Source organism: Streptomyces sp. Ru62 (assembly GCF_002920615.1).
Taxonomy (GTDB): domain Bacteria; phylum Actinomycetota; class Actinomycetes; order Streptomycetales; family Streptomycetaceae; genus Streptomyces.
On sequence record NZ_PQSU01000026.1, the window covers coordinates 1 to 115,343 of the forward strand.

The following is a 115,343-nucleotide window of genomic DNA, read 5'->3' on the forward strand; positions in this document are numbered from 1 at the left end:
CAGGGTGAGCGCGGTGACCGCCAGCGCGGCGGACGCGGACGCGGGGATGGACCTGGCTCTGGGCATGGTGGGGGCGCCCTTTCGTGGGGTGGGGTGGTCGCCCGGCGAAACTAGAGGTCCAGACCACTTCCGTCAAGATATGAAGTAAGAAGTGAGGGAAGGGAGTTGTCGTGGCGTCCGGCGGCGCGGACGCTGGCCGGAAGTCGTCACCGTCGCAGCGATGGGTCCTAAGCTCGGTCGCGCTTGACGATCTCGGTCATGCTCGGCGATCTCGGTGAAGGGGCCTGAACTGCAATGGAGGACAAGCGCGTTGTCGTCGTGACCGGCGCGGGCTCGGGCATCGGCCAGGCCACGGCCCGGCTGCTGGCCGAGACGGGTCACCAGGTGGTCGTCTCCGGCCGCCGGGCCGAACCCCTGGAGCGCCTCGCGCGGGAGACGGGGGCGCTGGCGCATCCGTCCGACGTCGGGGACCCCGACGCGGCCCAGGGACTGGTCCAGGCGGCCCTGGGCGCCTACGGACGGCTCGACGGGCTGGTGCTGAACGCGGGCATCGGGCGCGGGGGAGCCGTGGGCGACATGTCGCTGCGGGACTGGGACGAGGTGATGCGCACCAACGTGACCGGTCCGCTCCTCCTGCTGCGCGCCGCGATCCCGCACCTGCTGGAGTCCCGGGGAGCGGTGGTCGCCGTGGCTTCGGTGTCCGCGCTGCGCAACGGCACGAGCAACGCGCCGTACGCCACCTCCAAGGCCGCCCTGCTCCAGCTGTGCCGGTCCGTCGCCGTCGACTACGGGCGTCAGGGGGTGCGGGCCAACGTCGTGTGCCCCGGCTGGGTGCGCACCGAGATGGCCGACCGGCGCATGGCACGCTTCGCCGCGGAGGCGGAACTGCCGGGCGGCGGGGTGGAAGCGGCCTACGCGGAGGCCACCAGGCTGCTGCCGCAGGGGCGCCCGGGTGAGCCGCGCGAGGTCGCGGAGGCGATCGGCTGGCTGCTGTCCCCGGCGGCGTCGTACGTCAACGGCGCGGTGCTCACCGTGGACGGCGGCGCGACGGCCCTCGACCCGGGAACACTCGCGTTCGACTACCGGATCACGCCCCGCACCGACGAGAACGGCTCCGCCGCTTCCGGCTGACCAGGCTCCGGAACGGCCGGTTCAGCGCGGCTTACGAGGGTTCGGTGCTGCTGGGCCGGTCTTCAGCGCGGCTGACGCCTCTACTCGGCCAGGCCTCCGCACGACCGTCCCGGCTCCGCACGACCGTCCCGGCTTCGGTGACCGTCCTGCCTTCGGTGACCGTCCTGCCTTCGGTGACAGTCCTGCCTTCGGCGACCGTCCCGGCTCGGCGACCGGCCAGACTTCAGGGGCTGGCCAGACTTCAGCGTCGCTGGGTCGGTGAGGTCCGGTCGGGGCAGGGGAGCGCGTCGGTCATGGCGGGCCACATCCGGGCGATGCCGAGCAGTGTCTCGGGACTGCCGTGCGTCACCCCGGGCAGCGGGTGCGGGTCGGCCGGTGGCACGCCGGCGAGGACGGCACGCCGGGCCTGGTCCACGGCACCGGCGAGCGCGGCGGACACCAGACGGTCGTCACGTACCCCCGCCCGTCTGGCGTACCGGTACGCGCTCTCGTAGGCGTCCGGCCGCACGTACTGCTGGAGGGTCAGGAGGGCGTCGTACGTCTCGATGGTCTGCCGGTGCGCCTGCAAGGCCGGCGGAAGGCGCGGCCGCAGCACCTCCTGGAGCCGGGACCGCCGGGGCCCGGCGAGGGCCACATGGGGCACCGCCGTCACCAGGTCGCGCCACAGCGGCCACAGCCGCCAGACCGTCCGCAGCGCGCCGGCCGACCGTACGAGGGCGCTCGCGCTGGGGACCAGCAGGGACGCCGCCCGCAGGAAGCCGTGCAGACTCATGATCACCGTCAGCCAGGGCAGCAGGTGCGGGACACGGTCGTAGAGGTGCCAGAGGTAGCCGGACCAGAAGGCGAGGGCGAGCACGCTGCCCGCCGCGAACAGGCGCAGCGACCAGACGAGATCGCGCTCGGTCGTCCGCAGGCTGTACCGCCAGCAGACCACGACGGCGGCGGCGTCACCGGCGAGATGGGCGGCGATGAGGATCAGCCAGTAGGCGGACGCGGCGGACGCGGGCCCCTGGGCGGACGCCGTTCCCGTGCCGACGTGCAGCAGATCCAGGACGAGCAGCGAGACGAGGGCCGCCGTCATCCCCACCGCCGCGCAGCGGCGCAGCCGCGGCGGACCGCTGGAGTCGACCACGAAGAGCAGGACCAGCCCCGCGCTGAGCACGCCGATCAGATTGCGGGCCAGGGACACCGTGTGGACATCGAGGCCGGCCGACGTGAGCGGGCCGACGATCCCGGGCTGGAAGAGGGTGATCGCGACGGTCGCCGCCAGCACGGTGAGCCAGAGCCCCCGCTGCTGGGAGTGGCGCAGTGCCGGCCGGGCCCGCCAGACGAGGGCGGACCACAGGGCGACGACGCCGGCGAGTCCGACCCGGGCCGCCAGCTCATTCACCGGGGCCGGCCGTCACCCCGAGGAACGCGCCGAGCCGTCCCACGGGTCCGGCCACCCGGCCGGCGGTCCCGGCGCTCTGGATCAGGGTGGCGATCATCTCGGCTTCCTGCTCCTCGGTGTTCGTGTAGCTGGTCCTGGCCCTCAGCCGTGTGACGAGATGGGGCTGGAGGCCGACCAGGAGGTCACCGGCCGGCCGCTCGCCGTCGTCCGTGAGGCTCCGGTGGTGGTCGCACAGCACGTGGCCGATCTCGTGGAGGATGATGTGCTCCCGGTGCAGGGGGGCGGTCCGGGCCTCGTAGAAGACGTAGTCGGCCTTTTCGGTGGCCAGCCACAGGCCGCAGGCTCCGGTGGCCGCCGCCTCCTCGGGCAGCTCCCTCAGCACGAGCGGACGGCCTCTGAGTTCTTCCACCCGCTCCCGCACCGCGTCCAGGGACAGCGACCGGGGCACCCCGAGATCGCGCAGGATCGCGGTGCATCGGCGCCGTAGTGCGGTGTACTCGCCCGTTCTCCTCACCTGCCGTGTCACCCCGTTCGGGCGAGAAAGCACTTCCCGTCACCAGCGGACGAGCTGTGGGTCACACCTAATCAGGTCGCGCGCCCTCTTGCACACGCCTGCCGGGTCTTTCGGTCGCCCTTTGGCGAAAACTTTCTGCTGCGCCCGGTCCGTCCACGGCGCAGTCGGGGGCCGCCAGCGCCGGCCGGGCCGGGCCGGGTCAGGCGTCGAAGTCGACGTCGCGGCTGACCGGCTCCCAGGCGAGCAGCTCCTCACGGACGTCGTCGAGGTGGCTCTTGAGCGCGTCCACGGAATCATTGCCCAGCGGCAGGCGCAGCGGCGTCCTGTCGCTGTCGAGGGCGCCGAGGATGGCCGCGGCGGCCTTGGCGGGGTCGCCGGGCTGCTTGCCGTGCCCGCCCTCGATGCCGGCGCGGGTGGGACCGACGGTCGCCTCGTACGCGGGCAGGGCCACCGACTCGTTCATGGCGGCGCCGAAGAAGCTGGTGCGGAAGGCCCCGGGCTCGACTATCAGCACCTTGATGCCCAGCGGGGCCACTTCCTGGGCGAGCGCTTCGGACAGCCCCTCCAGGGCGCACTTGGTCGCCGAGTACGCGCCGAATCCCGCGACGGACAGCTGCCCGCCGAAGCTGCTCATCTGCACGATGGCGCCCGACCTCTGCCTCCGCATGTGCGGCAGCACGGCACGGACCAGCGCGGCGGGCCCGAAGAAGTGGACGTCCATCAGGTCCCGCAGCTCGCGGTCGGTGGTCTCCTCGACCGCGCCCACCTGACCGCGGCCCGCGTTGTTGACGAGGACATCGATCCGGCCGTACCAGAGGACGGCCTCGGCGACGACTTCTGCGACACGGGTGTGGTCGGTGACGTCCAGCCGCACCGCGACCGCGCGGTCCGGGTGGGCGGCGATCAGGTCGTCGAGCGTCTCCGTGCGGCGTGCGGCGGCGATGACGGTGTCCCCCGCGGCCAGCGCCGCCTTCGCGATGGCCTGCCCGAAGCCGGACGACGCACCGGTGATCAGCCATACGCGGCCCTCGGCGCTGCGGGTGGGCGAAGGGGTGTCGGTCGTGGTCACTGCGTCCTCCAAGTCGGTGTCTACAGCTCCCAGTTGTGTCAGACACCGGGGCGCCCCGTCCAAGACATAAGATCACTCGCCCGATAGAGACGCTTTATGATCCCAGGGTGGACCTACGCCAGCTGCGCTATCTCGTGGCCATCGCGGAGGAGGGGAACCTGAGGCGGGCGGCCGAATCGCTGTACGTGACCCAGCCCTCCCTCTCGTACGCCCTCAAATCCTTGGAGTCCGAGCTCGGCGTACGCCTCTTCGACCGGCACGCCGGCGGGGTGACGGCCACCGCGGCCGGGCGGGACATCGTGGCGGAGGCCCGCCGTACGCTGCGCCAGGCCGACCGCATCCGGGTGCTCGCGGAGCGCCACCGGGAGTCGGGCACCCAGGTGCTGCGCGTGGGGTTCGAGGCCAGCGGTGCCGGTGAGCTCACCACCCGCGCCCGCGGCGAGTTCGCGCGCCGCCGGCCCGGCGTCCGGGTCGAACCGAAACGCTTCGACTGGGGCGAGGAGGTGGCGGCACTGCGTGACGGCCGGGTGGACGTCGCCTTCGTGTGGCTGCCGGCCGACCTCACCGACCTGCACAGCGAGGTGATCCACTCCGAGCCCAGGGTCGTCGGCCTCCCCCGGGGACACCGGCTGGCCGCACGCGACGCGGTGACCCTCACCGACGTGGAGGACGAACCCCTCACCTGGACGGAGCGGGCACCGCGCCCCTGGGTGGACTGGTGGGCGGTGAACCCGCGGCCCGACGGCTCGGCACCGCGCTGGGGACCGACCAACGACAACGTCGAGGAAATGCTGGAGCAGGTGGCGTCCGGGGAGGCCATCTGCTTCGCCCCGGCCGGCATGGCCCGGTACTACGCCCGGCCCGACCTCGTCTGGGTCCCGCTGCTGGGTGCCGAGCCCATGCGGGTAGCGATGGCCTGGGTGCGGGGCACGGAGACCGATCTCGTCCGGGGGTTCGCCGAGACCGTGCGGGGACTCGTCGCGGCCGGCCCGCCGGAATGCCCAGGGGGCCGGGCCTGAGGCCACCGGCCGGCAGGGCAGCGATCGCCCCCCTCGGGACCGCCTACCCTTGACGCATGACCAGCAGCAGCGACCGGAGCCCGGCAGTGGACGTTCAAGGATCCAAGAGTTACGAAATCCGCACCTACGGGTGCCAGATGAACGTCCACGATTCCGAGCGATTGGCCGGGCTGCTCGAAGAGGCCGGGTACGTGCGGGCCCCCGAGGGCTCGGACGGCGACGCCGACGTCGTCGTCTTCAACACCTGCGCGGTCCGCGAGAACGCCGACAACCGGCTCTACGGCAACCTCGGCCGGCTCGCGCCGAAGAAGGCCTCGCGCCCCGGCATGCAGATCGCGGTCGGCGGCTGCCTCGCGCAGAAGGACCGGGACACCATCGTGAAGAAGGCGCCCTGGGTGGACGTCGTCTTCGGCACGCACAACATCGGCAAGCTGCCCGTCCTGCTGGAGCGCGCCCGCGTCCAGGAGGAGGCGCAGGTGGAGATCGCCGAGTCCCTGGAGGCCTTCCCCTCCACGCTGCCGACCCGCCGCGAGAGCGCCTACGCGGCCTGGGTGTCGATCTCCGTCGGCTGCAACAACACGTGCACCTTCTGCATCGTCCCGGCCCTGCGCGGCAAGGAGAAGGACCGCCGCCCCGGCGACATCCTCGCGGAGATCGAGGCCCTGGTCGGCGAGGGTGTCTCCGAGATCACCCTGCTCGGCCAGAACGTCAACGCCTACGGCTCCGACATCGGCGACCGCGAGGCCTTCAGCAAGCTGCTGCGTGCCTGCGGGACCATCGAGGGCCTGGAGCGGGTCCGCTTCACCTCCCCGCACCCGCGCGACTTCACCGACGACGTCATCGCCGCCATGGCCGAGACGCCGAACGTGATGCCGCAGCTGCACATGCCGCTCCAGTCCGGCTCGGACACGGTCCTGAAGGCGATGCGCCGCTCGTACCGCCAGGACCGGTACCTGGGGATCATCGAGAAGGTGCGGGCGGCCATCCCGCACGCCGCGATCACCACCGACATCATCGTGGGCTTCCCCGGCGAGACCGAGGAGGACTTCGAGCAGACGCTGCACGTCGTCCGCGAGGCCCGCTTCGCGCAGGCCTTCACCTTCCAGTACTCCAAGCGTCCCGGCACCCCCGCCGCGACCATGGAGAACCAGATTCCGAAGGAGGTCGTCCAGGAGCGCTACGAGCGGCTGGTCGCCCTCCAGGAGGAGATCTCCTGGGAGGAGAACAAGAAGCAGGTCGGCCGCACGCTGGAGCTGATGGTCGCGGAGGGCGAGGGCCGCAAGGACGGCGCCACCCACCGTCTCTCCGGACGCGCCCCCGACAACCGCCTGGTCCACTTCACCAAGCCGGACCAGGAGGTGCGCCCCGGCGACGTCGTCACCGTCGAGGTCACGTACGCCGCCCCGCACCACCTCCTCGCGGAGGGCCCCGTCCTCGGCGTCCGCCGCACGCGCGCGGGGGACGCCTGGGAGAAGCGCACCGCCGCCGCGGCCGCCAAGCCCGCGGGTGTCATGCTCGGCCTGCCGAAGATCGGCGTCCCGGCGCCGCTGCCGGCGACCACGGGGAGCGCCTGCGGCTGCGACTGAGGTCTGGGCGCACCGCGGGGCGGCGGGGTCCGGGGGCACCGCGCGGCGGCGGGGAGTCTGACGCGGTGCGGTCCGGCGTTGAGCTCATCGAGCGGCGTGGTCCGGCGCACCGCGGGGCGGCGGGGGGTCTGACGCGGTGCGGTCCGGCGTCGAGCTCATCGAGCGGGCCGCCCGTGTGCGTGACGGTCTGCCCGCCGACCGGCGGGACGTGCTGGAGCGCGGACCGACCGGCCACCCGGGTGACCGACCCCCGGCACAAGCTCTCCCGCCCCGTCGGTGGCGGCGAGAGGGCCCGGCAGATTCGCGTTCTCCCGCCATCTCCCCATCGAGCACCTGATCAACGACGGCAGGCTCGTGGTGCTCGGCTGGCGGTGACCGCCTGACGGACGTGCTGGTCGAGGAGTGACACGCGCCCCGTGCACGGGGTTACGCTGCCGATCATGCTTGTCGCCGCCGCTGTCTGCCCCTGCCCACCACTGCTCGTGCCCGAGGTCGCCGCGGGCGCCGCGCCAGAACTGGACGCCGCCCGCGCTGCCTGTACGGACGCGCTCGGCGTGCTCGCCGCCGCCCGCCCCGACCTGCTGGTGGTCGTCGGCACCGCCGAGGAGGGCGGGCACGGCCCGTTCCCCCAGGGCACTCCGGGCAGCTTCCGCGGATTCGGGGTCGACCTGGACGTACGCCTGGGGCCCGCCGCTCACCCAACCCCGGAGCGCCTGCTGCCGACCTCCCTGGCCGTCGGCGCCTGGCTGCTGGAGCGGACCGGCTGGTCCGATGCCCCGATCGAGGGACTGGGAGCAGCGGACACGCTGGAGCCGGAGCGGTGCGCCGAGACCGGACGGGAGCTGGCCGGCCGGGCCGGGCGGGTGGCCCTGCTGGTGATGGGGGACGGCAGCGCGTGCCGCACGGTCAAGGCGCCGGGCTACCTGGACGAGCGGGCGGCACCCTTTGACGCGGAGGCCGCCCGGGCACTCGGCGCGGCGGACCTGGCCGCGCTGCGGGCACTGGACCCGTCCCTGGCCCGCGAACTGAAGGCCGCGGGCCGCGCGCCCTGGCAGATCCTGGCCGGCGCGGCCGAGAACGCGAACCTCGGCGGGGCACTGCTGTACGAGGACGCGCCGTACGGCGTGGGGTACATGGTCGCGACCTGGTCCTGAGCCCGGGCTTCGAGGGGCCGGCGGCCGTACGACTGCCGCACGCGCGCGTGCGGGCGCGAATGCGCCGACGTTTCCGGTGCCGCGGGTATTACGGCGCTGCTTCCGGCGTGCGGATGTACGGCCCTGCTCGCGCGGTGTGCTGACGTAGGGCGCTGCCCCCGCGCGTTGCCGTCCGGCCCGGCACCCGCGTGTGCTGACGTGGAGACCTGCGCCCGCGCGTTGCCGTCCGGCCCTGCCCTCGCGCTGACGCATCGCGCCCTCACCGCACGTGCTGACGTACGCTCCCGCTCCCGCGCAAGCTGAGCCACGACGCAGGCGCGGGGGCGCACGGAGGAACCCCGGCTCTCGGCGGACAGCGCACGTCGCCCGGGGCGCCCCGCGGATCACGGGACGCCCCGGGCGACGTGGTCACCAGGAACGACCGTCGGCCCTCACGAAGCCGGTGGCGGACCCTCCGGGTGGGTCGGACGGGTCGGGGTCATCGGGTCGTGAGGCGCCGCCTCGGGACCGCCCTTGTGCGCGAGGCGGTCCATGGCCTCCTTGGCCTTGCCCGTGCCCGCCTGGATCTTGTCGCTGTACTTGCCCTTGGTCCGCTCGTCGACGGCCTTCGCGGCCTTGTCGATCCCGTGCTGGACCTTGTCCCCGTGCTGCCGCGCGAGGTCCGACACCTTGTCCTTGGCCGGGCCCAGCTTGGCCTTCATGTTGTCCATCAGACCCATGGTCCACCTTCCCTCGCGGGACAGTTATCTGCCGGCGCCCTCGCCGGCCTCGCTGTCGACGGCCTCGCCCGCGGACTGCTGCCGGGGGATCCCGGCCCCCTCGGACGCGTCGTCCGTACCGGAGTCCGAGCGCACGGCCCCGTCCTCGTGCCCGTCACCGGACGCATCCTTCGCCTCCGCCGGACCGGTTCCCCTCGCCTCCGCCGACTCCGCCTGCTCCGCCTCGGTCTCCTCCGGTTCCGCGCCGGCGTCCACAGCCGTGGCCGACGCCTCCGCAGTCGCCTTCGATCGGCCGAGAAGCCGTGCAAACACGCCCATATCCACTCCATACGGTACTCGTGCGGGCGAATTCCCGCGTCACCCGGTGCGTAAGGTTGCGCCGCTCGGGTCACCGCCCCCGGCAGCCCGGCGGGCAGCACCTCGCACGGGCAACGACCCGGGACGTACACCGTCACGTAACTCGTTCGAGACCTCGCCGGGAGGTTTGCGAGACTGGTGCGGTGAGCAGTGCACCCCCCGCCCCCGCGTCATCGCCGTCGTCGGACCCACCGCGGCCGGAAAGTCCGATCTCGGCGTCTTCCTGGCCCAGCAGCTCGGCGGCGAGATCGTCAACGCCGACTCCATGCAGCTGTACCGAGGGATGGACATCGGTACCGCCAAGCTGACGCCCGAGGAGCGCGGCGGCGTCCCGCACCACCTGCTGGACATCTGGGACGTGACGGTCACCGCGTCGGTCGCCGAGTACCAGAAGCTGGCCCGCGCGCGGATCGACGCCCTGCTCGCCGAGGGCCGCTGGCCCATCCTGGTCGGCGGCTCCGGTCTGTACGTCCGTGGCGCCGTCGACAATCTGGAGTTCCCCGGCACCGACCCGGAGGTCCGGGCCCGCCTGGAGGAGGAGCTGGCGCTGCGCGGCTCGGGCGCGCTCCACGCCCGGCTGGCCGCCGCCGACCCCGAGGCCGCCCGCGCGATCCTGCCGAGCAACGGCCGCCGTATCGTCCGCGCCCTGGAAGTGATCGAGATCACCGGCCAGCCCTTCACGGCCAACCTGCCCGGTCATGACTCCGTCTACGACACCGTCCAGATCGGTGTCGACGTGGCTCGTCCGGAACTGGACGACCGCATCGCGCGGCGCGTCGACCGGATGTGGGAGGCGGGCCTCGTGGAGGAGGTGCGCGCACTGGAGGCGCAAGGCCTGCGCGAGGGGCGCACGGCGTCGCGCGCGCTCGGCTACCAGCAGGTGCTGGCAGCACTCGCCGGGGAGTGCACCGAAGCGGAAGCGCGGGCCGAGACCGTCCGTGCCACCAAGCGCTTCGCGCGCCGCCAGGATTCATGGTTCAGGCGCGATCCCCGGGTGCACTGGTTGAGTGGGGCCGCGGTGGATCGCCGGGAACTTCCGCAGCAGGCCCTGACGTTGGTCGAACGACCGGTTACAGCCTGATCACGTCATGGCATCGGGATGCGCCGCCGGTCATCGCGGCCTTGGGCGCCGTGCCATCATCGAGCTTCGATCGACCAAGTGGAGCCTAGTTGGGAGGGCGCGTGGCGATGGAGGCCGGCCCTCGCGACACCGCACGAAGTGCCGAGCACGTCACCACAGAGGGTGACGATCCGGGCCGGGACGGCCCGCGCCCCGGCGGGGACCTTCCACGGGTGAACGGACGCGCCGACAGTCGTCCGCGCGACAACGCCCTGCTCGACGCGCCCGTCCCCGACGACGGCCTGTGCGAGGGCGGCCTCACGGAGACCGGTCTGTCCGACGACGCCTTCCCGGGGGGCCGCCGCACCGACGACCCCTCGACCGGAAACAGCCACTCCGACGACCGTCTGTCCGAGCCCGGCCTCTCCGGTGACAGCCTCGCCGACGACCCCCTGGCCGACGACGGTCCCGACGACGCCGTGGGCGGTGTGACCGCCGACGGACCGGCGCCCGAGGAGATGTACCCGAGCGGGCCGGAGGTCGAGGTCGAGCTGCGCCCGCAGCGCCGGCTCCGTATCTGGCAGCTCGCCCCCATCGTGGGCCTGGCCGCCGTCGGCTCCCTGATGTTCGCCTTCCCGCTCGCCTTCGACTTCGGCGACAGCGGCGCGGTCATCGCCATGCTCGGCCTGCTGATCTGCTCCTGCGCGGCGGGCTGGGGCATGATGGCCGCCCGCCGGGTGGGCTACACCTGGCCCGGCCTCCCCCCGCGCGGCTCCGGCCGCCGCCCCGACTGGCGGGTGGTGCTCGGGTACGTGCTCCTGGTGGTCGTGGTCGTCGTGCTCGCGGTGTGGCGCGTCGCCCGCCTGCGCTAGACCCGCCGGAACGGGCACTGTCGTACCCACCCCGTACGATCGAGGAATGAGCACACGGATCGCCTTCCTCAAGGGGCACGGCACCGAGAACGACTTCGTGATCGTCCCGGACCCCGAGAACGCCCTCGACCTGTCCCCGGCCGCCGTCGCCGCCCTGTGCGACCGCCGGGCGGGCATCGGAGGCGACGGTGTGCTGCACGTCGTACGGTCCGCGGCCCACCCGGAGGCCCGGGGGATGGCCGCCGAGGCCGAGTGGTTCATGGACTACCGCAATGGCGACGGCTCGGTCGCCGAGATGTGCGGCAACGGCGTCCGTGTGTTCGCGCGCTACCTCCAGCACGCCGGCCATGTGGCCGAAGGCGACCTCACGATCGCCACGCGCGCGGGCGTGAAGACCGTCCACATCGCGAAGGACGGCGACATCACCGTCGGTATGGGCCGCGCCCGCCTCCCCGAGGGAGACGTCACGGTCACCGTCGGTGAGCGGAGCTGGCCCGCGCGCAACGTGAACATGGGCAACCCGCACGCGGTGGCCTTCGTGGCCGACCTGGCGCACGCCGGCGACCTGTACACCGCGCCGCCGGTCAGCCCGGCGGCCGCCTACCCGGACGGTGTGAACGTCGAGTTCGTGGCCGACCGCGGCCCCCGCCACGTCGCCATGCGCGTGCACGAGCGCGGCTCCGGCGAGACCCGTTCGTGCGGCACCGGCGCGTGCGCCGTCGCCGTGGCCACCGCCCGGCGGGACGGCACCGACCCGGCCGTCACCGGCACCCCGGCGACGTACACCGTCGACGTGCCCGGGGGGCGCCTCGTCATCACCGAGCGACCTGACGGCGAGATCGAGATGACCGGCCCCGCCGTGATCGTCGCCGAGGGCGAGATCGACGCCGAGTGGCTGGCTCACGCGTTCGGCTGACCCGCGGCCCTAAACCTCGATTCCGTCGCTCGAATGGGTGATCCGTTTCACGCTCGGCGAGAGGCGGTCTGTCGCACGTGGTGGGCTCGGTAGCATCAAGCACCGGCACGGACGGGGGAACGTCGCCATCCCTGAGCCGCGTACGCCCTGGGGCCCCGTCCGCCGGTCCACGAGCCGGAGGTGCCCATGAGTGCGGAGGCCACGAATCCTGCGACCGCTGGCCCGGTAGCGCCCACAGCGCCACAAGCGCTCACAGCGTCCGTGGCGCCCGCGGCGGCGCGCAGAAAGTCCCGGCCCCGGATCGACCTGCGCCGACTGGGCCGGGCCGCGCTGCTCGGCCCCGCGGTCCGCGGCAAACTGCCCGACGCCATCAGCCATGTCGTGGAGGCGCACCGCGCCCACCATCCCGACGCCGACCTCGAACCCCTGCGCCGCGCCTACGTCCTGGCGGAGTCCTCGCACCGCGGCCAGATGCGCAAGAGCGGCGAGCCGTACATCACACACCCGCTCGCCGTGACCCTGATCCTCGCCGAACTCGGCGCCGAGACCACGACGTTGACGGCGTCTCTGCTGCACGACACCGTCGAGGACACCGAGGTGACCCTGGATCAGGTGCGGGAACAGTTCGGGGAGGAGGTTCGTTATCTGGTCGACGGCGTCACGAAACTGGAGAAGGTCGACTACGGAGCCGCCGCCGAGCCGGAGACCTTCCGCAAGATGCTCGTCGCCACCGGCAACGACGTGCGCGTGATGTCGATCAAACTCGCCGACCGCCTGCACAACATGCGCACCCTCGGCGTGATGCGCCCCGAGAAACAGGAGCGGATCGCCAAGGTCACCCGTGACGTCCTCATCCCGCTCGCCGAACGCCTCGGCGTGCAGGCCCTGAAGACCGAGCTGGAGGACCTGGTCTTCGCCATCCTCCACCCCGAGGAGTACGAGCACACCAGGGAACTCATCGCGGAGAACGCCGCCCGCCCCGGCGACCCCCTCGCCGAGGTCGCCGACGAGGTGCGCGGGGTGCTGCGCGAGTCCGGCATCCCGGCCGAAGTCCTCATCCGCCCCCGGCACTTCGTCTCCGTCCACCGAGTGGCCCGCAAACGCGGACAGCTGCGCGGCACCGACTTCGGACGCCTGCTGGTGCTGGTGAACGAGGACGCGGACTGTTACGGCGTCCTCGGCGAACTGCACACGTGCATGACGCCGGTGGTGTCGGAGTTCAAGGACTTCATCGCCGTACCGAAGTTCAACCTCTACCAGTCCCTGCACACCGCCGTCGCCCGCCCCGACGGCCAGGTGGTCGAAGTCCTCATCCGCACCCACCAGATGCACAAGGTGGCGGAGGCCGGTGTCGTGGCCCTCGGCAACCCGTACGCACCCGCCGCCGACACCCCCGCGTCCGACACCGCCACGGCCAACCCGCCGTCCTCCGGTGCCTCGGCCGACGGTGAGCGAGTCGATCCCACCCGCCCCGGCTGGCTCTCCCGCCTCCTTGACTGGCAGCAGGCCGCCCCCGACCCCGACACCTTCTGGTCCACCCTGCGTGAGGACCTCGCCCAGGACCGGGAGATCACCGTCTTCCGCCCCGACGGGGGCGCGCTCGGCCTGCCCGAGGGCGCCACCTGCGTGGACGCCGCCTACGCGCAGTACGGCGAGGACGCGCACGCCTGCATCGGCGCCCGCGTCAACGGCCGGCTGGCGACCCTCAGCACGGTCCTGCGCGACGGCGACACGGTCCAGCTCCTGATGGGGCAGGACCCGGCCTCCGAACCCTCCCGCGAATGGCTGGAGCACGCGCACACCCCGGCCGCCCGCATCGCCATCCAGCGCTGGCTGGCGACCCACCCCGCCGGCGGCACCGATCCGTCCGAGCCGGGCGACACCCGAGCCGAAGGCGTCCGGGCCACCGCCCGGCCCACCGAGGCCACCGCCGAGCCCGGCACGGCATCGGCACATGCGGGGCAGCCCCCTTCGGCCGGCCGCGCAGCCACCACCGACCGCCCCGACCCTGCCGCCGCCCGCTGGGCAGACCCCTCCGCGGCCCGGCCCGCAGACCCCTCCGCGGGCCGTTCCGCGGGCTCCGCCGCGGCTCGCCCCGCCGGGCCGTCCGGCCCCCGGCCCGCAGATGCCTCCGCCCCCCGGCTCCCAGGCGCTCCAGGGGCTGCGCCGGCGCGCCCCGCCGACGGTGCCCCCGCCCCCCGCTCCCGGCGCGCCGACGTCCTCGTGGACCGACCCGGTGCCGCCGTACGGCTCGCCGGGTGCTGCACGCCCGTACCACCGGACGAGATCACCGGATTCGCGGTGCGCGGGGGAGTGGTGACCGTGCACCGCACGGAGTGCGCGGCGGTGGCGCACATGAAGAGCAGGGGGCGCGCGGAGCTCGGCGTGCGCTGGGGGGACACCGCCGAGTGCCGGGTCACCCTGGTCGCTGAATCGTTCGGCCGCCCCCACCTCCTCGCCGACCTCACCGAGGCGATCGCCGTGCAGGGCGTCGAGATCGTCTCCGCCACCGTCGAACCGCCCAGCCAGCAGCGGGTGCGGCACACCTACACCCTCCAGTTGCCCGACGCGGCCCATCTCCCGGCCCTGATGCGCGCCATGCGGGACGTACCGGGGGTCTACGACGTGCAGAGGGCGCAGCACCAGCCCAGGACGTCCTGACGACGACGTCCACGGGAGCTCCGACGACGGTGGCGACGGGCGTCCTGACGACGTCGGCCACTGGCCTCCTGACGACGGCGTCCGGCCTACCCGTTCGGGTGGGCCGGTCGCGCGTCGCCGCCGAGGAGCGGGCAACCACTGGTAGCGGTGGTCCATGCTGCTCACCCCCCGCTCCCGGCCCCGGACCGCCGTCCCCCGGACCACGCCCAAGGTCTCCCGGCACCGGAAGGCGGCCCTGCTCGCCTCCGCCGTCTCCGTCTGCCTGCTGGCCGCCGCGGCGCCGCCCGAACCGCTCGGCGTCGGCGACCGGCTCTTCCCCCACCTGGGCAACCCGGGTTACGACGTGGCCTCGTACGACCTGTCCCTCACCTACCCCGGCACCAACGACAAGCCGCTCCAGGCCGTCACCACCATCGACGCCTGGACCACCGACGACCTGGAGCGTCTCAACCTCGACTTCGCGCACGGCACCGTGCGGTCGGTCGAGGTAGACGGGCGTCCCGCGGACTTCACCAGCGCCGGCGACGACCTGGTCGTCACCCCGGAGCATCCCCTCGCCGAGGGCAGCTGGACCCGGATCACCGTGCGCCACACCAGTGACCCCGTCTACGGCAAGGACCAGCAGGGCGGCTGGGTGCGCACCTCCGACGGCCTCGCCATGGCGAACCAGGCCGACGCCGCCCACCTCGTCTTCCCGTGCAACGACCACCCGTCCGACAAGGCGATGTTCACCTTCCGGATCACCGCCCCGAACGGCTACACCGCCGTCGCCAACGGCCTGCCCGCAGGCGCCGACCGAGTCGGCACCACCACCACCTGGACCTACCGCACCCAGCACCCCATGGCCACCGAACTCGCCCAGGTCTCGATCGGCCGCTCGGCCGTGCCGCACCGCGAGGGCCCCCACGGCCTGCCCGTGCGTGACGTCGTGCCCGCGAGCGACCGCAAGGCCCTCGAACCGTGGCTCGCGAAGACGCCCGACCAGATCGCCTGGATGGAGAGCAAGGTCGGCCGGTACCCGTTCGAGACCTACGGCCTGCTCATGGCCCAGGCCTCCACGGGCTTCGAACTGGAGACGCAGACCCTCTCGCTCTTCGAGAAGGGCCTGTTCACCGAGCCCGCCTACCCGAAGTGGTACGTCGAGTCGATCATGGTGCACGAGCTGTCCCACCAGTGGTTCGGGGACAGCGTCACCCCCCGCAGCTGGTCCGACGTCTGGCTGAATGAGGGCCACGCCACCTGGTACGAGGCGCTGTACGCCGAGGAGACGGCGCACCGGCCGATGGAGGACCGGATGAAGGCCGCCTACGGCGCCTCCGACCGCTGGCGCCAGGCCGGCGGCCCGCCCGCCCGGCCCAAGCCGCCCGTCCCGGGCCAGAAGATCAGCATCTTCCGGCCGAACATCTACGACGGCGCCGCCCTCGCGCTCTACGCCCTGCGGCAGGAGATCGGCCGGCCCGCCTTCGAGCGGCTGGAGCGGATCTGGGTCCGGGAGCACCAGGACGCCACCGCCACCACCGCCGACTTCGTCCAGCTGGCCTCGGCCATCGCCGGCCGCGACCTGAGCGGCTTCTTCAAGGCCTGGCTGTACGGCGAGAAGACCCCGCCGATGCCCGGCCACCCGGACTGGAAGCAGATGCCATCGGCCCAGCCCACCCCGCCCCGCACCCGGCGGTGACCCGGTGACGCCTGGCGATAAGCCCGTGACGAGACGTGCCGTACCGTGCGACCATCTAGGGGTGGGCGCGCACGGGACACGGGAATCTCCCGGGGTACTCGTGCGTTGGACACATCGAGCGGTGCGGGCGACCGCCCGCCGTGCGGAGGCCGTGACGCCGACGCCGTGACGGCACTCCCACCGACGTATCTCACCGACGTAAGGATCCAATGACCTCCTCTTCTTCCCCTTCCCAGGACACCAAGCGCCTCGCGCACGCCTATCCCGAGGGTCTTCGGGCCGATGCCCTGATGGAAGAGGACGTCGCCTGGAGCTACGAGATCGACGGCGATCGGGACGGCGACCAGTTCGACCGCTCCGAGCGCGCGGCCCTCCGCCGCGTGGTGGGCCTGTCCACCGAGCTGGAGGACGTCACCGAGGTCGAGTACCGCCAGCTCCGCCTGGAGCGGGTCGTGCTCGTCGGCGTGTGGACGACCGGCACGGCGCAGGACGCCGACAACTCCCTCGCGGAGCTGGCCGCCCTCGCGGAGACCGCGGGCGCGCTCGTGCTCGACGGCGTGATCCAGCGCCGTGACAAGCCGGACGCGGCCACCTACATCGGCTCCGGCAAGGCAGCCGAGTTGCGCGACATCGTCATCGAAACGGGCGTGGACACCGTCATCTGCGACGGTGAGCTGAGCCCCGGCCAGCTGATCCAGCTGGAGGACGTCGTCAAGGTCAAGGTCATCGACCGTACGGCCCTGATCCTGGACATCTTCGCCCAGCACGCCAAGTCCCGCGAGGGCAAGGCGCAGGTCGCACTCGCGCAGATGCAGTACATGCTGCCGCGGCTGCGCGGCTGGGGTCAGTCGCTGTCCCGGCAGATGGGTGGCGGTCGCGGCGGCCTCGCCACGCGTGGCCCCGGTGAGACCAAGATCGAGACGGACCGGCGCCGGATCCGCGAGAAGATGGCGAAGATGCGCCGGGAGATCGCGGAGATGAAGACCGGCCGCGAGATCAAGCGCCAGGAGCGCAGGCGGAACAAGGTGCCGTCCGTCGCCATCGCGGGCTACACCAACGCCGGCAAGTCCTCCCTGCTCAACCGCCTCACGGGTGCCGGCGTCCTGGTCGAGAACGCGCTGTTCGCGACCCTGGACCCGACCGTCCGCCGGGCCGAGACCCCGAGCGGCCGGCTCTACACCCTGGCGGACACCGTGGGCTTCGTCCGGCATCTGCCGCACCACCTGGTCGAGGCGTTCCGCTCCACCATGGAGGAGGTCGGCGACTCCGACCTGATCCTGCACGTGGTGGACGGCTCGCACCCGAACCCGGAGGAGCAGCTCGCCGCCGTACGCGAGGTGATCCGGGACGTCGGCGCCACGGACGTGCCCGAGATCGTCGTGGTCAACAAGGCGGACGCGGCCGACCCGCTGGTCCTCCAGCGGCTGCTGCGGGTCGAGAAGCGCTCGATCGCCGTATCGGCGCGCACCGGCCAGGGCATCGAGGAACTGCTCGGCCTGATCGACAACGAGCTGCCCCGCCCCTCGGTCGAGATCGAGGCGCTCGTGCCGTACACCCACGGCAAGCTGGTCGCCCGCGCCCACACCGAGGGCGAGGTGATCTCCGAGGAGCACACCGCGGAGGGCACCCTGCTCAAGGTCCGGGTGCACGAGGAGCTGGCGGCGGACCTCGCGCCGTACGTACCGGTCTCCGCGGGCTGACCGGCCCGGTCACAAGGGCCCGCCACCTCCTCGGGTGACGGGCCCTCGTCATGCCCACCGCCGGGTCACTGCCCGGCGAACTGCTTGCTCACCGACTCGTACACGCTCTTGGCCACCTCACCCAGCCGGGGACCGGCCAGCCAGCCGGAACGCACCGGGCCGATGGACGTGTTCGACACCAGCGCGGGCTTGCCGTCCGCACCCGTCTCCACCCAGCCGCCACCGGAGGAGCCACCGGTCATCGTGCACCCGATCCGGTACATGGTCGGGTCGGACTGCTCGATGGACAGCCGGCCCGGCTTGTCCTGGCACTGGTACAACAGCTGACCGTCGTACGGCGCCGCCGCCGGGTAGCCGGACGCCGTGATGCTCTCCACCTGGGGCACGGCCGGCGCGTCGAAGTTCACCGGCAGCGCCCCGCCAACGGTCTCCTCCAGCGACTTGCCGCCACTGCCCTGCTCGGGCGTCACATGGATGACGGCGAAGTCGTACGACGCGCCGTCACCGCCCGTCTCGCCCCCCTTGCTGATCCACTGCTGCGAGGTCTTCGCCGCGTCGGCCCACCACACGCCGTACGGCGCGATCTCGGACCGGCTGGCGTTCTCCAGCTCGGCCGCCGACTTGCCCTGGTCGTTGTACGACGGCACGAACGCGAGGTTGCGGTACCAGCCGCCCTTCTTGCCGGCGTGCACACAGTGACCCGCCGTCCAGACGAGGTTGGACTTGCCGGGGTGCGCCGGGTCCGTCACCACCGTCGCGGAGCAGACCATCGTGCCCTCGGGAGCGTCGAAGAGCAGCTTGCCCGAGGTGGCCGCACTGGTGTGGTACGGCGGGGTGACCGCACGTGCCTGCACCGGCTGCGGCGTCGGGTCCGTCACGCCCTGGTCACCGGAGATGTCGTTGTCGTCGACGCCCTGGTCCGGGTCGTCGGCGTCACGCATCCGGTCCGGGTCCCACAGGCCCTTGATGATCGGGTTGATGAAGTCGTTGGCCTCGCGCAGCCAGTCGTCCCGGTTCCAGTTCTTCCAGGCGCCGTGCTTCCACTTGTCGATGTCGATCCCGTGTTCCTTGAGCCTGTGCTTCAGGTCGTCCGGGATCGTGATCTTGCCGTCGCCGGTGCTCACCGCGGACGGCTTGCCGTCGGCGTTGTCGTCGCCGCCGCAGGCGGTGGCCGTCAGCGCCAGCACCGACACGAGGGCGACCGCCGTCAGCGAGGCGGAGGTCCGGCGACCTCCCCTCCCTCGCCGAGCGGTGAACGACGGCCGTATGGATCGCATGTTGTGACTCCCCCTGCTGTGAAGAGAATTCGGCGCTTCGGCCCCGACACCGGCCGCGAACTGATGGAAGGTTCATGCCGGTCTCACGACCTTCTGGGAACGGCATCACACACTATGCCGTCGCGGTGGGGGAGTTCTGACAGGAGGGCAACGGTTCCGTCACAGGCTGCCTGAACAGGGAACGAGCGCCGGCCGGTCCAGGAGCCACCTCGTCGACCGCGATGATCCGTGCCGGCTGATGACCTGTCACGCGAGGCCGCCCCGGGTCCGTCCACAGGTGGCTCTGCCCACTGGGGGCGGCACGGGCGGAGGCGCTGTCCGGCGGAGTACCGGAGGGGCTCGTCCGCGTGCCGCCCGGCCAAGGATCTCCACGCGAGCCCGTAACCGCCCGAACGGTCCGCTGTTGTAGCCGGTGGGGCCTGCCGCCAGTGTCCGGTCCCCGAGGATCAACTCGCCTTTGAGCAGCGGGGAGGACAGCACGCCGTGGCCGTTACGGAGTCGATGGCTGGAGGCACGTCCGGGGAAGCGCGGGCCGTGCACGAGGGAATCCTCAGACGCCAGTCGGCGCGTGAGTCCGCGGCACGCACCTATGCCCGGGCCTTGCCCATCGTGCCCGTCCGGGCGCGAGGACTCACCATCGAGGGCGCCGACGGCCGGCGTTACCTGGACTGCCTCTCCGGTGCCGGCACACTCGCCCTCGGCCACAATCACCCGGTCGTGCTGGAAGCCGTCCGCCGGGTCCTCGATTCCGGCGCCCCCCTCTCCGTCCTCGACCTGGCGACCCCCGTCAAGGACGCCTTCGTCACCGAGCTGTTCCGCACACTCCCACCCGGCCTGGCCGACCGCTCCCGCGTCCAGTTCTGCGGACCGGCCGGCACCGACGCCGTCGAGGCCGCCCTCAAACTGGTCAGGACCGCGACCGGCCGCACCGGCATCCTGGCCTTCACCGGCGCCTACCACGGCATGACCGCCGGCGCCCTGGCCGCCTCCGGCGGAGCCCCCGACGTCCAGGTCACTCGCCTGCCCTACCCGCAGGACTACCGCTGCCCCTTCGGCGTCGGCGGCCCGCACGGCGCCGAACTCGCCGCCCGCTGGACCGAGACCCTCCTCGACGACCCCAGATCCGGCGTCCCGCTCCCGGCCGGGATGATCCTCGAACCGGTCCAGGGCGAAGGCGGAGTGATTCCCGCGCCGGACGACTGGCTGCGCCGCATGCGCCGGCTCACGGCGGACCGGTCCATCCCGCTGATCGCCGACGAGATCCAGACCGGAGTCGGCCGCACGGGTGCCTTCTGGGCCGTCGACCACAGTGGCGTCACCCCCGACGTCATGGTCCTGTCTAAGGCCATCGGCGGCAGCCTTCCGCTGGCCGTGATCGTCTACCGCGACGATCTCGACGTCTGGCAACCCGGCGCCCACGCCGGCACCTTCCGCGGCAACCAGCTCGCGATGGCCGCGGGCACCGCCACCCTCGCCTACGTCCGCGAGAACGGCCTCGCCGAACGCGCCGCCGCCCTCGGCGCACGCATGCTGATCCAACTCGCGGAACTCACCCGTGCGTTCCCGTGCGTGGGAGACGTCCGAGGGCGCGGACTCATGATCGGGGTCGAGCTGGTGGACCCGGACGCCGACCACACGGCTTCTCGCCCGGCGTCCGTGGCCGATGAAGGCGGTGACATTCGTGAGCCAGGTGCTCCAGGCGACTTGGGTGACTCCCGTTACTTTGGTGACTGTGGTGACGCCCGTGCCGGTGGCACGGGTGGCCTCAGTGCCACGGCCGCCCGGCCGGAGCCCACCCGCACGCCGTGTCCGGCCGCCCCCGACCTCGCCGCCGCCGTGCAGCGGGAGTGCCTCCAGCGCGGACTAATCGTCGAACTCGGCGGCCGGCACGCGTCCGTGGTCCGGCTGCTCCCGCCCCTCACGATCAGCGACGAACAGGCGACGGCCGTACTCGACCGGCTGACCGACGCGGTGGCCGCGGCCGCCCGCCACCACCGATCCCACGGCCCGCACGAGCAACGCCAGCCCTGCCCGGCCCAGCGCGCGGGCTGAACACCACCCGAGCCCGACCCGGCCCCCGGCCCCGATCTTTGGGCGCACACCGCTCCGCATACCCGTTCCACCCCCTTCCCGGGTGTCCAGGCCGACGTCCACCGCCGACCACAACCTCATGGCCATCCCGCCCCATCGATCGCCGACCACGAAGGAACAGCGCCCTAGCGGACCACGGAACGGGCCCGCACGACCTCACTCCAGCCCCAGAGGAGCGTCATGAACGCCACCCCCGCCCCCGACGACCAGGGGCGCTCCGGCGCCCCGTCCTCTGCCGCACCGCTCATCGAGTCGGTCCCGCAGCAGAAGAAGCGGGAGACGGATCCCGTCCGGTGGACAGCTCCCGTCGCCGATCCGCTGGAGGACCCCGATCCCCGGACCGCCGCCCAGGCCGCCGCCGTCGAGAACCTCCTGCGGTGCTGGACCCGCGAGACCGGCCTCACCGCTCCCACGTCCGGCAGCCTCCGCATCCCCCTACCGGCCAGCGGCGCCACCCTGATCGCCCCGGTCCACCACTGGTCCCCGACGGGCTGGCACCGCTTCGGCCTCCCGCGCCTGGCCGACGCGCCCGACACGGCGCCACCCATCGACGCCGTCACTCTCGCGGCCCTCCTCGCGAGGGAATCCGTCCCCGAGCCGGCCGACACCGCGGCCCCCTCGCCTCACACCTCCCCGGGTTCCGGTGACGGCACCGGCTCCAACCGCACCGGCTCCGAAGGCACCGGCTCCAACGGCACCGGCTCCAACGGCACCGGCTCCCGTCCTGACACCGACGCCGGTCATCGAGCCGACGGCCCCGATCTCGTGGCCAGAGTCGCCGACTCCGTCCGCCGTACGGCCACCTTCATCGAGCACCGGCGGGAACACCCCACCGACACCCCCGACCGCTTCCTCAGCGCCGAACAAGCCCTCCTGCTCGGGCACCCGCTGCATCCGACCCCGAAGAGCCGGGAGGGCCTGACCGAAGCGGAAGCCGAGCGGTACTCACCGGAGTCGCGTGGCTCCTTCCCCCTGCACTGGCTGGCCGTCGCCCCCTCTCTCCTCGCGACCGACTCCGCCTGGACCGAGCGCGGCCGTCCCGTGCCCGCCGGCCACCTCGTCCGCCGCCTCGCCGGCACCGGACTGCCGCTGCCCGACGGCTACACCGCCCTGCCACTGCATCCGTGGCAGGCCCGCGAGGTCCGGCACCGCCCGCCCGTCGCCGCGCTGCTCGACTCAGGACTCCTCCGTGACCTCGGTCCTCTGGGTGCTGCCTGGTCTCCCACCTCCTCCGTACGCACCGTGCACCGGTCCGGCGCCCCCGCGATGCTCAAGCTCTCGCTGGCCCTGCGCATCACCAACTCCCGCCGGGAGAACCTCCGCAAGGAACTCCACCGCGGGGTCGAGGTGCACCGCCTCCTGCGCACCGGTCTCGCCCGCCGGTGGCACACCGCGCACCCCGGCTTCGACATCGTGCGCGACCCGGCCTGGCTCGCCGTCGACGGCCCGGACGGCCTGCCCGTGCCGGGCCTCGACGTGGTGATCCGGCACAATCCGTTCACCCCGGCCGACGACGTCGGCTGCGTGGCCGGGCTCCTCGCCCCGCGCGCGCTGCCCGAGCCGCCCGCCGGCACCGCGCCGCACCACCCCGCTCGGCCGATGCGGTCCCGGCTGGCCCACCTCGTCTCACGTCTCGCCGCCCACACCGGCCGCCCCGTCGGCGCCGTCGCCACGGAGTGGTTCCTGCGCTACCTGGAGCAGGTCGTCCGGCCCGTCCTCTGGCTGGACGGCGAGACCGGCATCGCCCTCGAAGCGCACCAGCAGAACACGCTGGTCCTGCTGGACCGCGAGGGCTGGCCCGCCGGCGGCCGCTACCGCGACAACCAGGGGTACTACTTCCGTGAGTCCCGGCGGGCCGAACTGACCGCCCGGCTGCCCGGCATCGGGGAGCACAGTGACACCTTCGTCCCCGACGAGGTCACCGACGAGCGCTTCGTCTACTACCTGGCCGTCAACAACGTTCTCGGTCTGATCGGTGCCCTCGGCTCACAGCGCCTCGCCGACGAGCGGCTGCTGCTCGCGGCCTTCCGCCGCTTCCTCACCGGCCTCGCCTCGGGACCCACCCCGCTGCGCACCTCCCTGCCCGGCCGCCTCCTCGACTCACCCGTCCTGCGCTGCAAGGCCAACCTGCTGACCCGGCTCCATGGTCTCGACGAACTCGTCGGTCCGGTCGACACCCAGTCCGTCTACGTCACCATCGCCAACCCCCTTCATCCATGAGCGAAGTACCTCCGCGCACCACCTGAGCGGACCGCCCTCAGCGAGCCGCACCGTCTCCCGTCCGAGGAACATGACCCACCACGTCTCCTGAGAGGAGCGCACCGTGCCTCCCACCGACGCGAGCGCCGACACCGGCCCCGTCCCCGCCCAACCGGACAGCGCCGCTCCCCGCGCGGCCACCGCGGGGCCCCGGAACTCTGCCTTCGGGCATTTCACCGTCGAGGACGACGACCCGGACAGCGAGGACACCCTGGAGCTGTGCCTGCCCGCCGAGTTCGTCGCCCTGCGCGCCGGGGCGACGACCGGCCTCCTCGGCCGACCCGCCACGTGGGGCCCGGTCGTGACCCCGGTCGGCTCCTTCCAGCTGATGCCCGTACGCCTTGATCAGGACCTCTCGCTCGTCCACCGCTGGATGAACGACCCCGCCGTCGCCGAGTTCTGGGAGCTGGCCGGGCCCCGGAACCGGACGGAGGAGCATCTGCGGGCGCAACTCCACGGCGACGGGCGCAGCGTGCCGTGCCTCGGCGTACTCGACGGCACCCCCATGAGCTACTGGGAGATCTACCGTGCGGACCTGGATCCGCTGGCCCGTCACTACCCGGTCCGCCCGCACGACACCGGGATCCACCTCCTCGTCGGTGACGCCGCGGACCGGGGGCGAGGGCTGGGATCCGTCCTGCTGCGAGCCGTGGCCGACCTGATCCTCGACCGGCGTCCCGCCTGCGCACGTGTCGTGGCGGAACCCGATCTTCGCAACACCCCCTCCATCGCCGCGTTCCTGAGCGCGGGTTTCCGGTTCGCGGCGGAGGCCGACCTGCCCGACAAGCGGGCCGCCCTCATGATCCGCGACCGTGTCCTGCGCGACGTTCTGTAGCACCCCGTGATCGGGGGCTCACTGATAGATACGAGTGGCGGATCCGCGGTGTTCCCGCGTCGAAGAAAAAGTTGCGGCGACCCGCGCCCCCGAGCCGGGGACGGTGCGCCCCGATGCTGACCACCAGCTCCCGTCCGCCCCAGCCCGACGCAGAATCCCCGAACCCGGCCGCATCCCACTTCCACCCCACCGCCACCCAGGAGCCCCGCTCGTGAGCCCTCCCCCTGCCCCCGTAACGACCCCCCGTTTGTCAGTGCAGGGTCGTAGGGTGGTCAGGCTATGACGAAGCCCTCCCTCCCCGAACTCCTGCATGCCGCCGTCGCCGCCGTCGGCGGCACGGAGCGCCCCGGCCAGGTGACCATGGCCGAAGCGGTCGCCGAGGCGATCGACGACGGATCCCACCTGCTGGTCCAGGCCGGCACCGGCACCGGCAAGTCGCTCGGCTACCTCGTGCCCGCGCTGGCGCACGGAGAACGGGTGGTCGTCGCTACGGCCACGCTCGCCCTGCAGCGCCAGCTCGTCGAGCGGGACCTGCCGCGCACGGTCGACGCCCTGCACCCGCTGCTGCGCCGCCGCCCGGAGTTCGCGATGCTCAAGGGCAGGTCGAACTACCTGTGCCTGCACCGCTTGCACGAGGGCATGCCGCAGGACGAGGAGGAGGGCCTCTTCGACCAGTTCGAGGCCGCGGCGCCCACCAGCAAGCTGGGCCAGGACCTGCTGAGGCTGCGGGACTGGGCCGACGAGACGGAGAGCGGCGACCGGGACGACCTCACCCCGGGCGTCTCGGACCGTGCCTGGGCTCAGGTCTCGGTGTCGTCGCGGGAGTGCCTGGGCGCGTCGAAGTGCGCGTACGGCGCGGAGTGCTTCGCGGAGATGGCCCGTGAGCGGGCCAAACTCGCCGAGGTCGTGGTCACGAATCACGCGCTGCTGGCCATCGACGCCATCGAGGGTGCCCCGGTGCTGCCCCAGCACGAGGTGCTGATCGTGGACGAGGCGCACGAGCTCGTCTCCCGTGTCACGGGGGTCGCCACCGGCGAACTCACACCCGGCCAGGTCAACCGCGCGGTGCGCCGTGCCGCCAAGCTGGTCAACGAGAAGGCCGCCGATCAGCTCCAGACCGCCGCCGAGGGCTTCGAGCGGCTCATGGAACTCGCGCTGCCGGGCCGCCTCGAAGAGATCCCGGAAGACCTCGGCTATGCCCTGATGGCGCTGCGGGACGCCGCCCGCACGGTGATCACCGCGATCGGCGCGACGCGCGACAAGTCCGTCCAGGACGAGGACGCGGTCCGCAAGCAGGCGCTGGCCTCGGTGGAGACGGTGCACGACGTGGCCGAGCGGGTCGTGAACGGCTCCGAGTGGGACGTCGTCTGGTACGAACGGCACGACCGCTTCGGCGCGTCCCTCCGTGTCGCCCCCATGTCGGTCTCCGGTCTGCTCAGGGAGAAGCTGTTCGCCGACCGGGCCGTGGTCCTCACCTCGGCGACGCTCAAGCTGGGCGGCGACTTCAACGGCGTCGGCGCTTCCCTGGGGCTCGGCCCGGAGGGCGCGGAGGGCGAGGACCTGCCGAAGTGGAAGGGCGTCGACGTCGGCTCACCCTTCGACTACCGCAAGCAGGGCATCCTGTACGTCGCCAAGCATCTGGCGCGGCCCGCGCGCGACGGCGAGCGCTCCGACATGCTGGACGAGTTGACCGAGCTGATCCAGGCGGCCGGCGGCCGCACCCTGGGCCTGTTCTCGTCCATGCGGGCCGCTCAGCTCGCCGCGGAGGAGCTGCGTTCCCGGATCCCCGAGTTCCCCATCCTGCTCCAGGGCGAGGAGACGCTCGGCGAACTGATCAAGAACTTCGCGGCCGATCCGAAGACGTGTCTCTTCGGCACGCTGTCGCTGTGGCAGGGCGTGGACGTCCCGGGCCCCAGCTGCCAGCTGGTCGTCATGGACAAGATCCCGTTCCCGCGCCCCGACGATCCGCTGATGAGCGCGCGCCAGAAGGCAGTGGAGGAGGCGGGGGGCAACGGCTTCATGGCGGTGGCCGCGACCCACGCGGCCCTGCTCATGGCGCAGGGCGCCGGCCGTCTCGTCCGGGCGTCCGGCGACCGGGGGGTGGTCGCCGTACTGGACCAGCGGCTGGCCACCGCGCGCTACGGCGGCTATCTGAAGGCGTCACTGCCGGACTTCTGGTACACCACGGACCGTAACCAGGTCCGCAAGTCGCTCGCCGCGATCGACGCGGTGGCGAAGCAGGCGGAGGCGCAGCCGGTGGCGGCCAAGTGATCGCGGGGTAGTCCGACCCCGACCGGCGCCGGTCGGGGTCGGACTACCCCGCGACCCGATACGGCCCCACGCCGCCCAGGACCCGCTGCACGACACACGCAGGGCCGGACAGGCGCATACACGCCGTCGGCGTACGCGGGGCCTCCGACGGACGCACGGCGTCGGACATACGCAGGGCCCCGGAACCGGCGCAGGGGTTCCGGGGCCCGGTCAGGGAGCGAGCCGGCCGGCCCGCCCGCCGCGGGTGTCACACGCGGCGCAGCACGGCGACGACCTTGCCCAGGATGGTGGCGTCGTCGCCGGGGATCGGCTCGTAGGCCGCGTTGTGCGGGAGGAGCCATACGTGGCCGTCCTCGCGCTTGAAGCGCTTGACGGTGGCTTCGCCGTCGAGCATGGCGGCGACGATGTCGCCGTTCTCGGCGACCGGCTGGCGGCGGACGGTGACCCAGTCACCGTCGCAGATCGCGGCCTCGATCATCGAGTCGCCGACGACCTTGAGGACGAACAGTTCGCCGTCACCGACGAGCTGGCGGGGAAGAGGGAAGACGTCCTCGACGGACTCCTCCGCGAGGATCGGACCACCGGCGGCGATGCGGCCGACCAGCGGGACGTACGACGCGGCGGGCTTGCCGGCGGTGTCCGTGGGCTGCACGGTGACGGCCTGGTCGGATCCGCGCACCTCGTACGCGCGCGGGCGGTGCGGGTCGCGGCGCAGGAAGCCCTTGCGCTCCAGCGCCATCAGCTGGTGGGCGACCGAGGACGTGCTGGAGAGGCCGACGGCCTGGCCGATCTCCCGCATCGACGGCGGGTAACCGCGCCGCTGTACGGAGTCCCTGATGACCTCGATCACCCGGCGCTGCCGGTCGGTGAGTCCGGAGCTGTCCGCCCGGATGCCTGGAGGTCGGCCCGGCAGGGAGCGCTTGTGTCCCTCGGGATTCGTGGCTTCGTTCATCGCGTGTACCGGCTCGACTCGGCCCAAGGAGCGGTCCTGGGCGGTGATGGTGGCACTGTCTGCGGTGGTGGTCACGTCGGCCCCTCTCGATGGTCTCCCTGCTGGACAACGGTAGTTGCTTTCGAAAGGTTGCGCCAAACACACGTTCGAGTGAAAAAGTGCGTTTCACCTGACGCGATCATGTGTCTGGGTGTATTGCTAACGCGACACTTGGCGGACAAAAGCGCCCATTGTTGTACTCTTCACCGCCGGGGCGTGTCGGCCTCGTGGGCCGCGCCCCAGTCTGCCATCCGGAATCCCGCAGTCCGGGATCCGGGGTCCTTTCTGCGCGGGAGTGCCACGCCTCCTCCCTGTGGCGCACACGGTATCCCCGCAAGCGTCGCGGCGACACTGCTCGGCCCCCGCGTGTCCCCGCCGACCGCCGACGGCGCCCGGGGCTGCCCTTCCGGTGCGACACGCGTATCTGCCTCGCTGTGTGAGCCAATCCCCACATCTAGTGGTTGGATGGCTACCGCAGCCCAGAAGTTGTGGTCCCCCGGGTCTGAGAAGCCTCGGCGATCCCCTATGCTTAGGGCTGCTTCGCGGGACCTGTGGGTCCTGTGAGGCTGACGAGTCTGCTGTGAGGAGGGTTGGAGAACATGCACTGCCCCTTCTGCAGGCACCCCGACAGCCGTGTGGTCGACAGTCGTACGACCGACGACGGCACGTCCATCCGCAGGCGCCGCCAGTGCCCTGACTGCTCCCGTCGTTTCACGACCGTGGAGACGTGCTCGCTCATGGTGGTCAAGCGGTCCGGCGTCACCGAGCCGTTCAGCCGCACCAAGATCATCAATGGTGTGCGCAAGGCCTGCCAGGGACGGCCTGTCACGGAGGACGCGCTCGCCCAGCTCGGCCAGCGGGTCGAGGAGGCGGTGCGTGCGACCGGAAGTGCCGAGCTGACCACCCACGACGTGGGTCTGGCCATACTCGGTCCGTTGCAGGAGCTCGACCTCGTCGCCTATCTGCGGTTCGCCTCCGTCTACCGGGCGTTCGACTCGCTCGACGACTTCGAGGCCGCCATCGCGGAGCTGAGGGAGGCGACGGGAGGCCCCGCCGCGAACGAGGAAGACGCGGGAACGGGGAGCCAGGAAGACGATCGCGGGCCCGGCGGGACCACTCAGGTCCCCGTGCCCGCCCGCGCCGCCGACTGACCGGAGGGCCGGAAACCGGCAGGAGACCCGGATTCCGGCCGGGAGGCGGCAACGAAGACCTGTTGCGGGCGGCAGCTGAGGGTGCCCGCAACGCACGACAGAAACACGTGCCCATGGGAACAAATGGGCACTTCAGGGCGTTTTTGCCCGTACAGGGAGGCGGCATGACAGAGACGGCGAGCGGTCCGGCACGAGGTTCCCGAGCCAAGGGCGCCAAGACCACCAAGGGACTGCGTGTCGAGCGCATCCACACCACCCCCGGAGTGCACCCGTACGACGAGGTGTCGTGGGAGCGCCGTGACGTCGTCATGACCAACTGGCGCGACGGCTCGGTCAACTTCGAGCAGCGTGGCGTCGAGTTCCCCGACTTCTGGTCGGTGAACGCGGTCAACATCGTCACCAGCAAGTACTTCCGGGGCGCCGTCGGCACCCCGCAGCGCGAGACCAGCCTCAAGCAGCTGATCGACCGCATCGTGAAGACGTACCGGAAGGCCGGTGAGGACTACAAGTACTTCGCCTCGCCCGCCGACGCCGAGATCTTCGAGCACGAGCTGGCCTACGCCCTCCTGCACCAGATCTTCAGCTTCAACAGCCCCGTCTGGTTCAACGTCGGCACCCCGCAGCCCCAGCAGGTCTCCGCCTGCTTCATCCTGTCCGTCGACGACTCCATGGAGTCGATCCTCGACTGGTACAAGGAAGAGGGCATGATCTTCAAGGGCGGCTCCGGCGCCGGCCTGAACCTCTCCCGCATCCGATCCTCCAAGGAGCTGCTGTCCTCCGGCGGCAACGCCTCCGGCCCGGTCTCCTTCATGCGCGGCGCCGACGCCTCCGCCGGCACCATCAAGTCCGGTGGTGCCACCCGCCGCGCCGCCAAGATGGTCGTGCTCGACGTCGACCACCCCGACATCGAGGACTTCATCGAGACCAAGGTCAAGGAAGAGGAGAAGATCCGCGTCCTGCGCGACGCGGGCTTCGACATGGACCTGGGCGGCGACGACATCACGTCCGTCCAGTACCAGAACGCCAACAACTCGGTCCGTGTGAACGACGAGTTCATGACGGCGGTCGAGAACGGCGGCAAGTTCGGCCTGCGCGCCCGCATGACCGGTGAGGTCATCGAAGAGGTCGAGGCCAAGGCTCTGTTCCGCAAGATCGCCGAGGCCGCCTGGGCCTGCGCCGACCCGGGCATCCAGTACGACGACACCATCAACAACTGGCACACCTGCCCCGAGTCCGGCCGGATCACCGCGTCGAACCCGTGCAGCGAGTACATGCACCTGGACAACACGTCCTGCAACCTGGCCTCGCTGAACCTGATGAAGTTCCTGAAGGACGACGGCAAGGGCAACCAGTCCTTCGAGACCGAGCGCTTCCAGAAGGTCGTCGAGCTGGTCATCACCGCGATGGACATCTCGATCTGCTTCGCGGACTTCCCGACCCAGAAGATCGGCGAGAACACGCGCGCGTTCCGCCAGCTCGGCATCGGCTACGCCAACCTCGGCGCCCTGCTGATGGCCACCGGCCACGCGTACGACTCCGACGGCGGCCGCGCCCTGGCCGGCGCCATCACCTCCCTGATGACGGGTACGGCCTACCGCCGCTCCGCCGAGCTGGCCGCTGTCGTCGGCACCTACGACGGCTACGCCCGCAACGCCGACGCCCACAACCGCGTCATGAAGCAGCATGCCGACGCCAACGGCACGGCCGTCCGCATGGACGACCTGGACACCCCGGTGTGGGCCGCCGCCACGGAGGCCTGGCAGGACGTCCTGCGTCTCGGCGAGAAGAACGGTTTCCGTAACTCCCAGGCCTCCGTCCTCGCGCCGACCGGCACCATCGGCCTCGCGATGTCCTGCGACACCACCGGTGTCGAGCCCGACCTGGCGCTGGTGAAGTTCAAGAAGCTGGTCGGCGGCGGCTCGATGCAGATCGTCAACGGCACCGTTCCGCAGGCCCTGCGCCGCCTGGGCTACCAGGAGGAGCAGATCGAGGCGATCGTCGCCCACATCGCCGAGCACGGCAACGTGATCGACGCCCCCGGTCTGAAGCACGAGCACTACGAGGTGTTCGACTGCGCCATGGGCGAGCGCGCCATCTCCCCGATGGGCCACGTCCGCATGATGGCCGCGATCCAGCCGTGGATCTCCGGCGCCATCTCCAAGACGGTCAACATGCCGGAGACGGCGACCGTCGAGGAGGTCGAGGAGATCTACTTCGAGGCCTGGAAGCTGGGCGTCAAGGCGCTCGCGATCTACCGCGACAACTGCAAGGTCGGCCAGCCGCTCTCCGCGAAGACCAAGGAGAAGGAGAAGGCCGAGGTCACCGAGAAGGCCGAGGAGACCATCCGGGCCGCGGTCGAGAAGGTCGTCGAGTACCGCCCGGTCCGCAAGCGCCTCCCGAAGGGACGTCCCGGCATTACCACGTCCTTCACCGTCGGCGGCGCCGAGGGTTACATGACCGCCAACTCCTACCCGGACGACGGTCTCGGCGAGGTCTTCCTGAAGATGTCCAAGCAGGGCTCCACCCTCGCGGGCATGATGGACGCCTTCTCCATCGCCGTCTCCGTCGGTCTGCAGTACGGCGTGCCGCTGGAGACGTACGTCTCCAAGTTCACCAACATGCGCTTCGAGCCGGCCGGTATGACGGACGACCCGGACGTCCGGATGGCGCAGTCGATCGTCGACTACATCTTCCGCCGTCTGGCGCTGGACTTCCTGCCCTTCGAGACCCGCTCCGCGCTCGGCATCCACTCCGCCGAGGAGCGTCAGCGGCACCTGGAGACCGGCTCCTACGAGCCGGCCGAGGACGAGGTCGATGTCGAGGGTCTGGCCCAGTCGGCCCCGCGCGCCCAGGAGCTGAAGGCGGTCGCCACGCCGAAGGCCGAGGCCGAGGCGGCCAAGCCCGCGCCGCGGCAGGCGCACACCAGCGCGGAGCTCGTGGAGATGCAGCTGGGCATCCAGGCGGACGCCCCGCTGTGCTTCTCCTGCGGTACGAAGATGCAGCGGGCCGGTTCCTGCTACATCTGCGAGGGCTGCGGCTCGACCAGCGGCTGCAGCTGATGACACGCCGTTCCTGAAGTAAGGGGCGCCGGCCCATGGCCGGCGCCCCTTACCGGTACGGGCCTCAGGACCCTCAGGACGGGTGTGCCCTGCCCATCACCCGGGTGAAGGTGGCCGGATCCTCGTCGAAGCCCCGCACACCGGGACGGAACGTCCATTCCTCCGAGTCCCGGACGAACTCGGCGATCGTGGCGGCCGTCGACCCGAGGACCGACGCGAAGCCGTCCTCGGCGAGCACGGTGTACCCCTCACGGATGCGTACGGCGGGATTCAGCACCTGGGCGAACGTCTTGTGCCCGGGCCGCTGTTGGATGACGACACCCACCACCACGCGCGCGTAGCGGTCGCTGAGGCGGTCCAGTTCGAGCGTCATGACCTCGTCCCAGCCGAAGCCCCTGCCGTCCGTGCTGTCGCGGTTGAGGAGGATCGTGCCGTCCGGCGAGCGGCTGTCGAAGTGCACCAGATAGGCCGGATCCCCGTACGGGTCGCCCGACAGGAACGTCCCGGCGACGATGTCGAGATCCGTCGGCGGCTGACCCGCCGGACTGGGGTCCCACTTGAGCGCGACCTCGACCTTGCGGATTCCCTTGCTGAAGCCGGTCACCAGGCCTTCCCTTCCCCCTGTGGCTCGCTCGACCCCAACTCCCCATCGGCCGGGGTTCCTTGCCGCCCATCGTCCCACGCGCGCGGGGGCGCGTGCGCGGGCGATCTCCGCCGGAGCGTGACCGACGCCACGCCCGGTGGCCTTACGATGGCGCGGTGCTGGTCAAGTGGATTCGCTGCACCGTGGTGGACCGCCGGGGGTTCGAGCGGGGACAGCGAAAATGGGCGGGGCTTCTGGGGGAGCCGGGTTTTCGGGGACAGGGCGGGGGCTGGAGCCGGCAGCGGGCGGGGGTGGCGCACATCTTCACCTTCTGGGAGAGCCGTGCCTTCTACGACTCCTTCATGGCCCGTTCCCACGACCGCCTGGCCGCCGCCCAGTCCGGCACGTTCAAGGACGCCCAGGTCAAGTTGTTCGAGTACCGCTTCGACGTGAAGACGGGCTTCGAGCCGCGGTTCACCGACGCCGATCTGATCCGCGTGGCCCTGTGCCGGGTCCATGAGGAGCGCGTGGAGCACTTCACACTCATGCAGGAGAAGGTCTGGAATCCCGCGATGGCGGGTTCGCCCGGCATGATCCGCGGCATGTTCGCGGAGGCTGTGGAGCAGGAGTTCCTGATCCTGTCGATGTGGCGGTCGGCGGCCGAGCACGGGAAGTACCGCACGGAGCGTGTCGAACGCCTCGCCCTGCGTGCCCAGACCGAGGCGGACATCGCGGCGCTCTCCGGCGACATCGTGGACCTGGAGCCCTCCTGGACGGTCTGACGTGCTGGTCCGACAAACCGACGCACTGCCCGAAACCGCGGGTACGACTGGTGCGGAAGCGGCCCCGGACGACGGCAGGCGTGTGACCTACGCCGTACAGGGGCCCCATGAGTGCTCGACTCTCCATGCTTCGAACTAGGGTTTTGGCATGGCACGACCACGGCGCATCGTCCTTGTCCGACACGGCGAGTCCACGGGCAACGCCGACGACTCCGTGTACGAGCGCGAGCCCGACCACGCCCTCGCGCTGACCGAGCGCGGCTGGCGGCAGGCCGAGGAGACCGGCAAGCGGCTCCGCGAGGTCTTCGGCCGGGAACGCGTGAGCGTGTACGTCTCCCCGTACCGCCGCACCCACGAGACGCTCCGCGCCTTCCACCTCGACCCCGATCTCATACGCGTCCGGGAGGAGCCCAGGCTGCGCGAGCAGGACTGGGGCAACTGGCAGGACCGCGACGACGTACGCCTGCAGAAGGCCTACCGCGACGCGTACGGCCACTTCTTCTTCCGGTTCCCGCAGGGTGAGTCCGGCGCCGACGTGTACGACCGGGTCGGCGGCTTCCTGGAGAGCCTGTTCCGCAGCTTCGAGGCCCCCGACCATCCGCCGAACGTCCTTCTGGTGACCCACGGGCTGGCGATGCGGCTGTTCTGCATGCGCTGGTTCCACTGGACGGTCGCGGAATTCGAGTCACTGTCCAACCCCGGGAACGCCGAGATGCGGATGCTCGTTCTGGGAGAGGACGGCAAGTACACACTCGACCGGCCCTTCGAGCGCTGGCGGGAACCGGTGCCGTACTGGGTGAACGGATAGAGTGGCAGGGCGATGACCGCTGACTCCTCTTCCCTGGTACGCCTGGAACGCGCCCTGGCGAGCCTGCGCGGACTGGCCGTGGGGGACGCGCTGGGCTCCCAGTTCTTCGTACCCGCGCACTACCCCCTGCTGAAGCGCCGCGAGCTGCCCGCAGGCCCCTGGCAGTGGACGGACGACACCGAGATGGCCTGCTCCGTGGTCGCCGTCCTCGCCACCCATCGCCGCATCGACCAGGACGCCCTCGCACGCTCCTTCGCCGAGCACCACGACTTCGACCGGGGCTACGGCCCCGCCGTCAACCGGCTGCTGCGCCTCGTCCGGGAAGGCGAGGACTGGCGCCGGCTGGCCGCCGGGCTCTTCAACGGCCAGGGGTCCTGGGGCAACGGCGCGGCGATGCGGATCGCGCCCCTGGGCGCCTGGTACGCGGACGACCCCGAGCAGGCGACCCATCAGGCGGAGATCTCGGCCTACACCACGCACCAGCACCGGGAGGCCGTGGTCGGGGCCATGGCCGTGGCCGCGGCGGCAGCCATGGTGGGCTCACCCGACGGGCCGCCCACCCCGGAGGCACTGCTCGACGGCGTCATCGCGCTCGTCCCGAAGAGCGCGGTCGGCCAGGGGCTGCGCCGCGCCCGCGACATGCTCGACTACGGCGACGCCGGCACCGTCGCCGCCGTCCTGGGCTGCGGGCGCCGTACTACGGCCCATGACACCGTTCCCTTCGCCCTCTGGTCCGCCGCGCGTTCTCTCGGTGACTACGCATCGGCGTTCTGGACCACCGCCCAGGTCGGCGGGGACCTCGACACGACCTGCGCGATCGTGGGAGGCGTGCTGGCCGCGGGCAAGGCCGGGGCGCCGCCCGCGGAGTGGGTGCGGCACACCGAGGCACTGCCGGACTGGGTGCCCACCGGGGGCTGACGGCTTCCCTCCGATGCCTTCCGCCTGACGGCTTTCGCCGGCTTGGCCCCAGCGATCAGGAACTCTCCGTGTCCGGTGGGAACTCAGCGTGACCGCCGTCCGTTCTTCCGATGTCCGCCGTCCACCTCGTTCGAGGTCGGGCGGGCAGGCGGAGCCGGTGACCGTGACGAGGAGGAACGGAGGGGCGGGAGATGACGTGCACCTTGCCGGGCGCGGGGTCGCTGCCGGTGCCGGAGCTGGTTCCGGCTCTGTTCTTCCTGATGCTCGGCTTGTCCAGAGCGCTGGTGGCCGTGGTGCGGCCGACCGGATCGCCGCGTGCGCCGTCGGTCCCCCGGCGACGATCCGGTCGGTCGCGGCATCGCGCGGCCCGGCCTGGATCAGCCGAGGTGCGGTCCCGCCGTGCCCGCCAGGGAGTCGAGGTCTCCCTTGCGGACCCTGAGCACCAGCCAAGCGGTGAGGAAGCCGAGCGCGGCCATCGCCGCGGCGGGTATGAAGGCCGTGGAGATGCCGTGGGCGAGTACCTCGTGGCCCCAGGGCGCGGGCAGCTGGTGCGTCTTGGCGAACTCCGCCTTCTGTTCCGGCGAGGCGTCGGCGAGGAACTTCGGCAGCTGCTTCTCCGCCTCGTGCGTGCTGGCCGATCCGAAGACGGTCGTCAGGATGGACAGCCCGAGCGAACCACCGACCTGCTGCATCGCGTTGAGGAGCCCGGAAGCCGCCCCCGCCTCGTGCGGGGCGACACCCGACACGGCGGTGACGGTGGCCGTCACGAAGTTCAGGCCCATGCCGAAGCCGAACACCAGCATGGGACCCAGCACCCCGCCCACGTAGGTGCTGTCGGGCCGGATGAAGGTCTGCCAGACCAGCCCGGTGACCACCAGCGCGGAACCGCCCATCATGAACGGCTTGGGGCCCAGTACCGGCAGGAGGCGCTGGGACAGGCCCGCCCCCACCGCGATGGCGGCGGTCACGGGAAGAAAGGCGAGACCGGCCCTGATGGCGCTGTAGCCGAGCACGTTCTGCACGAACAGCACGATGTAGAAGAACATGCCGAACATCGCCGCGGCCAGGCTCAGCATGATCACGTACGTGCCCCAGCGGTTGCGGTCGGCGAACATCCTGAGCGGGGTGATCGGCTCCTTCGCCCGCATCTCGGTGAAGACGAAGGCGAACAGGAGGACCACGGCCGCGCCGAAGGAGCCCAGGGTGAGGCCGTCCCGCCAGCCGTCCTCGGCGGCGCGTATGAACCCGTAGACCAGAGACGCCATGCCGACCGTGGAGGTCAGCGCACCGGTGAGGTCGAAGCGTCCGGGATGCCGCTCGGACTCGTTGATGTACAGCGGTGCGAGCGAGGCGATCAGGACCCCGATGGGCACGTTGACGAACAGCACCCACCGCCAGTCGAGCCAGTCGGTGAGCATGCCGCCCGCGAGCAGGCCGATGGCGCCACCGCCCGCGGAGACGGCGGCGAAGACTCCGAAGGCCCGGTTCCGTTCGGGACCTTCGGGGAACGTCGTGGTGATCAGCGCCAGCGACGTGGGCGATGCGATCGCGCCACCCACACCCTGCAGGGCCCGTGCGGCCAGCAGTTGCCAGGGTTCCTGGGCCAGACCGCCCAGCAACGACGCGAAGGTGAACAGCAGGATGCCGGCCATGAACACCCGGCGGCGGCCGAGGATGTCACCGGCCCGCGCACCGAGCAGCAGCAGACCACCGAAGGTGAGCGTGTACGCGCTGACCACCCAAGTCAGGTCGGTGGTGCTGAACTTGAGGGCCTCTTGAATGTGCGGGAGTGCGATATTCACAATCGTCGCGTCGAGTACCACCATGAGTTGGCAAGCCGCGATGACGGTGAGTGCGATGCCGGGATGCCCCTCCCGGCGGGCCATGCCCGGTTTCTGTTCGTCCTTGAGCAGCTGAGAGGTCGTCACTGTGGGTCCCCCATACAGGCTTTAGTGAACGCTCGCGTTCACTTCCGCGTCCACGGTAGTGAGTCCCCAACAGTGAACGCAAGCGTTCACTTAATCGTGCGCCCCGTTCCGCGTCCCCCTGTTGCTGCGGCGCGGCGCCACCCCCCGCATCCCCCCCGCTTCCGTCGCATGTTGGAGAAACACAGATGGTTACCTCGCGCTGGACGGCCGCCCCTGACCGGACGGCTTCCCCCCGTCGGCGCGGTGCTGTGCTGGAGCGTGCGATCCTGGACGCCGCTCTGGAGCAGCTCAGCACGGTCGGCTGGAAGGGCCTGACCATGGAGGGCGTCGCGGCCGGTGCCCAGACCGGCAAGGCCGCGGTCTACCGCCGCTGGCCCTCCAAGGAGGATCTGGTCGCCGACGCCCTGGTGTCCGGACTGCCCCGGGTGGAGAAGGCCCCGGACCTCGGAAGCGTGCGCGAGGACCTGCTCACCCTGTGCCGGCAGGTACGGCAGATCATGTACTCGCGGCCCGGGATCGCGCTGCGTTCAGTGATTCACGAGTGCGATCACGTGCAGGTGGAGCGCTTCGAAGGGGTGATCCTCGGGACCGTGGTGGAGCCGACCGTCAAGCTGCTGCGGGAGGTCATCACTCGTGGGATAGAGCGGGGAGAGGTCCGCTCGGACGCCGCCAACGGGTACGTCTTCGATGCCATCCCGGCCATGATGATGTACCGATCGAAGATGTGCGCGAGCGAATGGAGGGATCAGGATCTCGAAGAGATGATCGACCAGTTGATGCTCCCGCTGCTGCGGCCCTACGAGTTCTGATCCTCCGCGCCGGCACTTCCGGCCCCGGCCGGACGACCGGGGTGTCGCGAGGCGATCCCGGCGGCGTACGCTAAGGGCGCCATGCCGTACGAACCACCTACTCACACCGTCGAGCGCTCCCTGCGCGCCACGACCGGAGCGAAGGTCATTGCCGGTGTCGACGAGGTGGGGCGCGGTGCCTGGGCCGGTCCCGTCACCGTCTGCGCGGCGATCACCGGACTCCGCCGCCCACCCGAGGGGCTGACCGACTCCAAGCTGCTGACGATCAAGCGCCGTACGGAACTCGCTCTGATCCTGCAGTCATGGGTGACGGCCTACGCACTGGGGCATGCTTCCCCGGAGGAGATCGACGACCTGGGGATGACGGCCGCGCTGCGGCTCGCCGCGGTCCGCGCGCTGGACGCCCTGCCGATCCGCCCCGACGCCGTGATCCTCGACGGGAAGCACGACTACCTCGGCGACCCCTGGCAGGTGCGCACGGTGATCAAGGGTGATCGGTCGTGTGTGGCCGTCGCGGCGGCGTCGGTGATCGCCAAGGTCCAGCGCGACAAAATGATGGCCGAACTGGGTATCGACCATGCAGACTTCGGATTCGCGGACAACGCCGGGTATCCGTCGCCCGTGCACAAGGCCGCACTGGCGGAGTGGGGGCCCACCCCGCACCACCGACTGTCGTGGGCGTATCTTGATGCGTTGCCTCAGTGGCGGCACCTCAAGAAGGTCCGCAACTGGGCGGACGGAAGCGTTCCGGAAATCGAGGGTCAGCTCGTTCTCGATTTCTGACGGTTCCGCTCGCACTGATGTGCCACCCGGTCATCCGCGCCGCACCAACGTTTGATAAATATCAGCTCATGCCTCTCATTCCCGAGGAGCCTCAGATTCACGAGAGTGCCCAGGGTCCCCGCGCCACTCCGGCCAGCGGCCGTACCGCGCCGACCCCCCGCCCCGTACCCGGCCCCCGCCCCGCGGCTCCGTCCCGCCCCGGTCGTCCCGGCCCTCTGCGGCCCACGCCGCCGGTGCAGCGCACGCCGCGTGACGTGGCTCCGGCCAAGCCTGGCCCCTCCGGCCCGGCCGCTCCCGCCGCCACCGCGGCGACCCCGCAGATCCAGCTGATCCCGGCTTCGGCCGAGGGCGCGCTCGACGCCGCCGAGGAGGCCGTGGACCTGCTCCTGGACTCGGGCCGCGCCCCCGGCGACGTGCTCGTGATCACCACTGGTGCCCAGCACCCGTGGGCCGAGCACGAGTTGTCCTTCGGCGAGACGTCCTACTGGGCGCAGCATGACGCCGGCGACGACGTCTTCTACGCGGACGCCGCCGTCGCCTCCCGCGCAGCGTCCCGCCCGGTGGTCGTCGTGGCCGTCAACGGAGGACCCGCGTCCGCCGCTGCCACCGCCCTTCCCCTGGCCCACTCCCGGGCCGGTGCCCTGCTGATCGTCTGCGGCGACCCGCAGCAGATCAACTCGGTGCTGGGCGCCGGCGTCTGAGTCGCGTCCGGCGCCTCGGGTCACCGGGGTGCCGAGGGGCCGCTCCGGCGGAGTCCGCACGGTGCGGCTTTTGGCATGCCCGCACGCAGGCCGCGGCAGCGCGCTGACGGGGCGGCTCCCCGAGGGACCCGCTTGAGAGCGGGACCCGGAGGGCCCGGCACACCTGGTCCGTGTCGCCACAGCGGCGGACGCATGCCGGGCCGGACGGAGTGTTCCACCTGTGTGGCCGAGGCCGAGGCCGGGCGACCGCGCCGAGGCCGCTTCCCGAGTTGATCTGGCCGGAGTGGTCTCTCTCCGCTGGATCAACGCGTGAGCCGGTGTGTGTTCCCGGCGCCGCTCGCGACAGACGACGGCTCGGCTCGGGCACCGCACACCGGGCCGACTACTGGCCGGCCACCTGCTGTGTGCACCCCGGCCGGCCGTTGCGTGGGTGCGGCCCGGCTGGTTGTTGTGCTCGTCCGGCACGATCGGTCACGGCGATGGGGTGACCCGGCTGTCGTAGTTCGTACCGTTCACGGCGTTCACGGTGTTCGTACAGCGGGTCGGCCGCACGAACCGTCATACCGCCGGCGCAGCGCTACTCGGCGACCTCAGCGAGCCGCAGCCCGGCGCAGCACCTCTGAGACCGGGCCACCGGTGCGCGGTACGAGCGGCGGGGCATCCGCCGTGGCGAAGGGCTCGGGAGCCGAGTGCGCGCTGGGCCGGCGTCCGCCGCGCCCTTCGCCGAGCACCTGCCAGCCGTCATGCGTCAGCGTGATGTACGCCCCGCAGCGCAGCCCGTGCAGCGTGCAGGCATCGCGCAGTCCCCACATCCAGGCGCCGTCCTCCTCGGTCCAACGCGCGTCACCCTCTCGGCAGTAGAGCAGGACGGCCGTGCGCACGGGGGTGCGGCGGCGGAGGTCGTGCGGAATCACCCGGCGCAGCTGGGCCAACAGCGCGTTGCGGAACATCCAGCCGTCGGCGGCAGCCGGCCGGCGTGTGAACGAGGCGCTGGCCCGCAGCCGCTCGTCCGGGTCGAGAACCGCCACGATCGCCGTGAGCGGCTTCGGGCGATGCCGGGCGTGCAGCCCGCTGACGACCTCACGGGGGTTGCGCAGCAGAGGGATTCCGGCAGCGGCCCATTCGGCCGGCTCGAGCAGGCGACTGGCGGAGGCGGCGGACGTGGACGTCGACAACGAGGCCGCCGAGGACGAGGCGAATCCGAAGGTCACGTTCCTCCCTTCGGCTACGCGCCCACACTGCGGGCGAGGTCGGATTCGGGGGAGCGCGCACCGCAGCGGAGCCCAACCGGATCACGGACGAGCCGTGCGGGGAGCGGACCTCAATTCTTCCTGTCTAACTTGGCTGCGGCAACGAGCAATTGGCACCGCCGACTGTTATCTGGTGGTGCGGGGCTTATATCCCTACCCAAAGGTTCGGCTGATGACGCCTGGAGTGCTCGGTCGCCGCCCGCCGGGCCACCGTGAGTGACTGCGCGGTCGTTCCTGAGCTGTGGAGTCCGGCGGCGAACCGTCGCTCAGTGCGGGGGGCGAGAGCGTGCGGCGGCACGCCGGTCACTCCTGGAGATCGCCGCTGAGCTGGGCTCGGCGCTCGCGGTGGCGCCACCTCGCTCATCCGCGGACGACGGGAGGTGGGCGCGGCACGTCGGTCAACCCCGGACGGCGAGAAGTGGTCGCGACACGTCTGTCATCACTGAACGGCGAGAGGTGGTCCGTGGCTCGTCGGTTGCCTCTGAAGAGCGAGAGGTGGTCGGTGGTTCGTCGGTCTCCCCTGCACGGCGAGAGACTGTCCGCGACTCGCCGGTCTCCCCTGCACGGCGACTGGTCCGCGACAGGTCTGTCACCCCTGCACGGCGAGGACCAGCGGCAGCACTCCGCGCGCCCCGGACTTCCGAAGCAGGCGTGCCGCGACCGCGAGCGTCCAGCCCGTCTCCGTGAAGTCGTCGACCAGCAGCACCGGACCGTTCGCCTCGGCGAGGGCCGACGCCAGGTCGGGCGGCACCGTGAACGCGCCGTCGAGGGCCTTCAGCCGCTGCGCGCTGTTGCTGCGGGGCGAGCGGGGCGCGTCCCCGGCGTGCTCCACCGACCCGAGTAGGGGAAGCCTGCCGACTTCAGCGATCCGGGCGCCCAGCGACTGGATCAGCAGGGGCCGGCTGCGCGAGGCCAGGGTGACGACGCCCACCGGCCGGGGCGGGGCGTCGGACGCACCGGAGGCCCAGCCGCCGGGACCTCGGGCCCAGTCGGCCAGGACGTCCACCACAGCTCGCGCCACGTCGTCGGGCACCGTGGTGTCCGGTGTCTGGGGCGCGAGCAGCGGACGCAGGCGGTTTCCCCAGCCGATGTCCGACAGACGTCCCAGCGCCCGCCCGGGCGAGGCCTGTTCCCCCGCCGGGATGCGTCCCTTGAGGTCGATGCCGATGGCCGGCAGGCCGGTCGGCCACATGCGGCGGGGCTCCACTTCCACTCCGGCGCGGCCCAGGTCGCTGCGCGCGGCGTCGAGGGCCGCCGGGGTCAGACCCGAGGTGAAGCGCGGTCCGGCACAGTTGTCGCAGCGGCCACAGGGTTTGGCGCCCTCGTCGTCCAGTTGGCGCTGCAGGAACTCCATCCGGCACTCGGTGGTGGTCGCGTACTCGCGCATCGCCTGCTGTTCGGCCGCCCGCTGCCGGGCCACCCACGCATAGCGGTCGGCGTCGTAGGACCACGGCTGCCCGGTCGCGATCCAGCCGCCCTTGACGCGGCGCACCGCCCCGTCCACGTCGAGGACCTTGAGCATGGTCTCCAGGCGTGAGCGCCGCAGCTCGACCAGGGGTTCCAGGGCGGGCAGCGACAGGGGTCCGTCCGCCCGGGCCAGGACGTCCAGGGTGCGTCGGACCAGATCCTCGGAGGGGAAGGCCAGCGAGGCGAAGTACTGCCAGATCGCCTCGTCCTCCTTGCCCGGCAGCAGCAGTACCTCCGCGTGGTCGACACCACGGCCGGCCCTGCCGACCTGCTGGTAGTAGGCGATGGGGGAGGAGGGCGAGCCGAGATGGACCACGAAACCGAGATCCGGCTTGTCGAAGCCCATGCCGAGCGCGGAGGTGGCGACCAGGGCCTTGACGCGGTTGGCGAGCAGGTCGTCCTCGGCCTGTTGCCGTTCGGCGTTCTCCGTCTTGCCCGTGTACGAGGCCACGGCGTGCCCGCGCTGCCGCAGGAAGGCGGTGACCTCCTCGGCGGCGGCCACGGTGAGCGTGTAGACGATGCCGGAGCCCGGCAGGTCGTCCAGATGGTCGGCGAGCCACGCCATCCGGTGCGCGGCGTCCGGGAGCCGCAGCACGCCGAGGCTCAGACTCTCCCGGTCCAGCGGCCCGCGCAGGACCAAAGCGTCTGACGTGCCCCCCGTGCCGAGTTGCTCGGCGACGTCCGCGGTCACTCGCGCGTTGGCCGTGGCGGTGGTGGCCAGTACGGGGACCCCGGGCGGTAGGTCGGCGAGCATGGTGCGCAGCCGGCGGTAGTCGGGGCGGAAGTCGTGACCCCAGTCGGAGATGCAGTGGGCCTCGTCCACGACGAGCAGGCCGGTGGCCGCGGACAGCTTGGGCAGGACCTGATCACGGAAGTCCGGGTTGTTCAGTCGCTCCGGCGAGACCAGCAACACGTCCACGTCGCCCGCCGCGATCTCGGCCTGGACGGCCTCCCACTCCTCGGTGTTGGCGGAGTTGATGGTCCGGGCGTGGATACCGGCCCGGCCGGCGGCGTCCACCTGGTTCCGCATGAGCGCGAGCAGCGGCGAGACGATCACCGTGGGCCCGCTTCCTCTGGCCCGCAGTAGCGAGGTCGCCACGAAGTACACCGCGGACTTGCCCCATCCCGTGCGCTGTACGACCAGGGCCCGGCGCCGGTCCGCGACCAGTGCCTCGATCGCCCGCCACTGGTCCTCGCGCAGCCGGGCCGCGCCCGTGGCATCCCCGACGAGCCGGGCGAGGACGGCGTCCGCCTGCTCCCGGAGATCCGCGTTGCTCGTGTGCTCCATGCGTCCATACAACAGGACGGGACCGACAAACGGGCGGGCCCGAGCCGAGGCTGTGGACAACGCGGGACGGCTTGTCGTGTCCCTGATTCGACTTATCCACAGGCTCAACCGGAATCCCAAGATCCGCGAGATCGTCGGCGCATGACGAATCACAGCGAAACCACCGGACCCTTCGAAAGCGACGACATCTCGGGACACGAACCGGCGGCAGCACCCGCGGACCACGCCACGCAGGTCACGCTGCGCACCCCGGCCGAGCTGGCCGACGCCCTGCCCTACCTCCTCGGCTACCGCCCGGAGGACAGCATGGTGCTCGTCGCCCTTCACGACCACGCGGGCCGCCGGGGCAGGTTCGGCGGCCGGGCCCGGCTGGGCATCCCCGCGACCGAGGAGGACTGGGAGGCCGCCGCCCGGCAGCTGGCCCGCGGCCTGGTCACCGGCAGCGAGCGGCGCGGCGCCCGGCCCGAGCGGATGGTGGCCTACGTCTGTCAGGAACCGGGCCCGGGAGAGTCCGGCCGTGACGTCAAACGACGGCTGGAAAGGCTGGCCCACCTGATGCGGACCGAGTGCGGCAACCTCGACGTGCCGGTCATCGAAGCCCTGTGCATCTCCGACGGCCGCTTCTGGTCCTACTGCTGCCCGGTGCAGGGCTGCTGCCCCGAGGACGGCTCGCCGATGGGCCTTCCCGGCACGTCCGTGCTCGCCGCGGCGGCCACCTACGCCGGCATCCAGGTGCGCGGCACACTGCGGGAGCTGCGCGCCAGGTTGCAGCCGTGGGAGACCACCGCGGCGCTGCAACAGGAGATCGCCCTGGACGCGGCCGGCATGAGCCTGGTGCCCCGCCTCCTGGACGAGACGGCACGACAGGAGGTGGCGGCGGAGACCCTGGACCTGGCCGAGCGGATCATTCGCCGCTACGGCACCGCGGCTCCGGTCTCCGGCACGCATCCGGCGGACGTGCGCGACGACAATCTCCTCGCGGACGACGAGGCGGCCACGCTGATCCTCGGGCTCCAGGACCGTACGACCCGCGACAGGGCCGCCGCCTGGATGGAAGGAGACGAGGCCGGTCCGGCACTCCGGCTCTGGCGCGCCCTGGCCCGCCGCTGCGTCGGACCATACGGCGAGCACGCCGCCGCACCACTGACCCTCGCGGGCTGGGTCGCCTGGTCCATGGGGGATGAACTTGAGGCGAGGGAAGCACTGGCCATGGCCCTGGCCGCCGATCCCGACTACCTCTTCGCCCGCCTGTTGCACCAGGCCTGCAACGAAGGGCTCGACCCCGAGGCGGTCCGCCGCTGCCTGCGCACGGAGAGCGCACGGCGCACAACGCCGGGCTCCACGGAGCGAACGGACCCGGCACCGCGGACCGCACTCACCGAACCCGAGCAGACCCCGGCCCCGGCACCCGCACACGGCATCCAGGGAGACGACCCGAGCGCCGAGCCCGGCTCCCGGACGGGCAGGCAACGACGGCGCCGTTCGCGCAACGCCGACGGCGCCGACGGCCGTCAGACGGCTCGCGCGAAGGCAGGCCGACGCAGGCCCGCCGACACCCGCCCCGGGCGGTCCGCCACCGAGGCCTCCGGGCCCGTCACCCGCAGCCGTATCACCACGCGCACGCCTGCGGCGGGCCCAGACGACGCCACAACTGGTGGCGCCCGCCCGGACACAGGGCGTGCGCAGACCGAGGAGAACGGATGAGCGTCGGCCGGTGTGCGCCCGGGCAGGTGCCGGCCCGCGCGGGAACGGCAGCCCGTCCACCGGGCCCGAGCGGAGCCATCTCCGGGCACCCCGAGAGCACACTCCCGGCGAAGCGCCGAGGCCGATCGGCTCTGGGTGCCCTGGCGGGGCTCCGGGCTGGTCGTGTCCCCTCTGGGTGCCTTGGCCCCCCGGCAGACCGGTCGCGGTCGCACCGGGTGCCTTGGCGGCCCCCGCGGGCTGGTCGCGTCGCCACCGGGTGCCTTGGCGGCTCGCTGCGGGTCGGTCGTGTCACCACCGGGTGCCCTGGCGGCCCCTGCGGACCGGTCGCGTCACCGCCAGTTGCCCTGGCGCCCCAGCGGACCGGTCGCGTCACCACTAGTTGCCCTGACGGCCCCCTGCCGACCGGTCGGACCACCATTCGGTCGGCTTCGTCGGGCGAGCCGTGACCCGGACCAATCCCCTTCCGTTCACCTGAGTGGCGGAAAGCCCGGACCGGCCCAGCCGCCGCACCTCCCCTGTCCTCCGGGGCGACCCACCGGCCGCCCAGCACGTCCGAGGTACACCGAGCGCAGAAGAAGCCAGCCCATGCACCAGCAGCCGACTCCGCCCTCCACAGCCGGCGAACGTCCGCCCCGGAGCAGGCCTGTGCCGTTCCTGACGGACGGCACAGGCCCCCGCGCACCGAAGGCAGCCGACTTTCGACCGACCTCCTGCGCGGACGTCCGTCCCCTCGCCCCGTCCGTCCAGGGCAGCCCCTCGTCCGCCGCCACTTCCCGGCCCCACCGCCCCGCCGCGGCCGCGCCGCCCCGCACGCCTCCGGTCAGCCGCCCGGTGCCGGAAGTGCCACCCACACACACCGCGCTGATCTGTGTGGCCCTGCCCGGCCTCGCCATCTCCGGCGAGCCGGGGCAGTTGGCCGGCCGGGGACTGGACGGGTTCTACCGGGGCGGCAGGCGGCTGCTGTCCCGGTGCCAGCTCCGCGTGGCCGGCCGTGAACCGCTGCCGGTGCAGGCGCGGATGACCGGAGCCGACACCGCCCGCTTCGTGGGGACGCTGCGCACTTCAGCGGCCGCCGGCCCTGACCCCGACATCGTCGTCGAACGGACACGTCACGCCGACGGAACAGAAAGGATCACACTTCGCAGCGCGGCCCCACGTGCCCTGCGCCTCCCCGTCGAGGTCGCCCTCGCCACCGACCTGGCGGAGCTCGGCGCCATCGCCGCCGGGGCGGCAGGCCCCGAACTCCCGGCCAGCGTCCACGACTCGGGTCTGCGCTGGGCCAGGGCCGACGCCGCCGCCTGCGTCACCGCGGACCCGCCACCGTCCGACGCCCTGGCGTCCGCCGGGCTGCTGCGCTGGGAGCTGGAACTGCCACCGGGCGGGACGGCAGCCGTGGAACTGCGGGTACGGCCCGAGGGCGCCGGCCCCCTGAGGTCCGCGGGACACGCCGCCACCAGTCCTCTGGCCCCCGCCCGTGCGGCCGGCGACGACCCCCGGGTGGGCCCCCTGTTGCACTCGGCGGTCGCCGACCTCCAGGCACTGCTCCTGCGCGATCCCGCACACCCCTCCGACACCTACCTCGCGGCAGGCGCCCCCTGGCGCTGTGGAATGGCGCCGGCCGAGGCGCTCGCTGCCGCCCGCATGACGCTGCCCCTGGGCACACGTCTCGCCGCGGGCACCTTGCGCACCCTGGCCCGTACGCAGCTCCCGGGTCCGGGTCCCCGGGCCGGCATGATCCCCGGCCCCCGACGCGACGCCGGCCCGCATCTCCCGCCGAGTTGCACCGCGACAGAGGCCACACTGCTCTTCCCCGTCCTGCTCGCAGAGGCCCGCCGCTGGGGGCTGCCCGATCAGGAGACGCAGGAACTGCTCCCCGCGGCCGAGCGCTGCCTGACCTGGCTGCGGACCACCGTCCGCGACAGGACCTACCTCTCCGACCCACACCCCGCAGGACCGGCCCGCTGCGAGACCCAGGCCCACGCGCATCGCGCCGCCCTGCTCGGTGCCGAGCTTCTCGACGCCTACGGCAGACCGGGCGCCCCGGAACTGCGCCAGTGGGCCCTGGCCCTGCGGTCGGCCTTCCGGGCCGACTTCTGGGTGGAGGACCGCGCTGGTGGACGCCCGGCCATGGCCCTGACACAGGACGGCCGGCCCGTGCCCCACCTGGCCGCCACCACCGTCCACCTCCTCGACACCGGGCTGCTCGGCGCCGGCATGTTCGCCCCGGGCCTGCTCGACAAGGTGCACACCGCACACCTCGCCCGGCTGCTCGGCAGCCCCGCCATGGACGCGGGCTGGGGGCTGCGCGGCCTCGGTACCAACGAGGCGGGCCACAATCCGTTCGGCCACCGGACCGGAGCCGTGCGTGTCCAGGAGACGGCATTCGCGGTCGCCGGGCTGGCGGCGGCCGGGTACGAGAACGAAGCGGCCGGACTGCTGAACGGGCTGCTGGAAGCGGCGGAACACTTCGGTCACCGCCTGCCCGAGATGTTCGCCGGCGAACAGCGCTCCGCCGGCACCGCGCCCCTCCCGCACCCCGCCGCCTGCCGTCCGGCGGCCACCGCCGCGGCCTCCGTGGTCCTGCTGCTCACCGCCCTCGCAGGCATCCGTCCCGACGCCCCCGCCCGCACGGTCACCCTGCGCCCCGTCCGGAGCGCCCCGGTCGGCGAACTCGGACTCAGCGGCCTGCGCGTGGCGGGAGCCCCTTTCGCCGTACGGATCAACCGACTGGGACTGGCCATGGTGGAGGAGGCGGCGGACGGCCTGCAACTGGGAGCGTGACACCGCGGAACAGACGGTGACCTCGTGCGACAGCACTGGATCGACGAACGGGGAGCCGGTCCAGCGCCCCGTAACGGAGCGAAGCGGAATCACCACCGGTGCGACTGGCGAAGGGAGTGTTTATCGTCAGGGAGACGACTATGATCGCGACATGCCCTACGACCCGTCAGCCTTTCCGCCCTTCGCCGTCACCGTGGATCTGGTCGTGCTCACCGTGCGCCGCCATTCCCTCTGTGCGCTGGCGGTCCGCAGGGGCGAGCCGCCGTTCCAGGGGCGCTGGGCGCTGCCCGGGGGCTTCGTACGGGCCGACGAGGACCTGTCCCAGGCGGCAGCGCGCGAGCTGGCCGAGGAGACCGGGCTGTGCGCCCACGACCCCTCGGCCCCTGCCCAGGACAACGGAGCCCACCTGGAGCAGCTCGCCACCTACGGTGACCCCAAGCGGGACCCGCGCATGCGAGTGGTCAGCGTCGCGCATCTCGCGCTCGCGCCCGACCTGCCCGCGCCGCGCGCCGGCGGCGACGCCAGCAACGCGCGCTGGGCCCCGGTCGAGGAACTGCTCCAGCAGGGTGGCTATAGCCGCGACGGCGAACCCGTGGCACCACTCGCCTTCGACCACGCGCAGATCCTCGCCGACGGAGTGGAACGCGCCCGCTCCAAGATCGAGTACTCGTCGCTGGCCACCGCCTTCTGCCCGCCGGAGTTCACCGTCGGAGAGCTGCGCCGGGTGTACGAGGCGGTGTGGGGTGTGGCCCTCGACCCGCGCAACTTCCACCGCAAGGTCACCGGAACACCCGGCTTCCTCGTCCCCACAGGGGGTACGACCACGCGCCAGGGCGGCAGGCCGGCGCAACTCTTCCGGGCGGGCGGTGCCACCCTGCTCAACCCGCCGATGCTGCGCCCCGAGGTGTGAGACCGGGGCGGCAGGCCCGCCTGGACGACCGGCGCACCGGCTGCCCGTACTGAGCCCCGAGTCCATCGAACGGCGGACAAGATCGGGGCTAGACCACGCGGCATGTTTTCGCAAGTCGCCTTATGCCGGAAAAACCAGACATATAGCGCTATCTTGCTGCAGGTGATCCAGGCCTTCGGACTGACCAGCAACCCCCGCAAGGCGCATCCGCCCGCTGTCGACGACGTTTCCTTCGAAGCGCCCGCCGGGCATGTCACCGCGCTCCTCGGGGCCGCCGGTGCGGGCAAGACGACGGCGCTCAAACTCATGCTTGAACTCGAACCCGGGCGCGGCATCACCTACTTCAGAGGGCGGCCACTGCACCGGATCGCGCATCCGTCACGGGAAGTCGGCGTACTCCTCGGCGACGTACCGGGCCACCCGTCCCGCTCGGTCCGTGGCCATCTGCGCATGCTCTGCGCGGCGTCGGGAGTTCCCGCGCGGCGGGCCGACGAGGTCCTCGAAGTGGTCGGTCTCGTCAGCCTCCGCGAGGAGCGCCTCGGCACGCTGTCGCGCGGCATGGACCGCAGACTCGGCCTGGCCTGTGCCCTGCTGCCCGACCCGCACACGCTCGTCCTGGACGAACCCGCCGACGGCCTCTCCGCCCGTGAGGCCCAGTGGCTGCACAGCATGCTGAGGGCCCACGCCGTCCAGGGCGGCACGGTGCTCTTCACCACGGCCGACACCAAGGAGGCCGCGCGCACCGCCGACCGGGTCGTCACGCTCGACGCCGGCAGAGTCGTCGCGGACCAGGAAGCAAGGGTGTTCGCCCGCACCCGGCTACGCCCCCGTGTGGCCGTCCGCAGCCCCCACGCCGTACGCCTCGCGGCCCTGCTCACCAAAGACGCGCGCACCGCTCGCCGCTCCGTCGAGGTCGTACGCGAGGGCGGCAACCGCCTGTCGGTGTACGGCACCACGACCGCCGACGTCGGGGAGATCGCGTTCCGGCACGGCATCCTCGTCCATCAACTGGCCGACGAGGTCGGTGACATGGGGCCGGGAGCCGGTACCGAGAGGGACGCAGGGGTGAGCTCCACCGAGCCCCTCCCGGTTGTCCCGGACGCATCGCCGGCAGACCGGGAGACCCGGCAGCACCACAGCCCGGCGGAATCGGAAGCGTCGGCGTCCCACGGCCCGTACGAGGAGCCGCAGCAGGCATCGGCGGCCCCTTCCTGGGCGCGCCGCCGACGTACCGTGTCGGGCCGCTCGGCGCCGGAACCCGCCACGGGCTCCGCGCCGAACCCCGGCTCGACCGCGCTCCGCGACTCACCGGAGAACCCGAGCGAAACCGTGGACGAGTCGCCGACGGCGCCCGCAGACGCGAGGCCGGTGTCCGAGGAGACCGAGACGCTCGCCCTCCACGCGGCGGACGCGCGCGCCACGGAGCCACCGGTGGAGTCACGCGCCCCCGGGACCGGTGCCACAGCGGCCGAATCCCGCGCGACGCCCCCGGACCGATCCGCATCCGAGCCGGACACCACGGCGCCGTGGCGCTCGTCGGTCGGCATGACCATCACCGGGCAGCCTTCGGGGCAGCGGGAACACGCGCCGGACTCCTCGGCGCCGGAGCCTGAGCGGGCCGTGGGCGGCCCCTCCCCGGTCGGCGAAGACCGATTGGCTCCCGGGCTCGCGGCGCGGGAACGCGTATGGACCGCCGACGGCGAGCGGACCGCGCCCAGCCACGGTCTCGATCAAAGGAGCGTGGCAGAACGTCCACTCACCGTCTCCGGTGCCACGGCGCACGACGCGCCGTCGGCCGGTGCGGCCGAGGACGGTACCCATGGCCACGGGGGAGTCACCGCGTCCGGCGAGAAGAACACGGCCGGTGCGGACGCCGGTGATGCGCCCGCCAGGGCCACCGGCGGCCGGTCCACCGATCCGGCGACCACCCCGGACTCCGGCCTCGGCGGGGTCGCCACCGCTTCCGAACCGCAGGCCGGACGTGCCCGCACAGCCACAGCGATCGTCGCCGGCGCACGTACCCTCCTGCCCGGGGCGAGGAATCCGGCCGCCCGGCAGCAGCAGACCGGCCGCGCCGCCCGGCCCGACGGTGTCCGCACCTTCCCCGCCGCCTTCCCGCTCCCACCCCCCATCACCGTCCGCCCCGCCCGCAGTCCTCTCCGCCCCCTGCGCTACGAGATCCGGCGCGCCGGCGGAATCGGCACCGGTTTCCTCACCTGCGGCGCCGTACTGGTGGTGTCCGTGCTCACCGCCGTACTCCTGGCGCGACTCGGTCACACACCGCAGGCGCGGCTGTTCGCCGCATGGCCGCGGGAGCTGCCGCTGCCGCCCGCGGCGCTCGCGGCGGGACTGCTCGGTGCGCTGGCCTTCGGGGACGAGTTCCGCCACCCCGCCCTGGCGGCGGACCGCGGCACCGTCCCCCGCCGGCTGGGGCTGCTCACCGCGAAACTGCTCGTCTCCGGCGCCACCGCGGTGCTGCTCGCCTTCCTCACCGTGGGCTGCGACGCCGAAGTGCTCTACATCGTCTACGGACGGGAGCTGACGCAAGTTCCCGCGGACTGGCTCTCGCTGACCGCGAGTTGGTTCGGGCTGGTCGTCGGCTGCGCCTGGGCCGGCGTGCTGGCGGCCGGTGTGTTCCGGTCCACGACGGCCGGACTGGCCGCCGTCCTCGCCGTGCCCGTCCTCGTCGTGCCCCTCGTGGACAAGGCGCTGCGGGGTCCGGCCGTACGGATGGCGCCCGACTTCCCGGTGCGGATGCGGGAGGTCTTCCTGCTGCAGTGGCCCTTCGGAGGGGAGCGGTACCTGGTCGCGGCGGTGCGGGTCCTGGCTCAACCCGTCGGGGGCGCGTTGGCGTTGTCGCTGGCGGCACTGCTCTGCGCGTACCTGCTCACAGCACTGCGCACCCGGTTCCGATGACAACGCAGCGCACACTTCCGTACTCGCTGTGTGCACAACTCCCCGAAGAAAGCCCATTTCTTTTCGATAAGGCGTCAATTGCGACGCCGTGAGCGATCACCCTTTCGTGTGCTTTTCACCAAAGACCTCAAGGGAGTTGAAGACGGCGCCGACAAAGGATCCGTGAGTACCCTTGCGCACACCATGATGACCGCAGCCCGCTCCGCAGACTCAGGTCTGGCCGGCCCGGGCGAACTCGACCGCTACCCCTACGCCGAGACCCCGGTGACCGACCGCGTCGGCGCGCCCGCCTGGGACGGCGGGGAACCCGAGCTGGGCCGCGTCGGCAGGCGGGCCTCGGGCAGCCGTGGACGCGGACTGCACGGCCAACTCGTCCAGCAGCTGGGACAGATGATCGTCTCCGGTGACCTGGGCGCCGACCGCCCGCTGGTGCCGGAGGAGATCGGCCAGCGTTTCGAGGTCTCCCGCACCGTCGTCCGCGAGTCCCTCCGCGTCCTGGAGGCCAAGGGCCTGGTCAGCGCCCGCCCGAACGTCGGCACGCGCGTGCGTCCCGTCAGCGACTGGAACCTTCTCGACCCGGACATCATCGAGTGGCGGGCCTTCGGGCCGCAGCGCGACGACCAGCGCCGGGAGCTGAGCGAGCTGCGCTGGACGATCGAGCCGCTCGCCGCCCGTCTAGCCGCCGGGCACGGGCGCGAGGAGGTGCAGCAGCGCCTCTGCGACATGGTAGAGATCATGAGCCACGCGCTGGCCCAGGGTGACGCGCTCACCTACTCGCGCGCCGACACCGAGTTCCACGCGCTGCTGATCCAGATCGCGGGCAACCGCATGCTGGAGCACCTGTCCGGCATCGTCTCGGCGGCGCTGCAGGTGTCCGGCGGCCCGGTCACCGGCTGTGACCGGCCGAACGAGGCGTCCCTCGCGCAGCACGCGCGGATCGTCGACGCGCTCGGCACCGGCGACGGCGCCGCGGCGGAGACCGCCATGCGCCAGCTCCTCACCGTCCACCCCGAGGTGGAGCGCGTGGTCCCCGCCCCGCGCGAGCACTGACCTCGCGAGGAACGCGGTGCGGTCGCCGGTGTGCGGCGCTCTTGTGGTACTCGCGGCGGCACCAGGCCCGGGTACCGGCCGCCGCCGGACCCGGCCGGACCATCTGAGGTCCGGCCAGGTCCGGCGGTGACGGGAAACCCTGGTCGTGGGTGCGGCCGGTTCGAAGGTCCAGGGCGATCTCATTTGCACATGTCTGACCGCCTTTGATCGCTTACGGGGTGTGACTCGGGCCACGCAGATTGGGCGTAACGCTCGTGGAGACAGCGCGATGACCTAAGAGGTGACAGCCGCGGAGGGAATACGGACGCCGAACCAGGCGCTGTGCATCTTCCCGGCCCCCGCCCGCGCCGTCGGCCCATCCCCAGGCCGGTGGTCGGCTCCTGTCCGCAGTGGACGGTGCCGGAAGCCGTTTTCCAACGTTCCGAGAGGTTGTTCGTGTCGGCCAGCACATCCCGTACGCTCCCGCCGGAGATCGCCGAGTCCGTCTCTGTCATGGCTCTCATTGAGCGGGGAAAGGCTGAGGGGCAGATCGCCGGCGACGATGTGCGTCGGGCCTTCGAAGCTGACCAGATTCCGGCCACTCAGTGGAAGAACGTACTGCGCAGCCTCAACCAGATCCTTGAGGAAGAGGGTGTGACGCTGATGGTCAGTGCCGCAGAGCCCAAGCGCACCCGCAAGAGCGTCGCAGCGAAGAGCCCCGCCAAGCGCACCGCCACCAAGACGGTCGCGGCGAAGACGGTGACCACCCGCAAGGCGACCGCGACCACGGCCGCCCCCGCGGCGCCCGCCGCTCCGGCCGCAGCCGATTCCGCCGACGAAGCCGCACCCGCCAAGAAGGCCGTCGCCAAGAAGGTGACCGCCAAGAAGACCGTCGCGAAGAAGGCCGTCGCGAAGAAGACGGCCGCCAAGAAGACCACGGCCAAGAAGGACGACGTCGAGCTCCTCGAGGACGAGGTTCTTGAGGACACCAAGGTCGCCGACGAGCCCGAGGGTGCCGAGAGCGCCGGCTTCGTCCTGTCCGACGAGGACGAGGACGACGCGCCCGCGCAGCAGGTCGCCGCGGCCGGTGCCACCGCGGACCCGGTCAAGGACTACCTGAAGCAGATCGGCAAGGTCCCCCTGCTCAACGCCGAGCAGGAGGTCGAGCTGGCCAAGCGCATCGAGGCGGGTCTGTTCGCCGAGGACAAGCTGGCGAACTCCGACAAGCTCGCCCCGAAGCTCAAGCGCGAGCTCGAGATCATCGCCGAGGACGGCCGCCGCGCCAAGAACCACCTCCTGGAGGCCAACCTCCGTCTGGTGGTCTCCCTGGCCAAGCGCTACACCGGCCGCGGCATGCTCTTCCTGGACCTCATCCAGGAGGGCAACCTCGGTCTGATCCGCGCGGTCGAGAAGTTCGACTACACCAAGGGCTACAAGTTCTCCACGTACGCCACCTGGTGGATCCGTCAGGCGATCACCCGTGCCATGGCCGACCAGGCCCGCACCATCCGTATCCCGGTGCACATGGTCGAGGTCATCAACAAGCTCGCGCGCGTGCAGCGCCAGATGCTCCAGGACCTGGGCCGCGAGCCCACCCCGGAGGAGCTGGCCAAGGAGCTCGACATGACCCCGGAAAAGGTCATCGAGGTCCAGAAGTACGGCCGTGAGCCCATCTCGCTGCACACCCCGCTGGGCGAGGACGGCGACAGCGAGTTCGGTGACCTCATCGAGGACTCCGAGGCCGTCGTCCCGGCCGACGCGGTCAGCTTCACGCTGCTGCAGGAGCAGCTGCACTCCGTCCTCGACACCCTGTCCGAGCGCGAGGCGGGTGTCGTCTCCATGCGCTTCGGCCTCACCGACGGTCAGCCGAAGACCCTCGACGAGATCGGCAAGGTGTACGGCGTGACGCGCGAGCGCATCCGTCAGATCGAGTCCAAGACCATGTCGAAGCTGCGCCACCCGTCGCGTTCCCAGGTGCTGCGCGACTACCTCGACTAGATCGCGGTCGTACGACGGCGAAGGCCCGGTCCCCTCGCGGGAGCCGGGCCTTCGTGCTGCGCGCTTTCGTGGCGTGGATCACTCTGAGTGTCCCAGGAGGACCCAGAGTGAGGAGCATGCATGCGCCGTTCCGTTGTCCGGGCACTGATCCGGCCGCTGGCCCTGGCGGCCACCGTGACCGCGATACCCGTGGTGAGCGCGGCTCCCGCCGTCGCCGACAGCGTCGTCGTCGGAGGGTTCCCGATCGACGTCTCCCAGGCTCCGTGGACGGTGGCGCTGGCCAGCCGTGACCGGTTCGGAGGTATGCGGGCGGGCCAGTTCTGCGGCGCGGTGGCCGTCGGGCGGACCACCGTGGTCACCGCGGCCCACTGTCTGTCCGAGGAGGTACTCGGAGCACCGCCGAACCGTGTGCGCGACCTCAAGGTCATAGCTGGCCGCACCGACCTGCTGTCGGAGCAGGGCAATGAGATCGCCGTACGGGAGATCTGGCTCAATCCCGCGTACGACGTCACGACCCATTCAGGGGACTTCGCGGTCCTCGGGCTCGCCGGACCGCTGCCGCAGAGCGCGGTCGTCACCATGGCGGGCGCGGGCGATCCCGCGTACGCACCGGGCACGCAGGCCCTGGTGTCCGGGTGGGGGGACACGACCGGCGCAGGGTCCTACGCGCGGCGGCTCCATGCCGCACGCGTACGCGTACTGCCCGACGAGACGTGTGCCCGCGCCTTTCCGGGGGGCCCCGACGGCGCTTACCGGGCCGCCACCATGCTGTGCGCGGGTGAGGCCCGCGGAGGCCCCGACGCCTGCCAGGGGGACAGCGGCGGCCCTCTGGTGGCCGGGGGGCGGCTGATCGGCCTCGTGTCGTGGGGGAGCGGCTGCGGACGGCCGGGGCTCCCCGGGGTCTACACGCGCGTCTCCGAGATCGTACGAGCCCTGCGGCAGGCCGCCGCGGCCCAGCCTTCCGGGCACTCGTGAGCGCGCGGCTGCGGGCATGAGCACGGGCGGCCGCTCCTGGGAGGAGCGGCCGCCCGTTCACCGGCCTGTGCCGGGGCTGGCTCGTCGTGGTGCGAGATTCAGCGCTCTTCGTCGGAAGCGGTGTTCGGAACGGACGTCAGCCGCTCCGTCTCGTCCTGTATCTCAGCGGCGATCTTCTTGAGTTCCGGCTCGAACTTGCGACCGTGGTGGGCGCAGAAGAGCAGTTCTCCGCCGCTGAGCAGGACGACGCGCAGGTATGCCTGGGCGCCGCAGCGGTCGCAGCGATCGGCGGCCGTCAACGGGCTCGCGGGGGTCAGAACAGTAGTCACGTCGCCTCTTCTCTAGCTCGACGAGCTGTCGTACCAGGGTCAACATCCAACCAGCCCGAAAACGTTCCCGCTCGTGGCTTTTCCTCGAAAAAATCTTTCCGGGGCGGCTGTCTGCTGCCGGTTGGCGGCGAATGTGCCGTATTGCGTCTCTTGTATGCCTACGGGTTCGCGCTGTCTTGCTGTCTCGGTCCTCCCGGCCGGGTTGCCGGTTGTTCATGAGGACGTGCCCGGAGCCTAAATGGTTCATGCCTCGAAGGGAACGTGATGTGTGCTTCACTCCAACGAGGGATCGAACAGGCATGCGAGCCTGGACTAGTGTGAGTTGCCGACGAGGGTGGCGTTACACGGGCTCTACCAGGGCTCGGTACCCTCTGTGCGGCGACCGAAGCCGCCCCCTTACCCAGTAGGGGGCCACCTGAAATTCAGCGAGGAGCGAACCGCGTGACCGCCGACACGTCCGTGCCGTCCACAGCGCTGCTGGCAGGAGCAGACCGGGACGGTTCCAACTACACCGCGCGGCACCTGCTCGTCCTTGAGGGTCTTGAGGCCGTGCGCAAGCGCCCCGGTATGTACATCGGCTCGACCGACAGCCGCGGTCTGATGCACTGCCTGTGGGAGATCATCGACAACTCGGTGGACGAGGCCCTCGGCGGCTACTGCGACCACATCGAGGTGATCCTCCACGACGACGGCTCCGTGGAGGTGCGCGACAACGGCCGCGGCATCCCCGTGGACGTGGAACCGAAGACCGGCCTGTCCGGCGTCGAGGTCGTCATGACCAAGCTGCACGCCGGCGGCAAGTTCGGCGGCGGCTCCTACGCGGCCTCCGGCGGTCTGCACGGCGTCGGTGCCTCCGTGGTCAACGCCCTCTCCGCCCGCCTCGACGTCGAGGTGGACCGTGGCGGACACACCCACGCCATCAGCTTCCGGCGTGGCGTGCCCGGCGCCTTCGCCGCCGAGGGCGCGGACGCGAAGTTCGAGGCCAAGAGCGGTCTGCGCAAGGCCAAGAAGATCCCAAAGACGCGCACCGGCACGCGTGTGCGCTACTGGGCCGACCGGCAGATCTTCCTCAAGGACGCCAAGCTGTCCCTGGAGAACCTGCACCAGCGTGCCCGGCAGACCGCGTTCCTGGTGCCCGGCCTCACCATCGTCGTCCGTGACGAGTTCGGCCTCGGCGAGGGCGGCAGCAAGGGCGAGGAGTCGTTCCGCTTCGACGGCGGTATCAGCGAGTTCTGCGAGTACCTGGCGAACGACAAGGCGATCTGCGACGTCCTCCGCTTCTCGGGCAGGGGCACTTTCAAGGAGACCGTCCCGGTCCTGGACGAACACGGTCAGATGACCCCCACCGAGGTCACCCGCGAGCTGGGCGTCGACGTCGCGATGCGGTGGGGTACGGGCTACGACACGACCGTCAGGTCTTTCGTCAACATCATCGCCACCCCCAAGGGCGGCACCCACGTCACCGGCTTCGAGCAGGCCCTCACCCAGACGCTGAACGATGTGCTGCGGGCCAAGAAGCTGCTGCGCGTGGCCGAGGACAACATCGTCAAGGACGACGCCCTGGAGGGCCTCACCGCCGTCGTCACCGTCCGGCTGGCCGAGCCGCAGTTCGAGGGCCAGACCAAGGAGGTCCTCGGCACCTCGGCGGCCCGCCGGATCGTGAACAGCGTGATCAGCAAGGAGCTGAAGGCGTTCCTCACGGCGACCAAGCGCGACGCTGCCGCCCAGGCCCGGGTGGTCATGGAGAAGGTGGTCGCGGCCGCCCGCACCCGGGTCGCGGCCCGTCAGCACAAGGACGCCCAGCGCCGCAAGACGGCCCTGGAGTCCTCTTCCCTGCCGGCCAAGCTCGCCGACTGCCGCAGTGACGACGTCGACCGCAGCGAGCTGTTCATCGTGGAGGGCGACTCCGCGCTCGGCACGGCGAAGCTGGCACGGAACTCCGAGTTCCAGGCCCTGTTGCCGATCCGCGGCAAGATCCTCAACGTGCAGCGGTCGTCGGTCACCGACATGCTCAAGAACGCCGAGTGCGGCGCGATCATCCAGGTCATAGGAGCTGGCTCGGGCCGTACCTTCGACATCGACCAGGCCCGCTACGGCAAGATCATCATGATGACCGACGCCGATGTGGACGGCTCGCACATCCGCTGTCTGCTGCTCACGCTGTTCCAGCGCTACATGCGGCCCATGGTCGAGGCCGGCCGGGTCTTCGCCGCCGTGCCGCCGCTGCACCGTATCGAGCTGATCCAGCCGAAGAAGGGGCAGGAGAAGTACGTCTACACGTACTCCGACCGCGAGCTGCGCGACAAGCTCATGGAGTTCCAGAGCAAGGGCATCCGGTACAAGGACTCCATCCAGCGCTACAAGGGTCTGGGTGAGATGGACGCCGACCAGCTGGCCGAGACCACGATGGACCCGCGCCACCGCACCCTGCGCCGCATCAACCTCTCCGACCTGGAAGCCGCGGAACAGGTCTTCGACCTGCTGATGGGCAACGACGTGGCTCCCCGCAAGGAGTTCATCTCCAGCTCGGCGGCGACGCTGGACCGGTCACGCATCGACGCGTAGCCGCTGCGCTGGGCTTCGGCCGACGGGGCTTCTGCCGATGGGGGTGGTTGTCCGGGCTGAGGGCTGGCTCAGGGGCAGGCGCTCCGTGTGGGCGCCGGTTGTTGGGCGGGGTGGTGCGTACGGCGGGGCTCGCTTGGAAGCGGGTCCCGCCCGGCAGGCGGGCCGGGGCGGAGATCAGGGTGTGCCCGGAGGCAGCCGGGCGGACGCCTGCGCGGGCATGCGGGATGAGCCCGGGGCATCCGGGATGAGCCCGGGCCGAACGGTGTGTGTGGCTGGCGGGAGGCGGGTTGCCCGCTGTTACCAGCCGCCAGCCGCCAGCCGCCAGTCCGGCAGCTCGCAGCGCGTTCGCCAACGGCGGCTGGCCGTCCGTCGGCCGTCCCGCCGGCTCGCCAATCGTCCGCTGCCCGCTGCCCGCTGCCCGCTGCCCGCTGGCCGCTCCCCCCTGGCCGTCCGTCGCTCACCTCCTCCATCACCGTCACCACCCCCCTCCCACCCCTGACAGCGACCCCCTCCCACCCCCGGAGGTCTCTCCACCCCTGGGTGGAGGCGGGCCGGTTCAGGGTTCCACCCGTGATCCACCCCGACTCCGATCCCGTGGCCTGCGGACTTCCGTAACTTCGAAGGCGTCGGCAGCACTCGCTTCCGGCACCGCCCTCTCGCTCACGGAGGTCCAGATGCCCGGGCTCGTCAACGTGCTGGTGACCGTCGCCGTGGTCGCCATAGTGATAGCGCGACAGTTCCGCGCCCGGGCGATCGACACGGACCGGCGATGGTGGCTGCTGCCCGTGATCCTGGCCGTCGTCTCACTGCGCGAGCCCGGCATCCTCGACGCCCACCACCGCGCCGAATCCGCCGTGCTGCTCGTGGTGGAGCTGTTCATCGGCCTGGTCACCGGCGTCGGCTGGGGCTGGACCACCCGTATCTGGACCGCGCCGGACGGCGTCGTATGGACCAAGAGCAGCAAGGCGAGCGGCGCTGTATGGGGCGTGGGCATAGCCCTGCGGGTCGGCGTCTTCGCCCTCGGGTCCGCTCTCGGCGTGCATCAGGGCGGCTCCGCGCTGATGCTCGGCCTCGCCGGCACCTTGTTGGTCCGCGGTGGAATCCTGGCCTGGCGGGCCCAGTCCGTCGGCGCTCCGAGCCGCCCCGCCCAGAGCTGCCCCGCCCAGAGCTGCCCCGCCCCGAGCCGTCCCGCCCCGAGCCGTCCGGCCCCGAGCCGTCCGGCCCCGGCGTACGGTGACGACGAGCGGTCGGCGTGGAAGGAGCGCGTGTGACAGAGAACGCCTGGACGCGCTGGCCGTCGCGCGAAGCGCTCGGCCGCTCGGATACCACCCGTCCCCGGCGCATGCTCGTCTGGGCCGTCCGACTGCTCGTGCTGGCCATGCTCCTGTGGGGTGCCTTCAGCCAGAGGCACGTGGGTCTCTGGGAAGCACTCGCGGCAGCGGCGGCGATCCTCCTCGCCGCTCTCGTCTCCTGGGCCTTCTTCCGGACCACCTACGAGCACCGGCTGGTGCCCTCCCTCGCGCTCATGGGCGTGCTCCTGGGCATCGCGGTCGCCGCGGAGGCCACGGGATTCACAGGACCGGCCCTCGTGATCTGGTGCGGCTGTGGAGTCGGCGCGCTGGAGCGGCTGCCCCTAGGGGCCGCGGTCCCCGTCGCGTCGGTGGCGCTGGCCTCGTACTCCGCGTTCACCAACGACGTCTGGTTGACCACGGCCGCCACCGTGGCCGGTATGGCCCTCGCCGGGTACGTCCTGCGGCTGGACGCGGAAGCCCGGGGCAGTGCGCAGCGGCTGCTCGCCCAGGAGCGCGCCGCCCGCGCGGCCGAGGCGGAGTCCGCCGCACTGGCCGAGCGCGCCCGCATCGCGCGGGAGATCCACGACGTGCTGGCGCACAGCCTCTCGGCGCAGCTCGTGCACCTGGAGGCGGCCCGGCTGCTGATCGAGAACGGCGCGGATCGTCAGCGGATCCTGGAACGGGTGGTGGCCGCCCGGGGGATGGCCCGCGACGGACTCGCCGAGACCCGGCAGGCGCTGTCCGCGCTGCGGGGCGAGCTGACCCCCCTGGAGGACTTCCTCGCCGAACTCGTCAGCACGGCCGACGGCGCCGAGGTCACCGTCACAGGTGAACGCAGATCCCTGCCGGCCGAGGCGTCCCAGGCAGTGCGGCGCGTCGCCCAGGAGGCACTGACGAACGTCCGCAAGCACGCGCAGGGCGCCGAAGTGACCGTGCGGCTCGACTACGGCGAGCATGAAGTGACGCTGAACGTAAGGGATTCGGGCGGCGAAGCGGGCGAACTGAACGGATCCGGAGGCGGGTACGGTCTGCTGGGCATGCGTGAGCGCGCCGAACTGCTGGGCGGCTCGCTGGATGCGGGACCGGACGAGGAGGGGTTCGTGGTGACGCTGAAGGTGCCCGTATGACGGAGACGGAAGGGGAGAGGAAGCCCGCGCGGGTGGTGGTGGCCGACGATCAGACCGTGGTCCGTGAAGGCATCGTGATGTTGCTCGGGCTGTTGCCCGGCGTCGAGGTCGTCGGGGCCGCGGGAGATGGGGAGGAGGCGGTGCGGCTGGTCAGGGAACTCGCCCCGGACGTCGTGCTGATGGACCTCAGGATGCCCCGCTGCGACGGAGTCGAGGCCACCCAGCGGATCCGGGAGCGGTACCCACGCACACAGGTCGTGGTACTCACCACCTACGCGGACGACGATTCGCTGTTCCCCGCGCTCAGGGCCGGCGCCCGGGGTTACCTGACCAAGGACGCGGGCGGAGACGAGATCGTCCGTGCCGTGCACAGTGTGCTCTCGGGGGACGCGGGGCTGTCGCCGAGTGTCCAGCGGCGGTTGCTGGAGAGGCTGTCGCAGGCCGAGCCCGTGCCGGTGCCCGCGGCCGGTGAGGCACCCGACGGGCTGACCACGCGCGAGACCGAGGTCCTGGTGCTGATCGGCGAAGGCCTCACCAATCAGGAGATCGCCCGTCGGCTGCATGTGTCGACCGCGACCGTGAAGACTCACATCAACAATCTCTTCGCCAAGACGGGTCTGAAGGACCGGGCGCAGGCCGTGCGGTACGCCTACAGCAAGGGGCTGGTGCGGCCACCCACCGGGTGAATCACCTGATGGGGTGAAGAGCCCGAGGAAGAAGAGTCAGGGATCTTCCCGTTCTGTCCATCCTTGGGCATGCAGTCAAGCAACGGTCGTCCTCGTGGAGTCGGGGACGGTCCCGAGAGATCGGCCGGGAACCAGGAAGACGACGGCGCGTCCTCCCGTGACGCGACGTACGAGGACCCTTGGTACGACACGTTGGCCTCGGGCTGGGGCGAGCTGGACGGTGCGGGCATGCCGGCGCCGGCGGTGCCGCCCGCGCGCGCCGAGTCCGGCGCGGCGGCGGCACGCGCCCGCGATGTGTACGTCGAGGTGCAGCGGAGCGAGGCGTTCCAGGAGGTACGCGGAAGGTACCGGCGGTTCGTGGTGCCGGGGGTCACGGCCTTCCTGGTGTGGTACGTGGCCTATGTGGTCGCTGCGACGACCGCACCGGGACTGATGGCCCGGCCCGTGGTGGGGGCGGTGAACGTGGCCATGCTCGCGGGGCTCGGGCAGTTCCTCACCACGTTCCTCTTCACGTGGGCCTACGCCCGGCACGCGCGGCTGCGTCGGGACCGGGCCGCGCTGGAGCTGCGTTGGGACACCCAGGAGCTGGCTCGCGGAGCGCAGGGAGGGGCCCCGTGACCGGCGATCATCAGACACTGGCGCTGCTGCTGTTCAGCGGGTTCGTGGTGGTCACCCTCGCGATCACGACGTGGGTGAGCCGCAGGCGGCACGGTTCGGCGGAGGAGTTCTACGCGGGCGGGCGGCTGTTCTCCCCCATGGAGAATGGTTTTGCCATCGCGGGCGACTACATGTCGGCGGCCTCCTTCCTGGGGATCAGCGGGCTCATCGCGCTGTACGGGTACGACGGTCTGCTGTACGGGGTGGGGTTCCTCGTCGCGTGGCTGGTCGTGCTGTTCCTGGTGGCCGAACTGGTGCGCAACTGCGGGCGGTTCACGCTGGCCGACGTGGTGGCCGCCCGGATGAGCGAGCGGCCGGTGCGGATCGCCGCGGGAGCGTCCTCGGTCACGGTGTCCGTGCTGTACCTGGTGGCGCAGATGGTGGGCGCGGGGAGTCTGGTGGCGTTGCTGCTGGGGCGGACGAGCGGCGCGGCCCAGTCCTGGACGGTCATCGGTGTCGGTGCGCTCATGGTGATCTACGTGTCGTTGGGAGGGATGCGGGCCACCACGTGGATCCAGATCGTGAAGGCGGTCCTGCTGCTCAGCGGGACGGTCGTGCTGACCGTCCTGGTCCTGCTGCGCTTCCACGGCGATGTCGACCGGCTGCTGCTCACGGCGGCGGAGCGCAGCGGCCATGGCAGGGCGTTCCTCGCGCCGGGGCTGAAGTACGGCGGGGACTGGAACGCCCGGTTCGACTTCATCAGCCTGGGGCTCGCGCTGGTGCTGGGCACGGCCGGGCTGCCGCACATCCTGTCCCGTTTCTACACCGTGCCGACCGCGCGGGCCGCCCGCCGTTCCGTGGTGTGGTCCATCGGCCTGATCGGCGGCTTCTACCTGATGACGATCGTCCTCGGCTTCGGGGCGGCGGCGGTGGTGGGGCCGAGGACCGTACGCGGATCCAACGCGGCCGGGAACACGGCGGTGCCCCTCCTCGCCCTCGACCTCGGCGGCGGAGCGGGCTCGACCGGGGGGACCGTGCTGTTCGCGGTGGTCGCCGCCGTGGCCTTCGCCACGATCCTCGCGGTGGTCGCGGGCATCACGCTCGCCTCGTCGGCCTCGGTGGCCCACGACCTGTACGCGTCACTGCGCCGACGGCGCGGCAAGCCCCGCAGCGAGGTGGCCGTGGCCCGGTGCGCGGCGGTCGGCATCGGCGTCGTGGCGATCGGGCTCGGCCTGCTGGCCCGTGATCTCAATGTCGCCTTCCTCGTCGGTCTCGCCTTCGCGGTGGCCGCCTCGGCGAACCTGCCGGTCCTGCTCTACTCGCTGTTCTGGCGCGGCTTCACCACGCGGGGCGCGGTGTGGGCGGTGTACGGCGGGCTGCTCCCGGCGATCGGGCTCGTGCTGCTCTCCCCGGTGGTGTCCGGCAGCCCGGAATCCCTGTTCCCCGGCGTCGACTTCCAGTACTTCCCGCTGGAGAACCCGGGCATCGTCTCCATCCCGCTGGGCTTCCTCGCCGGCTGGCTGGGCACGGTGACCTCGGACGAGGTTCCGGACGAGGCCAAGTACGCCGAGACGGAGGTGCGCTCGCTGACCGGGGCCGGAGCCGTGTAGCCGGGCCGAGGCCCCGCTACGGCGCCACCCAGGCGTACCGGTGTTCCGGGCGGCCGGTGTCGCCGTACTTCAGGGAGAGTCGGAGACGGCCGGCCTGTTCGAGGTGGCGGAGATAGCGCTGGGCGGTGGAGCGGCTCAGGCCGGTGCGGGCGGCCACTTCGTGGGCCGAGAGCGGATGGTCGGCGCGGTGCAGGACGCCGCAGATGAGGTCGGTCGTGGGCTCGGAGTGGCCGGTCGGCAGGCCGGGCGCGGAAGGGGCGGGGGCGGTCCGCAGGGCGCCGAAGATCCGGTCGACCTGTTCCTGGCCCGTCAGGCCCCGGCCGCCCACCCGGTCGACCGTGCGGCGCAGGGCGGCGTAGGAGTCCAGGCGGGTGCGCAGCGCGGCGAAGGTGAACGGCTTGACCAGATAGTGCAGGGCGCCCAGGCGCATCGCCTGCTGGACGGTCGTCACATCGCTGGCCGCCGTGATCATGATGACGTCGGTTCCGTGACCCTGCTCGCGCATGCGGTGCACGAGTTCGAGGCCGGTGTGGTCCGGCAGGTAGTGGTCGAGCAGGACCAGGTCGATGGAGCCGCGTTCCACGGCGGCCAGGGCCTGGGCGGCGCTGTGCGCGCGGGCGGCCACCCGGAAGCCGGGAACCTTTCCCACGTACTTGGCGTTGATCTCAGCGACACGGAAGTCGTCGTCGACCACCAGGACGTCAATCATCAGGCCTCTCCTTACAAGGCCGGCGAGCGTTCAGCCCGTGTTTCGGCTCCGCAGTTGTAGCGCGAGCAAAACGAGCACAACAGGTTCTTGCGAGCAAAAGAACGGCTTGTGCTCACAAGACTCCTGCTGTGGCGGGGGCCACACCTACCGTCCCGGCCCATGAGCGCACACACCAGCCCCGCCATCGAGCTGCGGGGCGCGAGCAAGACCTTCAGAACCCCGTCCGGGGGACTGCACACGGCGGTGCGCGGCCTGGACCTCACCGTGGAGCGCGGCGAGTTCGTGGCCGTCGTAGGACCGACCGGATGCGGCAAGTCCACGACGCTGACCCTGGTCAGCGGCCTGGAGGAGCCCACCGAGGGCGAGGTGCTGGTGGCCGGGGAACCGGTCGACGGGGTCGGCGACAAGGTCGGCTTCGTCTTCCAGCAGGACGCCACGTTCCCCTGGCGGACCGTGCTGTCGAACGTCATGGCGGGTCCGCGTTTCCGGGGCGTGCCCAAGGCGGAGGCCAAGCAGAGGGCCCGCGACTGGCTGGCCCGGGTGGGGCTCGCCGCCTTCGAGGACCGCTATCCGCACCAGCTCTCCGGCGGCCAGCGCAAGCGGGTGGCCCTGGCGGCCACCTTCGTCAACGACCCCGAGATCCTGCTGATGGACGAGCCGTTCTCGGCGCTCGACGTGCAGACCCGCGCGCTGATGTCGGACGAGCTGCTGGAGCTGTGGGAGGGCACCGGCGCCTCCGTCGTCTTCGTGACCCACGACCTGGAGGAGTCCATCGCGCTGGCCGACAAGGTCGTCGTGATGACCGCCGGGCCCGCGACCGTGAAGCAGGTCTTCGACATCGACCTGCCCCGCCCCCGCAAGGTCGAGTCGGTGCGGCTGGAGCCGCGGTTCATCGAGATCTACCGCGAGATCTGGGAGTCCCTCGGCGAAGAGGTCCGCATCACCCGCGAGAGGGGTGCCGCCCATGTCGCCTGAGGTCCTCAGCACCCCGGTCGTGGACACCGTCAAGACACCCGATCGCGCGCAGACCCGCGCCCAGGCCGCACGCCGGCGCAAGCTCCTCGTCAACGTCGTGCGCATGGTGCTCCTGGTGGCCGTCCTCGGACTGTGGGAGATTCTGTCCCGCGCCAAGGTCATCGACCCGTTCAACTTCTCGATGCCCTCGAAGATCTGGGACCAGATCTGGACCTGGGTGACCCACGGGACAGCGCTCGGCTCCCTGGGCGAGCAGATCTGGTACACGCTGTACGAGGCCCTGCTCGGCTGGGTCATCGGCGTGGTCGCCGGTGTGCTGCTCGGCATTGCTCTCGGGCGGATCAGATTGCTCGCCGAGGTTCTTGGTCCATACATCAAGGTGCTCAACTCGATTCCCAGGATCGTGCTGGCGCCCATCTTCCTGATCTGGTTCGGTCTCGGACCGTCCTCCAAGGTGGCCTCCGCCGTGGTGCTCGTCTTCTTCCCGGTGTTCTTCAACGCCTTCCAGGGCGCCCGCGAAGTGGACCGCAACCTCGTGGCCAACGCCCGCATCCTGGGCGCGAGCGACCGCAGGGTGACCCTCCAGGTGGTCATCCCGTCGGCCACCTCCTGGATCTTCACCAGCCTCCACGTCAGCTTCGGCTTCGCGCTCATCGGCGCCATCGTCGGCGAGTACATCGGCGCGACCAAGGGCATCGGCCTGCTCGTCTCGCAGTCGCAGAACACCTTCAACGCCGCCGGCGTGTACGCCGCGATGGTCATCCTCGCCGTCGTCGCCCTCGTCGCCGAGGGGCTGCTGACCTTCGCCGAGCGACGCATCTTCCGCTGGAAGCCCACGGGTTCCGACAGCTGACCGGTCCCCTCGCCACCCCCCGCTCCTTCCCGTACAACCCTCTCACAAGGACGTGAACCCGCATGCGCAAGACCGCCAGATACGCCTCCCTGGCCGCCGCCGGACTGCTCGCCCTCTCCTCGCTCACCGCCTGTGCCAACGACGCGGCGAGCTCCACGGCCGACACCGGCAGCGGTGGGGGCGGCGGAAAGGGGGAGACCGTCAAGATCATGGTGGGTGGCCTGGACAAGGTCATCTACCTGCCCGCGATGCTCACCCAGCGCCTCGGCTACTTCCAGGCGGAGGGGCTGAACGTCGAGCTCCTCAGCGAGCCCGCCGGGGTCCAGGCCGAGACCGCGCTCGTCTCCGGCCAGGTGCAGGGAGCGGTCGGGTTCTACGACCACACGCTGGACCTCCAGGTGAAGGGCAAGTCGGTGGAGTCGGTCGTGCAGTTCTCGCACGCGCCCGGCGAGGTCGAGGTCGTCTCGAACAAGGCCGCGGGCGACCTCACCTCGCCCGAGGACTTCAAGGGCCGCAAGCTGGGCGTGACCGGCCTCGGTTCCTCGACCGACTTCCTCACCAAATACCTGGCGGTCAAGAACGGAGTGAAGATCAGCGACTTCACACCGGTCGCGGTGGGGGCCGGACCCACGTTCATCGCGGCGCTCCAGAAGGGCGCGATCGATGGCGGCATGACCACCGACCCGACCGTCGCGACGATCCTGGACAAGAAGGCCGGCAAGATCCTCATCGACATGCGCACCCCCGAGGGCTCGCAGGAGGCGCTGGGCGGACCGTATCCCTCGTCAAGTCTGTACATGCAGACGGAGTGGGTGAACGGACACAAGGAGACCGTCCAGAAGTTGGTCAACGCATTCGTCAAGACGCTCAAGTGGATGTCCACGCACAGCGCCGACGAGATCGCCGCCAAGATGCCCGCCGACTACTCCCAGGGCAACAAGGCGCTGTACGCGCAGGCCATCAAGAGCACCCTTCCGATGTTCACCGACGACGGCGTGATGCCCCAGGGCGGTCCCGAGACCGTCGAGAAGGTCCTCAAGGCGTTCAACCCCAACATCAAGAACGCGAAGGTCGACCTGAGCAAGACGTACACGACGGAGTTCGTCAAGGCGGTCAAGTGACCGCCGACGCCTCCATGTGAATCGCGCTCAGGCGCGGGTCGCCCACACGTAACGGTGTTCCGGGCGGCCCGCGTCGCCGTACTTCAGGGTCAGCCGGGCCCGGCCCGTGCGCTCCAGGAGCTTCAGATACCGCTGGGCGGTCTGCCGGCTCACCCCGGTCCGCTCCGCGATCTCCTGGGCGGACAGGGGGCGTTCGGCGTTCAGCAGCGCCTGGCGCACCAGCTCGGCCGTCGTGGGGGAGTGCCCCTTGGGCAGCCCGGGCTCCGAGGGGGCGGACAGGGCGCCGAAGATGCGGTCCACCTCCGCCTGCTCGGCCTCCCCGCCGCCGTCCAGGGTGCGCCGCAGCTCGGCGTACGCCTCCAGCTTCGCCCGCAGACCGGCGAAGGCGAACGGCTTCACCAGGTACTGCAACGCGCCCTGCCGCATGGCCGCCTGCACGGTCGACACGTCCCGCGCGGCCGTCACCATGATGACGTCGGTCTGATGACCGCGCCGGCGCATCTCCTGGACCACCGCGAGACCCGTGTCGTCGGGCAGGTAGTGGTCCATCAGAACGAGATCCAGCCGAGGCAGCACCTCGACCTGGCGCAGCGCCTCGGCCGCGTTGTGCGCCTCGCCGGCGACATGGAAGCCGGGCACCTTCTCCACGTAGGCGGCGTTGACCCGGGCGACGCGGGTGTCGTCGTCCACGACCAGAACCTCGATCATCGCGCTTCCTCCTCGGTGACGGCAGCGGTCTCGACGGATCCCCCGGGCACCGCCGGTTCCAGTTCCGGCTCGGTCAGCGCCTCGGGCAGGACCACGGTGAACTCCGCGCCACCGCCGGCCGCCGCGCCCACGGCCGCGCTCCCGCCCTGCCGTTCGGCGAGCCGGCGCACCAGGGAGAGCCCGATGCCCCGCTTGCCGTGCGCGGGCGGCTTCTTGGTGGACCATCCGTCCGTGAAGATCAGCTCCCGCTGGTCCTCGGGGATCCCGGGGCCCGTGTCACATACCCGCAGGACGACCGTACGGCCCTCCGCGCGCAACTCGACCTCCACGCGCGCGTGCGGAGTGCCCGCGACCGCATCGAGGGCGTTGTCCACGAGGTTGCCCACGACCGTGACCAGCCCCCGGGGATCGATCAGCCGGTCGGGGAGCCGGGTGCGCTCCGACACCCACAGGGCGACCCCACGCTCGGCCGCCACGGTCGCCTTGCCCACCAGCAGCGCGGCCAGCAGCGGGTCCTGGATCTTCTCCGTGACCTGCTCGGCGGTGGCCCGGTGGTCCCCGACCACCTCGCCGACGAACTCCACGGCGTCGTCGTACATCTCCAGCTCCAGCAGCCCCAGCAGTGTGTGCATGCGGTTGGCGTGTTCGTGGTCCTGGGCGCGCAGGGCGTCGATCAGCCCGCGCGTGGAGTCGAGTTCGCGTCCCAGCTGCTCCAGCTCGGTGCGGTCGCGCAGAGTCGCCACCGCGCCGCCGTCGCCGGTGGGCATGCGGTTGGCGACCAGGACGCGATGGCCGCGCACGGTGAGCAGATCGGTGCCGGCCACCCGGCCGGCCAGCACGTCCGTCGTACGGCCCGCGCCGAGCGCCTCGTCCGGGGTCCGTCCGACCGCCTCGTCGCCGATGCCCAGCAGTCGCCGTGCCTCGTCGTTGAGCAGGCGGACACGGCCGCCCCGGTCGAGGGCGACCACACCCTCCCGGATGCCGTGCAGCATCGCCTCGCGCTCCGCCAGCAGCGCCGAGATGTCGGAGAAGGCCAGGTCCCGGGTCTGCCGCTGGACGCGGCGCGAGATCAGCCAGGCGGCCAGCGCGCCCACCGCGAGCGCACCGCCGGCGTACGCGAACAGGCCCGGGATCGCGTTGATCAGCCGCGCCCGCACGCTGTCGTAGGCGATGCCGACGGAGACCGCGCCGACGATGCGGTGATCGGCGTCGTACAGCGGCACCTTGCCGCGCGCGGAGCGGCCCAGAGTGCCCCTGTCGATCTCCATGACCTCCTGGCCGGCCAGGGCGTCGGTGGGGTCGGTGGAGACGCGCCGGCCGATCTCCGAGGCCGTGGGGTGCGACCAGCGCACCCAGTTCCGGTCCAGCACCACGATGTACTCGGCGTGCGTGGCCCGCCGGATCCGCTCGGCCTCCTTCTGCACCGGACCGTTCCTGGTCGGCGGGGTGGTCAGGACGCCCTCGGCGATCTGTGGGTCCTGGGCCGTGGTCTCGGCGATGGCCAGCGCGCGGCGCATCGCCTCCTGGTCCAGCTGCTTGCTCAGCGGGGCGAGGAAGAGCCCGGTCGCGAGCACCGCGACCCCCGCGGCGATCGCCACCTGCATCAGCAGCACCTGGGAGAACATCCGCCGTGGCAGACCGAGGCGCAGCCGGCGGGCGGGGGGAGTGGGGCTCATACCCATGACGGTACGTGGGGCGGCTCGACGCACCCCAGCGGGTGTGGTGTGGATCTCTTGATCAATGCGTTGATCAGACGTTGACGGCCCCTCCACGGGACGGCACCGCCCCCAAGGCGGCGGCGCCCCGCCCGGCTAGCTCGCCAGCGCCGTCGGCCTCAGCTCGCGCACTTCGACCACGTCCATCCGCGCGGGCGTGCCGAGCACCGCCGCGCCGCAGCTCTCGGGGCGGGGCGGCAGTGACGTGCCCCGCGCCACGGTGACCCGCCACCGGCGGCCGTCGGCGTGCCGGACGGTGACCTGCCAGCCCGGGGCGGTGGTGTCGGTCCGTACGACGCTGAGCACACCCGCCCGGTACTCGCCCGCGGCCGACCGGACGGCCAGCTCGGCCGCCTGGCCGGGTCGTTCCCACGCGGAGCACCCCCGGCACCCCTCCACGACCACACGGCCCTCCTGGACGCCGTGCAGGGCCTCCTTGACGGTGTGCGCCTCGGCGCGGCCGTACGCGTAACCGTACGGTAGGACCAGCACCGTGGGCGCGAACCGATGTCCACCCAGATGGGTGACCTCCCAGACGCCGCGCACCCCCGAGGCGACCAGCTCCGTGGCGAGCGGGCGACCCAGGAGGGCACAGCAGCGGTCGCGCTTGCCGTTGGTGCACACGAGCGCCAGCGGGTCACCCCGGTGCGGCCGGCCGCCGAGCACCGCGCCGAAGGAACGGTGGTCGCCCGCTCCGAGGCCGGCGAAGTCGAGGTCGAGCAGCCGCCGCGGATCGCGCGTGGTGGCGCCGTGCAGCCACACGCGTCCGGGCACGGTGTGCGCGGCGTACACCTGCCGGACCGGGGGCGTGCCGGGGTCGGCGTGGCGCCCGGGACGCCGGATGAGGGCGATCCGCACACCGGTTCCGTCAGTGGCGGCCTCCAGCGCCCGCCCCAGCGCCGGGTCCAGGTGACTGGACGTGAGCGCCTTGGCGCCCCAGGGGCCGGGCTGCTCCAGCAGCAGCCACGTCGTCGCCGTCGCCGCCGTACCGGACACCGGCTCGTCGAGGCTCCGGGAGACGGTCGCACACCTACTCACAGAGGTGAGCCTAACCTGACTTTCACCGGGGCGACTTCCGGCCCGCCCCGTGTCCTACTCCGGGAGGGGCCGCGGCGGGCGCGGACCGACATAGTGACCGCTGGGGCGCATGCGCAGCGGGCGCTCGCCGTACTCCTCCAGGGCGTGGGCGATCCAGCCCGCGGTCCGCGCGACAGCGAAGATCGTCTCACCGGCCGTGGCCGGCATGCCGCTAGACGCGGTGAACACCGCCAGGGCCAGGTCGACATTGGCGTGCAGCGGGGTGTGCCGGGCGGTCGTCGCGACGATGTCACGGGCCGCGAGCAGCGCGGACTCCGCGCGCGGGACCTGCTCCAGGAGGCCGAACAGCACCCTCGCGCGGGGGTCCTCGCCGGCGTACAGCCGGTGGCCGAGACCGGGGACCCGGCGGCCCGCGCGCAGCTCGTCGGCGATCACCGGGACCGCCGTGCCCTGGTCGAGCACGTCCAGGAGCATCCGGTGGGCCAGGCCGCTGGCGGCGCCGTGCAGCGGGCCCTCCAGCACGCCGAGGCCGGCCGAGACGGCCGCGTACGCGTGCGCCCGGGCCGAGGCGGCGACCCGTACCGCGAGCGTGGACGCGGCCAGGTCGTGGTCGGCGAGCAGCGCGAGCGCGGTGTCCAGGACGTGCAGGGAGGCCTCGTCGGCCGGGTGGCCGGTCAGCCGTCCCCACAGCCGCTGCGCCAGCGGCCCGCCGTCCTTGTGGTCGGCACGGACCGGCGGGAGCGCGGTGACGAGGGTCGGGATGAGGGCGCGCGCCGTGTTCAGCACGGCGTCCTCGGACAGGTCGAAGCGCAGCGGGTCCTCGGCCGCCGCGGCGATCGCGGCGACCCGCAGCCGGTCGATTGGGGAGGCGTGTTCGGACAGGGCGTCCACCGCGCGGCGGGCGACAGCGACGGTGGACCCGGGCGCGGAGAACGTCACCCCGGGGGTCAGCCGGCCGGTCCACAGCCATTCCGCGACCTCCTCGTAGGACTGGCGGGTGGCCAGGTCGACGGCGTCCACGCCCCGGTAGAAGTACCGGTCCTGTTCGATGAGCGTGATCCGGGTGCGGACGGACAGGTCCCCGCCGGAGCCCGGAGTCCCGGCCGCGTCGCGCCGGTTGCGGCGGGCGAGGGCTTCGACCTCCTTCGCCTCGAAGGTGCTGGACCGGCCGCCGGGTTCGCGTCTGCTGCTGAGCAGGCCGCGGCTCACGTACGCGTAGACCGTCTCGGGCTTCACGCCGAGCAGTTCGGCGGTCTCCTTGGTGCTCAGCCGGCGCCCGGGACGGTGGGGAGCGGTGTCGTGATCGCGCATGGGGGTCACGGTAGCCGCCTCCGCACATGTTGATGGGCGTATATTGATTGGATCAATATTGACAAAAGATCAGTCAAGCATGGACAGTCGCATCAAGTACCGGGTGGAAACCAAGGAGGAGATCCATGGCCGTCAACACGCCCGCCACCCCGTTCATCGACGCCCCGCGCGGTCTCGCCGGCGTCGTGGTCGCCGAGACCGAGATCGGTGACGTCCGGGGCCGGGAGGGCTTCTACCACTACCGCCAGTACTCGGCCGTCGATCTCGCGCGCACCCGGAGCTTCGAGGACGTCTGGCACCTCCTGGTCCACGGCACCCTGCCGGACACCCGGCGCGGTGCCGCCTTCGCCGCCGAGACGGCCGCGCTGCGCAGCCTGCCCGAGGACGTCCGCGCGGCCCTGCCCGCCATCGCCGCGGCCGGGCGGCGCTCCGGACCGCTGGCCGGACTGCGCACGGCGCTGTCCCTGCTCGGTGCGGCCCAGGGCTTCCGGCCGGTGTACGACATCGACGCCGACCGGCGCCGCGCCGACACCCTGGCTGCCTGCGCGGCCGTACCCACCCTGCTCACCGCGCTGTACCGGCTGGGCAGCGGTCTCGATCCGGTCGAGCCGCGCGAGGACCTCTCGTACGCGGCCAACTACCTGTACATGTTGACGGGTTCGGAACCGGACCCGCGCCGGGCGCGTGCGATCGAGCAATACCTGATCTCTACCATTGATCACGGATTCAATGCGTCAACCTTCACCGCACGCGTCATCGCCTCCACGGGCGCGGACGTGGCGGCCTGCCTGACCGGTGCCGTCGGTGCCCTGTCCGGGCCGCTGCACGGGGGCGCGCCCAGCCGGGCCCTGGACACCCTGGACGCGATCGGCACGCCCGACCGGATCGACGCCTGGATCCGTGAGCGGGTGCTCGCCGGTGACCGGATCATGGGCTTCGGGCACGCCGTCTACCGCACGGAGGACCCGCGGTCCAGGATGCTGCGCGAGATCGCCCTCGGATTCGGCGGCCCGCGGGCGCACTTCGCGGTCGAGGTCGAGCGCCGCGTGGAGGAGATCCTCGCCGAGCTGAAGCCCGGCCGCGAACTCCACACGAACGTGGAGTTCTACGCCGGGGTGGTCATGGAACTGTGCGGCCTGCCCAGGGAGATGTTCACCCCCACCTTCGCGGCGGGACGGGTCGTGGGCTGGAGCGCCAACATCCTGGAGCAGGCCGCCGACTCGAAGATCATCCGCCCGGTGGCGCGGTACGTCGGCCCAGAGCCGAAGGCTGCGGTGCCCGCCGCCGAGTGAGCGAGGTGGGCCCACGTCCCGTGCCGCCTGCTGCGGCGCCGTGCCCCCGGCCGTGTCCCGCGCCCCCCGCCGTGCCCGGTTGCCGACCTCTGCGGCGCCATGCCGCCCGCCATGTCGTGAGCAGACCGCATGGCGCTCACGCCACCTGCCGTGTCCGCAAGCCGACCTCTGTGGCGTCTGTGTCCGTGAGCAGACCTCTTGGCGTCTCGCCGCCTGCCGTATCCGTGAGCCGGCCTCCGTGGCGTCATGCCGCCCTCCGTGCCCCGGCGTCGCCGTCCCGCTCGTATCCTTGACGCGCAGTCCATGCCCGTCCGCGCATCGGGACGCGAACCGGTGCGCCCTGGTACGTCAGAGAGGTCGCCCGTTGGGGAACAGCCTGGCACGCGGCGGCGGTCCGCAGCAGATCCCGGTCGTCGTGCTCGCCGGGTTCCTGGGCTCCGGGAAGACCACGCTCCTCAATCACCTGCTGCACCGCAGCGGAGGCAGCCGGATCGGGGCCATCGTCAACGACTTCGGGGCCATCGAGATCGACGCGATGGCCGTCGCCGGCGCCCTGGGCGACTCCACCGTGTCGCTCGGCAACGGCTGCCTGTGCTGTGCCGTCGACGCGAGCGAACTCGACCTCTACCTGGACCGGCTCGCCGCGCCCGGCGCCGGGATCGACGTGATCGTCATCGAGGCCAGCGGGCTGGCCGAGCCCCGGGAACTCGTGCGCATGGTGCTCGCCAGCGAGCACCCGGGCATCGTCTACGGCGGCCTCGTGGAGGTCGTCGACGCCGCCGAGTTCGACGACACGCGGGCGAGGCACCCCGAGATCGACCGGCATCTGGCGCTCGCCGACCTGGTCGTCGTCAACAAGCTCGACCGCACGGACGACGTCGAGCGGGTGCTGGGGGCCGTCCGTGCGCTCACCGACCGGGCCGCCGTCGTCCCCGCCACCTACGGCCGGATCGACCCCGAGTTCCTCTTCGACTGCCGGCCGAGCGAGGAGCGCCTCGGGCAGCTCTCCTTCGACGACCTGGACGACCACGACGCCGACGACCACGAGGCCGGCGCCCCCGACGCCGACGACCACGCCGGACATCTGCACACCGGCTACGACAGCCTGTCCTTCACCTCCGACGTGCCCCTGGAACCCCGTCGGCTCATGCGGTTCCTGGACAGTCGGCCCGAGGGGCTGTACCGGATCAAGGGGTACGTCGACTTCGGGCCGTACGACCCGCTCAACCGCTACGCCGTGCACGCCGTCGGCCGGTTCCTGCGCTTCTACCCGGAGCCCTGGCCGCCCGGCGAGGACCTCCTCACCCAGCTCGTGCTGATCGGCTCCGGCATCGACGCGGACACCCTCGGCAAGGAACTGGAGGCGTGCAGAAACGACGCCCCCCACGCCGACGAACACGGCATGTGGGGCGTCCTGCGCTACGTACAGGGCCCGGACGAAGCGGACGCCGACGTGGAGGATCCGCCCGCCTAGAGCCACCGGGCGAGCCTCAGGGGGCCCGCCCGCAGCCCCGTCTACAGCACCGGCCCCGCCACCACGGCCACCGTCTTCGCCAGCGACGTGCCCGAGCCGTCCCGGCGCGGGTCCGGCTCAGGCAGGTCTGCCGGGGTGCCGTTCTTCTGCGCCGCGAGCGCGGGCGTCGGGCCCGCCCAGGCCAGCGACAGGCAGTCCTCGCCCTTCAGGAACCGCTGGCAGCGCACGCCGCCCGTCGCCCGGCCCTTGCGCGGGTACTGGTCGAACGGGGTGAGCTTGGCCGTCGTCTGCACCGAGTCGTCCAGCGTGCCGCGCGAGCCCGCGACCGTGAACACCACCGCGTCGACGGCCGGGTCGACCGCCGTGAAGGAGATCACCTTCGCGCCCTCGGTCAGCTTGATGCCCGCCATGCCACCCGCCGGGCGGCCCTGCGGACGCACGATGGAAGCCTGGAAGCGCAGCAGCTGCGCGTCGTCCGTGATGAACACCAGGTCCTCCTCGCCGGTGCGCAGCTCCACCGCGCCGACGATCCGGTCGCCCTCCTTGAGCGTGATGACCTCCAACTCGTCCTTGTTGGACGGGTAGTCAGGCACCACGCGCTTGACGACGCCCTGCTCGGTGCCGAGCGCGAGACCGGGGGAGGACTCGTCCAGCGTGGTCAGGCAGACCACCGTCTCGTCGTCCTCCAGGGACACGAACTCCGCCAGCGGGGCCCCTCCGGAGAGGTTCGGCGCGGTCGCCGACTCGGGCAGCTGCGGCAGGTCGACCACGTTGATCCGCAGCAGCCGGCCCGCCGAGGTCACCGCCCCGATCACCCCGCGCGCGGTCGCCGGCACCGCCGAGACGATCACGTCGTGCTTGACGCGCTTGGCGCCCGCCGCCTCCGGGAACGGCTCGGCGGTCGCCGTACGAGCCAGCAGCCCCGTCGAGGACAGCAGCACCCGGCACGGGTCGTCGGCCACCTGGAGCGGGACGGCGGCCACCGGGGCGCCCGCGGACTCCAGCAGGACCGTGCGCCGGTCGGTGCCGAACTTCTTCGCCACGGCGGCCAGTTCGGCCGAGACCAGCTTGCGCAGCTCCGCGTCCGACTCCAGGATCCGGGTCAGCTCCTCGATCTCCGCGGTGAGCTTGTCCTTCTCCGCCTCCAGCTCGATCCGGTCGTACTTGGTGAGCCGGCGCAGCGGCGTGTCGAGGATGTACTGCGTCTGCACCTCGCTCAGCGAGAAGCGCTCGATCAGGCGCTCCTTGGCCTGCGCGGAGTTCTCGCTGGACCGGATGATCCGGATGACCTCGTCGATGTCGACAAGCGCGGTCAACAGGCCCTCGACCAGGTGCAGCCGGTCGCGCTTCTTGCCGCGGCGGAACTCGCTGCGGCGCCGGACCACGTCGAAGCGGTGGTCCAGATAGACCTCCAGCAGCTCCTTCAGGCCCAGGGTGAGCGGCTGGCCGTCGACCAGGGCGACGTTGTTGATGCCGAAGGACTCCTCCATCGGGGTCAGCTTGTAGAGCTGCTCCAGGATCGCCTCCGGCACGAAGCCGTTCTTGATCTCGATGACCAGGCGCAGGCCGTGCTCGCGGTCGGTGAGGTCCTTGACGTCGGCGATGCCCTGGACCTTCTTCGCGTTGACCAGGTCCTTGATCTTCGCGATGACCTTCTCGGGGCCGACCGTGAACGGCAGCTCGGTGACCACCAGGCCCTTGCGGCGGGCGGTGACCGTCTCGACCGAGACCGTCGCGCGCATCTTGAAGGTGCCGCGGCCGGTCGCGTACGCGTCCCGGATGCCGTCCAGGCCGACGATCCGGCCGCCGGTGGGCAGGTCCGGGCCCGGGACGTGCTTCATCAGCGCGTCCAGGTCCGCGTTCGGGTTCCGGATCAGGTGGCGGGCGGCGGCGATGACCTCGCGCAGGTTGTGCGGCGGCATGTTCGTCGCCATGCCGACCGCGATGCCCGAGGAGCCGTTGACCAGCAGGTTCGGGAAGGCGGCGGGCAGCGCCACCGGTTCCTGCTCCTGGCCGTCGTAGTTCGGCGCGAAGTCGACCGTGTCCTCGTCGATCGACTCGGTCATCAGGCTCGTGGCCTCGGCCATCCGGCACTCGGTGTACCGCATGGCGGCCGGCGGGTCGTCGTTGCCCAGCGAACCGAAGTTGCCGTGGCCGTCGACCAGCGGCACGCGCATGGAGAAGGGCTGCGCCATGCGCACCAGGGCGTCGTAGATCGACGCGTCACCGTGCGGGTGCAGCTTGCCCATGACCTCGCCGACGACGCGGGCGCACTTCACATAGCCCCGTTCGGGGCGCAGGCCCATCTCGTTCATCTGGTACACGATCCGGCGGTGGACCGGCTTCAGGCCGTCACGGGCGTCCGGCAGGGCGCGCGAGTAGATGACCGAGTACGCGTACTCCAGGTAGGAGCCACGCATCTCGTCCACGACGTCGATGTCGAGGATCCTCTCCTCGAACGAATCGTCGGGCGGCGGGGTCTTCGTGCTGCGGCGGGCCATCGCTGCCGGCTCCTTGCTGAAAGGATGGACGGAACTGACGCGGACCATTGTGGACCGACGCACTGACAACCTGTGCCGCGACCCGGTTCCGGAGGACCTGCCGGGACCGGGGGCCGCCTCCCGGCAGGGTGGCGATATCCGCTCTGGGCGTACGTCCCGCGGGAACTTCGCCGGGGCCCCGCACGCTTTGCATACAGTGGCAGGAACGGCAGGAAAACCGCGGTTTCCATCAACCGCCTCCGCTCGCGAAGGGACGTACATGCCCATGGGTCACACGACCACAGCCGAGGCAGGCTCCGGGGGCCTGACAGCGACCGAGCACCGCCTGGCCAACGGTCTGCGCGTGGTGCTCTCCGAGGACCACCTGACCCCGGTGGCGGCGGTCTGCCTCTGGTACGACGTCGGCTCCCGCCACGAAGTCAAGGGGCGTACCGGCCTGGCTCACCTTTTCGAGCACCTGATGTTCCAGGGCTCCGCGCAGGTCAAGGGCAACGGCCACTTCGAGCTGGTGCAGGGCGCCGGCGGCTCGCTGAACGGCACCACCAGCTTCGAGCGGACCAACTACTTCGAGACCATGCCCGCCCATCAGCTGGAGCTGGCGCTCTGGCTGGAGGCCGACCGCATGGGCTCGCTGCTGGCCGCCCTGGACGACGAGTCCATGGAGAACCAGCGGGACGTCGTCAAGAACGAGCGCCGCCAGCGCTACGACAACGTGCCGTACGGCACCGCCTTCGAGAAGCTGACCGCGCTCTCCTACCCGGAGGGCCACCCGTACCACCACACGCCGATCGGCTCGATGGCGGACCTGGACGCGGCCACCCTGGAGGACGCCCGCCAGTTCTTCCGCACCTACTACGCGCCGAACAACGCGGTGCTCTCCGTGGTCGGCGACATCGACCCCCGGCAGACCCTCGCCTGGATCGAGAAGTACTTCGGTTCCATCCCGTCCCACGACGGCAAGCCCGCCCCCCGCGACGGCTCCCTGCCGGACGTCATCGGCGAGCAGCTGCGCGAGGTCGTCGTGGAGGAGGTCCCGGCGCGCGCCCTGATGGCCGCCTACCGGCTCCCGCACGACGGCACGCGCGCGTGCGACGCGGCCGACGTCGCCCTGACCATCCTCGGCGGCGGCGAGTCCTCCCGCCTGTACAACCGGCTGGTGCGCCGGGACCGGACGGCCGTCGCGGCCGGCTTCGGCCTGCTGCGCCTGGCCGGCGCGCCGTCCATGGGCTGGCTGGACGTGAAGACCTCCGGTGACGTGGAGGTGCCGGTCATCGAGGCCGCCATCGACGAGGAGCTGGCCCGGTTCGCCGCGGAGGGCCCCACGCCCGAGGAGATGGAGCGCGCCCAGGCCCAGCTGGAGCGCGAGTGGCTGGACCGGCTCGGCACGGTCGCCGGCCGCGCCGACGAACTGTGCCGGTACGCGGTCCTCTTCGGCGACCCGCAGCTCGCCCTGACGGCCGTCAAGCGGGTCCTGGAGGTGACCCCACAGGAGGTCCAGGAGGTGGCCAAGGCACGCCTGCGGCCCGACAACCGCGCGGTCCTCGTCTACGAGCCGAAGTCCCCGGAGGTCGTCGCGGACGCCAAGGTCCCCGAGGACCCCGAGCAGGAAGCGACCGTGGACGCGGGCCGCGACGAGACCGAGAACGAGGAGACGGCCAAGTGACCGAGCTCGCCACCATGGACTTCCACCCCCAGCCGCAGCCCGGCGAGGCCAAGCCGTGGGCGTTCCCGGCGCCCGAGCGCGGCACCCTCGACAACGGCCTGACCGTGCTGCGCTGCCATCGCCCGGGGCAGCAGGTCGTCGCCGTCGAGGTGCTGCTGGACGCGCCGCTGGACGCCGAGCCGGCCGGTCTGGACGGCGTCGCCACGATCATGGCGCGGGCCTTCTCCGAGGGCACCGACAAGCACTCCGCCGAGGAGTACGCCGCCGAGCTGGAGCGCGCGGGCGCCACCCTCGACGCGCACGCGGACCATCCCGGCGTGCGGCTCAGCCTTGAGGTCCCGGCCTCCCGCCTGGCCAAGGGCCTCGGTCTGCTCGCCGACGCCCTGCGCGCGCCCGCCTTCGCCGCGAGCGAGGTCGAGCGGCTGGTCCGCAACCGCCTGGACGAGATCCCGCACGAGCTGGCCAACCCCTCCCGCCGGGCCGCCAAGGAGCTCTCCAAGGAGCTGTTCCCGGCGACCTCGCGCATGTCCCGTCCGCGGCAGGGCACCGAGGAGACGGTCGAGAAGATCGACGAGGCGGCCGTCCGCGCCTTCTACGAGCGCCATGTGCGGCCCGCCACGGCCACCGTGGTCGTCGTCGGCGACCTGACCGGTACCGACCTCGACGCGCTGCTGGGCGACACCCTGGGCGCCTGGACGGGCACCCCGGGCGAGCCCCGTCCGGTGCCGCCGGTGACCGCCGACGACACCGGGCGTGTGGTCATCGTGGACCGGCCCGGCGCGGTCCAGACGCAGCTGCTGATCGGCCGGATCGGTCCCGACCGGCACGACCGGGTGTGGCCCGCCCAGGTGCTCGGCACGTACTGCCTCGGCGGCACCCTCACCTCCCGCCTGGACCGCGTGCTGCGCGAGGAGAAGGGCTACACCTACGGCGTGCGGGCCTTCGGGCAGGTCCTCAGGTCCGCGCCGGACGGCACGGGGGCGGCGATGCTCGCCATCAGCGGCTCCGTGGACACCCCGAACACCGGCCCGGCGCTGGACGACCTGTGGAAGGTGCTGCGCACGGTCGCGGCGGACGGCCTGACCGACGCCGAGCGGGACGTCGCCGTGCAGAACCTGGTCGGTGTGGCGCCGCTGAAGTACGAGACCGCGGCGGCCGTCGCGAGCACGCTGGCGGACCAGGTCGAACAGCACCTGCCCGACGACTTCCAGGCGACGCTGTACCAGCAGTTGGCGGCCACGGGCACGGTGGAGGCCACCGCGGCCGTCGTGAACGCCTTCCCGGTGGACCGCCTGGTGACCGTCCTCGTCGGAGACGCGTCGCAGATCAAGGCGCCGGTGGAGGCGCTGGGCATCGGTGAAGTGACCGTGGTGGCGGCCGAGTAGACGCGACCGTGGTGGCGGCCGGATGACGGCACGCGCGCGTGGGGCCCCGGCGACCTACGGGTCGTCAGGGCCCCACGTTGTTCCACTCGTCGCTCAGATGCCCGTTTTGAGGCGGAGGTTGCCTGTCTGCCCTGTGGGATGCGCTACAAAAGCCGGGATGCGTTTGAGGATTGACAGCGCGCTTGCGTAGCTTCGTCCGGGCTGTTCGTCAGGCAGTGCGCCGCACCCGCGGCACCGGACAGTCATCGCCGAGTCCCCGTACGGCGCGAGCCAGGGGAGCCGGGGACCCACCGTCCCTGGGGTGAATCGGGCGCCCGCGCGATGCGCGAGGGGGCCCGTAGGAGACCTTCCTGCTCCGAACCCGTCAGCTAACCCGGTAGGCGAGAGGGAAGGAAAGGACCAGCCACTTCATGGCGTTCATGTGCGCCACCGGGAAGCACCGCAAGCCCGGCCGGGTCAAGCGGACCACCGTTCAGGCGGCCGGCGTCGCGGCCCTCACCACCACCGGTGTGATCGGCACCCTCGCCGCCTCCCCGGCGCTCGCCGCCGAGAACTCCGCGGAGCAGACCGGCCTCACCCCGGTCGTCGCCGTGTCCGAGGACGTCGCCGACGAGATCGGCGCGCAGGCCGCCGCACAGCAGGAGGCCGCCGAGCAGAAGGCGGCCGAGGAGGCCGCGGTGAAGGCGGCGGCCGAGCGGGCCCGGGAGATCCGCGCCGCCGAGGCCCGGGCCGCCCGCGAGGCGGAGCGCAAGCGGCTGAACGCCTTCGTCGCCCCGATCGTGCACTCGTACGTCTCCACCGCCTACCGGGCGAGCAGCTCCCTGTGGTCCTCCGGTTCGCACACCGGCATCGACTTCCACGCGGCCGGCGGCACGTCCGTCCACGCGGTGGGTTCCGGCACGGTCGTCTCCGCGGGCTGGGGCGGCGCGTACGGCAACCAGGTCGTGATCCGCATGGCCGACGGCATGTACACCCAGTACGGGCACCTGTCGTCCATCGGGGTCACGGTGGGCCAGAAGGTCGTCGCCGGCCAGCAGATCGGCCTGTCCGGCGCCACCGGCAACGTCACCGGCGCGCACCTCCACTTCGAGGCGCGCACGACCCCCGAGTACGGATCGGACGTCGACCCCGTCGCCTACCTCCGCAAGCACGGCGTGAACGTCTGACACCGACCGCACGTCTGTCCGAGGCCCCGGCTCACCGAGCCGGGGCTTTCGCCGTTTTCCGCGGTGTCCGCCGGCTCCGCTGTCCAAAAAATAGCCATGGATTAGGGCCCGCCGTCGGAAATTCCGGCTCATTGGAATAGAGTCACGGAACACACGTCCATCGTCGACGTTTCACGGGGATTAAGGCGGAGGTCGGTCATGCGTATTCCGGCGCACTCGGTGTGCACGGCCATCCGGGACGACATCGTCGCGGGTGTCTACGAGCGCGGCAGCCGCCTCACCGAGGAAGTCCTGGCCCGCCGCTACGGCGTCTCGCGCGTCCCCGTGCGCGAGGCCCTGCGCACCCTGGAGGCCGAGGGCTTCGTGGTGACGCGCCGGCACGCGGGCGCGTGCGTGGCCGAGCCGACCGAGCAGGAGGCCGCCGACCTGCTGGAGATGCGGACGCTGCTGGAGCCGCTGGGCGCCGCCAGGGCCGCCCAGCGGCGCACCGAGGCGCATCTGAAGGTGCTGCGCGGTCTGGTCCGGCTGGGCCAGGAGCGCGCCCGCAGGGGCAGCAACGAGGACCTGCGTTCGTTGGGCGGCTGGTTCCACGAGACGCTCGCCCAGGCCTCCGGCAGTACCTCGCTGACCTCGGTGCTCACCCAGTTGCGGCACAAGATCGCCTGGATGTACACGGTGGAGGCACCGATCGGACCGGTGGAGTCCTGGGCGGAGCACGGTGCCATCGTGGACGCGGTGGCGCGCGGCGACGCGGAGCGCGCGCGGGCGCTCACGGCCCTGCACGCCGAGCGTGCGACGGGCGCGCACCGGTTGCGGTTTTCTCCCGCCGCGGAGCGAGTGAGGACTTCGCAACATGCCGTAAACATGTCGGGCCCGCGGCATTAACAAGCGCACCGTATACAAAGAAGAGGTATTCCGGGCGGCGTATTTCCTGCTGCCCGGATTCACTCGTGCCGTAATTCCCCCGAGTTCGCCGGGAGCCGGTGCGCGGTAAATCGACGGCACACCGGCGGGCGGTAAATCGACGGCACACCGGGTCGTGCGCGTCCGCATACGGCGGAGCCGCGCCGCCCCGAAAGGCGAACGCGGCTCCGGCGCTCTGTGCGGTGGTCGCTCAGACGGTCTCGGGCAGCTCTTCCAGGCCCTCGGAGACCAGCTTGGCCAGACGGTCGAGGGCGGCGTCGGCGCCCTCGGCGTCGGAGGCGAGGACGATCTCCTCGCCTCCCTGGGCACCCAGGCCCAGGACGGCCAGCATGGAGGCCGCGTTGACGGGGTCGCCCCCGGCCTTGGCGATCGTCACCGGGACGCCTGCGGCCGTGGCGGCTCGGACGAAGATGGAGGCGGGGCGGGCGTGGAGGCCCTCGGCCCAGCCGACGTTGACGCGGCGCTCAGCCATGTGTTGCTGCCCTTCGGTGTTCAGGTTGTCTAGACCAGTTTCCCATATCGTGAAGCGTGTCCGGAGCGGACGTGCGTCCCCTCCGGTGTGGCACCGGACCGCGGCCTCGGTCCGGCTTCCCGTCCTCCACAGACTGCCTCGCGACGTTGTCCGACGCGAGCCGTACTCTGGGGCCCATGCAGACCTCGGCGGACCGGCAGGACCGGCACCAGTACCCCGCCCACTGGGAGGCGGACGTGGTGCTGCGCGACGGTGGCACCGCGCGCATCAGGCCCATCACCGTTGATGACGCCGACCGCCTGGTCAGTTTCTACGAGCAGGTCTCGGACGAGTCGAAGTACTACCGCTTCTTCGCGCCGTACCCACGGCTCTCCGCCAAGGACGTCCACCGCTTCACGCACCACGACTTTGTGGACCGGGTGGGACTCGCGGCCACCATCGGCGGCGAGTTCATCGCCACCGTACGCTATGACCGCATCGGCACCGACGGCATGCCCGCGACCGCGCCCGCCGACGAGGCAGAGGTCGCCTTCCTGGTGCAGGACGCCCACCAGGGCCGCGGGGTCGCCTCCGCCCTGCTGGAGCACATCGCGGCCGTCGCGCGCGAGCGGGGCATCCGCCGTTTCGCCGCCGAGGTGCTGCCCGCCAACACCAAGATGATCAAGGTGTTCACGGACGCGGGCTACACCCAGAAACGCAGCTTCGAGGACGGCGTCGTCCGCCTGGAGTTCGACCTCGAACCCACCGACCGCTCCCTCGCCGTGCAGCGCGCGCGGGAGCAGCGCGCCGAGGCCCGTTCCGTACGGAGGCTCCTCGCGCCCGGCTCCGTGGCGGTCGTCGGTGTCGGCCGCGCCCCCGGCGGCGTGGGCCGCGGCGTCCTGGGCAACCTCCGCGACGCCGGCTACCCCGGCCGCCTGTACGCCGTGAACAAGGCCTTCCCGGAAGACCTCAAGGAGATCGACGGGGTGCCCGCGCACCGCTCGGTGCGGGACATCGACGGGCATGTCGACCTGGCCGTCGTCGCCGTACCGGCCGCGCACGTGCCCGCTGTGGTCGCCGAGTGCGGGGAGCACGGCGTCCAGGGGCTGGTCGTGCTCTCCGCCGGCTACGCCGAGAGCGGGCCCGAGGGGCGCGATCGGCAGCGGGCCCTCGTCCGGGCCGCGCGCGCGTACGGCATGCGGATCATCGGCCCGAACGCCTTCGGGATCATCAACACCGCCCCGGACGTCCGGCTGAACGCCTCCCTCGCCCCGGAGATGCCCCGGCCCGGCCGCATCGGGATGTTCGCCCAGTCCGGCGCCATCGGCATCGCCCTGCTCTCCCGGCTGCACCGGCGCGGCGGTGGCGTCACCGGCGTCACCGGCGTCTCCACCTTCGTGTCCGCCGGCAACCGCGCCGACGTCTCCGGCAACGACGTCCTCCAGTACTGGTACGACGATCCCGAGACCGACGTCGTCCTCATGTACCTGGAGTCCATCGGCAACCCCCGCAAGTTCAACCGCCTGGCCCGGCGGACGGCGGCGGCGAAGCCGCTCGTCGTGGTGCAGGGGACCGGCACGGCACCGCAGGGGCACGCGGTACGGGCCACCCGGCTGCCGTACGAGACCGTCTCCGCGCTCCTCCGGCAGGCCGGTGTGATCCGGGTCGACACGATCACCGAGCTGGTCGACGCGGGCCTGCTCCTCGCGCGGCAGCCGCTGCCCGCCGGACCGCGCGTGGCCATCCTCGGCAACTCCGAGTCGCTGGGCGTGCTGACGTACGACCGGTGTCTCGCCGAGGGACTGCGGCCCGCGCGGCCGGTCGACCTGACGACCGGGGCGACGGCGGAGGACTTCCACCGGGCGCTCGCTGCCGCGCTGGCCGACGGCACGAACGACGCCGTCGTCGTCACGGCGATCCCCGCGATCGGGGAGAGCTCGCCGGGGGACGCCGAGCTGGCGGAGGCCCTGCGGTCGGCCGCGGCGGCGGTGCCGGGCAAGCCGGTGCTCGTGGTGCACGTGGAGCTCGGAGGACTGGCGGAAGCGTTGTCGGCGGCGGCGAGCACCGCACCGGGAGCCGTCGACAGGGCGCCCGGCACCGAGGGAGCCGTGGCCCCCGCCCCGCTGACCACCCCGCCCGAAGGCACCCACCTCATCCCCGCCTACCCCGCCGCCGAACGTGCCGTCCGCGCCCTCGCCGAAGCCGTGAAGTACGCGCAGTGGCGGCGGGAGGCGGCCGATCCGGGGAAGGTGCCGGAGTACGACGACATCGACGAGAAGGGGGCCGCCCGGCTCATCGGCGAGCTGCTCGCCCGCGGGCAAGGGCTCACCATCTCCGACGCGCAGACCTGCGAACTGCTCGCCAGGTACGGCATATCCGTGCGCCGCGCCCTGCCCGCCCTCACCCCGGACGCCGCCGTCGAGGCCGCCCGCGCGCTCGGTTACCCGGTCGCCCTCAAGGCCACGGCCCCGCACCTCAGGCACCGCGCCGACCTGGGCGGCGTCCGCCTCGACCTCGCGGACGAGGAGCAACTGCTGAGGGCGTACGCCGAACTGACCGAGCTGTTCGGGCAGCCGGAGGAACTGCGGCCGGTTGTGCAGGGCATGGCGCCGCGCGGGGTCGACACGGTCGTACGCGCGGTGATCGACCCGGCGGCCGGGGCCGTGCTGTCCTTCGGCCTGGCCGGAGCCGCCTCGCAGCTGCTCGGGGACATGGCCCACCGGCTGATCCCCGTCACCGACCGGGAGGCGACCTCGCTGGTGCGGTCCATCCGGACGGCACCGCTGCTGTTCGGCTGGCGCGGCTCCACCCCGGTGGACACCCCGGCCCTGGAGGAGCTGCTGCTGCGGGTCTCGCGGCTGGTCGACGACCACCCGGAGGTGGTCGCGGTCACCCTGGAACCGGTCGTCGTCGCCCCGCACGGAGCCAGCGTGCTCGGCGCCACCGTACGGCTCGCGCCGCCGCCCGCCCGTGACGACCTCGGCCCGCGCACCCTGCCGGCCTACTGAGCGGGACCGGGGGGCCGTATGGAGATCGCCGGACGGAAGCTGCCCGGGGGCGGCCGGTGGGACCGGGAGACCACCGCCCGCGACGCGGGGCGGCCGCGCCTGCCCGCCGGGTACTCCCTCACCCGTCACGAGGGCCCGGACGTGATCTTCCCCGGCCCGCTCCCCGTCCGCTGCCCGCCGAGCTCCTGTCCGGTCGCCGCCGAAGGGCCGGAGGTCCCGCCGGGGTTCGATACCGAGGCCCCGCGCGCGGGCGTACCGGCCGTCCCCGGTCCGCGCGACTGGCCCGGACCCCCCTTGCCCACGGATTAGGATGGACGCCATGGCCAAGACCAGTACGACGACCCAGGGGCTGCGCGCGGCGATCGAGCGCAGCGGCTACTACCCGGCCCTCGTGGCCGAGGCGGTGGAGGCCGCTGTGGGCGGCGAGCCCATCCGGTCGTACCTGGTCCACCAGGAGACCACGTTCGACCAGAACGAGGTGCGCCGGCACGTCACCGTGCTCGTCCTGACCGGCAACCGCTTCATCGTCAGCCACACCGACGAGCAGGCCGCCGACAGCACGTCCCCGACGCCGTACGCCACCACCTCCACCGAGTCCGTGAAACTCGACCGGATCTCCTCGGTCGTGGTGAGCCGGGTGGTCGCGAACCCCGAGCAGTACACGCCGGGCACACTGCCCCGCGAGGTCGTGCTGACCATCGGCTGGGGCGCGGTCAGCCGCATCGACCTGGAGCCTGCCGCCTGCGGCGACCCCAACTGCGACGCCGACCACGGCTACACGGGCAGCTCCACGGCGGACGACCTCAGCCTGCGCGTCAGCGAGGCTGGGGACGGCCCGGAGACGGTGCGCCAGGCGCTCGCCTTCGCGCAGGCCATCTCCGAGGCGACCGCGGACGTCACGCGCTGATGTCCCAGCTCTCCGCCTGGGACCACCCGGAACCCCTCGCCCTCGACACCGCGCCGCTGCCCGAGTACGGCAGCGGCTCCCTCGCCGACCTGCTGCCCACCCTGGCCGCAGGCATGGGCGTCCCCGGCCTGACCGCCACGATCGGGGAACTGACCCCCGCCGACCGGGTCTGCGTCTTCCTGATCGACGGCCTCGGCTGGGAGCAGCTGAAGGCCCACCCGGACGAGGCCCCGTTCCTGACCTCCCTGCTCGGCAGCTCCCGCGGCGGCACAGGCCGCCCGCTCACCGCCGGCTACCCGGCGACCACCGCCACCTCCCTCGCCTCCGTCGGCACCGGCCTGCCGCCCGGCGCCCACGGCCTGCCCGGCTACACCGTGCGCAACCCGGACACCGGCGCGCTGATGAACCAGCTCCGCTGGCAGCCGTACACCGAACCGCGGCCCTGGCAGCCGTACCCCACCGTCTTCCAGCTCGCCCACCAGGCCGGGGTGCACGCCGCCCAGGTGTCCTCGCCCGCCTTCGAGCACACGCCGCTCACCAAGGTGGCGCTCAGCGGCGGCAGTTTCCACGGACGGCTCACCGGCGAGGAGCGCATGGACCTCGCGGCCGAACAACTGGCCGCCGCGGACCGCGCCCTGGTGTACACGTACTACGCCGAACTGGACGGCTCCGGACACCGCTACGGCATCGCCTCCGACACCTGGCGCGGCCAGCTGATGTACGTCGACCGGCTCGTCCAGCGCCTCGCGGAGCAACTGCCGCCGCGCAGCGCCCTCTACGTCACCGCCGACCACGGCATGGTCGACATCCCGTTCGACGAGCGGCACCGCATCGACTTCGACGAGGACTGGGAACTGCGCGCCGGGGTCGCCCTGCTGGGCGGCGAGGGCCGGGCCCGGCACGTGTACGCGGTGCCGGGCGCCGAGAACGACGTGCTGACGGTGTGGCGCGAAGTGCTCGGGGAGCAGTTCTGGGTGGCCTCGCGGGACGAGGCGATCGCGGCCGGCTGGTTCGGGCGGCCCGGCGAATGCGACGAGCGCGTGTACCCGCGGATCGGGGACGTGGTCGCCGCCGCGCACGACGACGTCCTGATCATCGCCTCCGAGCGGGAGCCCAAGGAGTCGGCGCTGGTCGGCAACCACGGCTCGATGACCCCAGCCGAGCAGCTCGTCCCGCTGCTCGAAGTACGCTCCTGAACCGTCCGCCCTCCTCAGCGACTCGCCGAAAGGTGCTCAACTCCTCATGCCCGAGCTGGTGTTCTTCTCCGGAACGATGGACTGCGGGAAGTCGACGCTGGCTCTGCAGATCGAGCACAACCGCTCCGCGCGCGGCCTGGCCGGCATGATCTTCACCCGGGACGACCGGGCCGGCGAGGGCAAGCTGTCCTCCCGGCTGGGCCTGGTCACCGACGCGGTGGAGGTCGAGGACGGCCAGGACCTGTACGCCTATCTCGTGGACCACCTCTCGCGGGGCGGCCGGGCCGACTATGTGATCGCGGACGAGGCGCAGTTCCTCGCCCCCGAGCAGATCGACCAGCTCGCGCGCGTGGTGGACGATCTCGGCCTGGACGTGTTCGCCTTCGGCATCACCACCGACTTCCGCTCCAAGCTGTTCCCCGGCTCCCAGCGGCTGGTGGAACTGGCCGACCGGATCGAGGTGCTCCAGGTGGAGGCGCTGTGCTGGTGCGGCGCCCGCGCCACGCACAACGCCCGCACGATAGACGGCGAGATGGTGGTCGAGGGCGCCCAGGTGGTCGTCGGCGACGTCAACCAGGCCGGTGGCCAGGTCGGCTACGAGGTGCTGTGCCGGCGCCACCACCGGCGCCGGATGACCGCGGCGACGGCCCGCGCGGCAGCGCTGTCCCCGGACGTGCTGCCCGTGACCCCCTGAGCGCTCAGCGCGGATCCTGAACCACGGAGAACTCGGCGCCCTCCGGGTCCGCCACCGTCGCCAGCCGCCCGTGCGCGCTGTCGTGGGCCGGCTTGAGGATCCGGCCGCCCAGGCCGGTGACCTGCCGCAGCGCTTCGGCGAGGTCGGCGACCTCGAAGTACGTCCGCCAGTAGGGCCCCCGGTCCCGGGGCAGTCCGTGGCCGATGCCGTGCAGCCCGGCCACCGGACGGCCGTCGAGACGCAGGGTCAGATAGTCGAGGTCGGCGGAGACCACCGGCTCCTCCTCGTAACCGAACACGCTCTTGTAGAACTTGGCGACGCTCTCCGTCTCGTAGGTGACCAGTTCGTTCCAGACGGGCGTGCCGGGCACGCCGGTGATCGACGTGCCGAGGTACGCGGAGCCCTGCCAGATCCCGAACACCGCTCCGGAGGGGTCGGAGGCGATCGCCATGCGCCCGGCCTCGGCCGCGTCCAGCGGCCCGACGGCCGGCGTGCCGCCGCACAGCCGTACGGTGTCCACGGTCCGGTCCACGTCGTCCGAGGCGAAGTACGGCGTCCAGGCGACCGGCAGCCGGCGGTCCGGCGGCAGCTGGCCCATGCCGGCGACCTGCCGCCCGTCCAGCAGCGCCCGCACATAGGGCCCGAGCTGCTGCGGGCCCGGCAGGAACTCCCAGCCGAACAGCTCACCGTAGAACTCCTCGGTGGCGTCCAGCGCGTGCACCATCAGGCTCACCCAGCAGGGCGTGCCGGGCACGCGCCGCGCGTGCGGGCCTGCCGACTCCCGTTCCTCGGTCATCGATCACTCTCTCCCCGGCCCCTCGTGGTGGCCGTGTCGCTTCCGCTCCCAGGAAGGGTGTACCTCCGGGAGGATGCCCGATCTGCCGTCTTTCGCCGCTTCCTGGCGATGGCCGGCGGGTGTCCGTCGGCTGTACAGCGCGTGCTCGGTCACGTACGTCGGGTGATCGAGCGTGTCCGGCCGAGCAGAGTAGCGGGACCTGGACGCCGCGGCCACCCCTGGCGTATGGATGGACGCCATGACAGCCATCATCACCGCATCCGAACTCGCACACGAGCTGACCGGCGGCAACCCGCCGGTGCTGCTGGACGTTCGCTGGCAGCTGAGCACGGCGAAGGCGGCGGGCGCGCCCGCCTTCGACGGGCGGGCCGAGTACACGGCCGGCCACATCCCCGGCGCGGTCTTCGTCGACCTGGACCGGGAACTGGCCGCCGCGCCCGGCGCGCACGGCCGGCATCCGCTGCCCGACCTGGCGGAGTTCGGTGCCGCGATGCGCCGCGCGGGCGTGTCGGCGGGCCGGCCGGTCGTCGTGTACGACGGCGGGCAGGGCTGGGCCGCCGCGCGCGCGTGGTGGCTGCTGCGCTGGACGGGTCACCCGGACGTGCGGGTGCTCGACGGTGGGTTGCCGTCCTGGGAGGGCGAGCTGTCCACCGGGACACCGGCCCCGGCCGAGGGCGACTTCGTGCCGGCGCCGGGCGCGGCGGGGCTGCTGGACGCGGACGGGGCCGCGGCCCTCGCCCGCACGGGTGTGCTGCTGGACGCGCGCGCGGGGGAGCGGTACCGCGGGGAGGTGGAGCCGATCGACCGGGTCGGTGGGCACATCCCGGGCGCGGTGTCGGCGCCGACGGCGGAGAACGTGGGCCCGGACGGCCGTTTCCTGCCCGCGGCGGAGCTCAGGGACCGCTTCAAGGCGCTCGGGGTGTCGGAGGACGCCGAGGTGGGCGTGTACTGCGGTTCGGGCGTCTCCGCCGCCCACGAGGTGCTCGCGCTGGCGGTGGCGGGCATTCCGGCGGCCCTCTACGTCGGTTCCTGGTCCGAGTGGTCCGCGGACCCGTCCCGGCCGGTGGCGGTGGGAGCGGATCCGCAGTGACCGGGCAGCCGGAAGAGGGGGCACGCGCGCGTGCCCCCTCTTCGGCGGTAGGACCGTGCTACTCCTGCTTCTTGCGGCGCGTGCCGAACACGATCTCGTCCCAGCTCGGTACGGCGGCGCGGCGGCCGGGGCGGACGCCGTCGGCCTCGGCCTGGCGGTCGGTCGCGCCGATGAGCCGGTCGCGGTGGCTGCCCACGGAGCGCGGCATGAGGACGTCCGCGTAGGCGGAGCCGGCGGACGCGGCGGGTGCGGGCGGCTCCTCCGCGGCGGGCTCCTCCTCGGTGTCCTCGGAGGGTTCCGACGGGCGTTCCGGGACCACCAGGTCGCCCCGGAAGCTCGGCACGGCCTCCAGCAGGCTGGTCAGCGAGTCGCGTTCGCCCGTGCTCTCCTCGGCCGGCTCCGACGACTGCGCGGGCAGGCTGGGGCGCTCCCGGTCGCCCCGGTCGAGAGCGCGGTCCATGGAGCGCTCGCGCGGCAGCCGGGCGATCCTCGGGACGAACGGGAAACTCGGCTCCGGTACGGCGAGGTCGTCGGACTCGCCGATCAGCGAGCGCGCCTCGTCGTCGACGGCCTGGACGAGCCGCCGCGGCGGGTCGTACGTCCAGCTCGCCGAGTGCGGTTCGCCCGCGACCCGGTAGACGAGGAGCACCTCCCAGGTGCCGTCGTCGCGGCGCCAGGAGTCCCACTGCACGGTGTCCTTCTCGGCGCCGCGCAGCAGCAGCCGTTCCTGCACGGCCTCACCGAGCAGCGGGCCGGAGTTCTCGCCGGGGCGGCGGACCGGGGTCTTGCGGGCGCGCTCGGCCATGAAGGCGCGCTCGGCCAGTACCGGGCCCTCGAAGCGCCGTACCCGGTCGACGGGGATGCCGGCGAGCTGCGCGACCTCTTCCGCCGTGGCACCGGCTCGTATCCGCGCCTGGATGTCGCGCGGGCGCAGATGGCTCTCGACTTCGATCTCGATCTGGCCGAGGCGGGGCCGGTCGCCGCGGACGGCGGCGCGGAGCCGCTCGTCGATCGGAAGCGTGTACTCCGTAGAGTCGGCAGCCTTCAGCACCAGTCGTGTGCCGTCATTCGAGACGGCCACGACACGCAGTTCGGGCATGGGGACCTCCCGGGTGGTGCCTGCCGACGTCACGTGCGTCGCTGCTTCCGCTAGTCGAGTGTGGCCTGCCCGGGTGCAGCCTGCCACAACCTTGCCGAGTTGCCCGGCGTGTCGGGCACGGGCCCGGGACCGCCGTTATGGCACGGTTACCTGTTCGCAACGCTAAGTGACCAACTCCGTCACCCTGTGCAACTAGCCCCCTCCCGGCGATCCTGCAAGGCCGCGGGCACCCTGGTGGGAGACCGGACCCAGGGCTCGCAACAGTACTCCATTTGGACCACGTGCGTGGATTGGCGCGCCGCCCAACTTCTGGCAAGGGGTGCGACTTGGCCGTCCGCAACCGGTTTTGTGGATCATGAACGTGGCGAACTTCACGCAATCGCCAGAAACGGAACTAATGGTTTCGTCCGTACGTCCCTTTCTCGTGCAGTCGGCCGACCAATGTCGTCAACTGCGGCAAGTGCTCCATGAGGTGCGGGAAAGGCAGGCAAGTTCCGGGTATGCGTGAGACGCCCGATACGGGTCGGAAGCGGATCGACCTGAGCGTCCCCCAGGTCGCGGGCAGCGCCCTCGCGGCGGTGGTGGCGGCCAAACTGGCTTCGTACTTCGGGGTGTACGGCACGATCGTCGGCGCCGGCGTCGTCAGTGTCGTCGCCACCTGCGGCGGCTCGGTCTTCCAGCACTTCTTCAAGCGGACCGGGGAGCAGCTCCGGGAGAAGACCGCGGTGGCGGCCCGGCCGCCGCAGGAGCGGGGAGCGCGGCCACGGGGGCGGCAAGCGTTCCTGCCGCCGGGCGAGTTCACCGAGGGCACCGTCTACCGGGCGCGGGCCGGGAGCCGGCGCCGCCCGCTGGTCGCCGCCGCCCTGGTCTTCGGGGTGACGCTGGCCGGCATCACGGCGTACGAGCTGGTCTCCGGGAACAGCTTCAGCGGCGGTACGGGTACGACGGTCAGCGACGCCGTCACCGGCCGGGGCTCCTCCGGTGCCACGTCCGACCGGACACCCGCCCCTTCGGGCACCACGTCCCCGGAGCGCACGCCCTCCACCGGCGACGGCACGAGCCACAGTGCGCCCCCGGCGCCCGGCGGTTCACCGAGCGGCCGGCCGACCGGGCAGCCGGACTCCGGGCGGAGCGGGGAACCGAGCGGCGAGCCGGCCACCCCGGCCCCCACGCCCAGTGCCCCCAGCGCGTCCGCCACGACGCCTACGCCCCCAGAACCCTCCGCAGATAGTCGTTCTGGAACAGCCGGTCCGGGTCCAGACGGTCCCGCAGCGCCGTGAACTCGCCGAAGCGCGGGTACACCCGGGAGAAGTACTCCGCGTCCCGCGTGTGCACCTTGCCCCAGTGCGGACGCCCCTCGTGCGCGGTGAAGATCCGCTCTGCGGCCGTGAAGTACGCCTGGTACGGCGTGCCCCGGAACAGGTGCACGGCGATGTAGGCGCTGTCCCGGCCGGAGGCGGTGGACAGGGTGATGTCGTCGGCCGGGGCGGTGCGCACCTCGACCGGGAAGCCGACGCGCAGCCCGGAGCGGTCCACCATGGCCTTCAGCTCGCGCAGCGTCTCCCCCAGGGCCGCGCGCGGGACGGCGTACTCCATCTCCACGAAGCGCACCCGGCGCGGTGAGGTGAAGACCTTGTAAGGGATGTCCGTGTACGTCCGCGCGGACAGGGCCCTGCTGGAGACCTGCGCGATCGCCGGAACGGTCGCCGGGACAGCGCGGCCGACCCACTGGGCAACCTGAAAGACGCCGTTGGAGAGGAACTCGTCCTCGAACCAGCCCGCGAGCCGCCCCACCGGCTGCTCGGGGCCGGCGCTGCGGTTGTTCCGCTTGGTGTTGGTGTTGCCGGTGTGCGGGAACCAGTAGAACTCGAAGTGTTCGTTCTCGGCCCACAGCTGATCGAACTCGGCGAGGACCCGCTCGAAGGACATGGGTTCCTCGCGCGCGGTGAGCAGGAAGAGCGGCTCCACGGCGAAGGTGATCGCGGTGACGACGCCCAGGGCGCCGAGGCCGATGCGGGCCGCCGCGAAGACCTCCGGGTTCTCCTTCTCGGAACAGGTGAGCACCGAGCCGTCGGCCGTGACCAGCTCCAGCGCCTTGATCTGGGCGGCGATGGAGCCCGACGCGCGGCCGGTGCCGTGCGTGCCGGTGCTGGTGGCCCCGGACACGGTCTGCTCCATGATGTCGCCCATGTTGGTGAGCGAGAGGCCCTCGCGCGCGAGAGCGGCGTTGAGTCTCTTGAGCGGGGTCCCCGCCTCCACCGTGACCGTCATGGACGCCCGGTCGATGGTGCGTATACCGGTCAACAGTTGAGGGCGTATCAACACACCGTCGGTGGCGGCGATCGAGGTGAAGGAGTGCCCGGTGCCGACCGCCTTCACCTTCAGGCCGTCCTCCCGGGCCCGGCGCACCGCGCCGGCCAGCTCCTCCACGGAGGCCGGCGCGACCTGCCGGGCGGGCCGGGCGGAGACATTGCCGCCCCAGTTACGCCACGTGCCGTTCTTCCCGCTCGCTGTGCTGCCCAACGGTGCCTCCCCGACCCGCGGCCGGCCTGCGCAGCCGGCGGTACCCGAGGAAACCGACCGCGACCGCGACGGCCCCGGACACGGCCGGAACCCCGTACCCGGCCCGTGCCCCGGCCGCGTCGATCACCCAGCCGGCCACGGAGGAGCCGGCCGCGATGCCGACGGCGAGGCCGGTGCTCACCCAGGTCATGCCCTCGGTGAGCTGCGCGCGCGGTACGTGCTCTTCGATGAGGGACATCGTCGTGATCATCGTCGGCGCGATGGACAGCCCCGCAACGAACAGCGCCACGGCCAGAAGCGGCAAGTTTCCGACCAGTAGGAGGGGGATCATACTCACGGCCATCGCCGCCACGCCCAGCAACCAGCGACGTTCCGGCGCACCGCTGAGGCGCAGCAGTCCGAAGACCACGCCCGCGACGCACGAACCGGCCGCGTACAACGCGAGGACCAGGCTCGCGGCGCCCTTGTGGCCGCGCTCGTCGGCGAAGGCGACCGTGACCACGTCCACCGCCCCGAAGATCGCGCCGGTCGCCACGAAGGTCGCCACCAGCACCTGGAGCCCCGGCGCGCGCAGGGCGCTGCCGCCGCCCCGCCGCTCGCGCGGATGCGGTTCCGGCTCGGTGGCGCGCTGGGAGGTGAGCCACAGGACGCCGGCCAGCAGGAAGCAGGCGGCGAGCAGCGGGCCCGCCTCCGGGAACCAGGCCGTGGACAGGCCGATGGAGATGATCGGCCCGAAGATGAAGCACACCTCGTCCACGACCGACTCGAACGAGTAGGCGGTGTGCAGCTTCGGGGTGCCCCGGTACAGCGCGGCCCAGCGGGCCCGGATCATCGCGCCCAGACTCGGCACCGAGCCGATCCCGGCCGCACAGACGAACAGCACCCAGTCCGGCCACCGGAAGTGCGCGGCGAGCAGCAGCCCGGCCGCCGCGAGCAGGGCCACCAGGGTCGCGGGGCGCAGCACCCGGCGCTGCCCGTGCCGGTCCACCAGCCGGGAGATCTGCGGGCCGATCGCCGCGGCGGACAGCGCGATCGCGGCCGACAGGGCGCCCGCGAGGCCATAGCGCCCGGTGAGCTGGGAGACCATCGTGACGACGCCGATGCCCATCATCGACAGCGGCATCCGCCCGAGGAATCCCGCGGCGGAGAAGGCCTTGGTGCCGGGCTCGGCGAACAGGGCTCTGTAGGGGCTGGGCACGTGGTCTCCGAAGCGGCTCGGTAAGGCGCGAATGCGGCTGATACAGCTTACGAGTTAGGACACCCTAATCACACCCGGTATGACGCTGGGACAAACCACACTGAACCGACTGGAAGCCGACTCTTCACCCCGCTGTTTCCCCGCTGTCGGTGCCGGGTGGCAGGATCGACTCATGCCAGACGCGCTCGATCCCACCCCGTACGACGCCCTGCTCCTGCTCTCCTTCGGCGGCCCCGAAGGCCCGGACGACGTGGTCCCGTTCCTGGAGAACGTCACGCGCGGGCGAGGCATCCCCAAGGAACGCCTCAAGGAGGTCGGGCAGCACTACTTCCTGTTCGGCGGGGTCAGCCCCATCAACGCCCAGAACCGCGCCCTGCTGGACGCCCTGCGCAAGGACTTCGCCGACCACGGCCTGGAGCTGCCGGTCTACTGGGGCAACCGCAACTGGGCGCCGTACCTGACGGACACCCTGCGCGAGATGGTCGCCGACGGCCGCCGCCGCATCCTGGTCCTCGCCACCAGCGCCTACGCCTCCTACTCGGGCTGCCGCCAGTACCGGGAGAACCTCGCCGACGCGCTGGCGGCCCTGGAGGCCGAGGGCCTGGAGCTGCCGAGGATCGACAAGCTGCGGCACTACTTCAACCACCCCGGCTTCGTCGAACCCATGACCGACGGCGTGCTGCGCGCCCTCGCCGACCTCCCCGAGGACGTCCGCGCGGGCGCCCACATCGCCTTCACCACCCACTCCATCCCCACCTCCGCCGCCGACACATCCGGCCCCGTCGAGGCCCACGGCGAGGGCGGCGCCTACGTCGAGCAGCACCTGGACGTGGCCCAGCTGATCGCCGACGCCGTCCGCGAGCGCACCGGCGTCGACCACCCCTGGCGGCTCGTCTACCAGTCCCGCTCCGGCGCCCCGCACATCCCCTGGCTGGAGCCGGACATCTGCGACCACCTGGAGGAGCGGCACGCCGCCGGTGTCCCGGCCGTCGTCATGGCCCCCATCGGCTTCGTCTCCGACCACATGGAGGTCCTCTACGACCTCGACACCGAGGCGACGGCCAAGGCCGGGGAACTGGGCCTGCCGGTGCGCCGCTCGGCCACCGTGGGCGCCGACCCGCGGTTCGCCGCGGCCGTCCGCGAGCTGATCCTGGAGCGGGCCGCCGTGGAGCGCGGCCAGGGGGTCACCCCCTGCGCCCTGGGCGCGCTCGGCCCCAGCCACCACGTCTGCCCGGTCGGCTGCTGCCCGCCCCGCGCCCCGCGCCCCGCCGCCGCGGGCGCCGACAGCCCCTACGCGTGAGGAGACCCGTGACCGACGCCCTGCACCGGGACCTGCTCGAACTGGCCCAGGAGGCCGCCCGCCGCGCCGGCGAGCTGCTGCGCGACGGCCGCCCCGCCGACCTTGCCGTGGCGAAGACCAAGTCCAGCCCCATCGACGTCGTCACCGAGATGGACATCGCGGCGGAGAAGCTGATCACCGACCTGATCTCCGGGCAGCGCCCCGACGACGGCTTCCTCGGCGAGGAGGGAGCCTCCGTCGAGGGCACGAGCGGCATCCGCTGGGTGATCGACCCGCTGGACGGCACCGTCAACTACCTGTACGGCCTGCCGACCTGGGCGGTGTCCATCGCCGCCGAGCAGGACGGCGAGACAGTGGTCGGGGTCGTCGCGGCTCCGATGCGCGGTGAGACGTACCACGCGGTGCGCGGCGGCGGCGCGTGGGCCACGGGCGCGTGGCAGGGCGAGCGGGCGCTCGCCTGCCGGCCCGCGCCCCCGCTGGACCAGGCCCTGGTCTCCACCGGTTTCAACTACGTCACCGAGGTCCGCGCCCACCAGGCCGGGATCGCCGCCCGGCTGATCCCCGTCCTGCGGGACATCCGGCGCGGCGGTTCGGCGGCGATCGACCTGTGCGACGTGGCCTGCGGCCGGCTCGACGGGTACTACGAGCGGGGGCTCAACGCGTGGGACTTCGCGGCGGGGGACCTGATCGCCCGGGAGGCCGGTGCGCTGACCGGTGGACGGCCCGGGGAGCGGCCGTCACGGGATCTGACCGTGGCCGGGTCGCCGGGCGTCTTCGAGCCCCTCCAGCGGCTGCTGGAGGACTTCGGCGCCTGGCACGACTGACCCAGGGAGAGCGGGCACGCAAAGGGACCCCGGCGCTGGATTCGCCGGGGTCCCCTCTTGCGCTTCGGGCCGATCAGACGCGTGACGCGCCGACTTCCACACCGTGTTCGGCGGCGAGGCGTCGCAGGTCGTCGAGCTCTGCCTGCTCCACCTCGACGAGGAAGTCGTCGCCCTCGTCACGAGCCCGCGACAGGTCGGACTCGGTCGCCCTTATGCGCTGCAGAAGTCCTGCGGTGAAAGCGTCCATGCTGCGCCCCCTCGTCCAGGGTCGTGGGTCGGTGGCACGGGGGTGTGCCGTAGGGAAGGGGCGATCACGTCTCTCGCAGGTGCCCAGCGCTGCCCGGCCGGGCGGCGACGGTGCCGGACACCCACGCCCGCTCTGCCAAGCGGCGGCCGAAGTACCGCATGGTGCTGCGGCACATGCAGAGCGTGATCGCGGGGTGTAAAGCCGTCCTCCCCCAGCTCCCCTCCGCGGAAACCTCAACCGGAGCAGAAATTCTCGTATTCCCGCCCGCGGACCCCGGTCCCTGCGGTCCGGACACCGCCTTACAGCCGACTTATGGCCGAAAAGGGCAGGATGGGGGTCACATCCACGGACACCCCTGCCCGCACGCGCCCACGGCGCGTCCTCGCGGGTGGACACAGGAAGGACAAGCGACGTGCGCGTACTCGTCGTCGAGGACGAGCAGCTGCTCGCCGATGCGGTGGCCACCGGACTGCGCCGGGAGGCCATGGCCGTCGACGTCGTGTACGACGGTGCGGCCGCCCTGGAGCGCATCGGCGTCAACGACTACGACGTGGTCGTCCTCGACCGCGACCTCCCGCTCGTCCACGGCGACGACGTCTGCCGCAAGATCGTCGAGCTGGGCATGCCCACGCGCGTGCTCATGCTCACCGCCTCGGGTGACGTCAGCGACCGCGTCGAGGGCCTGGAGATCGGCGCCGACGACTATCTGCCCAAGCCGTTCGCGTTCAGCGAGCTGATCGCGCGCGTGCGCGCCCTCGGCCGCCGGACCAGCGTGCCGCTGCCGCCGGTCCTGGAGCGCGCCGGCATCAAGCTCGACCCCAACCGCCGCGAGGTCTTCCGTGACGGCAAGGAGGTCCAGCTCGCGCCCAAGGAGTTCGCGGTGCTGGAGGTCCTGATGCGCAGCGAGGGCGCGGTCGTCTCGGCGGAGCAGCTGCTGGAGAAGGCCTGGGACGAGAACACCGACCCGTTCACCAACGTGGTGCGCGTGACGGTGATGACCCTGCGCCGCAAGCTGGGCGAGCCGCCCGTCATCGTCACCGTCCCCGGCTCCGGCTACCGGATCTGATCCCCGTGGCCACGACACCCGCGCCGCCCCAGGCGCCCCCCAAGCCGACCTGGGACCCCAGGAGGCCGCAGCCGCCCTTCCCGTGGCTGCGCCCGACCATCCGCATACGGCTGACCCTGCTCTACGGCGGCATGTTCCTGATCGCCGGCATCCTGCTGCTGTCGATCATCTACCTGCTGGCCGCGCAGGCGATCAGCACCGGCAACCAGCCGCTGTTCAAGATCGTCAGCGGTTCGGCGATCAAGGTCACCAGCGACAACTGCCCCGCGGTCACCGCGATCAACTCCGGCCCGGTGCCGCTGTCGGACTTCAACGAGGCCATCGCCCACTGCGTGGACCAGCAGCGCCAGGCGGCCCTGGACAACCTGCTCAGCCGCTCCCTGCTGGCACTGCTGGGCCTCGCCGTGATCGCCTTCGCGTTCGGCTACGCGATGGCCGGCCGTGTGCTCTCCCCGCTCGGCCGCATCACCCGTACCGCCCGCCAGGTCGCCGGCTCGGACCTCTCCCGCCGGATCGAGCTGGACGGCCCGGACGACGAGCTGAAGGAGCTGGCCGACACCTTCGACGACATGCTGGAGCGGCTGGAGCGGGCCTTCACCGCCCAGCAGCGCTTCGTGGGCAACGCCTCGCACGAGCTGCGCACCCCGCTGGCGATCAACCGCACGCTCCTCGAAGTGCACCTGTCGGACCCGAACGCGCCGATGGAACTCCAGCAGCTCGGCAAGACCCTGCTCGCCACCAACGAGCGCAGCGAACAGCTGGTCGAAGGGCTGCTGCTGCTCGCCCGCAGTGACAACCAGATCGTCGAGCGCAAGCCGGTCGACCTGGCCGAGGTTGCCACGCAGGCCGTCGACCAGGTGCACGCCGAGGCCGACGCCAAGGGCGTGAAGATCCGCGGCGAGCGCAAGCCCGCCGTGGTGCAGGGCAACGGCGTGCTGCTGGAGCGGATCGCGCTGAACCTCGTCCAGAACGCCGTGCGGTACAACGTGCCGGAGGACGGCTGGGTCGAGGTGGACACCGAGATCCAGCACGGGCAGGCGGTGCTGACCGTCACGAACACCGGGCCTGTCGTGCCGGCGTACGAGATCGACAACCTCTTCGAGCCCTTCCGGCGGTTGCGCACCGAGCGGACGGGCAGTGACAAGGGGGTGGGCCTCGGTCTGTCCATCGTCCGGTCCGTGGCCCGCGCGCACGGCGGTCACATTCTGGCCCAGCCCCGGGAGGGTGGCGGACTGGTGATGCGCGTCACCCTGCCGTTGTGACCAGAGACCGACACACGCGGAGGATGTTCGCTTTGCGCGGAATTTTTGGGCCGCCGTACATGGTTCTTCCTGTGTGATCGATCACATGGGCGGATTTCCGGCCATGTACGCACGGTGATCATGACAGAAGGTGGAAAGCCGGGAAAGTCCGGGTTTTCAGGGCTCTTGATCACGGGAAGTACACGGTGAGGCGCCTTTGAGGTGCGGCATTCGAACCGTGTACGGTCCTCACCGCCATCCAAGCCGATCACTCTTGAGGGGTCGGGTTGGGTGTCGATTGAGTAACAGACCTTGATGTGAGGCAAAATCTCCGCCTCAGGTCGGGCACAAGTCCGGCCTCTCACGCGTTACGTGCGCTGGAGACACCGCAGACACCCAGAGGGGGAGAGCGATATGGCAACCGATTACGACACTCCACGCAAGACCGACGACGACGTCGACTCGGACAGCCTTGAAGAGCTGAAGGCCCGGCGGAACGACAAGTCCACCTCGTCGGTGGACGTCGACGAGTTCGAGGCCGCCGAGGGCCTCGAACTGCCCGGAGCCGACCTCTCGAACGAGGAGCTGGCCGTCCGGGTGCTGCCGAAGCAGCAGGACGAGTTCACCTGCATGAGCTGCTTCCTGGTGCACCACCGCAGCCAGCTGGCCAGGGAGAAGAACGGCCAGCCGATCTGCCGCGACTGCGACTGAGGACGGGTCGGCCGTGTCTGGCTCGACCCCTCCCCGGAAGCGCCGCTTCCCCCTGCGGAAAGCGGACCAAGGGCCGCTCGGCGGCCCGCACGGCGCGCGTGACGGCGAGCGGGGCTCACCGGTGACGGGAGCCCCGCTCGAACCGGCGGCCGGCCGGGAGAACCTGCCCGCGTCGGCGCAGAACCCCGCACCCGTCGCCCGGCGCCGGGCGGCGGTGATCCGTGAGAAGGCCCGGGATCTGGCCCGGGAAGGCGCCCGTAAGGGCGGCAGCCGGGCTCGCGCGGGGCTGGCGTACCTCGCGGACCGGATCATCGAGATCGCCCCGCGCATCCCCGTACGCGACCTCGCGACCCTGCGGGGCCAGTTCCCCGGCCTCGGACCGGAGGAGCTGGCCGACAAGCTGGTGGCGGGTGCGGCGGCCGGCACCTCGACGGTCGGAGCCGGGATCGGAGCGGCGGCCATGCTGCCGGTGCCGCCGGCCATGCCGACCGAACTGGCCGCGGAGATCACCGGGGTCGCCGCGATCGAGCTGAAGCTCATCGCCGAACTGCACGAGGTCTACGGCGTACGCCCGCCCGGGAACCTCAAGACCCGCTCCGCCGCGTATCTGTCCTCCTGGTCGGGGGAGCGCGGGATCGACGTGATGAAGCCGTCGACGTACGACACGGCCATGGGCGGCCACATGAAGCGCCACCTCCGTCAGCAGATCATGAAGCGGATGGTGCGCGACCTGCCCAACCTGATGCCGTTCATGGTCGGGGCCACGGTCGGGGCGGTCATGAACCGCCGGGACACCAAGAGACTCGCGGCCCGCATCCGGGCCGATCTGCGCAAGATCCAGGTGCCCTGGGACGAGCTGCCGGAGCTGCCGCCGCTGGAGAAGCCGGCGCAGCCGCTGAGACTGGGCGAGCTGCCCGACGAACTCTAGCTAGGCGTGCGCCTTGCGTGCCGCCTCGATCGCCGCGGCCAGCTTCTCCGGCTCCCGCGTCGACAGGTACAGGTACGGCGTCGGGTCCTGCGGGTCCGTGACCTCCACGCGCAGTGCCGTCGGGATGTAGGCGCGCAGCAGCAGGAACGCCCGGGTGTCGGCCTTGTACGTCCGCCAGGCGCGGGCCTCCTCCGCGTCCAGGATCTGCGCCTCGCCCAGCGCCGCCACGGGGATCTTCGCCTCGCCCGCGATCAGGGAGTCGCCCACGACCCGGATCCGCGGGGAGCCGTAGGCGCTGGCCACCACCGCCGCCGCGGCCGTACCGCCGACCAGGCCGCCGAGCAGCGGCAGGGTGCCGAAGGGCAGCAGTATCAGGGCGAACGAGACCCCCACCAGGAAGCTGATCAACCACCACGAGCGGGGGGCGGTGAGGCGTTCTTCGTACGGGGTGGCGGAGAGCTGCATGAAGCCAAGCTTGGCACGGGATCCGCACACCACCGGAGCCGGGGCGCTCGGCGCGAAGCGCTGTCGAGTGGGGCGGTGGTGGGTGGCGGGCGGGACGGGCTGTCGGCGCGTAGCGCTGTCGAGTGGGGCGGTGGTGGGCGACGGGCGGGCGGGTAAGGTCTGCGGCTGTGAGTGGTAGTTCCGCAGCTCTTCAGCCTTCCGCCGACGCGGGGAAACCGGTACGGCACCCCGACGCGCCCGCACCCGGGGAACTCCTCGGCGCCCACTACGAACACTGTTTCGGGTGCGGCCCCGGGCAGCCGCACGGACTGCACCTGGAGGCCCGCGCCGGCGAGGGCGTCTCGCTGACCGCCGAGTTCACCGTGCAGCCCGCCCACCAGGGCGCCCCGGGCCTCGCGCACGGCGGAGTGCTCGCCACGGCCCTGGACGAGACCCTCGGCTCGCTGAACTGGCTGCTGCGCACCATCGCCGTCACCGGACGGCTGGAGACCGACTTCGTGCGGCCCGTGCCCGTCGGCACCACGCTGTACCTGGAGGCCGAGGTCACCGCCGTCGCCGGGCGGAAGATCTACTCCACCGCCATCGGGCGCATCGGCAGCCCCGACGGGCCGGTGGCCGTCCGCGCCGACGCCCTCTTCATCGAGGTCACGGTGGACCACTTCATCGACCACGGCCGCCCGGCGGAGATCCGGGCCGCCATGGACGACCCGGACCAGATCCGGCGCACCCGCGCCTTCGAGGTGAACCCGTGAGCCGAGACCCGCTGAACGTCCTGATCCGGCGCGTCGACGCGGACGTACCGCTTCCGGCGTACGAGCATCCCGGGGACGCCGGAGCCGATCTGCGCACCACCGAGGCGTGCGAGCTGGCGCCCGGAGAACGGGCCGTCCTCCCCACGGGTGTGTCGATCGCCCTGCCCGAGGGGTACGCGGCCTTCGTGCATCCGCGTTCCGGCCTCGCCGCCCGCTGCGGTGTCGCCCTCGTGAATGCCCCGGGGACGGTTGATGCCGGGTACCGTGGGGAGATCAAGGTGATCGTGGTGAATCTCGACCCGCGCGAGAGCGTGCGGTTCGAGCGCTTCGACCGGATTGCCCAACTGGTCGTCCAGCAGGTCGAGAAGGTCCGCTTCCAGGAGGTCGCGGAACTTCCCGGCTCGGCGCGGGCCGAAGGGGGCTTCGGGTCCACCGGTGGCCACGCCGCGGTGGGCGGCGAGAGCGGCACAAGCGGTCAGGCCGCCGAGGGCGGTCCGACGGGTGGGAATCGATACGCTTCGGTCGTATCCGACCGGGAAGGACAGTGACGTGTTCGGACGTCGCAAGAAGAAGGGTGCCGCCGAGGACGCGGCCGGCGAGGCCGAGCAGGTCGTCGACAGCGTCGACACCGAGGCGGACGAGGAGGAGGCCGAGCGCGAGCGCGTCCGGCTGGAGCCCGGACCCCGGCCCGACGGGCCGTGGGACAGCAGCGAGGTGCGCGATCCGGCCGAGGGCCGTGTGGACCTCGGCGGTCTGTTCGTACCGGGCGTCGACGGCATGGAACTGCGGGTCGAGGTCGCCGGTGACGCCATCGTCGCCGCGACCGTCGTGCTGCGCGACAGTGCCATCCAGCTCCAGGCGTTCGCCGCGCCCAAGCGCGAGGGCATCTGGGGCGAGGTCCGTGAGGAGATCGCGTCCGGCATCACCCAGCAGGGTGGCATCGTCGACGAGGTCGAGGGCCCGCTGGGGTGGGAGTTGCGCGCGCAGGTGCCGGTGCAGCTGCCGGACGGCACCGGCGGCTTCCAGGTCGTCCGGTTCGTCGGCGTGGACGGCCCGCGGTGGTTCCTGCGCGGGGTGATCTCCGGCCAGGGCGCGGTGCAGCCGCAGGCCGCCGGGCTGCTGGAGCAGATCTTCCGGGACACCGTCGTGGTCCGCGGCGAGGGCCCGATGGCCCCGCGCGACCCGATCGTCCTCAAGCTTCCGAACGACGCGCAGATGGTCCCCGAGGGGGTCCAGCAGGAGGAGGGCTCGCGGTTCTCCGGTGGGATGGGGCAGTTGCAGCGGGGCCCGGAGATCACCGAGGTCCGCTAGGCGCTCCGCTGGGTTCAGCCGTTGTGTTCGGCGGGCCGTGCCTTCAGGGCGCGGCCCGCCTTTGTGCGAGGGCGCGCGGATGAGGATCCGCCGTTGCCGGGCGCGGGTCCGTCGTGGTCGCTCGCGCAGTTCCCCGCGCCCCTTACGGGGCGCTGTCCGACCGGTGATACTGGGGCTCCGTCCGACGGGGGAGGGACATGAGCCAGGTGGTCACCGAGACCATGGTGCGGGTCGAGGGCGTGCACAAGTCGTACGGCGTGGGGGCCGCCGCCGTGCACGCGTTGCGCGGGGTGTCCTTCGAGGTGCCCCGGGGGGAACTCGTGGCCCTGAAAGGGCGGTCGGGGTCCGGCAAGACCACCCTGCTGAACATCGTCGGCGGGCTGGACACCCCCGACCAGGGGCGGGTGGAGGTCGAGGGGCGGGATCTCGCCCGGCTCGGCGAGAGTGAGCTCCTCCGGCTGCGGCGGGACCGGGTCGGGTTTGTGTTCCAGTCCTTCGGGCTCATCCCGATCCTCAGCGCCGCCGAGAACGTCGGCGTACCGCTGCGGCTGCGCCGGGCCGACCCGCGCGAGCGCGAGAAGCGGGTCGAGCTGCTGCTCTCCCTCGTGGGGCTCGCCGGGCACGCGGCCCAGCGGCCCGGTGAGCTGTCCGGCGGCCAGCAGCAGCGGGTCGCCATCGCGCGGGCCCTCGCCAACCGGCCCGCCCTGCTCATCGCCGACGAGCCCACCGGCCAGCTCGACGCCGAGACCGGGCACGCCGTCATGGAGCTGCTGCGGGCCGTCGTCCACAGCGAACAGGTCACGGCGCTGGTCGCCACGCACGACGCGACCCTGCTGGACCTGGCCGACCGGGTGCTGGAGCTGCGCGACGGCGAGATCAGCGAGCACTGAGCCGGGCGGCCCGAGGTGGGCTCATCAGGGTTCCGTCAAAGTTGCCCCCTGCCCGCACTCCCCGTCCCGTTCGCCGTGATCGTGGGCCGTAAGGTCGACGCTGCGTAGGCGACAGGCACGGGAAGACAATGGGGCCATGGCACGCGGCAAGCTACGGATCTACCTCGGTGCGGCACCGGGCGTGGGCAAGACCTACGCCATGCTCTCCGAGGCGCACCGCCGGGTCGAGCGGGGCACCGACTGCGTGGTCGCGTTCGTGGAGTGCCATGGCCGGCCGCGCACCGAGGTGATGCTGCACGGTCTGGAGCAGGTGCCGCGCAAGGAGCTGGAGTACCGGTCCGCCGTCTTCGGCGAGATGGACGTCGAGGCCGTCCTGCGCCGGGCGCCCGCCGTCGCCCTCGTCGACGAGCTGGCCCACACCAACGTCCCCGGCTCCCGCAACGCCAAGCGCTGGCAGGACGTGGAGGAGCTGCTGGCCGCCGGCATCGACGTGGTCTCCACCGTCAACATCCAGCACCTGGAGTCACTCGGCGACGTGGTCGAGTCGATCACCGGGGTGCGGCAGCGGGAGACCGTCCCGGACGAGGTCGTGCGCCGGGCCGACGACATCGAGCTGGTCGACATGTCCCCGCAGGCCCTGCGCCGTCGCATGGCGCACGGCAACGTCTACCAACCGGACAAGGTCGACGCGGCCCTGTCGAACTACTTCCGTCCCGGCAACCTGACTGCCCTGCGCGAGCTGGCGCTGCTGTGGGTGGCCGACCGGGTCGACGCGTACCTGAACGCGTACCGCAGCGAGCACCGGGTCTCGACGATATGGGGTTCCCGGGAGCGGATCGTGGTGGGCCTGACCGGGGGCCCCGAGGGGCGCACCCTGATCCGCCGGGCCGCCCGGCTCGCCGAGAAGGGCGCCGGCGGTGAGGTCATGGCCGTCTACATCGCCCGCAGCGACGGGCTGTCCTCGGCCTCCCCGAAGGAGCTGGCTGTCCAGCGCACCCTGGTCGAGGACCTCGGCGGAACGTTCCACCATGTGGTCGGCGACGACGTCCCGGCCGCCCTGCTCGACTTCGCCCGCGGGGTGAACGCCACCCAGATCGTGCTCGGCTCCTCCCGCCGCAAGGCCTGGCAGTACGTCTTCGGTCCCGGCGTCGGCGCCACGGTCGCCCGGGACTCCGGCCCCGACCTGGACGTGCACATCGTCACCCACGAAGAGGTCGCCAAGGGCCGGGGACTGCCCGTGGCCCGGGGCGGCCGGCTCGGGCGGGCCCGGATCATCTGGGGCTGGGCGGTCGGTCTGGCCGGTCCCGCGATCCTCGCGGTGCTGCTGAACGCCGTCGACCTCGGCCTCGCCAACGACATGCTGCTGTTCCTGGCCGTCACCGTCGCGGCGGCCCTGCTCGGCGGCCTGCTGCCCGCCCTGGCCTCGGCGGCCTTCGGCTCCCTGCTGCTGAACTACTTCTACACCCCGCCGCTGCACCGGCTGACCGTCGCCGACCCCAAGAACATCGTCGCCATCGCGATCTTCTTCGGGGTGGGGATGGCGGTCGCCTCGGTGGTCGACCTCGCCGCCCGGCGCACCCACCAGGCCGCCCGGCTGCGCGCGGAGTCCGAGATCCTCTCCTTCCTCGCCGGGAACGTGCTGCGGGGCGAGACGAGCCTGGAGGAGCTGCTGGAGCGGGTCCGCGAGACCTTCGCGATGGAGTCGGCCGCCCTGCTGGAACGCGCGAGCGACGTGGCGCCCTGGACGTGCGCGGGCCGCGCCGGCTTCGGGCCGCCGCTGGAGCGCCCCGAGGACGCCGACGTCGACATGCCCGTCGGCGACCACATGGCGCTCGCGCTCACCGGCCGGGTGCTGCCCGCGGCGGATCGCCGGGTACTCGCCGCGTTCGCCGCCCAGGCCGCCGTCGTGCTCGACCGAAGGCGCCTGAAGGAGGAGGCCGACCGGGCCCGCACGCTCGCCGAGGGCAACCGCATCCGCACCGCCCTGCTGGCCGCCGTCAGCCACGACCTGCGCACCCCGCTGGCCGGCATCAAGGCCGCCGTGTCGTCCCTGCGCTCCGACGACGTCGCCTGGTCGGAGGAGGACCAGGCGGAGCTGCTGGAGGGCATCGAGGAGGGCGCCGACCGGCTCGACCACCTCGTGGGCAACCTCCTGGACATGTCCCGCCTCCAGACCGGCACGGTCACCCCGATGATCCGTGAGATCGACGTCGACGAGGTGGTACCGATGGCGCTGGGCGGCGTGCCCGAGGACAGCGTGGAACTCGACGTGCCCGAGACGCTGCCCATGGTCGCCGTCGACCCCGGGCTGCTGGAGCGGTCGGTGGCCAACCTGGTGGAGAACGCAGTCAAGTACAGCCCGCCCGGACGGCGCGTCCTGGTGGCCGCGAGCGCCATCGCCGACCGCGTGGAGGTGCGCGTGGTGGACCGCGGCCCGGGGGTCCCGGACGAGGCCAAGGACCGCATCTTCGAACCCTTCCAGCGGTACGGTGACGCTCCGCGCGGTGCCGGCGTGGGGCTCGGCCTCGCGGTCGCCCGGGGCTTCGCCGAGGCCATGGGCGGCACCCTCACCGCCGAGGACACGCCGGGCGGCGGGCTCACCATGGTGCTGAGCCTGCGCGCGGCAGGACCGCGTCCCGAGCCGCTCCCTGCCGGGGAGTCCCGTACCGAACCGGAAAGGCAGGCCACATGGTGAGCCCGGCTGGGGGGTCCCCCCAGACCCCCACGAGGGTGCTCGTGGTCGACGACGAGCCGCAGATCGTGCGCGCCCTCGTGATCAACCTCAAGGCGCGCAAGTACGAGGTCGACGCGGCCCCCGACGGCCGGACCGCGCTGGAACTCGCCGCCTCCCGCCACCCCGACGTGGTCGTCCTCGACCTGGGCCTGCCCGACATGGACGGCGTCGAGGTGATCAGGGGCCTGCGCGGCTGGACCCGGGTGCCGATCCTGGTGCTGTCCGCCCGCCACTCCTCCGACGAGAAGGTCGAGGCGCTGGACGCGGGCGCCGACGACTACGTGACCAAGCCGTTCGGCATGGACGAGCTGCTGGCCCGGCTGCGGGCCGCCGTGCGCCGGGCCGAGCCGGCCGGGCCGGGCGAGGACGACGTGACGACCGTGGAGACCGAGGGCTTCACCGTCGACCTCGCCGCCAAGAAGGTCAACCGGGGCGGCAAGGACGTCCGGCTCACCCCGACCGAGTGGCATCTGCTGGAGGTGCTGGTCCGCAACACCGGCCGGCTGGTCAGCCAGAAGCAGCTCCTCCAGGAGGTCTGGGGGCCGTCGTACGGCACCGAGAGCAACTACCTGCGGGTGTACATGGCCCAGCTGCGGCGGAAGCTGGAGTCGGACCCCTCGCACCCGAAGCACTTCATCACCGAGCCGGGGATGGGCTACCGGTTCGAGACATGAGCCGAGCCACGGGCATGGGCCGCGCCACGGGACGGGCCGGCACGGGAACGAGTCGCCACGGGGACGAGCCGCGCCGCGGAGAGGGGCGGGAGGCGGAAGTGAGCTGCGCTACGGCCCTGTCGGCGCACCCCGGTACGCTTCAGGTATGACTGCTGTTCCTCGTTCCGAAAAGCCGGCCGGCCGGTTCCGGCGCATGCTCGACCGGCTCTCCTCGTCGCAGGAGGACCTGGAGTCCGAGGAGCTGCGCGAGGACGCGGAGACGGCCGGGTGCACGAAGATCGGTGACTGTCACGACCGACAGATCGTCACCGTAACTGGTACCTTGCGCACGGTCACCCTGCGCCCGCGCGCCGGAGTCCCGGCCCTGGAGGCCGAGCTGTTCGACGGCTCCGCCGCGCTGGACGTGGTGTGGCTCGGCAGGCGCTCCATCGTGGGGATAGAACCGGGGCGCAAGCTGATCGCATCGGGCCGGATCTCGATGAGCCGGGGCCGCCGGGTGCTGTTCAACCCCAAATACGAACTGCGACCCCTCGGACGGGAGTAGCCGGTGACGTCCCTCGACAAGCCGACCCAAGACACCGACCAGACCCAGCCCGACGACGCCCGCGCGGTGACCGAGGCGGCGCTGTTCGAGGCCTTCGGCGGGGTCCGCGGCATGGTCGAGACGGTCCTGCCGGGCCTGCTCTTCGTCGCGATCTTCACGGTCAACAAGAACCTGCACATGGCGGCGATCGCCGCGCTGGCCCTGTCGCTGATCCTGGTCGTCGTCCGGCTGGCGATGAAGGACACCGTCAAGCACGCCTTCAGCGGTGTCTTCGGCGTGGCCTTCGGTGTCGTGTTCGCGATGTTCACGGGCAACGCCAAGGACTTCTACCTCCCCGGCATGCTCTACACGCTGGGCATGGCGCTGGCGTACATCATCACGACCCTGGCCGGTGTGCCCCTGATCGGTCTCATCCTCGGCCCGATCTTCAAGGAGAACCTCTCCTGGCGCACCCGTAACCCCGGCCGCAAGAAGGCGTACGCCAAGGCCAGTTGGGCCTGGGGCCTGATCCTGCTCGCCAAGTGCGCGATCCTGTTCCCGCTGTACTGGTGGGCCGACACCGCGCAGCTCGGCTGGGTCCTGGTCATCCTGAAGATCCCGCCGTTCCTGCTGGCGGTGTGGCTGACCTGGGTCTTCCTCGCCAAGGCGCCCGCGCCCATCGACGTGTTCGCGGAGATGGAGGCGGAGGAGAAGGCGGCCGAGGAGAGGAAGGCCGCCGCCGAGGCGGCCGGCGGCCGACACCGCCGGGAGGGCTGAGCCGCACCGCCGGGAGGACTGAACCCGCACCGCCGGGGGAGCCGCTCAGGCTCCGCCGGGGGATGCGGGAGGACTTACGACGACGAAGGGCGCCCTTGTCGCCAAGGGCGCCCTTCGTCGTGGCGCGGTCAGTCCTCCCGCCGCACCGACAGCAGGTCCTCCAGCTGCTCCTCCCGGGCCTGCGCGGCCACGAAGAGGAGTTCGTCGCCCGGCTCCAGGGAGTCCTCCTTGGAGGGCGTCAGCACGCGGGTGCCGCGGATGATCGTGACCAGGGAGGTGTCCTCCGGCCACTGCACGTCCCCCACCTGGGTGCCGGCCAGCGCCGACTCCTCCGGCAGGGTGAGCTCCACGAGGTTGGCGTCGCCGTGGCTGAAGCGGAGCAGCCGGACCAGGTCACCGACGCTCACCGCCTCCTCGACCAGGGCGGACATCAGGCGCGGGGTGGAGACGGCGACGTCGACGCCCCAGGCCTCGTTGAACAGCCACTCGTTCTTCGGGTTGTTCACCCGGGCCACGACGCGCGGGACGCCGTACTCCGTCTTGGCGAGCAGCGAGACGACCAGGTTCACCTTGTCGTCGCCGGTCGCGGCGATCACGACGTTGCAGCGCTGCAACGCCGCCTCGTCCAGGGAGGTGATCTCGCAGGCGTCGGCGAGCAGCCACTCCGCCTGCGGGACGCGCTCGACCGAGATGGCGGTCGGCGCCTTGTCGATCAGCAGGACCTCGTGGCCGTTCTCCAGCAGCTCGCCCGCGATCGAGCGGCCGACGGCGCCGGCCCCGGCAATGGCGACCCTCATCAGTGACCGCCCTCCTCTTCCGGGCCACCGGCGAACGCCGCCTCGACCTTGTCCACGTCGTCCGTCCGCATCATCACGTGCACGAGGTCGCCCTCCTGCAGCACCGTCTGCGAGGTGGGCAGGATCGCCTCGCCCAGGCGGGTCAGGAACGCCACCCGGACGCCCGTCTCCTCCTGGAGCTTGCTGATCTTGTGGCCGACCCACTTCGGGGAGGCGTGCACCTCGGCCAGCTGTACCCCGCCGGTGGGGTCGCGCCACAGCGGCTCGGCCCCGGAGGGCAGCAGCCGGCGCAGCATCTGGTCGGCGGTCCAGCGGACCGTGGCCACGGTGGGGATGCCCAGGCGCTGGTAGACCTCGGCACGGCGGGGGTCGTAGATTCGGGCCGCCACGTTCTCCACGCCGAACATCTCGCGTGCCACGCGCGCGGAGATGATGTTGGAGTTGTCGCCGCTGGAGACGGCGGCGAAGGCACCGGCCTCCTCGATGCCCGCCTCGCGCAGGGTGTCCTGGTCGAAGCCGACACCGGTGACCCGGCGGCCGCCGAATCCCGGGCCCAGCCGACGGAAGGCGGTGGGGTCCTGGTCGATCACGGCGACCGTGTGTCCCTGTTGCTCCAGGGTCTGGGCAAGAGCGGAACCCACTCTTCCGCAGCCCATGATGACGATGTGCACGACCGTCCTTCCGGTGTCCAAAAGCTACTGCTCAGCATCAGGGTCTCAGACCGACGCCCAAAGCTACACACGGGCGCCGCGCGGTGGGCACCCCTGTGCCACGGGCGGTGGCGGGAGCCGTCGGCGAGTGATGCTGCGCACGCTGCACAGAGTCAGGATTCCGAGGCCGCCGAGGGCCAGCAGCGCCCCGATCAGCTCCGCGGTCGCGGGCATGGAACCTCCGAAGTGCGATGACAGGCGGGGTTTGCCATCTAGGCACGGCGGGCACACGAAGCACGGATTCCGTAGTTCCGTGCGCCCCCGATTTCACTCGTGAGGCAGATCCAGCACGCCGGGTGGGCGGGTGCCAGTTCGAAGGCTTACGATCCTCTCTCGTGTCCAAACTGACCGACGTGCCCAAACGGATCCTGATCGGGCGCGCACTGCGCAGTGACCGGCTGGGTGAAACGCTCCTGCCGAAGCGCATCGCACTCCCCGTCTTCGCTTCCGACCCGCTGTCCTCCGTCGCCTACGCGCCGGGGGAGGTCCTGCTGGTCCTGTCCATCGCGGGCGTGTCGGCGTACCACTTCAGCCCCTGGATCGCGGTCGCGGTCGTCGTGCTGATGTTCACGGTGGTCGCCTCCTACCGGCAGAACGTGCACGCCTACCCGAGCGGCGGCGGCGACTACGAGGTCGCGACCACCAACCTCGGCCCCAAGGCCGGCCTCACCGTGGCCAGCGCGCTGCTCGTCGACTACGTCCTCACCGTCGCCGTCTCCATCTCCTCCGGCATCGAGAACCTCGGCTCCGCGATCCCCTTCGTGGTCGAGCACAAGGTGTTCTGCGCGGCCGCCGTGATCGTGCTGCTGACGCTCATGAACCTGCGGGGCGTGAAGGAGTCGGGCAAGCTCTTCGCCATCCCGACGTACGTGTTCGTCGGCGGCGTCTTCATCATGATCGCGTGGGGCGCCTTCCGCGGTCTGGTCCTCGGGGACACCATGCGGGCGCCGACGGCGGCCTACCACATCAAGGCCGAGCACCAGGGTCTCGCGGGCTTCGCGCTCGTCTTCCTGCTGCTGCGCGCCTTCTCCTCCGGCTGCGCCGCTCTCACCGGCGTCGAGGCCATCTCCAACGGCGTCCCGGCCTTCCGCAAGCCCAAGTCGAAGAACGCGGCCACCACGCTCGCCATGATGGGCCTGCTGGCCGTCACGATGTTCTGCGGCATCATCGCGCTCGCCATGACCACCAAGGTCCGCATGGCCGAGAAGCCGGCCACCGACCTGCTGCACAACGGCGTCCCGCTCGGCTCCGGCTACGTCCAGAACCCGGTGATCTCCCAGGTCGCCGAGGCGGTCTTCGGCAAGGGCAGCTTCCTGTTCGTGCTCCTCGCCGCCGCCACCGCGCTCGTCCTGTTCCTGGCCGCCAACACGGCGTACAACGGCTTCCCGCTGCTCGGCTCGATCCTCGCCCAGGACCGCTACCTGCCGCGCCAGCTCCACACCCGTGGCGACCGGCTCGCCTTCTCCAACGGCATCGTACTGCTCGCGGGCGCCGCGATGCTGCTGGTGTTCATCTACGGCGCCGACTCCACCCGCCTGATCCAGCTGTACATCGTCGGCGTCTTCGTGTCCTTCACGCTCAGCCAGACCGGCATGGTCCGGCACTGGAACCGCCACCTCCGGGTCGAGAAGGACCCCGCCAAGCGCAGCCACATGATCCGCTCCCGGGCGATCAACGCGTTCGGCGCCTTCTTCACCGGCCTGGTGCTCGTCGTCGTCCTGGTCACCAAGTTCACGCACGGCGCCTGGGTGGCCCTGCTGGGCATGTGCATCTTCTACGCGACGATGACCGCGATCCGGAAGCACTACGACCGGGTCGCCGAGGAGATCGCCGCGCCCGAGGGCCCGGCCGACGACATGGTCCGTCCGTCGCGGGTGCACTCGGTGGTGCTGATCTCCAAGATCCACCGTCCGACGCTGCGCGCCCTCGCCTACGCCAAGCTGATGCGCTCGGACACCCTGGAGGCGCTGACCGTAAACGTCGACCCGGCCGAGACCAAGGCGCTGCGCGAGGAGTGGGAGCGGCGCGGGATCGACGTACCGCTCAAGGTCCTGGACTCGCCATACCGCGAGATCACGCGGCCGATCATCGAGTACGTCAAGGGCCTGCGCAAGGAGTCCCCGCGCGACGCGGTCTCCGTGATCATCCCCGAGTACGTGGTCGGCCACTGGTACGAGCACCTGCTGCACAACCAGAGCGCGCTGCGCCTCAAGGGCCGTCTGCTGTTCACGCCGGGTGTCATGGTCACCTCGGTGCCGTACCAGCTGCAGTCCTCGGAGGCGGCCAAGCTGCGGGCCCGTAGGCGGCAGGAGTGGAACGCGCCGGGCGCGGTCCGGCGGGGCCCGGCCGTGGAGCGGCCGAAGGAGCCGTCGGCCAAGGACTGAGCCGCGGTGGAGAGGCCGTAGACTGGTGGGCTGTTGTCGGGCCCGCCGGTGCGGGCCGTCCCCTTTCCCCGATTTCCCGGTCTGGAGTCACCCCACCATGCAGGCAGAACCGACCAAGTCTCTGGTGGGCGAGGAGTACGAGGTCGAGATCGGCCCCGTCGCCCACGGCGGCCACTGCATCGCCCGTACCCCCGAGGGACAGGTGCTGTTCGTCCGGCACGCGCTGCCCGGCGAGCGGGTGGTGGCCAGGGTGACCGAAGGGGAGGAAGGCGCCCGCTTCCTGCGCGCGGACGCCGTACGGGTCCTGGAGGCCTCCAAGGACCGCATCGAGGCTCCCTGCCCCTTCGCCGGGCCCGGCCGCTGCGGGGGCTGCGACTGGCAGCACGCCAAGCCGGGCGCCCAGCGCCGGCTGAAGGCGGAGGTGATCGCCGAACAGCTCCAGCGGCTCGCCGGCCTCACCCCCGAGGAAGCGGGCTGGGACGGCACCGTGGTCCCGGCCGAGGGCGACAAGCTGCCCGCCGGCCAGGTCCCGCAGTGGCGCACCCGCGTCCAGTACGCCGTCGACGCCGAGGGCCACGCCGGTCTGCGCCGGCACCGCTCGCACGAGGTCGAGCGCATCGACCACTGCATGATCGCGGCGGCGGGCGTCAGCGAGCTGGGCATCGAGAAGCGGGACTGGACCGGCATGGAATCGGTCGAGGCCATCGCGGCGACGGGGTCCCAGGACCGCCAGGTGATCCTCACCCCGCGCCCGGGCGCCCGTCTCCCGCTGGTCGAGCTGGACCGGCCGGTGTCGGTCCTGCGGGTGGACGAGAAGTCCGGCGGGGTGCACCGCGTCCACGGCCGCCCCTTCGTCCGCGAACGCGCGGACGGCCGTACGCACCGGGTGGGCAACGGCGGCTTCTGGCAGGTCCACCCGAAGGCGGCGGACACGCTCGTCACCGCCGTCATGCAGGGCCTGCTGCCCCGCAAGGGCGAGACGGCCCTCGACCTCTACTGCGGCGTCGGCCTCTTCGCCGGCGCGCTCGCCGACCGCCTGGGCGAGAAGGGCGCGGTCCTCGGCATCGAGTCCGGCAAGCGGGCGGTGGAGGACGCGCGGCACAACCTGGCCGACTTCCCGCGGGTCCGCGTCGAGCAGGGCAAGGTCGAGTCGGTCCTGCCGCGCACCGGCATCACCGAGGTCGACCTGATCGTCCTCGACCCGCCCCGCGCCGGCGCCGGCCGCGACACGGTCGCCCACCTCGCCTCCCTCGGGGCCCGCCGCATCGCCTACGTCGCCTGCGATCCCGCTGCGCTGGCCCGGGATCTGGGGTACTTCCGGGAGGGCGGCTACCGGGTGCGGACGCTTCGGGCGTTCGATCTGTTTCCGATGACGCATCATGTGGAGTGCGTGGCGATTCTGGAGCCTGCTACAAAGGGCCTCTGACCTGCGACTTTCATAGCTGCTTCAGGTGCGACCGGGCGGACTCGACCTGTTTTCCCAAACGCATGACGTGCGGCAGGGAGCATGCCCGACCTACACCCCTGACCTGCGGTCTCGCTCGGTGACGAGGAGACGGACGTGTCATTCCGCCGGTCTTCGCGGTGTCCGTGTGGGGCAGTTCTGACGCTCATAT

At 71.8% G+C, this 115,343-nt stretch carries 93 protein-coding genes and 1 riboswitch; of the genes, 66 read left to right on the forward strand and 27 right to left on the reverse strand.

Annotation, left to right across the window (positions count from 1 at the left end; genetic code table 11):
* Window positions 1-294 precede the first annotated feature (294 nt).
* Complete coding sequence (locus tag C3492_RS30670; protein ID WP_103815903.1) at window positions 295-1,131, forward strand: SDR family NAD(P)-dependent oxidoreductase; 837 nt, start codon at window positions 295-297, stop codon at window positions 1,129-1,131.
* Between the two features lie 241 nt (window positions 1,132-1,372).
* Here the strand turns inward: C3492_RS30670 and C3492_RS30675 are convergent, their stop codons facing one another.
* From C3492_RS30675 to C3492_RS30685, 3 genes are all read right to left on the reverse strand, one after another.
* The gene (locus tag C3492_RS30675) at window positions 1,373-2,521 is read right to left on the reverse strand and encodes an MAB_1171c family putative transporter (RefSeq protein ID WP_103815904.1); all 1,149 of its coding nucleotides are present in this window, start codon (window positions 2,519-2,521) and stop codon (window positions 1,373-1,375) included.
* Entirely contained in the window at window positions 2,514-3,035 is a 522-nt protein-coding gene (locus C3492_RS30680; protein ID WP_103816000.1) for a regulator component, read from the reverse strand. Before C3492_RS30680 ends, C3492_RS30675 begins: the two co-directional genes overlap by 8 nt.
* Window positions 3,036-3,234: 199 nt before the next feature.
* Window positions 3,235-4,104, reverse strand: a complete 870-nt coding sequence (locus C3492_RS30685; protein WP_103815905.1) for an oxidoreductase — start codon at window positions 4,102-4,104, stop codon at window positions 3,235-3,237.
* A 107-nt stretch (window positions 4,105-4,211) separates the two neighbouring features.
* Between C3492_RS30685 and C3492_RS30690 the strand changes: the two genes are divergently transcribed.
* From C3492_RS30690 to C3492_RS30700, 3 genes are all read left to right on the forward strand, one after another.
* A complete protein-coding gene (locus C3492_RS30690) occupies window positions 4,212-5,123 on the forward strand; it encodes a LysR family transcriptional regulator (RefSeq protein WP_103815906.1) in 912 nt (303 codons plus the stop codon).
* 56 nt (window positions 5,124-5,179) lie between these two features.
* Window positions 5,180-6,709 carry a tRNA (N6-isopentenyl adenosine(37)-C2)-methylthiotransferase MiaB gene (gene miaB, locus C3492_RS30695; RefSeq protein ID WP_103815907.1) on the forward strand — a complete coding sequence of 510 codons (1,530 nt, stop codon included), beginning with the start codon at window positions 5,180-5,182 and terminating at the stop codon, window positions 6,707-6,709.
* 440 nt (window positions 6,710-7,149) lie between these two features.
* Window positions 7,150-7,863, forward strand: coding sequence for a class III extradiol dioxygenase subunit B-like domain-containing protein (locus tag C3492_RS30700; protein WP_181140642.1), 714 nt, complete (start codon window positions 7,150-7,152; stop codon window positions 7,861-7,863).
* A gap of 431 nt (window positions 7,864-8,294) precedes the next feature.
* On the opposite strand, the gene C3492_RS30705 is transcribed toward C3492_RS30700, so the two are convergent.
* On the reverse strand, window positions 8,295-8,582 hold the full coding sequence (locus C3492_RS30705; RefSeq protein WP_103815908.1) for an antitoxin: 288 nt from the start codon (window positions 8,580-8,582) through the stop codon (window positions 8,295-8,297).
* 24 nt (window positions 8,583-8,606) lie between these two features.
* Window positions 8,607-8,894 (reverse strand): hypothetical protein, encoded by a 288-nt coding sequence (locus tag C3492_RS30710; RefSeq protein ID WP_374938397.1) that lies wholly within the window; start codon window positions 8,892-8,894, stop codon window positions 8,607-8,609.
* Window positions 8,895-9,066: 172 nt separating this feature from the next.
* On the opposite strand from C3492_RS30710, the gene miaA reads away from it, so the two are divergent.
* From miaA to hflX, 6 genes are all read left to right on the forward strand, one after another.
* Complete coding sequence (miaA, locus tag C3492_RS30715; RefSeq protein ID WP_103815909.1) at window positions 9,067-10,020, forward strand: tRNA (adenosine(37)-N6)-dimethylallyltransferase MiaA; 954 nt, start codon at window positions 9,067-9,069, stop codon at window positions 10,018-10,020.
* Between the two features lie 386 nt (window positions 10,021-10,406).
* The gene (locus C3492_RS30720; protein WP_258056004.1) at window positions 10,407-10,871 is read left to right on the forward strand and encodes a hypothetical protein; all 465 of its coding nucleotides are present in this window, start codon (window positions 10,407-10,409) and stop codon (window positions 10,869-10,871) included.
* Between the two features lie 46 nt (window positions 10,872-10,917).
* Entirely contained in the window at window positions 10,918-11,787 is an 870-nt protein-coding gene (dapF, locus tag C3492_RS30725; RefSeq protein WP_103815910.1) for a diaminopimelate epimerase, read from the forward strand.
* Window positions 11,788-11,973: 186 nt separating this feature from the next.
* Window positions 11,974-14,448 carry a bifunctional (p)ppGpp synthetase/guanosine-3',5'-bis(diphosphate) 3'-pyrophosphohydrolase gene (locus C3492_RS30730; RefSeq protein ID WP_103815911.1) on the forward strand — a complete coding sequence of 825 codons (2,475 nt, stop codon included), beginning with the start codon at window positions 11,974-11,976 and terminating at the stop codon, window positions 14,446-14,448.
* 154 nt (window positions 14,449-14,602) lie between these two features.
* Window positions 14,603-16,126, forward strand: coding sequence for a M1 family metallopeptidase (locus C3492_RS30735; protein WP_103815912.1), 1,524 nt, complete (start codon window positions 14,603-14,605; stop codon window positions 16,124-16,126).
* A 209-nt stretch (window positions 16,127-16,335) separates the two neighbouring features.
* Window positions 16,336-17,826 (forward strand): GTPase HflX, encoded by a 1,491-nt coding sequence (hflX, locus tag C3492_RS30740; protein WP_103815913.1) that lies wholly within the window; start codon window positions 16,336-16,338, stop codon window positions 17,824-17,826.
* A gap of 65 nt (window positions 17,827-17,891) precedes the next feature.
* Here hflX and C3492_RS30745 read toward each other — a convergent pair whose 3' ends face one another.
* Window positions 17,892-19,103, reverse strand: a complete 1,212-nt coding sequence (locus tag C3492_RS30745; protein ID WP_103815914.1) for a serine protease — start codon at window positions 19,101-19,103, stop codon at window positions 17,892-17,894.
* Between the two features lie 501 nt (window positions 19,104-19,604).
* Here C3492_RS30745 and C3492_RS30755 point away from each other — a divergent pair.
* The 4 genes from C3492_RS30755 to C3492_RS30770 all read left to right on the forward strand — a co-directional run bounded on the left by C3492_RS30755 (window position 19,605) and on the right by C3492_RS30770 (window position 26,559).
* A complete protein-coding gene (locus C3492_RS30755; RefSeq protein ID WP_103815915.1) occupies window positions 19,605-21,155 on the forward strand; it encodes a diaminobutyrate--2-oxoglutarate transaminase family protein in 1,551 nt (516 codons plus the stop codon).
* A 219-nt stretch (window positions 21,156-21,374) separates the two neighbouring features.
* Window positions 21,375-23,414 (forward strand): IucA/IucC family siderophore biosynthesis protein, encoded by a 2,040-nt coding sequence (locus tag C3492_RS30760; RefSeq protein WP_103815916.1) that lies wholly within the window; start codon window positions 21,375-21,377, stop codon window positions 23,412-23,414.
* Window positions 23,415-23,517: 103 nt separating this feature from the next.
* Window positions 23,518-24,288, forward strand: a complete 771-nt coding sequence (locus tag C3492_RS30765) for a GNAT family N-acetyltransferase (RefSeq protein WP_103815917.1) — start codon at window positions 23,518-23,520, stop codon at window positions 24,286-24,288.
* A gap of 279 nt (window positions 24,289-24,567) precedes the next feature.
* Window positions 24,568-26,559, forward strand: coding sequence for an ATP-dependent DNA helicase (locus tag C3492_RS30770; protein ID WP_103815918.1), 1,992 nt, complete (start codon window positions 24,568-24,570; stop codon window positions 26,557-26,559).
* Window positions 26,560-26,806: 247 nt separating this feature from the next.
* On the opposite strand, the gene lexA is transcribed toward C3492_RS30770, so the two are convergent.
* On the reverse strand, window positions 26,807-27,586 hold the full coding sequence (lexA, locus tag C3492_RS30775) for a transcriptional repressor LexA (protein WP_058082171.1): 780 nt from the start codon (window positions 27,584-27,586) through the stop codon (window positions 26,807-26,809).
* 563 nt (window positions 27,587-28,149) lie between these two features.
* Between lexA and nrdR the strand changes: the two genes are divergently transcribed.
* Complete coding sequence (gene nrdR / locus C3492_RS30780; RefSeq protein ID WP_103815919.1) at window positions 28,150-28,701, forward strand: transcriptional regulator NrdR; 552 nt, start codon at window positions 28,150-28,152, stop codon at window positions 28,699-28,701.
* 164 nt (window positions 28,702-28,865) lie between these two features.
* A complete protein-coding gene (locus C3492_RS30785; protein ID WP_103815920.1) occupies window positions 28,866-31,760 on the forward strand; it encodes a vitamin B12-dependent ribonucleotide reductase in 2,895 nt (964 codons plus the stop codon).
* Between the two features lie 73 nt (window positions 31,761-31,833).
* On the opposite strand, the gene C3492_RS30790 is transcribed toward C3492_RS30785, so the two are convergent.
* Window positions 31,834-32,364 carry a TerD family protein gene (locus tag C3492_RS30790; RefSeq protein WP_103815921.1) on the reverse strand — a complete coding sequence of 177 codons (531 nt, stop codon included), beginning with the start codon at window positions 32,362-32,364 and terminating at the stop codon, window positions 31,834-31,836.
* Between the two features lie 155 nt (window positions 32,365-32,519).
* Between C3492_RS30790 and C3492_RS30795 the strand changes: the two genes are divergently transcribed.
* The 3 genes from C3492_RS30795 to C3492_RS30805 all read left to right on the forward strand — a co-directional run bounded on the left by C3492_RS30795 (window position 32,520) and on the right by C3492_RS30805 (window position 34,851).
* On the forward strand, window positions 32,520-33,125 hold the full coding sequence (locus tag C3492_RS30795) for a YdbC family protein (RefSeq protein ID WP_103815922.1): 606 nt from the start codon (window positions 32,520-32,522) through the stop codon (window positions 33,123-33,125).
* A gap of 148 nt (window positions 33,126-33,273) precedes the next feature.
* A complete protein-coding gene (locus tag C3492_RS30800; RefSeq protein ID WP_103815923.1) occupies window positions 33,274-33,933 on the forward strand; it encodes a histidine phosphatase family protein in 660 nt (219 codons plus the stop codon).
* Between the two features lie 12 nt (window positions 33,934-33,945).
* Window positions 33,946-34,851 (forward strand): ADP-ribosylglycohydrolase family protein, encoded by a 906-nt coding sequence (locus C3492_RS30805; protein ID WP_103815924.1) that lies wholly within the window; start codon window positions 33,946-33,948, stop codon window positions 34,849-34,851.
* Between the two features lie 377 nt (window positions 34,852-35,228).
* Here the strand turns inward: C3492_RS30805 and C3492_RS30810 are convergent, their stop codons facing one another.
* Complete coding sequence (locus tag C3492_RS30810) at window positions 35,229-36,737, reverse strand: MFS transporter (RefSeq protein ID WP_181140649.1); 1,509 nt, start codon at window positions 36,735-36,737, stop codon at window positions 35,229-35,231.
* 227 nt (window positions 36,738-36,964) lie between these two features.
* Between C3492_RS30810 and C3492_RS30820 the strand changes: the two genes are divergently transcribed.
* From C3492_RS30820 to C3492_RS30830, 3 genes are all read left to right on the forward strand, one after another.
* On the forward strand, window positions 36,965-37,588 hold the full coding sequence (locus C3492_RS30820) for a TetR/AcrR family transcriptional regulator (RefSeq protein WP_181140643.1): 624 nt from the start codon (window positions 36,965-36,967) through the stop codon (window positions 37,586-37,588).
* Between the two features lie 81 nt (window positions 37,589-37,669).
* Window positions 37,670-38,371, forward strand: a complete 702-nt coding sequence (locus tag C3492_RS30825; protein ID WP_103815927.1) for a ribonuclease HII — start codon at window positions 37,670-37,672, stop codon at window positions 38,369-38,371.
* 68 nt (window positions 38,372-38,439) lie between these two features.
* Window positions 38,440-39,072 carry a hypothetical protein gene (locus C3492_RS30830; RefSeq protein ID WP_103815928.1) on the forward strand — a complete coding sequence of 211 codons (633 nt, stop codon included), beginning with the start codon at window positions 38,440-38,442 and terminating at the stop codon, window positions 39,070-39,072.
* 590 nt (window positions 39,073-39,662) lie between these two features.
* On the opposite strand, the gene C3492_RS30835 is transcribed toward C3492_RS30830, so the two are convergent.
* Together C3492_RS30835 and C3492_RS30840 are read right to left on the reverse strand one after the other, a co-directional pair.
* Entirely contained in the window at window positions 39,663-40,283 is a 621-nt protein-coding gene (locus tag C3492_RS30835; protein WP_103815929.1) for a hypothetical protein, read from the reverse strand.
* 628 nt (window positions 40,284-40,911) lie between these two features.
* Window positions 40,912-43,077, reverse strand: a complete 2,166-nt coding sequence (locus C3492_RS30840) for a RecQ family ATP-dependent DNA helicase (RefSeq protein WP_103815930.1) — start codon at window positions 43,075-43,077, stop codon at window positions 40,912-40,914.
* 141 nt (window positions 43,078-43,218) lie between these two features.
* On the opposite strand from C3492_RS30840, the gene C3492_RS30845 reads away from it, so the two are divergent.
* From C3492_RS30845 to C3492_RS30875, 7 genes are all read left to right on the forward strand, one after another.
* A complete protein-coding gene (locus C3492_RS30845; RefSeq protein ID WP_103815931.1) occupies window positions 43,219-44,781 on the forward strand; it encodes a DUF4192 domain-containing protein in 1,563 nt (520 codons plus the stop codon).
* 831 nt (window positions 44,782-45,612) lie between these two features.
* The gene (locus C3492_RS30850) at window positions 45,613-47,562 is read left to right on the forward strand and encodes a glycogen debranching N-terminal domain-containing protein (protein ID WP_103816004.1); all 1,950 of its coding nucleotides are present in this window, start codon (window positions 45,613-45,615) and stop codon (window positions 47,560-47,562) included.
* Between the two features lie 151 nt (window positions 47,563-47,713).
* Complete coding sequence (locus tag C3492_RS30855; protein ID WP_103815932.1) at window positions 47,714-48,472, forward strand: NUDIX domain-containing protein; 759 nt, start codon at window positions 47,714-47,716, stop codon at window positions 48,470-48,472.
* A 162-nt stretch (window positions 48,473-48,634) separates the two neighbouring features.
* Window positions 48,635-51,388: an ATP-binding cassette domain-containing protein gene (locus C3492_RS30860; protein ID WP_103816005.1), complete on the forward strand. Its 2,754-nt coding sequence runs from the start codon at window positions 48,635-48,637 to the stop codon at window positions 51,386-51,388.
* Between the two features lie 162 nt (window positions 51,389-51,550).
* The gene (locus tag C3492_RS30865; protein WP_103815933.1) at window positions 51,551-52,438 is read left to right on the forward strand and encodes a FadR/GntR family transcriptional regulator; all 888 of its coding nucleotides are present in this window, start codon (window positions 51,551-51,553) and stop codon (window positions 52,436-52,438) included.
* A gap of 435 nt (window positions 52,439-52,873) precedes the next feature.
* Window positions 52,874-54,415, forward strand: coding sequence for an RNA polymerase sigma factor (locus tag C3492_RS30870; RefSeq protein WP_103816006.1), 1,542 nt, complete (start codon window positions 52,874-52,876; stop codon window positions 54,413-54,415).
* A gap of 120 nt (window positions 54,416-54,535) precedes the next feature.
* Window positions 54,536-55,390 (forward strand): trypsin-like serine protease, encoded by an 855-nt coding sequence (locus C3492_RS30875; protein WP_103815934.1) that lies wholly within the window; start codon window positions 54,536-54,538, stop codon window positions 55,388-55,390.
* A 98-nt stretch (window positions 55,391-55,488) separates the two neighbouring features.
* On the opposite strand, the gene C3492_RS30880 is transcribed toward C3492_RS30875, so the two are convergent.
* Window positions 55,489-55,719 carry a hypothetical protein gene (locus C3492_RS30880; protein ID WP_014675476.1) on the reverse strand — a complete coding sequence of 77 codons (231 nt, stop codon included), beginning with the start codon at window positions 55,717-55,719 and terminating at the stop codon, window positions 55,489-55,491.
* Window positions 55,720-56,160: 441 nt separating this feature from the next.
* Here C3492_RS30880 and C3492_RS30885 point away from each other — a divergent pair, with 441 nt between their 5' ends.
* From C3492_RS30885 to C3492_RS30910, 6 genes are all read left to right on the forward strand, one after another.
* Window positions 56,161-58,284, forward strand: coding sequence for a type IIA DNA topoisomerase subunit B (locus tag C3492_RS30885; RefSeq protein ID WP_103815935.1), 2,124 nt, complete (start codon window positions 56,161-56,163; stop codon window positions 58,282-58,284).
* 674 nt (window positions 58,285-58,958) lie between these two features.
* The gene (locus C3492_RS30890) at window positions 58,959-59,555 is read left to right on the forward strand and encodes a DUF1453 family protein (protein ID WP_103815936.1); all 597 of its coding nucleotides are present in this window, start codon (window positions 58,959-58,961) and stop codon (window positions 59,553-59,555) included.
* A complete protein-coding gene (locus C3492_RS30895; protein ID WP_103815937.1) occupies window positions 59,552-60,703 on the forward strand; it encodes a sensor histidine kinase in 1,152 nt (383 codons plus the stop codon). The genes C3492_RS30890 and C3492_RS30895 overlap by 4 nt, the downstream gene beginning before the upstream one ends.
* Window positions 60,700-61,389 (forward strand): response regulator transcription factor, encoded by a 690-nt coding sequence (locus C3492_RS30900; protein ID WP_103815938.1) that lies wholly within the window; start codon window positions 60,700-60,702, stop codon window positions 61,387-61,389. Before C3492_RS30895 ends, C3492_RS30900 begins: the two co-directional genes overlap by 4 nt.
* A 69-nt stretch (window positions 61,390-61,458) precedes the next feature.
* Window positions 61,459-62,007, forward strand: a complete 549-nt coding sequence (locus C3492_RS30905) for a DUF485 domain-containing protein (RefSeq protein WP_181140644.1) — start codon at window positions 61,459-61,461, stop codon at window positions 62,005-62,007.
* Entirely contained in the window at window positions 62,004-63,596 is a 1,593-nt protein-coding gene (locus C3492_RS30910) for a cation acetate symporter (protein WP_103815940.1), read from the forward strand. Before C3492_RS30905 ends, C3492_RS30910 begins: the two co-directional genes overlap by 4 nt.
* 16 nt (window positions 63,597-63,612) lie before the next feature.
* On the opposite strand, the gene C3492_RS30915 is transcribed toward C3492_RS30910, so the two are convergent.
* The gene (locus tag C3492_RS30915) at window positions 63,613-64,305 is read right to left on the reverse strand and encodes a response regulator (protein WP_103815941.1); all 693 of its coding nucleotides are present in this window, start codon (window positions 64,303-64,305) and stop codon (window positions 63,613-63,615) included.
* A 159-nt stretch (window positions 64,306-64,464) separates the two neighbouring features.
* Here C3492_RS30915 and C3492_RS30920 point away from each other — a divergent pair, with 159 nt between their 5' ends.
* The 3 genes from C3492_RS30920 (at window position 64,465) to C3492_RS30930 (ending at window position 67,254) form a co-directional block, all read left to right on the forward strand.
* Window positions 64,465-65,280, forward strand: coding sequence for an ABC transporter ATP-binding protein (locus C3492_RS30920; RefSeq protein ID WP_014675484.1), 816 nt, complete (start codon window positions 64,465-64,467; stop codon window positions 65,278-65,280).
* Entirely contained in the window at window positions 65,270-66,133 is an 864-nt protein-coding gene (locus tag C3492_RS30925; RefSeq protein WP_103815942.1) for an ABC transporter permease, read from the forward strand. The genes C3492_RS30920 and C3492_RS30925 overlap by 11 nt, the downstream gene beginning before the upstream one ends.
* A gap of 62 nt (window positions 66,134-66,195) precedes the next feature.
* Window positions 66,196-67,254, forward strand: coding sequence for an ABC transporter substrate-binding protein (locus tag C3492_RS30930; RefSeq protein ID WP_103815943.1), 1,059 nt, complete (start codon window positions 66,196-66,198; stop codon window positions 67,252-67,254).
* Window positions 67,255-67,281: 27 nt separating this feature from the next.
* Here the strand turns inward: C3492_RS30930 and C3492_RS30935 are convergent, their stop codons facing one another.
* The 4 genes from C3492_RS30935 to C3492_RS30950 all read right to left on the reverse strand — a co-directional run bounded on the left by C3492_RS30935 (window position 67,282) and on the right by C3492_RS30950 (window position 72,026).
* A complete protein-coding gene (locus C3492_RS30935) occupies window positions 67,282-67,962 on the reverse strand; it encodes a response regulator (protein WP_103815944.1) in 681 nt (226 codons plus the stop codon).
* A complete protein-coding gene (locus C3492_RS30940) occupies window positions 67,959-69,638 on the reverse strand; it encodes a sensor histidine kinase (RefSeq protein WP_181140645.1) in 1,680 nt (559 codons plus the stop codon). Before C3492_RS30940 ends, C3492_RS30935 begins: the two co-directional genes overlap by 4 nt.
* 135 nt (window positions 69,639-69,773) lie before the next feature.
* Window positions 69,774-70,715, reverse strand: a complete 942-nt coding sequence (locus C3492_RS30945; RefSeq protein ID WP_103815945.1) for a sucrase ferredoxin — start codon at window positions 70,713-70,715, stop codon at window positions 69,774-69,776.
* Window positions 70,716-70,769: 54 nt separating this feature from the next.
* Entirely contained in the window at window positions 70,770-72,026 is a 1,257-nt protein-coding gene (locus C3492_RS30950) for a citrate synthase (protein WP_181140646.1), read from the reverse strand.
* 125 nt (window positions 72,027-72,151) lie between these two features.
* On the opposite strand from C3492_RS30950, the gene C3492_RS30955 reads away from it, so the two are divergent.
* The gene (locus tag C3492_RS30955; RefSeq protein ID WP_103815947.1) at window positions 72,152-73,318 is read left to right on the forward strand and encodes a citrate synthase/methylcitrate synthase; all 1,167 of its coding nucleotides are present in this window, start codon (window positions 72,152-72,154) and stop codon (window positions 73,316-73,318) included.
* A 364-nt stretch (window positions 73,319-73,682) separates the two neighbouring features.
* Window positions 73,683-74,792: a GTP-binding protein gene (locus C3492_RS30960; RefSeq protein WP_103815948.1), complete on the forward strand. Its 1,110-nt coding sequence runs from the start codon at window positions 73,683-73,685 to the stop codon at window positions 74,790-74,792.
* Between the two features lie 41 nt (window positions 74,793-74,833).
* On the opposite strand, the gene C3492_RS30965 is transcribed toward C3492_RS30960, so the two are convergent.
* On the reverse strand, window positions 74,834-77,293 hold the full coding sequence (locus tag C3492_RS30965; RefSeq protein ID WP_103815949.1) for a DNA topoisomerase (ATP-hydrolyzing) subunit A: 2,460 nt from the start codon (window positions 77,291-77,293) through the stop codon (window positions 74,834-74,836).
* Between the two features lie 259 nt (window positions 77,294-77,552).
* Here C3492_RS30965 and C3492_RS30970 point away from each other — a divergent pair, with 259 nt between their 5' ends.
* From C3492_RS30970 to C3492_RS30985, 4 genes are all read left to right on the forward strand, one after another.
* Window positions 77,553-78,956, forward strand: coding sequence for a pitrilysin family protein (locus tag C3492_RS30970; RefSeq protein WP_103815950.1), 1,404 nt, complete (start codon window positions 77,553-77,555; stop codon window positions 78,954-78,956).
* Window positions 78,953-80,341: a pitrilysin family protein gene (locus tag C3492_RS30975; protein WP_103815951.1), complete on the forward strand. Its 1,389-nt coding sequence runs from the start codon at window positions 78,953-78,955 to the stop codon at window positions 80,339-80,341. Before C3492_RS30970 ends, C3492_RS30975 begins: the two co-directional genes overlap by 4 nt.
* 236 nt (window positions 80,342-80,577) lie before the next feature.
* Window positions 80,578-80,739: riboswitch (cyclic di-AMP (ydaO/yuaA leader) on the forward strand.
* Between the two features lie 12 nt (window positions 80,740-80,751).
* Entirely contained in the window at window positions 80,752-81,507 is a 756-nt protein-coding gene (locus tag C3492_RS30980; protein WP_103815952.1) for a M23 family metallopeptidase, read from the forward strand.
* 198 nt (window positions 81,508-81,705) lie between these two features.
* Window positions 81,706-82,392: a GntR family transcriptional regulator gene (locus C3492_RS30985; protein WP_103815953.1), complete on the forward strand. Its 687-nt coding sequence runs from the start codon at window positions 81,706-81,708 to the stop codon at window positions 82,390-82,392.
* A 229-nt stretch (window positions 82,393-82,621) separates the two neighbouring features.
* On the opposite strand, the gene C3492_RS30990 is transcribed toward C3492_RS30985, so the two are convergent.
* Window positions 82,622-82,903: an HPr family phosphocarrier protein gene (locus C3492_RS30990; RefSeq protein ID WP_053637259.1), complete on the reverse strand. Its 282-nt coding sequence runs from the start codon at window positions 82,901-82,903 to the stop codon at window positions 82,622-82,624.
* 176 nt (window positions 82,904-83,079) lie between these two features.
* On the opposite strand from C3492_RS30990, the gene C3492_RS31000 reads away from it, so the two are divergent.
* The 4 genes from C3492_RS31000 (at window position 83,080) to C3492_RS31020 (ending at window position 88,687) form a co-directional block, all read left to right on the forward strand.
* Window positions 83,080-85,890 carry a bifunctional GNAT family N-acetyltransferase/acetate--CoA ligase family protein gene (locus C3492_RS31000; RefSeq protein ID WP_181140647.1) on the forward strand — a complete coding sequence of 937 codons (2,811 nt, stop codon included), beginning with the start codon at window positions 83,080-83,082 and terminating at the stop codon, window positions 85,888-85,890.
* Window positions 85,891-86,200: 310 nt separating this feature from the next.
* Complete coding sequence (locus C3492_RS31010; protein ID WP_014675503.1) at window positions 86,201-86,797, forward strand: DUF5998 family protein; 597 nt, start codon at window positions 86,201-86,203, stop codon at window positions 86,795-86,797.
* Window positions 86,797-87,993 (forward strand): alkaline phosphatase family protein, encoded by a 1,197-nt coding sequence (locus C3492_RS31015; RefSeq protein WP_103815956.1) that lies wholly within the window; start codon window positions 86,797-86,799, stop codon window positions 87,991-87,993. The genes C3492_RS31010 and C3492_RS31015 overlap by 1 nt, the downstream gene beginning before the upstream one ends.
* A gap of 46 nt (window positions 87,994-88,039) precedes the next feature.
* Window positions 88,040-88,687 (forward strand): thymidine kinase, encoded by a 648-nt coding sequence (locus C3492_RS31020; RefSeq protein ID WP_103815957.1) that lies wholly within the window; start codon window positions 88,040-88,042, stop codon window positions 88,685-88,687.
* 4 nt (window positions 88,688-88,691) lie between these two features.
* Here C3492_RS31020 and C3492_RS31025 read toward each other — a convergent pair whose 3' ends face one another.
* Window positions 88,692-89,483 (reverse strand): VOC family protein, encoded by a 792-nt coding sequence (locus C3492_RS31025; RefSeq protein WP_103815958.1) that lies wholly within the window; start codon window positions 89,481-89,483, stop codon window positions 88,692-88,694.
* 238 nt (window positions 89,484-89,721) lie between these two features.
* On the opposite strand from C3492_RS31025, the gene C3492_RS31035 reads away from it, so the two are divergent.
* Window positions 89,722-90,573: a sulfurtransferase gene (locus tag C3492_RS31035; protein WP_103815960.1), complete on the forward strand. Its 852-nt coding sequence runs from the start codon at window positions 89,722-89,724 to the stop codon at window positions 90,571-90,573.
* 58 nt (window positions 90,574-90,631) lie between these two features.
* Here the strand turns inward: C3492_RS31035 and sepH are convergent, their stop codons facing one another.
* A complete protein-coding gene (gene sepH, locus C3492_RS31040; RefSeq protein ID WP_103815961.1) occupies window positions 90,632-91,672 on the reverse strand; it encodes a septation protein SepH in 1,041 nt (346 codons plus the stop codon).
* A 500-nt stretch (window positions 91,673-92,172) separates the two neighbouring features.
* On the opposite strand from sepH, the gene C3492_RS31045 reads away from it, so the two are divergent.
* Entirely contained in the window at window positions 92,173-92,952 is a 780-nt protein-coding gene (locus C3492_RS31045) for a hypothetical protein (protein ID WP_103815962.1), read from the forward strand.
* Here C3492_RS31045 and C3492_RS31050 read toward each other — a convergent pair.
* The gene (locus C3492_RS31050; protein ID WP_103815963.1) at window positions 92,876-94,195 is read right to left on the reverse strand and encodes a D-arabinono-1,4-lactone oxidase; all 1,320 of its coding nucleotides are present in this window, start codon (window positions 94,193-94,195) and stop codon (window positions 92,876-92,878) included. The two genes, C3492_RS31045 and C3492_RS31050, sit on opposite strands and share 77 nt — an antisense overlap.
* A complete protein-coding gene (locus C3492_RS31055; RefSeq protein ID WP_103815964.1) occupies window positions 94,155-95,393 on the reverse strand; it encodes an MFS transporter in 1,239 nt (412 codons plus the stop codon). Before C3492_RS31055 ends, C3492_RS31050 begins: the two co-directional genes overlap by 41 nt.
* Window positions 95,394-95,565: 172 nt before the next feature.
* Here C3492_RS31055 and C3492_RS31060 point away from each other — a divergent pair, with 172 nt between their 5' ends.
* Together C3492_RS31060 and C3492_RS31065 are read left to right on the forward strand one after the other, a co-directional pair.
* A complete protein-coding gene (locus C3492_RS31060) occupies window positions 95,566-96,693 on the forward strand; it encodes a ferrochelatase (RefSeq protein ID WP_103815965.1) in 1,128 nt (375 codons plus the stop codon).
* 8 nt (window positions 96,694-96,701) lie between these two features.
* A complete protein-coding gene (locus C3492_RS31065; protein WP_103815966.1) occupies window positions 96,702-97,517 on the forward strand; it encodes an inositol monophosphatase family protein in 816 nt (271 codons plus the stop codon).
* Window positions 97,518-97,590: 73 nt separating this feature from the next.
* Here C3492_RS31065 and C3492_RS44835 read toward each other — a convergent pair whose 3' ends face one another.
* A complete protein-coding gene (locus C3492_RS44835; protein ID WP_023546087.1) occupies window positions 97,591-97,764 on the reverse strand; it encodes a hypothetical protein in 174 nt (57 codons plus the stop codon).
* Window positions 97,765-98,176: 412 nt separating this feature from the next.
* On the opposite strand from C3492_RS44835, the gene C3492_RS31070 reads away from it, so the two are divergent.
* The 4 genes from C3492_RS31070 to C3492_RS31085 all read left to right on the forward strand — a co-directional run bounded on the left by C3492_RS31070 (window position 98,177) and on the right by C3492_RS31085 (window position 101,710).
* Window positions 98,177-98,830: a response regulator transcription factor gene (locus tag C3492_RS31070; protein WP_003993508.1), complete on the forward strand. Its 654-nt coding sequence runs from the start codon at window positions 98,177-98,179 to the stop codon at window positions 98,828-98,830.
* Between the two features lie 5 nt (window positions 98,831-98,835).
* Entirely contained in the window at window positions 98,836-100,092 is a 1,257-nt protein-coding gene (locus tag C3492_RS31075) for a HAMP domain-containing sensor histidine kinase (RefSeq protein WP_103815967.1), read from the forward strand.
* A 393-nt stretch (window positions 100,093-100,485) separates the two neighbouring features.
* Complete coding sequence (locus tag C3492_RS31080) at window positions 100,486-100,782, forward strand: DUF4193 domain-containing protein (protein WP_003997302.1); 297 nt, start codon at window positions 100,486-100,488, stop codon at window positions 100,780-100,782.
* A 13-nt stretch (window positions 100,783-100,795) separates the two neighbouring features.
* Window positions 100,796-101,710: a hypothetical protein gene (locus tag C3492_RS31085; protein ID WP_103815968.1), complete on the forward strand. Its 915-nt coding sequence runs from the start codon at window positions 100,796-100,798 to the stop codon at window positions 101,708-101,710.
* Here the strand turns inward: C3492_RS31085 and C3492_RS31090 are convergent, their stop codons facing one another.
* On the reverse strand, window positions 101,711-102,175 hold the full coding sequence (locus tag C3492_RS31090; RefSeq protein ID WP_103815969.1) for a DUF3093 domain-containing protein: 465 nt from the start codon (window positions 102,173-102,175) through the stop codon (window positions 101,711-101,713).
* Between the two features lie 167 nt (window positions 102,176-102,342).
* Between C3492_RS31090 and C3492_RS31095 the strand changes: the two genes are divergently transcribed.
* The 8 genes from C3492_RS31095 to C3492_RS31130 all read left to right on the forward strand — a co-directional run bounded on the left by C3492_RS31095 (window position 102,343) and on the right by C3492_RS31130 (window position 109,836).
* Window positions 102,343-102,927: a PaaI family thioesterase gene (locus C3492_RS31095; RefSeq protein WP_103815970.1), complete on the forward strand. Its 585-nt coding sequence runs from the start codon at window positions 102,343-102,345 to the stop codon at window positions 102,925-102,927.
* Window positions 102,924-103,475 carry a dUTP diphosphatase gene (dut, locus tag C3492_RS31100; protein WP_103815971.1) on the forward strand — a complete coding sequence of 184 codons (552 nt, stop codon included), beginning with the start codon at window positions 102,924-102,926 and terminating at the stop codon, window positions 103,473-103,475. Before C3492_RS31095 ends, dut begins: the two co-directional genes overlap by 4 nt.
* A gap of 1 nt (window position 103,476) precedes the next feature.
* Window positions 103,477-104,238: a DUF3710 domain-containing protein gene (locus C3492_RS31105; protein WP_014675519.1), complete on the forward strand. Its 762-nt coding sequence runs from the start codon at window positions 103,477-103,479 to the stop codon at window positions 104,236-104,238.
* A 197-nt stretch (window positions 104,239-104,435) separates the two neighbouring features.
* On the forward strand, window positions 104,436-105,128 hold the full coding sequence (locus C3492_RS31110) for an ABC transporter ATP-binding protein (protein WP_103815972.1): 693 nt from the start codon (window positions 104,436-104,438) through the stop codon (window positions 105,126-105,128).
* A gap of 136 nt (window positions 105,129-105,264) precedes the next feature.
* Complete coding sequence (locus C3492_RS31115; protein ID WP_103815973.1) at window positions 105,265-107,823, forward strand: sensor histidine kinase KdpD; 2,559 nt, start codon at window positions 105,265-105,267, stop codon at window positions 107,821-107,823.
* Window positions 107,817-108,536: a response regulator gene (locus C3492_RS31120; RefSeq protein WP_103815974.1), complete on the forward strand. Its 720-nt coding sequence runs from the start codon at window positions 107,817-107,819 to the stop codon at window positions 108,534-108,536. Before C3492_RS31115 ends, C3492_RS31120 begins: the two co-directional genes overlap by 7 nt.
* Before the next feature lie 145 nt (window positions 108,537-108,681).
* Window positions 108,682-109,080 (forward strand): OB-fold nucleic acid binding domain-containing protein, encoded by a 399-nt coding sequence (locus C3492_RS31125; protein WP_078629620.1) that lies wholly within the window; start codon window positions 108,682-108,684, stop codon window positions 109,078-109,080.
* Between the two features lie 3 nt (window positions 109,081-109,083).
* Window positions 109,084-109,836: a DUF3159 domain-containing protein gene (locus C3492_RS31130; RefSeq protein ID WP_103815975.1), complete on the forward strand. Its 753-nt coding sequence runs from the start codon at window positions 109,084-109,086 to the stop codon at window positions 109,834-109,836.
* A 128-nt stretch (window positions 109,837-109,964) separates the two neighbouring features.
* Here the strand turns inward: C3492_RS31130 and C3492_RS31135 are convergent, their stop codons facing one another.
* Window positions 109,965-110,633, reverse strand: coding sequence for a TrkA family potassium uptake protein (locus C3492_RS31135; RefSeq protein WP_014675525.1), 669 nt, complete (start codon window positions 110,631-110,633; stop codon window positions 109,965-109,967).
* Window positions 110,633-111,304 carry a TrkA family potassium uptake protein gene (locus C3492_RS31140; protein ID WP_014675526.1) on the reverse strand — a complete coding sequence of 224 codons (672 nt, stop codon included), beginning with the start codon at window positions 111,302-111,304 and terminating at the stop codon, window positions 110,633-110,635. The genes C3492_RS31135 and C3492_RS31140 overlap by 1 nt, the downstream gene beginning before the upstream one ends.
* Before the next feature lie 374 nt (window positions 111,305-111,678).
* On the opposite strand from C3492_RS31140, the gene C3492_RS31145 reads away from it, so the two are divergent.
* Both C3492_RS31145 and C3492_RS31150 read left to right on the forward strand, forming a co-directional pair.
* On the forward strand, window positions 111,679-113,727 hold the full coding sequence (locus C3492_RS31145) for an APC family permease (protein ID WP_103815976.1): 2,049 nt from the start codon (window positions 111,679-111,681) through the stop codon (window positions 113,725-113,727).
* Between the two features lie 97 nt (window positions 113,728-113,824).
* Window positions 113,825-115,153 carry a class I SAM-dependent RNA methyltransferase gene (locus C3492_RS31150; RefSeq protein ID WP_103815977.1) on the forward strand — a complete coding sequence of 443 codons (1,329 nt, stop codon included), beginning with the start codon at window positions 113,825-113,827 and terminating at the stop codon, window positions 115,151-115,153.
* Window positions 115,154-115,343 lie beyond the last annotated feature (190 nt).

Coding starts and splice junctions, on each gene's coding strand:
- dapF (WP_103815910.1), top strand. CDS start 10,918: ATGAGCACACGGATCGCCTTCCTCAAGGGGCACGGCACCGAGAACGAC.
- C3492_RS31090 (WP_103815969.1), bottom strand. CDS start 102,175: ATGCAGCTCTCCGCCACCCCGTACGAAGAACGCCTCACCGCCCCCCGC.
- C3492_RS30965 (WP_103815949.1), bottom strand. CDS start 77,293: ATGGCCCGCCGCAGCACGAAGACCCCGCCGCCCGACGATTCGTTCGAG.
- C3492_RS30805 (WP_103815924.1), top strand. CDS start 33,946: ATGACCGCTGACTCCTCTTCCCTGGTACGCCTGGAACGCGCCCTGGCG.
- C3492_RS30955 (WP_103815947.1), top strand. CDS start 72,152: ATGGCCGTCAACACGCCCGCCACCCCGTTCATCGACGCCCCGCGCGGT.
- C3492_RS30950 (WP_181140646.1), bottom strand. CDS start 72,026: ATGCGCGATCACGACACCGCTCCCCACCGTCCCGGGCGCCGGCTGAGC.
- C3492_RS30770 (WP_103815918.1), top strand. CDS start 24,568: ATGACGAAGCCCTCCCTCCCCGAACTCCTGCATGCCGCCGTCGCCGCC.
- C3492_RS31120 (WP_103815974.1), top strand. CDS start 107,817: ATGGTGAGCCCGGCTGGGGGGTCCCCCCAGACCCCCACGAGGGTGCTC.
- C3492_RS30755 (WP_103815915.1), top strand. CDS start 19,605: ATGGCTGGAGGCACGTCCGGGGAAGCGCGGGCCGTGCACGAGGGAATC.
- C3492_RS31060 (WP_103815965.1), top strand. CDS start 95,566: ATGCCAGACGCGCTCGATCCCACCCCGTACGACGCCCTGCTCCTGCTC.
- C3492_RS30745 (WP_103815914.1), bottom strand. CDS start 19,103: ATGCGATCCATACGGCCGTCGTTCACCGCTCGGCGAGGGAGGGGAGGT.
- C3492_RS30925 (WP_103815942.1), top strand. CDS start 65,270: ATGTCGCCTGAGGTCCTCAGCACCCCGGTCGTGGACACCGTCAAGACA.
- C3492_RS31150 (WP_103815977.1), top strand. CDS start 113,825: ATGCAGGCAGAACCGACCAAGTCTCTGGTGGGCGAGGAGTACGAGGTC.
- C3492_RS30900 (WP_103815938.1), top strand. CDS start 60,700: ATGACGGAGACGGAAGGGGAGAGGAAGCCCGCGCGGGTGGTGGTGGCC.
- C3492_RS30840 (WP_103815930.1), bottom strand. CDS start 43,077: ATGGAGCACACGAGCAACGCGGATCTCCGGGAGCAGGCGGACGCCGTC.
- C3492_RS31015 (WP_103815956.1), top strand. CDS start 86,797: ATGTCCCAGCTCTCCGCCTGGGACCACCCGGAACCCCTCGCCCTCGAC.
- C3492_RS31020 (WP_103815957.1), top strand. CDS start 88,040: ATGCCCGAGCTGGTGTTCTTCTCCGGAACGATGGACTGCGGGAAGTCG.
- miaB (WP_103815907.1), top strand. CDS start 5,180: ATGACCAGCAGCAGCGACCGGAGCCCGGCAGTGGACGTTCAAGGATCC.
- C3492_RS31000 (WP_181140647.1), top strand. CDS start 83,080: ATGCAGACCTCGGCGGACCGGCAGGACCGGCACCAGTACCCCGCCCAC.
- C3492_RS30760 (WP_103815916.1), top strand. CDS start 21,375: ATGAACGCCACCCCCGCCCCCGACGACCAGGGGCGCTCCGGCGCCCCG.
- C3492_RS30990 (WP_053637259.1), bottom strand. CDS start 82,903: ATGGCTGAGCGCCGCGTCAACGTCGGCTGGGCCGAGGGCCTCCACGCC.
- C3492_RS30970 (WP_103815950.1), top strand. CDS start 77,553: ATGCCCATGGGTCACACGACCACAGCCGAGGCAGGCTCCGGGGGCCTG.
- C3492_RS30915 (WP_103815941.1), bottom strand. CDS start 64,305: ATGATTGACGTCCTGGTGGTCGACGACGACTTCCGTGTCGCTGAGATC.
- C3492_RS30810 (WP_181140649.1), bottom strand. CDS start 36,737: ATGGCCCGCCGGGAGGGGCATCCCGGCATCGCACTCACCGTCATCGCG.
- C3492_RS30825 (WP_103815927.1), top strand. CDS start 37,670: ATGCCGTACGAACCACCTACTCACACCGTCGAGCGCTCCCTGCGCGCC.
- C3492_RS30905 (WP_181140644.1), top strand. CDS start 61,459: ATGCAGTCAAGCAACGGTCGTCCTCGTGGAGTCGGGGACGGTCCCGAG.
- C3492_RS30875 (WP_103815934.1), top strand. CDS start 54,536: ATGCGCCGTTCCGTTGTCCGGGCACTGATCCGGCCGCTGGCCCTGGCG.
- hflX (WP_103815913.1), top strand. CDS start 16,336: ATGACCTCCTCTTCTTCCCCTTCCCAGGACACCAAGCGCCTCGCGCAC.
- C3492_RS30820 (WP_181140643.1), top strand. CDS start 36,965: ATGGTTACCTCGCGCTGGACGGCCGCCCCTGACCGGACGGCTTCCCCC.
- C3492_RS30785 (WP_103815920.1), top strand. CDS start 28,866: ATGACAGAGACGGCGAGCGGTCCGGCACGAGGTTCCCGAGCCAAGGGC.
- C3492_RS31045 (WP_103815962.1), top strand. CDS start 92,173: ATGCGTGAGACGCCCGATACGGGTCGGAAGCGGATCGACCTGAGCGTC.
- C3492_RS30985 (WP_103815953.1), top strand. CDS start 81,706: ATGCGTATTCCGGCGCACTCGGTGTGCACGGCCATCCGGGACGACATC.
- C3492_RS31115 (WP_103815973.1), top strand. CDS start 105,265: ATGGCACGCGGCAAGCTACGGATCTACCTCGGTGCGGCACCGGGCGTG.
- C3492_RS30930 (WP_103815943.1), top strand. CDS start 66,196: ATGCGCAAGACCGCCAGATACGCCTCCCTGGCCGCCGCCGGACTGCTC.
- sepH (WP_103815961.1), bottom strand. CDS start 91,672: ATGCCCGAACTGCGTGTCGTGGCCGTCTCGAATGACGGCACACGACTG.
- C3492_RS30980 (WP_103815952.1), top strand. CDS start 80,752: ATGGCGTTCATGTGCGCCACCGGGAAGCACCGCAAGCCCGGCCGGGTC.
- C3492_RS30830 (WP_103815928.1), top strand. CDS start 38,440: ATGCCTCTCATTCCCGAGGAGCCTCAGATTCACGAGAGTGCCCAGGGT.
- C3492_RS30845 (WP_103815931.1), top strand. CDS start 43,219: ATGACGAATCACAGCGAAACCACCGGACCCTTCGAAAGCGACGACATC.
- C3492_RS30935 (WP_103815944.1), bottom strand. CDS start 67,962: ATGATCGAGGTTCTGGTCGTGGACGACGACACCCGCGTCGCCCGGGTC.
- C3492_RS44835 (WP_023546087.1), bottom strand. CDS start 97,764: ATGGACGCTTTCACCGCAGGACTTCTGCAGCGCATAAGGGCGACCGAG.
- C3492_RS31035 (WP_103815960.1), top strand. CDS start 89,722: ATGACAGCCATCATCACCGCATCCGAACTCGCACACGAGCTGACCGGC.
- C3492_RS30705 (WP_103815908.1), bottom strand. CDS start 8,582: ATGGGTCTGATGGACAACATGAAGGCCAAGCTGGGCCCGGCCAAGGAC.
- C3492_RS30700 (WP_181140642.1), top strand. CDS start 7,150: ATGCTTGTCGCCGCCGCTGTCTGCCCCTGCCCACCACTGCTCGTGCCC.
- C3492_RS31025 (WP_103815958.1), bottom strand. CDS start 89,483: ATGACCGAGGAACGGGAGTCGGCAGGCCCGCACGCGCGGCGCGTGCCC.
- C3492_RS30730 (WP_103815911.1), top strand. CDS start 11,974: ATGAGTGCGGAGGCCACGAATCCTGCGACCGCTGGCCCGGTAGCGCCC.
- C3492_RS30670 (WP_103815903.1), top strand. CDS start 295: ATGGAGGACAAGCGCGTTGTCGTCGTGACCGGCGCGGGCTCGGGCATC.
- C3492_RS30940 (WP_181140645.1), bottom strand. CDS start 69,638: ATGAGCCCCACTCCCCCCGCCCGCCGGCTGCGCCTCGGTCTGCCACGG.
- C3492_RS30800 (WP_103815923.1), top strand. CDS start 33,274: ATGGCACGACCACGGCGCATCGTCCTTGTCCGACACGGCGAGTCCACG.
- C3492_RS30890 (WP_103815936.1), top strand. CDS start 58,959: ATGCCCGGGCTCGTCAACGTGCTGGTGACCGTCGCCGTGGTCGCCATA.
- C3492_RS31125 (WP_078629620.1), top strand. CDS start 108,682: ATGACTGCTGTTCCTCGTTCCGAAAAGCCGGCCGGCCGGTTCCGGCGC.
- nrdR (WP_103815919.1), top strand. CDS start 28,150: ATGCACTGCCCCTTCTGCAGGCACCCCGACAGCCGTGTGGTCGACAGT.
- C3492_RS30735 (WP_103815912.1), top strand. CDS start 14,603: ATGCTGCTCACCCCCCGCTCCCGGCCCCGGACCGCCGTCCCCCGGACC.
- C3492_RS31135 (WP_014675525.1), bottom strand. CDS start 110,633: ATGAGGGTCGCCATTGCCGGGGCCGGCGCCGTCGGCCGCTCGATCGCG.
- C3492_RS31010 (WP_014675503.1), top strand. CDS start 86,201: ATGGACGCCATGGCCAAGACCAGTACGACGACCCAGGGGCTGCGCGCG.
- C3492_RS31080 (WP_003997302.1), top strand. CDS start 100,486: ATGGCAACCGATTACGACACTCCACGCAAGACCGACGACGACGTCGAC.
- C3492_RS30920 (WP_014675484.1), top strand. CDS start 64,465: ATGAGCGCACACACCAGCCCCGCCATCGAGCTGCGGGGCGCGAGCAAG.
- C3492_RS31110 (WP_103815972.1), top strand. CDS start 104,436: ATGAGCCAGGTGGTCACCGAGACCATGGTGCGGGTCGAGGGCGTGCAC.
- C3492_RS30855 (WP_103815932.1), top strand. CDS start 47,714: ATGCCCTACGACCCGTCAGCCTTTCCGCCCTTCGCCGTCACCGTGGAT.